The organism is Devosia sp. XK-2 (genome assembly GCF_037113415.1).
Lineage (GTDB): Bacteria > Pseudomonadota > Alphaproteobacteria > Rhizobiales > Devosiaceae > Devosia.
In genome coordinates this window covers 2,483,659-2,594,943 of record NZ_CP146608.1, presented here as the reverse complement: position 1 = coordinate 2,594,943, position 111,285 = coordinate 2,483,659, and the positions used below count along the sequence as shown (strand labels likewise).

General features: G+C 61.0%; 115 protein-coding genes and 1 pseudogene (2 of these 116 cut by a window edge). 51 read left to right on the top strand and 65 right to left on the bottom strand.

Annotated elements, in window-relative coordinates:
- The 3 genes from V8Z65_RS12720 to ade form a co-directional block, all read right to left on the bottom strand.
- Positions 1-169, bottom strand: partial view of a tannase/feruloyl esterase family alpha/beta hydrolase gene (locus V8Z65_RS12720; RefSeq protein ID WP_338720519.1) — the 5' portion only. 1,496 nt of this gene lie to the left of the window's left edge; 169 of the gene's 1,665 nt are visible here — the first part of the coding sequence; it begins with the start codon at positions 167-169; its stop codon lies off the left edge, out of view.
- 186 nt (positions 170-355) lie between these two features.
- The gene (locus V8Z65_RS12715) at positions 356-1,984 is read right to left on the bottom strand and encodes a CocE/NonD family hydrolase (protein ID WP_338720518.1); all 1,629 of its coding nucleotides are present in this window, start codon (positions 1,982-1,984) and stop codon (positions 356-358) included.
- A gap of 4 nt (positions 1,985-1,988) precedes the next feature.
- Positions 1,989-3,698 (bottom strand): adenine deaminase, encoded by a 1,710-nt coding sequence (gene ade / locus V8Z65_RS12710; RefSeq protein WP_338724020.1) that lies wholly within the window; start codon positions 3,696-3,698, stop codon positions 1,989-1,991.
- Positions 3,699-3,832: 134 nt separating this feature from the next.
- Between ade and V8Z65_RS12705 the strand changes: the two genes are divergently transcribed.
- A complete protein-coding gene (locus V8Z65_RS12705) occupies positions 3,833-3,997 on the top strand; it encodes a hypothetical protein (protein ID WP_338720517.1) in 165 nt (54 codons plus the stop codon).
- 83 nt (positions 3,998-4,080) lie between these two features.
- Positions 4,081-4,572 (top strand): MgtC/SapB family protein, encoded by a 492-nt coding sequence (locus V8Z65_RS12700; protein ID WP_338720516.1) that lies wholly within the window; start codon positions 4,081-4,083, stop codon positions 4,570-4,572.
- 286 nt (positions 4,573-4,858) lie between these two features.
- Here the strand turns inward: V8Z65_RS12700 and V8Z65_RS12695 are convergent, their stop codons facing one another.
- A complete protein-coding gene (locus V8Z65_RS12695; protein WP_338720515.1) occupies positions 4,859-5,305 on the bottom strand; it encodes a hypothetical protein in 447 nt (148 codons plus the stop codon).
- Between the two features lie 281 nt (positions 5,306-5,586).
- Between V8Z65_RS12695 and V8Z65_RS12690 the strand changes: the two genes are divergently transcribed.
- Positions 5,587-7,338 carry a hypothetical protein gene (locus V8Z65_RS12690; protein WP_338720514.1) on the top strand — a complete coding sequence of 584 codons (1,752 nt, stop codon included), beginning with the start codon at positions 5,587-5,589 and terminating at the stop codon, positions 7,336-7,338.
- Positions 7,339-7,436: 98 nt separating this feature from the next.
- On the opposite strand, the gene murD is transcribed toward V8Z65_RS12690, so the two are convergent.
- The 7 genes from murD to V8Z65_RS12655 all read right to left on the bottom strand — a co-directional run bounded on the left by murD (position 7,437) and on the right by V8Z65_RS12655 (position 16,948).
- Positions 7,437-8,726, bottom strand: a complete 1,290-nt coding sequence (murD, locus tag V8Z65_RS12685) for a UDP-N-acetylmuramoyl-L-alanine--D-glutamate ligase (RefSeq protein WP_338720513.1) — start codon at positions 8,724-8,726, stop codon at positions 7,437-7,439.
- Entirely contained in the window at positions 8,716-10,074 is a 1,359-nt protein-coding gene (locus tag V8Z65_RS12680) for a hypothetical protein (protein WP_338720512.1), read from the bottom strand. Before V8Z65_RS12680 ends, murD begins: the two co-directional genes overlap by 11 nt.
- A gap of 948 nt (positions 10,075-11,022) precedes the next feature.
- The gene (locus V8Z65_RS12675) at positions 11,023-12,204 is read right to left on the bottom strand and encodes a multidrug effflux MFS transporter (RefSeq protein WP_338720510.1); all 1,182 of its coding nucleotides are present in this window, start codon (positions 12,202-12,204) and stop codon (positions 11,023-11,025) included.
- Between the two features lie 400 nt (positions 12,205-12,604).
- Positions 12,605-13,546, bottom strand: a complete 942-nt coding sequence (locus tag V8Z65_RS12670; protein WP_338720509.1) for a sugar-binding protein — start codon at positions 13,544-13,546, stop codon at positions 12,605-12,607.
- Between the two features lie 146 nt (positions 13,547-13,692).
- The gene (locus V8Z65_RS12665) at positions 13,693-14,724 is read right to left on the bottom strand and encodes an ABC transporter permease (RefSeq protein WP_338720508.1); all 1,032 of its coding nucleotides are present in this window, start codon (positions 14,722-14,724) and stop codon (positions 13,693-13,695) included.
- Positions 14,724-15,464 carry an ATP-binding cassette domain-containing protein gene (locus V8Z65_RS12660; protein ID WP_338720507.1) on the bottom strand — a complete coding sequence of 247 codons (741 nt, stop codon included), beginning with the start codon at positions 15,462-15,464 and terminating at the stop codon, positions 14,724-14,726. Before V8Z65_RS12660 ends, V8Z65_RS12665 begins: the two co-directional genes overlap by 1 nt.
- Before the next feature lie 719 nt (positions 15,465-16,183).
- The gene (locus V8Z65_RS12655) at positions 16,184-16,948 is read right to left on the bottom strand and encodes a TetR/AcrR family transcriptional regulator (protein WP_338720506.1); all 765 of its coding nucleotides are present in this window, start codon (positions 16,946-16,948) and stop codon (positions 16,184-16,186) included.
- A 170-nt stretch (positions 16,949-17,118) separates the two neighbouring features.
- On the opposite strand from V8Z65_RS12655, the gene V8Z65_RS12650 reads away from it, so the two are divergent.
- The 3 genes from V8Z65_RS12650 (at position 17,119) to V8Z65_RS12640 (ending at position 21,266) form a co-directional block, all read left to right on the top strand.
- A complete protein-coding gene (locus V8Z65_RS12650; protein WP_338720505.1) occupies positions 17,119-18,081 on the top strand; it encodes an ATP-binding cassette domain-containing protein in 963 nt (320 codons plus the stop codon).
- Between the two features lie 13 nt (positions 18,082-18,094).
- Positions 18,095-18,847: an ABC transporter permease gene (locus V8Z65_RS12645; RefSeq protein WP_338720504.1), complete on the top strand. Its 753-nt coding sequence runs from the start codon at positions 18,095-18,097 to the stop codon at positions 18,845-18,847.
- 151 nt (positions 18,848-18,998) lie between these two features.
- A complete protein-coding gene (locus tag V8Z65_RS12640; RefSeq protein ID WP_338720503.1) occupies positions 18,999-21,266 on the top strand; it encodes an excinuclease ABC subunit UvrA in 2,268 nt (755 codons plus the stop codon).
- A gap of 246 nt (positions 21,267-21,512) precedes the next feature.
- Here V8Z65_RS12640 and V8Z65_RS12635 read toward each other — a convergent pair whose 3' ends face one another.
- On the bottom strand, positions 21,513-22,403 hold the full coding sequence (locus tag V8Z65_RS12635; protein WP_338720502.1) for a metallophosphoesterase: 891 nt from the start codon (positions 22,401-22,403) through the stop codon (positions 21,513-21,515).
- Between the two features lie 112 nt (positions 22,404-22,515).
- Here V8Z65_RS12635 and V8Z65_RS12630 point away from each other — a divergent pair, with 112 nt between their 5' ends.
- Entirely contained in the window at positions 22,516-22,989 is a 474-nt protein-coding gene (locus V8Z65_RS12630) for an NUDIX domain-containing protein (protein ID WP_338720501.1), read from the top strand.
- A gap of 147 nt (positions 22,990-23,136) precedes the next feature.
- Here the strand turns inward: V8Z65_RS12630 and V8Z65_RS12625 are convergent, their stop codons facing one another.
- On the bottom strand, positions 23,137-24,096 hold the full coding sequence (locus V8Z65_RS12625) for a glutathione S-transferase family protein (protein WP_338720500.1): 960 nt from the start codon (positions 24,094-24,096) through the stop codon (positions 23,137-23,139).
- 357 nt (positions 24,097-24,453) lie between these two features.
- Here V8Z65_RS12625 and V8Z65_RS12620 point away from each other — a divergent pair, with 357 nt between their 5' ends.
- From V8Z65_RS12620 to V8Z65_RS12610, 3 genes are all read left to right on the top strand, one after another.
- On the top strand, positions 24,454-25,002 hold the full coding sequence (locus V8Z65_RS12620; protein ID WP_338720499.1) for an N-acetyltransferase: 549 nt from the start codon (positions 24,454-24,456) through the stop codon (positions 25,000-25,002).
- Positions 25,003-25,105: 103 nt separating this feature from the next.
- The gene (locus V8Z65_RS12615) at positions 25,106-25,705 is read left to right on the top strand and encodes a CoA pyrophosphatase (protein WP_338720498.1); all 600 of its coding nucleotides are present in this window, start codon (positions 25,106-25,108) and stop codon (positions 25,703-25,705) included.
- On the top strand, positions 25,702-26,877 hold the full coding sequence (locus V8Z65_RS12610) for a CCA tRNA nucleotidyltransferase (protein WP_338720497.1): 1,176 nt from the start codon (positions 25,702-25,704) through the stop codon (positions 26,875-26,877). The genes V8Z65_RS12615 and V8Z65_RS12610 overlap by 4 nt, the downstream gene beginning before the upstream one ends.
- Positions 26,878-26,923: 46 nt before the next feature.
- Here V8Z65_RS12610 and V8Z65_RS12605 read toward each other — a convergent pair whose 3' ends face one another.
- The 4 genes from V8Z65_RS12605 to V8Z65_RS12590 form a co-directional block, all read right to left on the bottom strand.
- Positions 26,924-27,124: a DUF1059 domain-containing protein gene (locus tag V8Z65_RS12605; protein WP_338720496.1), complete on the bottom strand. Its 201-nt coding sequence runs from the start codon at positions 27,122-27,124 to the stop codon at positions 26,924-26,926.
- Between the two features lie 69 nt (positions 27,125-27,193).
- Entirely contained in the window at positions 27,194-28,330 is a 1,137-nt protein-coding gene (locus tag V8Z65_RS12600; protein ID WP_338720495.1) for an AAA family ATPase, read from the bottom strand.
- A gap of 157 nt (positions 28,331-28,487) precedes the next feature.
- Positions 28,488-29,375 (bottom strand): oxygen-dependent coproporphyrinogen oxidase, encoded by an 888-nt coding sequence (gene hemF / locus V8Z65_RS12595; RefSeq protein ID WP_338720494.1) that lies wholly within the window; start codon positions 29,373-29,375, stop codon positions 28,488-28,490.
- A gap of 40 nt (positions 29,376-29,415) precedes the next feature.
- Positions 29,416-29,874, bottom strand: coding sequence for a tRNA (cytidine(34)-2'-O)-methyltransferase (locus tag V8Z65_RS12590; protein WP_338724019.1), 459 nt, complete (start codon positions 29,872-29,874; stop codon positions 29,416-29,418).
- A 233-nt stretch (positions 29,875-30,107) separates the two neighbouring features.
- Between V8Z65_RS12590 and petA the strand changes: the two genes are divergently transcribed.
- From petA to V8Z65_RS12565, 5 genes are all read left to right on the top strand, one after another.
- Positions 30,108-30,635 carry a ubiquinol-cytochrome c reductase iron-sulfur subunit gene (gene petA / locus V8Z65_RS12585; RefSeq protein WP_338720493.1) on the top strand — a complete coding sequence of 176 codons (528 nt, stop codon included), beginning with the start codon at positions 30,108-30,110 and terminating at the stop codon, positions 30,633-30,635.
- 14 nt (positions 30,636-30,649) lie between these two features.
- Positions 30,650-31,900 (top strand): cytochrome b/b6, encoded by a 1,251-nt coding sequence (locus tag V8Z65_RS12580; protein ID WP_338720492.1) that lies wholly within the window; start codon positions 30,650-30,652, stop codon positions 31,898-31,900.
- Between the two features lie 14 nt (positions 31,901-31,914).
- The gene (locus V8Z65_RS12575; RefSeq protein ID WP_338720491.1) at positions 31,915-32,766 is read left to right on the top strand and encodes a cytochrome c1; all 852 of its coding nucleotides are present in this window, start codon (positions 31,915-31,917) and stop codon (positions 32,764-32,766) included.
- 629 nt (positions 32,767-33,395) lie between these two features.
- On the top strand, positions 33,396-33,590 hold the full coding sequence (locus V8Z65_RS12570; RefSeq protein WP_338720490.1) for a hypothetical protein: 195 nt from the start codon (positions 33,396-33,398) through the stop codon (positions 33,588-33,590).
- Positions 33,591-33,618: 28 nt separating this feature from the next.
- Positions 33,619-34,152: an adenine phosphoribosyltransferase gene (locus V8Z65_RS12565; protein WP_338720489.1), complete on the top strand. Its 534-nt coding sequence runs from the start codon at positions 33,619-33,621 to the stop codon at positions 34,150-34,152.
- 7 nt (positions 34,153-34,159) lie between these two features.
- Here V8Z65_RS12565 and V8Z65_RS12560 read toward each other — a convergent pair whose 3' ends face one another.
- From V8Z65_RS12560 to V8Z65_RS12550, 3 genes are all read right to left on the bottom strand, one after another.
- A complete protein-coding gene (locus tag V8Z65_RS12560) occupies positions 34,160-34,561 on the bottom strand; it encodes a GFA family protein (protein ID WP_338720488.1) in 402 nt (133 codons plus the stop codon).
- Positions 34,562-34,640: 79 nt separating this feature from the next.
- Positions 34,641-35,054: a VOC family protein gene (locus tag V8Z65_RS12555; RefSeq protein WP_338720487.1), complete on the bottom strand. Its 414-nt coding sequence runs from the start codon at positions 35,052-35,054 to the stop codon at positions 34,641-34,643.
- A gap of 116 nt (positions 35,055-35,170) precedes the next feature.
- Positions 35,171-36,385, bottom strand: coding sequence for an MFS transporter (locus tag V8Z65_RS12550; RefSeq protein WP_338720486.1), 1,215 nt, complete (start codon positions 36,383-36,385; stop codon positions 35,171-35,173).
- Positions 36,386-36,509: 124 nt separating this feature from the next.
- On the opposite strand from V8Z65_RS12550, the gene V8Z65_RS12545 reads away from it, so the two are divergent.
- Positions 36,510-37,106 (top strand): TetR/AcrR family transcriptional regulator, encoded by a 597-nt coding sequence (locus tag V8Z65_RS12545; RefSeq protein ID WP_338720485.1) that lies wholly within the window; start codon positions 36,510-36,512, stop codon positions 37,104-37,106.
- A gap of 538 nt (positions 37,107-37,644) precedes the next feature.
- Here the strand turns inward: V8Z65_RS12545 and V8Z65_RS12540 are convergent.
- From V8Z65_RS12540 to V8Z65_RS12520, 5 genes are all read right to left on the bottom strand, one after another.
- Positions 37,645-38,664, bottom strand: coding sequence for a TerC family protein (locus V8Z65_RS12540; protein WP_338720484.1), 1,020 nt, complete (start codon positions 38,662-38,664; stop codon positions 37,645-37,647).
- Positions 38,665-38,892: 228 nt separating this feature from the next.
- Positions 38,893-39,237 (bottom strand): hypothetical protein, encoded by a 345-nt coding sequence (locus V8Z65_RS12535; RefSeq protein WP_338720483.1) that lies wholly within the window; start codon positions 39,235-39,237, stop codon positions 38,893-38,895.
- A 31-nt stretch (positions 39,238-39,268) separates the two neighbouring features.
- A complete protein-coding gene (locus tag V8Z65_RS12530; RefSeq protein WP_338720482.1) occupies positions 39,269-39,826 on the bottom strand; it encodes a MaoC family dehydratase in 558 nt (185 codons plus the stop codon).
- Positions 39,823-40,302, bottom strand: a complete 480-nt coding sequence (locus V8Z65_RS12525; protein WP_338720481.1) for a MaoC family dehydratase — start codon at positions 40,300-40,302, stop codon at positions 39,823-39,825. Before V8Z65_RS12525 ends, V8Z65_RS12530 begins: the two co-directional genes overlap by 4 nt.
- A gap of 125 nt (positions 40,303-40,427) precedes the next feature.
- A complete protein-coding gene (locus tag V8Z65_RS12520; RefSeq protein WP_338720480.1) occupies positions 40,428-40,817 on the bottom strand; it encodes a helix-turn-helix domain-containing protein in 390 nt (129 codons plus the stop codon).
- A 30-nt stretch (positions 40,818-40,847) separates the two neighbouring features.
- Between V8Z65_RS12520 and ychF the strand changes: the two genes are divergently transcribed.
- Positions 40,848-41,945: a redox-regulated ATPase YchF gene (ychF, locus tag V8Z65_RS12515; RefSeq protein WP_338720479.1), complete on the top strand. Its 1,098-nt coding sequence runs from the start codon at positions 40,848-40,850 to the stop codon at positions 41,943-41,945.
- Here the strand turns inward: ychF and V8Z65_RS12510 are convergent.
- Positions 41,935-42,279, bottom strand: coding sequence for a hypothetical protein (locus V8Z65_RS12510; protein WP_338720478.1), 345 nt, complete (start codon positions 42,277-42,279; stop codon positions 41,935-41,937). The genes ychF and V8Z65_RS12510 overlap by 11 nt on opposite strands.
- Before the next feature lie 83 nt (positions 42,280-42,362).
- Complete coding sequence (locus tag V8Z65_RS12505; protein ID WP_338720477.1) at positions 42,363-43,178, bottom strand: phytanoyl-CoA dioxygenase family protein; 816 nt, start codon at positions 43,176-43,178, stop codon at positions 42,363-42,365.
- A 47-nt stretch (positions 43,179-43,225) separates the two neighbouring features.
- Here V8Z65_RS12505 and araC point away from each other — a divergent pair, with 47 nt between their 5' ends.
- Both araC and V8Z65_RS12495 read left to right on the top strand, forming a co-directional pair.
- Positions 43,226-44,104 carry an arabinose operon transcriptional regulator AraC gene (gene araC, locus V8Z65_RS12500; protein WP_338720476.1) on the top strand — a complete coding sequence of 293 codons (879 nt, stop codon included), beginning with the start codon at positions 43,226-43,228 and terminating at the stop codon, positions 44,102-44,104.
- Positions 44,105-44,222: 118 nt separating this feature from the next.
- Positions 44,223-45,590, top strand: coding sequence for an alpha-glucosidase/alpha-galactosidase (locus tag V8Z65_RS12495; protein ID WP_338720475.1), 1,368 nt, complete (start codon positions 44,223-44,225; stop codon positions 45,588-45,590).
- A gap of 91 nt (positions 45,591-45,681) precedes the next feature.
- On the opposite strand, the gene V8Z65_RS12490 is transcribed toward V8Z65_RS12495, so the two are convergent.
- Positions 45,682-46,269 (bottom strand): TetR/AcrR family transcriptional regulator, encoded by a 588-nt coding sequence (locus V8Z65_RS12490; RefSeq protein ID WP_338720474.1) that lies wholly within the window; start codon positions 46,267-46,269, stop codon positions 45,682-45,684.
- A 59-nt stretch (positions 46,270-46,328) separates the two neighbouring features.
- On the opposite strand from V8Z65_RS12490, the gene V8Z65_RS12485 reads away from it, so the two are divergent.
- Entirely contained in the window at positions 46,329-47,021 is a 693-nt protein-coding gene (locus V8Z65_RS12485; RefSeq protein WP_338720473.1) for a DUF4336 domain-containing protein, read from the top strand.
- Positions 47,022-47,236: 215 nt separating this feature from the next.
- Here V8Z65_RS12485 and V8Z65_RS12480 read toward each other — a convergent pair whose 3' ends face one another.
- Positions 47,237-48,181: an alpha/beta hydrolase gene (locus V8Z65_RS12480; protein ID WP_338720472.1), complete on the bottom strand. Its 945-nt coding sequence runs from the start codon at positions 48,179-48,181 to the stop codon at positions 47,237-47,239.
- 87 nt (positions 48,182-48,268) lie between these two features.
- Here V8Z65_RS12480 and V8Z65_RS12475 point away from each other — a divergent pair, with 87 nt between their 5' ends.
- Complete coding sequence (locus V8Z65_RS12475; protein ID WP_338720471.1) at positions 48,269-48,988, top strand: WYL domain-containing protein; 720 nt, start codon at positions 48,269-48,271, stop codon at positions 48,986-48,988.
- Between the two features lie 269 nt (positions 48,989-49,257).
- Here V8Z65_RS12475 and V8Z65_RS12470 read toward each other — a convergent pair whose 3' ends face one another.
- Positions 49,258-50,709 carry an acetamidase/formamidase family protein gene (locus tag V8Z65_RS12470; protein ID WP_338720470.1) on the bottom strand — a complete coding sequence of 484 codons (1,452 nt, stop codon included), beginning with the start codon at positions 50,707-50,709 and terminating at the stop codon, positions 49,258-49,260.
- Positions 50,710-51,016: 307 nt separating this feature from the next.
- Here V8Z65_RS12470 and V8Z65_RS12465 point away from each other — a divergent pair, with 307 nt between their 5' ends.
- Positions 51,017-53,296 (top strand): acetamidase/formamidase family protein, encoded by a 2,280-nt coding sequence (locus V8Z65_RS12465; protein ID WP_338720469.1) that lies wholly within the window; start codon positions 51,017-51,019, stop codon positions 53,294-53,296.
- Positions 53,297-53,532: 236 nt separating this feature from the next.
- On the opposite strand, the gene V8Z65_RS12460 is transcribed toward V8Z65_RS12465, so the two are convergent.
- The 11 genes and pseudogenes from V8Z65_RS12460 to V8Z65_RS12410 form a co-directional block, all read right to left on the bottom strand.
- The gene (locus tag V8Z65_RS12460) at positions 53,533-54,255 is read right to left on the bottom strand and encodes a glucosamine-6-phosphate deaminase (protein ID WP_338720468.1); all 723 of its coding nucleotides are present in this window, start codon (positions 54,253-54,255) and stop codon (positions 53,533-53,535) included.
- 9 nt (positions 54,256-54,264) lie between these two features.
- On the bottom strand, positions 54,265-55,344 hold the full coding sequence (gene ugpC, locus V8Z65_RS12455; protein WP_338720467.1) for a sn-glycerol-3-phosphate ABC transporter ATP-binding protein UgpC: 1,080 nt from the start codon (positions 55,342-55,344) through the stop codon (positions 54,265-54,267).
- A gap of 5 nt (positions 55,345-55,349) precedes the next feature.
- The gene (locus V8Z65_RS12450; protein ID WP_338720466.1) at positions 55,350-56,159 is read right to left on the bottom strand and encodes a carbohydrate ABC transporter permease; all 810 of its coding nucleotides are present in this window, start codon (positions 56,157-56,159) and stop codon (positions 55,350-55,352) included.
- A gap of 5 nt (positions 56,160-56,164) precedes the next feature.
- Positions 56,165-57,031, bottom strand: coding sequence for a sugar ABC transporter permease (locus V8Z65_RS12445; protein WP_338720465.1), 867 nt, complete (start codon positions 57,029-57,031; stop codon positions 56,165-56,167).
- Positions 57,032-57,093: 62 nt separating this feature from the next.
- Positions 57,094-58,272, bottom strand: a pseudogene (locus V8Z65_RS12440) (sugar ABC transporter substrate-binding protein).
- Between the two features lie 176 nt (positions 58,273-58,448).
- The gene (locus V8Z65_RS12435) at positions 58,449-59,462 is read right to left on the bottom strand and encodes a Gfo/Idh/MocA family oxidoreductase (RefSeq protein WP_338720464.1); all 1,014 of its coding nucleotides are present in this window, start codon (positions 59,460-59,462) and stop codon (positions 58,449-58,451) included.
- The gene (locus V8Z65_RS12430) at positions 59,459-60,169 is read right to left on the bottom strand and encodes an N-acetylmannosamine-6-phosphate 2-epimerase (RefSeq protein WP_338720463.1); all 711 of its coding nucleotides are present in this window, start codon (positions 60,167-60,169) and stop codon (positions 59,459-59,461) included. The genes V8Z65_RS12435 and V8Z65_RS12430 overlap by 4 nt, the downstream gene beginning before the upstream one ends.
- A gap of 65 nt (positions 60,170-60,234) precedes the next feature.
- On the bottom strand, positions 60,235-61,131 hold the full coding sequence (locus V8Z65_RS12425) for an N-acetylmannosamine kinase (RefSeq protein WP_338720462.1): 897 nt from the start codon (positions 61,129-61,131) through the stop codon (positions 60,235-60,237).
- A complete protein-coding gene (locus V8Z65_RS12420; RefSeq protein WP_338720461.1) occupies positions 61,115-61,945 on the bottom strand; it encodes a MurR/RpiR family transcriptional regulator in 831 nt (276 codons plus the stop codon). The genes V8Z65_RS12425 and V8Z65_RS12420 overlap by 17 nt, the downstream gene beginning before the upstream one ends.
- Before the next feature lie 11 nt (positions 61,946-61,956).
- Entirely contained in the window at positions 61,957-63,111 is a 1,155-nt protein-coding gene (locus V8Z65_RS12415; RefSeq protein ID WP_338720460.1) for a GNAT family N-acetyltransferase, read from the bottom strand.
- Between the two features lie 458 nt (positions 63,112-63,569).
- A complete protein-coding gene (locus tag V8Z65_RS12410) occupies positions 63,570-64,250 on the bottom strand; it encodes a YafY family protein (RefSeq protein ID WP_338720459.1) in 681 nt (226 codons plus the stop codon).
- 68 nt (positions 64,251-64,318) lie between these two features.
- Between V8Z65_RS12410 and V8Z65_RS12405 the strand changes: the two genes are divergently transcribed.
- Positions 64,319-64,777 (top strand): DUF4440 domain-containing protein, encoded by a 459-nt coding sequence (locus V8Z65_RS12405; RefSeq protein ID WP_338720458.1) that lies wholly within the window; start codon positions 64,319-64,321, stop codon positions 64,775-64,777.
- Positions 64,778-65,128: 351 nt separating this feature from the next.
- On the opposite strand, the gene V8Z65_RS12400 is transcribed toward V8Z65_RS12405, so the two are convergent.
- Positions 65,129-67,015 carry a TIM barrel protein gene (locus tag V8Z65_RS12400; RefSeq protein ID WP_338720457.1) on the bottom strand — a complete coding sequence of 629 codons (1,887 nt, stop codon included), beginning with the start codon at positions 67,013-67,015 and terminating at the stop codon, positions 65,129-65,131.
- A 112-nt stretch (positions 67,016-67,127) separates the two neighbouring features.
- Entirely contained in the window at positions 67,128-67,814 is a 687-nt protein-coding gene (locus tag V8Z65_RS12395) for a TetR/AcrR family transcriptional regulator (protein WP_338720456.1), read from the bottom strand.
- A 101-nt stretch (positions 67,815-67,915) separates the two neighbouring features.
- Here V8Z65_RS12395 and V8Z65_RS12390 point away from each other — a divergent pair, with 101 nt between their 5' ends.
- Positions 67,916-68,881, top strand: coding sequence for a shikimate dehydrogenase (locus V8Z65_RS12390; protein WP_338720455.1), 966 nt, complete (start codon positions 67,916-67,918; stop codon positions 68,879-68,881).
- Here the strand turns inward: V8Z65_RS12390 and V8Z65_RS12385 are convergent.
- Complete coding sequence (locus tag V8Z65_RS12385) at positions 68,878-69,555, bottom strand: GntR family transcriptional regulator (RefSeq protein ID WP_338720454.1); 678 nt, start codon at positions 69,553-69,555, stop codon at positions 68,878-68,880. The genes V8Z65_RS12390 and V8Z65_RS12385 overlap by 4 nt on opposite strands.
- 268 nt (positions 69,556-69,823) lie before the next feature.
- Between V8Z65_RS12385 and dctP the strand changes: the two genes are divergently transcribed.
- The 6 genes from dctP to V8Z65_RS12355 all read left to right on the top strand — a co-directional run bounded on the left by dctP (position 69,824) and on the right by V8Z65_RS12355 (position 75,062).
- A complete protein-coding gene (gene dctP, locus V8Z65_RS12380) occupies positions 69,824-70,804 on the top strand; it encodes a TRAP transporter substrate-binding protein DctP (RefSeq protein ID WP_338720453.1) in 981 nt (326 codons plus the stop codon).
- 79 nt (positions 70,805-70,883) lie between these two features.
- Entirely contained in the window at positions 70,884-71,402 is a 519-nt protein-coding gene (locus V8Z65_RS12375; RefSeq protein ID WP_338720452.1) for a TRAP transporter small permease subunit, read from the top strand.
- On the top strand, positions 71,402-72,706 hold the full coding sequence (locus tag V8Z65_RS12370) for a TRAP transporter large permease (RefSeq protein ID WP_338720451.1): 1,305 nt from the start codon (positions 71,402-71,404) through the stop codon (positions 72,704-72,706). The genes V8Z65_RS12375 and V8Z65_RS12370 overlap by 1 nt, the downstream gene beginning before the upstream one ends.
- A gap of 15 nt (positions 72,707-72,721) precedes the next feature.
- The gene (locus V8Z65_RS12365) at positions 72,722-73,159 is read left to right on the top strand and encodes a type II 3-dehydroquinate dehydratase (protein ID WP_338720450.1); all 438 of its coding nucleotides are present in this window, start codon (positions 72,722-72,724) and stop codon (positions 73,157-73,159) included.
- A gap of 219 nt (positions 73,160-73,378) precedes the next feature.
- A complete protein-coding gene (locus V8Z65_RS12360; protein ID WP_338720449.1) occupies positions 73,379-74,011 on the top strand; it encodes a tyrosine-type recombinase/integrase in 633 nt (210 codons plus the stop codon).
- 310 nt (positions 74,012-74,321) lie between these two features.
- Entirely contained in the window at positions 74,322-75,062 is a 741-nt protein-coding gene (locus tag V8Z65_RS12355; protein ID WP_338720448.1) for a hypothetical protein, read from the top strand.
- A gap of 152 nt (positions 75,063-75,214) precedes the next feature.
- On the opposite strand, the gene V8Z65_RS12350 is transcribed toward V8Z65_RS12355, so the two are convergent.
- On the bottom strand, positions 75,215-76,036 hold the full coding sequence (locus V8Z65_RS12350) for a class I SAM-dependent methyltransferase (protein WP_338720447.1): 822 nt from the start codon (positions 76,034-76,036) through the stop codon (positions 75,215-75,217).
- A 102-nt stretch (positions 76,037-76,138) separates the two neighbouring features.
- Here V8Z65_RS12350 and V8Z65_RS12345 point away from each other — a divergent pair, with 102 nt between their 5' ends.
- The 9 genes from V8Z65_RS12345 (at position 76,139) to V8Z65_RS12305 (ending at position 86,140) form a co-directional block, all read left to right on the top strand.
- Positions 76,139-77,284 carry an ABC transporter substrate-binding protein gene (locus tag V8Z65_RS12345; protein ID WP_338720446.1) on the top strand — a complete coding sequence of 382 codons (1,146 nt, stop codon included), beginning with the start codon at positions 76,139-76,141 and terminating at the stop codon, positions 77,282-77,284.
- A 2-nt stretch (positions 77,285-77,286) separates the two neighbouring features.
- A complete protein-coding gene (locus V8Z65_RS12340; protein ID WP_338720445.1) occupies positions 77,287-78,354 on the top strand; it encodes an iron ABC transporter permease in 1,068 nt (355 codons plus the stop codon).
- Positions 78,348-79,142: an ABC transporter ATP-binding protein gene (locus V8Z65_RS12335; protein WP_338720444.1), complete on the top strand. Its 795-nt coding sequence runs from the start codon at positions 78,348-78,350 to the stop codon at positions 79,140-79,142. The genes V8Z65_RS12340 and V8Z65_RS12335 overlap by 7 nt, the downstream gene beginning before the upstream one ends.
- A gap of 427 nt (positions 79,143-79,569) precedes the next feature.
- Entirely contained in the window at positions 79,570-80,784 is a 1,215-nt protein-coding gene (locus tag V8Z65_RS12330; protein WP_338720443.1) for an ROK family transcriptional regulator, read from the top strand.
- Positions 80,781-82,040: a M20/M25/M40 family metallo-hydrolase gene (locus V8Z65_RS12325; RefSeq protein WP_338720442.1), complete on the top strand. Its 1,260-nt coding sequence runs from the start codon at positions 80,781-80,783 to the stop codon at positions 82,038-82,040. Before V8Z65_RS12330 ends, V8Z65_RS12325 begins: the two co-directional genes overlap by 4 nt.
- A gap of 27 nt (positions 82,041-82,067) precedes the next feature.
- On the top strand, positions 82,068-83,126 hold the full coding sequence (locus V8Z65_RS12320) for a substrate-binding domain-containing protein (protein ID WP_338720440.1): 1,059 nt from the start codon (positions 82,068-82,070) through the stop codon (positions 83,124-83,126).
- Between the two features lie 59 nt (positions 83,127-83,185).
- Positions 83,186-84,178, top strand: a complete 993-nt coding sequence (locus tag V8Z65_RS12315) for an ABC transporter permease (protein WP_338720438.1) — start codon at positions 83,186-83,188, stop codon at positions 84,176-84,178.
- Between the two features lie 10 nt (positions 84,179-84,188).
- On the top strand, positions 84,189-85,388 hold the full coding sequence (locus tag V8Z65_RS12310) for an alanine racemase (RefSeq protein WP_338720436.1): 1,200 nt from the start codon (positions 84,189-84,191) through the stop codon (positions 85,386-85,388).
- 11 nt (positions 85,389-85,399) lie between these two features.
- On the top strand, positions 85,400-86,140 hold the full coding sequence (locus tag V8Z65_RS12305; protein ID WP_338720434.1) for an ATP-binding cassette domain-containing protein: 741 nt from the start codon (positions 85,400-85,402) through the stop codon (positions 86,138-86,140).
- A gap of 159 nt (positions 86,141-86,299) precedes the next feature.
- Here the strand turns inward: V8Z65_RS12305 and V8Z65_RS12300 are convergent, their stop codons facing one another.
- Positions 86,300-86,884 carry a dihydrofolate reductase family protein gene (locus V8Z65_RS12300; RefSeq protein ID WP_338720432.1) on the bottom strand — a complete coding sequence of 195 codons (585 nt, stop codon included), beginning with the start codon at positions 86,882-86,884 and terminating at the stop codon, positions 86,300-86,302.
- 615 nt (positions 86,885-87,499) lie between these two features.
- Between V8Z65_RS12300 and V8Z65_RS12295 the strand changes: the two genes are divergently transcribed.
- Both V8Z65_RS12295 and V8Z65_RS12290 read left to right on the top strand, forming a co-directional pair.
- On the top strand, positions 87,500-87,853 hold the full coding sequence (locus tag V8Z65_RS12295; RefSeq protein ID WP_338724018.1) for a YciI family protein: 354 nt from the start codon (positions 87,500-87,502) through the stop codon (positions 87,851-87,853).
- A 20-nt stretch (positions 87,854-87,873) separates the two neighbouring features.
- Entirely contained in the window at positions 87,874-89,097 is a 1,224-nt protein-coding gene (locus V8Z65_RS12290; RefSeq protein ID WP_338720430.1) for an RNA polymerase sigma factor, read from the top strand.
- A gap of 559 nt (positions 89,098-89,656) precedes the next feature.
- Here the strand turns inward: V8Z65_RS12290 and V8Z65_RS12285 are convergent.
- From V8Z65_RS12285 to V8Z65_RS12275, 3 genes are all read right to left on the bottom strand, one after another.
- Positions 89,657-89,980: a transcription initiation protein gene (locus tag V8Z65_RS12285; protein WP_338720428.1), complete on the bottom strand. Its 324-nt coding sequence runs from the start codon at positions 89,978-89,980 to the stop codon at positions 89,657-89,659.
- Positions 89,980-90,198 carry a DUF1127 domain-containing protein gene (locus V8Z65_RS12280; protein ID WP_338720427.1) on the bottom strand — a complete coding sequence of 73 codons (219 nt, stop codon included), beginning with the start codon at positions 90,196-90,198 and terminating at the stop codon, positions 89,980-89,982. Before V8Z65_RS12280 ends, V8Z65_RS12285 begins: the two co-directional genes overlap by 1 nt.
- A gap of 81 nt (positions 90,199-90,279) precedes the next feature.
- Positions 90,280-90,708 (bottom strand): nuclear transport factor 2 family protein, encoded by a 429-nt coding sequence (locus tag V8Z65_RS12275; RefSeq protein WP_338720426.1) that lies wholly within the window; start codon positions 90,706-90,708, stop codon positions 90,280-90,282.
- A 531-nt stretch (positions 90,709-91,239) separates the two neighbouring features.
- On the opposite strand from V8Z65_RS12275, the gene V8Z65_RS12270 reads away from it, so the two are divergent.
- The 4 genes from V8Z65_RS12270 (at position 91,240) to V8Z65_RS12255 (ending at position 94,138) form a co-directional block, all read left to right on the top strand.
- Positions 91,240-91,713, top strand: coding sequence for a DUF1579 family protein (locus tag V8Z65_RS12270; RefSeq protein WP_338720425.1), 474 nt, complete (start codon positions 91,240-91,242; stop codon positions 91,711-91,713).
- The gene (locus tag V8Z65_RS12265; protein ID WP_338720423.1) at positions 91,710-91,898 is read left to right on the top strand and encodes a hypothetical protein; all 189 of its coding nucleotides are present in this window, start codon (positions 91,710-91,712) and stop codon (positions 91,896-91,898) included. Before V8Z65_RS12270 ends, V8Z65_RS12265 begins: the two co-directional genes overlap by 4 nt.
- Positions 91,899-91,959: 61 nt before the next feature.
- Positions 91,960-92,526 (top strand): SRPBCC domain-containing protein, encoded by a 567-nt coding sequence (locus V8Z65_RS12260; protein WP_338720421.1) that lies wholly within the window; start codon positions 91,960-91,962, stop codon positions 92,524-92,526.
- Between the two features lie 1,273 nt (positions 92,527-93,799).
- Positions 93,800-94,138: a hypothetical protein gene (locus V8Z65_RS12255; RefSeq protein ID WP_338720419.1), complete on the top strand. Its 339-nt coding sequence runs from the start codon at positions 93,800-93,802 to the stop codon at positions 94,136-94,138.
- A gap of 4 nt (positions 94,139-94,142) precedes the next feature.
- On the opposite strand, the gene pth is transcribed toward V8Z65_RS12255, so the two are convergent.
- From pth to V8Z65_RS12210, 9 genes are all read right to left on the bottom strand, one after another.
- Positions 94,143-94,853, bottom strand: a complete 711-nt coding sequence (pth, locus tag V8Z65_RS12250; RefSeq protein ID WP_338720417.1) for an aminoacyl-tRNA hydrolase — start codon at positions 94,851-94,853, stop codon at positions 94,143-94,145.
- A 70-nt stretch (positions 94,854-94,923) separates the two neighbouring features.
- The gene (locus V8Z65_RS12245) at positions 94,924-95,544 is read right to left on the bottom strand and encodes a 50S ribosomal protein L25/general stress protein Ctc (protein ID WP_338720415.1); all 621 of its coding nucleotides are present in this window, start codon (positions 95,542-95,544) and stop codon (positions 94,924-94,926) included.
- Positions 95,545-95,683: 139 nt separating this feature from the next.
- Positions 95,684-96,043, bottom strand: a complete 360-nt coding sequence (locus tag V8Z65_RS12240) for a hypothetical protein (RefSeq protein ID WP_338720413.1) — start codon at positions 96,041-96,043, stop codon at positions 95,684-95,686.
- 46 nt (positions 96,044-96,089) lie between these two features.
- A complete protein-coding gene (locus V8Z65_RS12235) occupies positions 96,090-97,022 on the bottom strand; it encodes a ribose-phosphate pyrophosphokinase (protein WP_338720411.1) in 933 nt (310 codons plus the stop codon).
- Positions 97,023-97,138: 116 nt separating this feature from the next.
- Entirely contained in the window at positions 97,139-97,900 is a 762-nt protein-coding gene (gene pgeF / locus V8Z65_RS12230) for a peptidoglycan editing factor PgeF (RefSeq protein ID WP_338720409.1), read from the bottom strand.
- Positions 97,897-99,000 carry an SAM-dependent methyltransferase gene (locus V8Z65_RS12225; protein ID WP_338720407.1) on the bottom strand — a complete coding sequence of 368 codons (1,104 nt, stop codon included), beginning with the start codon at positions 98,998-99,000 and terminating at the stop codon, positions 97,897-97,899. Before V8Z65_RS12225 ends, pgeF begins: the two co-directional genes overlap by 4 nt.
- Positions 98,997-99,821, bottom strand: a complete 825-nt coding sequence (lgt, locus tag V8Z65_RS12220) for a prolipoprotein diacylglyceryl transferase (RefSeq protein WP_338720404.1) — start codon at positions 99,819-99,821, stop codon at positions 98,997-98,999. Before lgt ends, V8Z65_RS12225 begins: the two co-directional genes overlap by 4 nt.
- A 163-nt stretch (positions 99,822-99,984) precedes the next feature.
- Positions 99,985-100,368 carry a hypothetical protein gene (locus V8Z65_RS12215; RefSeq protein WP_338720402.1) on the bottom strand — a complete coding sequence of 128 codons (384 nt, stop codon included), beginning with the start codon at positions 100,366-100,368 and terminating at the stop codon, positions 99,985-99,987.
- Between the two features lie 499 nt (positions 100,369-100,867).
- On the bottom strand, positions 100,868-101,800 hold the full coding sequence (locus tag V8Z65_RS12210; protein WP_338720400.1) for an AraC family transcriptional regulator: 933 nt from the start codon (positions 101,798-101,800) through the stop codon (positions 100,868-100,870).
- A gap of 100 nt (positions 101,801-101,900) precedes the next feature.
- Between V8Z65_RS12210 and V8Z65_RS12205 the strand changes: the two genes are divergently transcribed.
- The 5 genes from V8Z65_RS12205 (at position 101,901) to proC (ending at position 105,539) form a co-directional block, all read left to right on the top strand.
- Complete coding sequence (locus tag V8Z65_RS12205; protein ID WP_338720398.1) at positions 101,901-102,647, top strand: SDR family oxidoreductase; 747 nt, start codon at positions 101,901-101,903, stop codon at positions 102,645-102,647.
- A gap of 160 nt (positions 102,648-102,807) precedes the next feature.
- On the top strand, positions 102,808-103,059 hold the full coding sequence (locus V8Z65_RS12200) for an accessory factor UbiK family protein (RefSeq protein WP_338720396.1): 252 nt from the start codon (positions 102,808-102,810) through the stop codon (positions 103,057-103,059).
- 18 nt (positions 103,060-103,077) lie between these two features.
- Positions 103,078-103,803, top strand: coding sequence for a metallophosphoesterase family protein (locus tag V8Z65_RS12195; RefSeq protein ID WP_338720394.1), 726 nt, complete (start codon positions 103,078-103,080; stop codon positions 103,801-103,803).
- 411 nt (positions 103,804-104,214) lie between these two features.
- Entirely contained in the window at positions 104,215-104,715 is a 501-nt protein-coding gene (locus V8Z65_RS12190) for a YbjN domain-containing protein (RefSeq protein ID WP_338720392.1), read from the top strand.
- On the top strand, positions 104,715-105,539 hold the full coding sequence (gene proC, locus V8Z65_RS12185; RefSeq protein WP_338720391.1) for a pyrroline-5-carboxylate reductase: 825 nt from the start codon (positions 104,715-104,717) through the stop codon (positions 105,537-105,539). Before V8Z65_RS12190 ends, proC begins: the two co-directional genes overlap by 1 nt.
- A gap of 7 nt (positions 105,540-105,546) precedes the next feature.
- Here the strand turns inward: proC and V8Z65_RS12180 are convergent, their stop codons facing one another.
- Positions 105,547-106,062 (bottom strand): MarR family transcriptional regulator, encoded by a 516-nt coding sequence (locus V8Z65_RS12180; protein ID WP_338720389.1) that lies wholly within the window; start codon positions 106,060-106,062, stop codon positions 105,547-105,549.
- 136 nt (positions 106,063-106,198) lie between these two features.
- Here V8Z65_RS12180 and V8Z65_RS12175 point away from each other — a divergent pair, with 136 nt between their 5' ends.
- Positions 106,199-107,092, top strand: coding sequence for a branched-chain amino acid aminotransferase (locus V8Z65_RS12175; protein WP_338720387.1), 894 nt, complete (start codon positions 106,199-106,201; stop codon positions 107,090-107,092).
- A gap of 188 nt (positions 107,093-107,280) precedes the next feature.
- On the opposite strand, the gene V8Z65_RS12170 is transcribed toward V8Z65_RS12175, so the two are convergent.
- The 6 genes from V8Z65_RS12170 to V8Z65_RS12145 all read right to left on the bottom strand — a co-directional run.
- Positions 107,281-107,724 (bottom strand): molybdenum cofactor biosynthesis protein MoaE, encoded by a 444-nt coding sequence (locus tag V8Z65_RS12170; protein ID WP_338720385.1) that lies wholly within the window; start codon positions 107,722-107,724, stop codon positions 107,281-107,283.
- 1 nt (position 107,725) lies between these two features.
- Positions 107,726-107,977, bottom strand: a complete 252-nt coding sequence (locus V8Z65_RS12165; RefSeq protein ID WP_338720383.1) for a MoaD/ThiS family protein — start codon at positions 107,975-107,977, stop codon at positions 107,726-107,728.
- Positions 107,974-108,540: a CDP-diacylglycerol--glycerol-3-phosphate 3-phosphatidyltransferase gene (pgsA, locus tag V8Z65_RS12160; protein ID WP_338720381.1), complete on the bottom strand. Its 567-nt coding sequence runs from the start codon at positions 108,538-108,540 to the stop codon at positions 107,974-107,976. The genes V8Z65_RS12165 and pgsA overlap by 4 nt, the downstream gene beginning before the upstream one ends.
- A 208-nt stretch (positions 108,541-108,748) precedes the next feature.
- Positions 108,749-109,822 (bottom strand): 3-deoxy-7-phosphoheptulonate synthase, encoded by a 1,074-nt coding sequence (locus V8Z65_RS12155; RefSeq protein WP_338720379.1) that lies wholly within the window; start codon positions 109,820-109,822, stop codon positions 108,749-108,751.
- Between the two features lie 241 nt (positions 109,823-110,063).
- A complete protein-coding gene (locus V8Z65_RS12150; RefSeq protein WP_338720377.1) occupies positions 110,064-110,864 on the bottom strand; it encodes an ABC-2 family transporter protein in 801 nt (266 codons plus the stop codon).
- 2 nt (positions 110,865-110,866) lie between these two features.
- On the bottom strand, positions 110,867-111,285 hold the 3' portion of the coding sequence (locus V8Z65_RS12145) for an ABC-2 family transporter protein (RefSeq protein WP_338720375.1). It continues 379 nt past the right edge of the window; the window shows 419 of its 798 coding nt (coding positions 380-798); its start codon lies beyond the right edge, outside the window; the stop codon is at positions 110,867-110,869.

Here is a 111,285-nt window from a genome sequence, read left to right as displayed (position 1 = left end):
TCTCGCCGACCGCCTCGGCGGTCGCGGACGTCACGACCAGTCCCTCAAAGGCGAAGTCGTGGGCTGTGATATCGGCGCAGGTCAGCACCGCGGCTTGGGCGGTTCCGGCCCATGCCGTTGCCGTGAGCAACGCGCCAAGGCCTGCCGCATATTTCCATTTCAGTCGCATCTCATCTCCTCCCTGAGAATGGCGAAGCCTAAAAATAGTTATGTAAAATAACAAACTTGGCAATGGGTCAAACGACTTTGAGGGCAATTTTGATGCGGCATGGGGGCAGAGAGGAAAAGCCGAACGCGCTCGCGCCGGCCATGACCATCGATACGACTGGCCGTGGCAAGGACCGGGATATGTGCGTCAGTCCAGTGTATAGGTCGGTAGGGTAATCGTCGTCCCGGCGTGGAGAATTTCAATCTCGTTGGCGAGCATGGTCGTGGCCGTGGTGATCGGCTCGGCGGTGCCCATATTACGGGCATAACGCGGATGGGCGCCTGAGGCGATCAGCAAACGCAGGCGATGGCCGGCGCGGAAGCCGTGCGCGGTGGCGTGCAGGTGGACGGTCAATCGCCAGGTACCGTCGGGTCCTACCGGCGTCTCGGGGGTGGTGCGCACGAAGCCGTCGCAGACATTTCTCGAAATGCCGTCCGGCCCGACATCATTGAGGCGCACGAAGAAGTCGGCATGGGGCAGCGCGGCCCGGGCCTGGAGCATAACAGCGCACTGGCCGATGATCGTCAGGTCGGCAAGGAGCACCTGGCTTGTATAGGCCAGCACGTCGGGGCGGCTTTCGAGCGGTGCATTATCGACCGGCCCAGCGCCGGTAAAGGCAAAGATGGCGCCACCCAGATTGGGCGTCGGGTCCGCCGGGTCGTAGCGGTACTGGTCCGAACCGTGGGCGCGCGTGCCCGCGTTCGAAAGCCGGTTGGGTCCCGAAATGAACCAGGTCTGCGGGCTGGCTGGGCCGGGTGGATAATGATCGAATTCGTGCCATTCGTCATGGCCGGCAATATGGATACGCACTGGCCGTCTTCTGAGGGCGGATTTGTCTCCCAGAAGCCAGGCGCGCATCCAGGCCAGCGTTTCGCGCAGATTGTCCCGCTGCAATTCTTCGGCGACATGGAACCAGCTACCGACGGTCAGATAGGGTTGGTGTCCCAGGGAGACGAGGCGTTGATAGTCGGCCAATAGCGGATCGACCATGAAGTCATACCAGCCGGAAATGAAATGCACCGGCGGCGTCTTTTCGGTCAGTCGATGGCGATGGTCCAGCTCCGCCCAGAAGGCATCATTGCCAATGGCGTGCTCGAACCAGTAACGCCAGAAGCCGACCTTGTGATTGACCACGGCCTTGTCCGCCTCGATCAGGGGCAGGGTAGTGGCCGCCTTTTCGGTGCGCCGCTCGATATCGCCGGAAAACATGCGGGCGGCGGTGGCCAAAGGGCTGGTGCGCAGACCTTCGACCACCTGCACCCAACTCAGCCAGAGGTTGAGGTGAAAAGCGCCTGCAGGAAAGACCACGGGACGGAAGTCTGCCGTGGTGACTTTGGTGGCCATGGCGGCGGTTTCGGGCAGTGCATCGCAAATGGCCCATTGCGCATAGCCGAGATAGCTGGGGCCGGTCAGGCCGATGCGCCCGTCATACCAGTCCTGCTGCTTGATCCATTCGAGCGTGGCCAGCCCGTCGGCCCGTTCATTGGCGAAGGGGTCAAATTGGCCACCGGACCGTTCGGTGCCGCGGCACGCCTGGACGACGACATGAAACCCACGTTCTGCATAGGCTTCCGCGATGGGCCCGAAACCGCGCCGGCCATAGGGCAGGCGCATGAGAATGGTTGGGTGAGGGCCGGGGGCGTCGGGCGCGTAATGGTCGGTCTTGAGAATGACCCCGTCATCCATGGCCAGGGAGATCCCGCGATGTTTGCGTACGCCATTGAGGCGCGGCGGCAGATCCTCCACCCAAGCCAGATAGAGCGATGATAGGCTCATCGGGTCAGCTCACGAAGTCGAACTTGTCGACATCGAAGAGCCCTTTATCGGTCATTTTGAGATGGGGGATAACCGGCAGCGCCAGGAAAGCGACTTGCAGGAAGGGCTCGGGCAGGACGCATTCGAGAGCTCTGGCGGCGTCGCGCAGGTGGTGCAGATCGTGGGCGACCTCCTCGAAGCTTTTCAGACTCATCAGTCCCGCTATGGGCAGGGCGAGTTCAGCGGTAATTTTGCCATTATCCGCCACCGCAAAGCCGCCACCCATCGCGATCAGGCGATTGACGGCCACGGCCATGTCTTGGTCGGTCGCGCCGACCACGGTAATATTATGGCTGTCGTGACCAACCGAGGAGGCGATGGCGCCGCGTTTGAGGCCAAAGCCAGTAACGAAGGAGCGACCAATATTGCCATTCTTGCCGTGGCGCTCGATGACGGCGACCTTGATGACGTCGGCTTGAAGATCGGGCTGGAGGCCTACCTCGGTATTGGCAAGGGTCGCTTCTTCGCGGAAAGTGAGGATCAGGCCGGGCCTGACACCGATTACCGGAACACGGTTTTGCCCGGGCTTTGGCTGGGTGATGAAGGCCTCGGCGGTGACCTTGCGCGCCTTGACCGATTGCAGCCCGACTGGCGCCACGGCTCCCCGTGTCTCGAACAGTTCCGGCGTCACCAGCCGGCCAGCGGAAATGACATTGGAAACGCGGCAATCTTCGAGGCTGTCGAGGATGGCGATGTCGGCCCGCCAGCCGGGGCCGATCAGCCCGCGATCGCGCAATCCGAAAATGCGGGCCGCCGAGTGGCTGGCGGCACGATAGACATGGTGTAGCGGCCGGCCCATGGCGATCAGGCGGCGAATGGAACTATCCAGATGCCCCTCTTCGGCTATGTCCAGCGGATTGCGGTCGTCGGTGCAAAGCGCCACGAAGCTTGAGCTGTTTTCATCCAGGATTTCGGCCAGGGCGTTGAGGTCCTTGGAAACCGAGCCCTCGCGAATGAGAATGGCCATGCCTTTGGCCAGCTTTTCGCGCGCCTCGGCGGCGCTGGTGGCCTCGTGATCGGTGCGAATGCCGGCTGCCAGATAGCCGTTGAGCGCCTCGCCCAGCAGTAGCGGGGCGTGCCCGTCGATATGGTCATCCTGAAAGGCGACCAACTTGGCCAGAATGCCCGGATCGGCATTGAGTACGCCGGGAAAATTCATCATTTCAGCCAGCCCCACCACTTTGGGGTGATTGCGGAATGGCAGGAGATCATCGATTTCGAGCTGCGCGCCGGCGGTCTCGAATGGCGTGGCGGGCACGCATGACGAGAGATTGACCCGCACATCCATAATGGTGCGCTCAGCGCTGTCGAGAAAATAGCGGATGCCTTCGACACCCAGCACATTGGCGATCTCATGTGGGTCGCAGAGCGCCGTCGTTACGCCATAGGGCAGGACGCAGCGGTCGAATTCGAGCGGGGTGACCAGGGAAGATTCGATATGCAGATGCGTATCGATGAAGCCGGGCACGGCATATCGGCCGGTGCCATCGATAATCCTGTCGCCATTATAGCTGGCATGCGTGCCCACAATGCGATCGCCGACAATGGCAATATCGGTGATGGTCACGGCGCCGGTGATGACGTCGAGCAGGCCGACATTGCGGATGACCAGGTCGGCCGGGATTTTGCCCTGTCCGGCCATGATCATGCGGGTGAGCAGGGCGGGACTGGTCATGGTCTTGTTCTCATTGTTGTTCATGCCGAAAAGTCGGTCTCCCCGGTGCCTACGTCAAGTGGTTGTGAGCGCAAACCAGGAACCCGCGGACGGGGTGTTCGTTGGTCTTTTTGACCCAAGAACAGGAGTGCTGCATGGAAACCTATGATCCGGACAAGAACACGACCGAAGTGCGCCAGGCAAATCCGCGCCGCATGAACCTGCGCGTCCTGATTACCTCATTAATCGGCATCGTTGTGCTGTTTGCCATCATCTATCTGGTCTTTGGTATGCTGCAACCGGCTCCGGCCGGCGTATAGACCGGCGTTGCGCTTTGGCTGCGGGGAACCGCCAATGGTCTTGCGGGTTGTGAAGGCAGCGTCGCAATTCCGGAACAGATATAATGGATATCGGCAATTCTATTGGTTGGGTGGATAGCTATCTTCCTGCGCATATCATTGCCATTCGTCTCGCCATCGCGGCAGTATTAGGTGCCCTGATTGGTTTTGAACGGGAGGTCAATACGGCCGAGGCGGGCCTCAGGACCCATATTCTGGTGTCGGTGGCCGCGGCGCTCTTTACCATCTTGGCATTTGAGATTTTTCACACCATCCAGGGCGCAAGCCAGACCAATCCCGATCCGATCCGCGCGGTGGAGGCGGTAACGGCCGGCATCGCATTTCTGGGCGCGGGAGCCATCTTCCGCAGCGGCGCGGGCGTTCAAGGTCTCACCACAGGTGCCGGAATGTGGCTGGCCGGAGCGGTGGGGGTTGCCACCTCGCTTGGCTACTATCTCATCGCGACGGGCGCGGCGCTATTGGCCGTGCTGGTCATGGCCGCGCTGCGAGCCTTTGCGCATCATGTCGTGCGCGGAAAGGCCGGAAAGCAGGATTGAGTCTTTGCGGGGCTGCGGGGAGAAGCAATAGGCGTGCCGCATGGCGCTGAGGGACAGGCGCCTCCGGCGTTGCTTCTCCCCTGCTACGGATACGACCGGGAGGTGTCGCATCCGTGCCCGAGCGTCAGGTCCGCAAAGGGCTGGGACCGCGCTAAAGGGCCGGCGGTGGTGCAGTCCGCCAACCTTTTCAAATGGCGGAGAGGACGCTTGGGAATGTAAGCCGGTCCTGGGACCGGCTTACAGCATCACTCTCCGCCTGACGGCATGTAACCTGTGGACGCAGGAGTCACATGCCAACCGCATCTAGGCGCTGGTTGCGCGCCCAGAAACTGACTATGGCCGCCGCCTCGTGCCGATAGGCATCGAGTTCGGCCTGCCGAAAGAACACCGCGGCCGCGCCCGCATCCTGCAGGGCCCGGCATCCGGCCCGGTCCGTGGTCTGCGTCATCACGGCCAGGGGAATGCCTTTTTGCTGAAGCAGGGCATGATTGCGGGCCAAAAAGTCCAGATTGGCGCCGCTGTGGGCCTTGAGGTCGACAATCACGATGCCCGGCCATTCCTGGTCGACATCGGCCAGGCGCTGCGCGAGAAAGGCTTCGCCTGCTTGCACAGAACCGAAATGCATGATCCGGGGCGAGCCGTGAGCAAGCAGCATGCGGGTCAGCAAGTAAGCGGAATGGCCGTCATCATCGATCAGGGCGATGAAGGGCAGATTGTCGGTTACATCGCTCAATGGTCACCTCGGCGCCGCGCCGCGCAGGTCGAACACAACAACAAAAGCCCGCATGGTTCGAGAACGCCGGGTCCCGAAACAACGTGGCTGATCTGGTTTGTAGAACTCGTCCGGCGGGGCCTAGCCGCCGGGTAACATGTCGAAATAATGACATCGACTGCGGGGCGTATGATTGATGCGGATCAATTTCGGGAGGCAAAATCGGGTAAAACGGGGGTAAGTCGCCTTGCGTTTTACATGTAAAGAGTCACAATAGCCCAGGCGGTACGGGAGGTCTTGTCTTGGCGGAGGGTCCTGATCGGGAGGCGGTAGATCAAGCGCTCGCCAGCCTCCTCGACTGGCCCGAGATCGCTCGTTCGCCGCAATTGGCCCGGTTTCTGGCCTATATCGTGGGGCGCCGGCTCAACGGTGACACGCAATCGATCAAAGCCTATTCCATTGCGGTGGATGTCTTTGGGCGTCCCCCCGATTTCGATCCGCAGGCCGATCCCATTGTTCGTGTCCAGGCCCGCCGACTGCGCTCGCTGCTGGATCAATATTATCTGGGGCCGGGGGCGAAAGACCCGTTACGCATCCAATTGCCCGTTGGGCGATATGTTCCGGACTTCATCAAATGGGATCTGAGCGAGGCGGCGCTCCCTGATACACCAGAGGCGTCGTCGGGCGCCGAGGAGACAGCGGCCGCGCGGCCTGGTCATGTCACTGTTTCCTGGTTCGTCCTGCTGGTTCTGGCGCTTGGCGCGACCGCACTGACCTATGCGCTGTCGACGATAGGGCTCAGGCAGGCACCGCAGGACAATCAGGTCACGGTCAGCGCGGCCATGCAGCCTCCGCGCCTGAGGGTGCTGGAATTTCAGAACCTGACCGGTGACACCAGCCTTGCGCCGAACATATCGGCGCTGGCCATCGAACTGGTGACCGATTTTGTGCCGCTTCTGGTTGTCGATGTGGCCCTTGGCGGCCGAGCGGACCCCGAAAGGGCCGAACCGGAGGCCGATTTTTCGCTGACCGGTATTGTTCGCGCCGATCGGGATCTGGAGGGGGAATATCAGCTCAGCGCGATACTGACTGACCTGGCCGCCAATTCGATCGTCTGGAACTGGTCGATGGCGGTGTCGCGCGAACAGCTGGCCGAGCGGGGCGGTATCGATGAGATCGCCCAGGAGCTGGTTCGCCGGCTGGGCGGAACGCGTGGCCCGCTCCATGACCGCGCCCGGCAATTGCTCAGCCAGAGCGATATCAAGGGGCAGGAAAATTTCTATCTCTGTGGTGTCCTTTTCAGCATGTATCGCACCTCCAATTCACCTGGCCTGGCCGAGCGGGTTGGGGCCTGTATCGAAGGTCTGCCCGAGAAAGAGCGCGAGGGCGGCAATGTGCTTGCGGCACAGGCCAGTCTGACTGCCGAAGGCGTGGCGAGCGATGGAAGCGCCCTTGCGGTCGAGGATCGCTTGGCCCAGGCCGACGAGATCATGGACAGGGCCGTCAGGGCCGACCCGACCAGCAGTTTTGTGTGGGAACAAAGGGCTCGCCTGGATGAGGTTGCGGGTGAACATGATATGGCCGAGGCTGCCTATGGGACCTCATTGCAGATCAATCCGGCAAATATGGACGCTTTGGCCGCCCATGCGCGGCATCTGGCGCTGATCGGGCAATTGGAGAGCGGCGCCACGGCGGCGCAAAGAGCGCTGGAATCGGTGCCGCGCACGCAGGTTCCGGACTGGTATTATTGCGCACCGGCGATTGGCGCCCTGAGCGAGCAGGATTATCGCGATGCGCTGACCTATGCAGAGCGTTGCGCCCGCATCGATGTGGAACTGGGCTCGGTGCTTGCGGTGCTGGCCGCCCAGGGCCTGGGCGATGCCGCCCTGGTTGCGCAGCAATTGCCGCGGGTCCTGGAGGTGCCCTCGTTCCGGCAGGCCGGCATTGTCACCCGCATGAAACAGCGCGGGGCAAGCCAGGCGCTGGTCTATCGCATTGCCAATGGGCTGACGCGGGCCGGCGTGCCAGCCTCGTCCTTGATCTCGCCCTATTAGCACCGCGACGCGGCTCGCTCTTGCTGAACGGGCCGTAGAGCTCCCATTTTATCGCGCTTCTCAACCGCAAAACCTTGGCCACTTTTGCTAGAAGCGCTCTAGCTGAAATGGGTCCGGCAGAGGGCGACGAAACGGCTTCCGCGTTCTTCGAAATTCTTGAACTGATTATAGGAAGGGGCGCCGGGCGAGAGGATAAGCGTGTCGAACCGTTCGCGTTGTGCGGCCAGGGCGGCCACGGCCTGGTCGAGGTCCGGACACTGGATGACGGCGATATCGGGCGCACGCTGTTCGGCGGCCTTGGCCAGCCTGAAGCCGGTGACCGGAAGCGTGGCGAGGAGCCGGACACCGCGCGATGCCAGCAGGCCGGCCAGCTCGGCATAGTCCTGCTCGCGCTCATGGCCACCGGCGATCAGCGCAATGCGCCGCCCGGGATAGGCGGCCAGGGCCGCCTTGGTGGCCTCGGGCGTGGTCGAGATGGAATCGTTGACGATTGTCATCTCGCCGAAGCGATGCTCCTCGAGGCGATGGGGCAGGGGATGAAAGGCGGCGATACCCTGGACTATGCCATCCATGGACCCGCCGACGCCCAGCGTGATCTGGGCGGCCAGAAGCGCATTGTCCAGATTGTGCGCGCCACGCAGCCGCGAGCGGGCCACCGCATTTTCAATGACGAGGCTCTGCTCCGCCGTCAGGTCGGGCAGGAGACGGCGGTGGTCGCGCACGGCGCGGGCGACCAGCGCATTGCCCCTGGCGGCAGCGCCCAAGGCCACGGCGAAGGTGCCGTCCCGGTCGATCAGGTGGAGCTTATCGGCATAATAGCGCTCCACCGAACCGTGCCAGTCGACATGCTCGGGATAGAGATTGGTCAGCGCCGCCACATCGGGCAGGAAATTCATGTCGGCGGTCTGGTAGCTGGACAGCTCGAAGATGACGACGGCATGGCGATCGGCGATTTCGAGCGGCGCCAGACCGACATTGCCCGCCAGGCCTGCATCAATGCCCGAGCGGGTCAGCATCAGATGGGTCAGCGTGGCGGTGGTCGATTTGCCCTTGGTGCCGGTGATCGCAACCACGGTGCGATCGTGGCGATAGCTGGCGCCCCAGAGATTGAGATTGGAAGTGACCGGAATGGCGCAATTGCGCGCGGCCTCGAAAATGGGCTTGTAGCGCGACACGCCGGGGCTTTTGACGATCAGTCCGAAGCGGCGGGTGGCCATGGCGGCGGGCAGGTCCGCGATATCAATGGGTTCGGTTTCGGGGATATCCGCATTGCCGCTGTCGACGGTGACAAAGACCTTGAGGTCGGGCTGGCGCGCCTTGAGAAAGGCGCGCGTGGAGAGGGCCTCGCGTCCTGCGCCATAGAGCAGGACCGGTTCGTCAAACTGCATAGGCGGCCACCTTGGCGGCCAGTGCCGGCGGAATGTGATGATCGTGGCTGTCGGTCAGGCATTCGGCCATGGCGCGCTGCAGTTTTTCTTCGCCATATTGGGCGAAGAGGTCCGCCTTGACTGCGCGCACAATGGCATCCTCGTGCCAATCGGCATGGCGAGTGAGGGTGTAAAAGCACGCCGCCGCTTCCAGGATTTCGCCAACGCATTCCCAGGGCTTCTGGCCGGTCAGGCCGGCCAATTCGCGGAAGGATTGTTCATTGGCGGGCTCATCGAGCAGGTTCTTGCCGAAAATGGCCAGCATCCGGTCCTTGGCCATGAAGGGCGCAAAGATCAGGAAGACGAAATGGCATTTGGGGCATTCGCCACACCAGAGCGGCCCATCATTGCCATTGAGGCGGAAATTGCGGTTACAGCTCGAAAACACCGCATCGAATTTGTGCTCCTTGGTGAAGAGCGAGGCGATGCGCGCTTCCGAATAGGGCCGCAGGAGCGAGAAATATTTCAGCGCCCCGCCGGTGGCATTGGCCAGGGTATCGGCGATGAGCAGTTCGAAGCCTAGAGACTTTGAATATTGGTGATTGGTCTCGCGCCCGTCGAACATGACATTGCCCTCGCTGGCCGAGCGCTCATTGGAGAGCACAATCTGGTCATAGCCAAAGAGCAGGGCGCAGAGTGCGGCGATCATCGAGTTGATCGCGGTCGAGGGCACATGGCCATTGTAATAGCCCGGCTCCTGACCGAGACGGATCATCTCGGGGTCGAGTTTGCGCGTCACATAAAGCGGCGGCGTGCCAATGGCCTCCACCGAGGTGAGGATTGGTCCCTTGGGATTGACCGCAAAGGGCGTGAAAGCCTGTCCGGTATGGGTCAGGAGATCAACGCTGACCAGGGAATCCTTGCCCCCGCCAATAGGCAGCAATGTGCGCTCGGGCAGTTTGGGCGCGGGCTTGCGCGTCTCGTCGTCCTCTGGGGCGGTCAGCACCAGCTTGCCGAAGCGGGCCAGTTCGTTGCGGGCATAAAATTCGCCCAGGCCGTTCTCATAGACATCGATGACAAAGGCACGCTCAGCGGCAGTCAGCGGGATGCCGGGCGCGTCGATGGCGAGGGGTGCGCGCAGCTTGAAATAGGAGACGCCCAGAACAATCGCGGTCAGTCCGAGCAGTTTTGCAAAGGCGGGCGAGGCGGCGTTTTCCGCATCGGCGCCGGCCGGCAGCGTCAGGCGCTCGGTGAAGGTCAGATCGTTCAGCCGATAGGGAAAGCGCGCCTCACCGGTCGCAGGGTCGAAGGAGGGGCTTTCAATGCGGAAGAATTCGGTCACGGGCAACTCGCTGGCTTTGATCATCATATAGGTGATTTGCGCCTGTGACGGGAGTGGGGCATTTCTGCCATGTATTGGTTCGATGCTTCGAAAGCCTCGCGGCCACGACCCAGCGCCGCCCGGCCACTTGGCGTCGCGGTTGCACGGTGAAAAGCGGCTTTCGCCTCGGTTAAATTAAAGAAGAGGCGAAAGCCGCTTCCCACGAACAGGATTTCGGACGCATGCATCGAGCGGCCCCCTTGCGGGTTGCTCATCCCATCCACGACCGGCACAGACTTTGGCCCGGATGCCGAAACATCCATCGCCGCCTGTTGCCGTTCGCTTCAGTTGAGCGACCGGTGGTCAGCATACACGCCTCCGCCCGATCGACACCGTGCGGCCTGCCTCCTCACCCCTTGCCATTCGAGCGCAGCTCTCATGGCCTTCTTGCCTCCAGCCGCGCCACCGGCGCGTCCGGCCCTTCGGGACGGCTCGAAGTTCGTCGGTACCGCGTGTTGTCGGTGAGGACGGGGGGAGTATGCGGGAGGTTGGAGGGGGCGGGGATTATTTTGTGAATAGCCTGTCGTCTCAAAGCGTTGAGAGGCCGACACCCCCACCCTGCTCGATTCAACGGACTTAGCTGACGCCAAGTCCTATCTCGCTTCCCTCCCCACAAAGGGGGAGGGACCAAGGGTTAGGGGCAAGGTCAGAGGGGACGGCAGGTTACGACCTGAGCCTATGTGAAAACTCGGCTTAGCGCGAAGTCGATAGAACGATTTGCTGCCGCCCATTGCCGGGCGCCAGTTTCCACCGGTCGAAAGGCCTGCCGAGCGCCGCAAGTTTTCAAATTGGCCGCCGAAAACTGCGCGCTCGAATGGCAGATGGAATTGCTTTCCAACTGCGGTTTCCGGCACCGGGTTTTCACACAGCCTCGACCCTAGTGCAGTCACATGGGCGTCCTGTGCTCCTCACCAAGAGCGGACATGCTGCCTTCAATTATGTGGTTCTGGACACAGTGCTTTCGGGTTGGCGGGTTAGCAGGGCCGCAGCCAGGGCAACAACCGCAGAGGCCAACATCACGAACAGTAAGCCTGGCCGGGCATTTTCCTGCGTCAAAACGGCGCCCGCGACCGCGGCCATGATGGAGGCGCCGGCGACGGTGATCGCACTGGCCAGTCCGGCTGCGCTTCCCGTGTGTGTTGGGTGAACTGAAATCGCCCCAGCGCTGGCGCTCGGTTGCGTAAGGCCGTTCGACACGCCAACGAACAGGCAGGGCCCGAACAATGCCAGCACATGGTCGATGCCGGCGGCGTATAGGATGAGGCCGAGCGAGAGGCCGGCGCAGGCCAGGACCCGTCCGGCAAGCAATATGGTGGTCATCGGCAATCTGCCGGCGAACCGGCCGGCCAGAAAGCTGCCGGCCATGAAGCCACCTGTGATTGAGCCCATGTAAAGACCGAGGATCGCAGGCGACAGATCGAAGGCTGAAGCGGCCAGCGGTGCGCCGGCAAGGAAGGCATAGAAGGCGCCGACCGAAAAGGCGCTACACAGGCAGTAGGCCCAGAAGCGCTTCGAGCCAAGGAGCTCGGGATAGGCCCGATATTGTTCTGCCATCGTGTCCGAGGGGGCGCTGTTCGTTTCGCGCAGGTCGATCCAGCATAGGGCCAGAACCGCGGCACCAAAGAGCGCCAGAACGCAGAAGCCAGCTCTCCAACCCAGCACCTGATCGAGGAGTCCGCCAACCGTCGGGCCGAGCATGGGCGCTATGGCCCAGGCCATGGCCAGATAGCCGAACTGGCCCGCTGCCTCGTCCCTGCTGGTCGTGTCGCGGATCACGGCGAGCGACACCGCATATGTTGGCGCGATCACGGCCTGGACCATTCGGCAGGCGAGGAAGGTCCACGCGTCAGGCGCCAGGGCGCATCCAACGGTCGCTGCAATGAAAATGACCAATGCCCAAAGGATTACCGGCCTGCGGCCGAAGCGGTCGGAAAGGGGACCGAGAACCAATTGAAGGCATGCCGACGCCCCCGCATAGACTGCCAGTGAAAGGCCCATAGTCGCGTAGTCCACATCGAACTGGGCGGCCATGCCCGGGAGCGATGGAAGGAAAAAATTGATCGGAAGAATGGCGAGTGCCGACAGCAGGACCAGCGTGGACAGGCGAGGTCTGCGCAACAGATTTTGCATGATGATGACCGCTTAGATTGCTTGACCAGTAGACGGGCAATAAAAAAGCCCCGCTTGGGGCCGATTTACCGCGCATGGGTGCTTTCGCCTGACAGCTATGCTGCCGTGCCCATGCGCCCACCTACTACAGCCAGATAGCTTCCTGTCATCATTCAATAATTTTAGGGTGCGACGTTTCCTTCGTCAACTGGTCATCGGCCAATGCAGCGATCGAACTGCCGGCGCCAAAGCGAACTGTGTGCTCCCTACCCCGTTCCGGCCGCGCTGACCCGGACACCCCGGCAGCGACCGTCTTGCAATATGTCGACCCCGCACAAAAAGAACGCCCGGCCGCGTTTGATCGCGGTCGGGCGCTCCGGGAGACTGTGCGGCCAAAAGGCCGCCCAGCTTACTTCAGGAATTCATCGACATTGTCGGCAGTGACGATGTCATTGCCGGTGTAGATGATTTCGTCCACGGTTTCGCCATTGACGATAGCGAGCAGCGTGTCCATCGACACCACGCCCATTTCATAGGGACGCTGGCCGACCAAGCCATGGGCATAGCCTTCGCTCAGCAGCTGGAGCTGCTGGGGCAGGGTATCGGCGACGACAAGGGCCAGGGCACCGCTATCGACATCGGCCTTGTACTGGTCAACGAAGTTTTTCCAGCCATCGGGCGCGAACATGGGCCAGCCGCCGACCGGCACGATGGCCTTGATGTCGGGATTGGCGGTCTTGAGATCGCCCATCTGCTGCACGGCCAGGGCGATGTCGTCGTTCGAGAAGGTCGGCGAACCGGGCACTTCGGTCCAGTTCGAACCGGCCAGGGCTTCACGCACGCCATCGACACGCAGGGCAAGGTTCGGAGCGGCAGCGCCACCCGAAATCATGCCATAAGTGCCGCCATCGGGCGCGATCTGCAGCAGGAGCTTGCCCAGGTCTTCACCGAACAGCTTGTTGTCGGTGCCGACATAGGCGGTGCGGGTGCTGTCGGGCGCGTCGGAGTCGAAGGTGATCACGGCAATGCCGGCTTCGGTGGCGCGATCGATCACAGTGGTGGCCGCGGCAATGTCGGACACCGAAATGGCCAGGCCATCGACGCCCTGGGTGATCAGATCTTCGATGATCTGGGCCTGGGTGGTGGCTTCATGTTCCACCGGGCCGATATAGAGGCAGGTGACATTGCCCAGTTCGGCGGCGCGAGCCTCGCAACCATCGCGGGTCAGGTCGAAGAACGGATTGTTCATCGCCTTGGGGACGACGGCAAAGGTATAGCTATCCTGCGCAATGGCGGTGCCGCCAAGGAACAGGCTGGCGATCGTGCCGAGCACGATGGCTGTCTTGGTCATAGTGGTCTCCTCAAATGAACCGGATGGTTTGATCCGGGTAACCGAACCGGCGAGCCATTCGCCGGCCTCCCTTCGGTGCAAGCAGTCGTTGCCACAGCACCGATCTCGTTGGAGCCGCGCTTGCGCGGCTCCGGATGTCTGTTCGATCAGCCGTTTCGGCTTGAGCGCAGTCGGTCCACCAGCACGGCGGCAACGATGATCGCGCCCACCAGGGTCTGCTGCCAGTAAGGATCGACACGCGCCAGGACGAGGCCGTTGCGGATCACCTCGATAAGCACGCAGCCAATAATGGCGCCGGCCGCCCCGCCGACACCGCCGGCCAGATTGGCGCCGCCAATCACGGCCGCGGCAATGATGGTCAGCTCATAGGCCGTGGCCAGATTGGCAGGGGCCGAGCCGAGCCAGCCCGAAATGATGATGCCATTGAGACCGGCAGCGAGCGAGCACAGCACATAGACCTGGATCTTGACCCGATCGACATTGACGCCGGTCAGCCGTCCCGCATTCTCATTGCTGCCGATGGCAAAGACATGCTTGCCCCAGGCTGTGTGGTTGAGCGCCACCCACATCACAGCGGCACAGATGATGAGATAGATGAAAGACACCGGAACGAATTCGAAGATCTTGCCGGCGGTGACGGCCAGAAACAGCTCCTTGTCGGGGCCTGCGGGGAAGGTGCCCCGGCCCTGGGTGGCCACATAGACCAGGCCGCGCACCATTGAGAGCGTGCCAAGGGTGGTGACGAATGGACTGAGCTTGAGCTTGGCCACGGCCAGCCCGTTGAACAGCCCCACCGCAGCGGCAGCCAGAAGGCCCGCGACCAGCGAAATGATCAGGGCGCTGCCGGGGAAGGGGTAGAACTCCACGGTGTTCAGGCCATTCATGGTCAGCGACGTGGCCGTGGCCGAGAGGGCGATGGTCGAGCCGACCGAGAGGTCAATGCCGCCGGTAATGATCACCAGCGTAATTCCCAATGTCGCAATGGCGATGAAGGAGAAGTTGCGGGTGATATTGGAGATATTGCCGCCCGTCATGAAATTAGGGGAGAGAATGCTCATCACCACAATCAGGACGATCAGTGCTGCCAGCACATAAGCGGACTGGCTGGCCAGAAACCCTTTTTGCCAGAAGCGGGTCTGCCGCACATTGGTGAAGGTCGAAGCATGGGCGTCGGTCATCACGCGGCCTCCTTGGCGCCGGTGATCAGCGCGGTCACTTCCTCGGGCGAGGAATTGGCAATGGGTTTATCGGCCACCTTGGTGCCGCGGCGCATGACGATAACGCGTTCACAAACCGCGAAGACGTCCGGCATGCGGTGGGAAATCAGGATCACGGCGATGCCGGCCTCCTTGAGGCGGTGGATGAGGTTGAGCACTTCGGCCACCTGCCGCACCGAGATTGCCGCGGTCGGCTCGTCCATCAGGATCAGCTTGGCGTCAGAGAGGCGCGTCCGGGCAATGGCCACGGCCTGGCGCTGGCCGCCCGACATCTGGCGCACATAGTCGCCGGCGCGCGTTTCGGATTTGAGTTCGTTGAAGAGCTCGGCGGCCCGATTATTCATCGCAGCGTGGCGCAGGAAGCGGAACGGACCGACCTGACGCTTGAGTTCGCGCCCGAGAAAAATGTTCTCGGCCGCTGTCAGGTTGTCGGCCAGAGCGAGGTCCTGGTAGACGGTCTCGATGCCCAGCCGGCGGGCCTCGCCGGGACTGTGGATATGGGCGTGATCCCCAGCAAAGTGCAGGCTGCCGGCGGTGGGCTGGTAGATGCCGGAGATGATCTTGACCAGCGTGGACTTGCCCGCGCCATTGTCTCCCATCAATCCCACGACTTCGCCGGGCTGGATTGCAAAGCTGACATCGGACAGGGCTCTAATCGGCCCGAAATCCTTGGTCACGCCACTCAGTTCCAAGAGTGCCAACACGTCCTCCCTTGTTGGCGTCGTCTGATGTACGTACCTTTTTCGGGATCATACTGTGCCGCTTCTGGCTGACCGATAAGGGGTCTGGCGCATGCGCGCCCCAGCGCCACCAATTGAGTGGCGACAGCGACAACCGCGTCCTCCCAAAAGCGATCGCCACCGGAGTCTTAAGTCAAAGTTATTAGTATTACAATATGATATTTTTTTGCCCAGAGGACCATCCGGGTCAAAATAAGTGCGTGTGACGAATTTATGGCTAAGCCGACCAGTGGACCCCGTCAAGGGACTAGGCCAGTGGACCGGGGGTGCTGGACACAGCCGGTGGCGGTCAGGGTTGTTGCGGTTTTGGCAGTATTGCCCGTCGTCAGGAGAGGCCCCAGGCGAGAGCGATGAGCTGGGAATTCTGCGGTGGCTCAATGGCAGAGGTCCGCGCGCATCGTGGCGGCAAGTCGTGTCCCGGCTGTTAACGCATGGCGTTAGGAGGGCCCGTAGGGCAACAACAGTATTGCCGTTCGCCAAGCGGCTCAGGGTGCCAAAAATACGCCAATGAAATCAATGGTCGGGCAGGCTGATCTGGCTCGGCTGCTTTCAGACCAGCGTTAGGATAGCAACCCTTTCAGTCACGTAGGGCTGCAAAGTGTGGCCTGAAACCCGACTGTCCGCTTAGGCTATAAAGGTGGCAGCTCACGAATAAATTCGATGGATTTCGCTCTCAGCAACTAGGCTCTGGCCTCGACCAAGGCCGCAATGCCATCAAGCAGCCGTTCAAGCCCAAAGGTGAAGGCCAGGTCGGGATCGCCCAGGCCGTAGAGTTCTCCGACCACTGGCCCCACTCTGGCGGCGGTGGGGTAGGGCGAGAAATCGATGGTCTCAAGAAACGGGGCAATTGCGTACCACCATTCGTCATCGCTCAGCCCCGTTTGTCGCTTGACCATATTGGCCCTGGCGACATCCCTTACGGCGCCAAAGACATAATTGGTGATCAGGGTCACGGTCATATCCATTTCGACCTCGCTGAGGCCAAGGCCGTCCACGGCGATGAGAATGGCCTCATAGGCGCGCAGCGTATTAGGCCCCAGAACCGGACGATGCGTGCTGACCTGTAAGGCCCAGGGATGCTGCAGATAGAAGTCGCGATAGGCTGTGGCGACCAGAGTGATGTTGTCCCGCCAGCGAGCCGGATCAAACACCGGCATCGGGGCATCCACCGGCCCGGCTGCGATCGCATCGAGCATCAGGTCGATGAGAACGGCCTTGTCGGGTATGTGCGTGTAAAAGCTCATAGCCGATATGCCGACCGCTTCGGCCACGCGGCGGGTCGACACGGCCTCGATCCCCTCCTTGTCGGCGATTTCAACCGCTGCGGCGACAAGCGCCTTGAGCTCGACCTTGCTCTTGGGTCCACGCTTGCCAGGTTCGGTCTTGCCCCAAAGCAGTAGCAGTGACCTCAGCGGGTCGCCCTTGCCGGAAATGTCTTCGGCCATGCCATCCTCAAAATACTCTTTACACCGCACATTGTTCTGCTAAACATTGTGCGGCGTACAAAGTTTATAGCGGTCCATCTGAAAAGTCGAGCGCCTGTCGATATCGACGCTGCTGACACGTCGTGTCGGCAGGCATGGAGACATTGCGGCGGGGCGCAAGGGGGAAGAAAATGATCAATGCATGTGACCTGACCCGCAGCTTCAAGACCAAGGCCGGACCGGTCGAGGCCGTCAAAGGGCTGAGCCTCGACGTGGCCGAGGGGGAACTCGTGGCCTTTCTAGGCCCCAACGGTGCCGGAAAATCCACCTCGGTACGCATGCTGACCACGCTCCTGCCGCCCAGTTCCGGCAGTGCCAGCGTTGCCGGCTGCGATATTGCCGGCGATCCCGCCGGTGTGCGCCGCAAGATCGGCTATGTCGGGCAGGGGAGCGGGGCGGGGCAATATTACAAGCTGCGCGACGAACTTCTTACCCAGGGCGCCGCCATGCGCATGCATCCGGAGGATGCGAAGAAGCGCGCCGACGCGCTGATCGGCATGCTGGAACTGTCCGGCATGGAAGACCGCATCGGCTCGACCCTGTCGGGTGGGCAGAAGCGGCGGCTCGACGTGGCGCTCGGCCTGATGCACAGTCCCAGCCTTCTCTTCCTCGACGAGCCCTCCACAGGGCTCGATCCGCATAGCCGCGCCAATCTCTGGGATCATGTCCTGAAGCTCCGGCGCCAGACCGGCATGACCATTTTCCTCACCACCCATTATCTCGAAGAGGCCGACACCATGGCCGAGCGGGTCATGGTGATGGACAACGGACAGCTGATTGCCGACGACACGCCGGCGCGATTGAAGGCCAATCTGGCGGGCGACCGCATTACCATTGGCCTGGCCAATTCCGACGCGGCCAAGGCCGCCGAACTGGCCAAGAACCTGCCCCAGGCGCGCGAGGTCGCCGTCACGGACTGCAAGGTCGAGGTGACGGTGGGAGAGGGGGAGGCGCTGTTGCCCGAGTTCATCCGCCGCTTGCACGAAGTGGGTGTCGACATTGCCAGTGCCAATGTCCGCCGCCCCACACTCGACGACGTTTTCCTCGGCCTCACCGGCCGCACCCTGCGTGAAGCGCAGGGCACCGTGGCCTGAAGGAGCGATAGAAATGGATTTCCTCTACGACGTGAAGACCAGCTTCGTCCGCGAGATGAAGCCGTTGATCTCCGGCTGGGTCTGGCTCGCCTTCGGCCTCGTGCAGCCCTTGCTCTATATCGGCCTCTTCGTGCCATTGCTCGGTGATGTCGGCGGCGAAGGCGTCTCGCCGCTGCAATGGTTCATCCCCGGCATGATGGTCATGCTGACCCTGTTCGGTACCGCCATGGTGGGCTGGAGCCTCACGGAGGAATTGATGAGCGGCGTGCTCGAGCGGTTCCTTGCCACCCCCATGTCTCGGCCGGCTTTGCTCATGGGCCGGGCGCTGAAAGAGATGTTCCCGCTCTTCTTCCAGGCCGTGGTGATGATCGTCATCGCCATTCCCTTTGGCCTGAAGCTCTATCCCATTGAAATGCTCTATGGCCTCATCCTGCTCGGCCTTTTCGGCGTGGGCGTCGCGGCTCTGTCCTATGCCTTGGCCATTGCGGCCAAGGACAATACGTCTCTGTTCTACATGGTCAGCCAGTCGGTGGCCCTGCCGCTGATGCTTTTGGGCGGCGTGCTTCTGCCGCTCGAAACCGGGCCGGACTGGCTCTACATTGCCAGCCGCTTCAACCCGCTGACCTATCTCATCGAGGCGGAGCGGGCGCTGTTCATCGGCCAGATGCTCAATTTGACCGTGCTTTGCGGCACGCTGGTTGTGGCCGGAACCCTGCTGGTCGGATTGGCCATCGGCGCTAATGCCATCCGCAAGGCCAGTATCTGAATGGAATTAAACCCACCGTCACCAGCGGGCTTGTCCCGGTGGTCCACGCCTTCTCTAGTTGAATTGCCGGGACAGGCCCGGCGAAGACGAAGGATGAGGCGTTTGTGTCGGTTTGACGCTGAGTGAATGACCTACCTATCGGGAGACGACATTGCAGGACGATCTTTATGGGGCCATCCGCATCCGCGGGGCGCGCGAGAACAATCTCAAGAATGTCTCGCTCGACATTCCCAAGCGGCGTATCACCGTCTTTACCGGTGTCTCCGGCTCGGGCAAGTCCTCGCTGGTCTTCGGCACGATCGCGGCGGAAAGCCAGCGGCTGATCAACGAAACCTATCCGGCCTTCGTGCAGCAATTCATGCCCAGCTATGGCCAGCCGGACGCCGACCAACTCGAGAACATCTCGGCTGCCATCATTGTCGACCAGCAACGCCTGGGCGGCAATTCCCGGTCCACCGTTGCGACGGTGACCGACGCGGCGCAAATGTTGCGGGTGCTGTTCTCACGCCTGGCCGAACCCAGGCTCGGACCGCCGGGTCTCTATTCCTACAACGATCCACGCGGCATGTGCCCGGATTGCGAGGGTATCGGACAGGTCGCGGCCATGGACATGTCGGCCGTCATCGATGAGAGCAAATCCCTCAAGGGCGGCGCGTTGCTGCCTAAGGACTTCGCCGTCGACAGCTGGTATTGGGAGATCTACGCTAATTCCGGCCTGTTCGATCTCGACAAGCCGATCAAGGATTATTCCGAAGAAGAGCGGCAGAACCTTCTCCACCTCGATGATGGGCGCAAGGTCAAGGTCGGCAAAATCGGCCTGACCTATGAGGGCGTCGTTGCCAAACTCAAGAAAGGCCTGGGGTCCAAGGATCCGGAAAACCTGCAGCCGCATGTGCTGCGCGAATATGAAAAGATATTCACGCGCGCGACCTGTCCAGCATGCTCCGGCACGCGCCTCAATGAGAGCGCAAGGACCAGCCTGGTCAATGGCAAGTCTATTGCCGATCTCTCGGCCATGCAGGTGTCCGATCTAGCGCCTTTCATCAGGGCCATTGACGCGCCGCAGGTCGGCCCCATGCTGGAAGCTCTGGCGCTGCGGCTCGAAAACCTGGTCACCATCGGCCTGGGGTATCTCAGCCTGGACCGGGAAAGTTCGACCCTGTCAGGCGGCGAAAGCCAACGGGTCAAGATGGTGCGGCATCTCGGTTCGTCGCTGACCGACATCACCTATGTCTTTGACGAGCCCTCGGTGGGGCTGCACCCGCATGATGTGGGGAGCCTGGCCACGCTGATGACCCAACTGCGCGACAAGGGCAATACCGTGCTGATCGTCGAGCACAAGCCCGACATGATCGCCATCGCTGATCACGTCGTCGATATGGGTCCGCATGCCGGCTCACGCGGCGGCGAAGTGGTCTATGAAGGCGATTATCCGGGTCTGCTGACCTCTAGCACGCTCACCGGCAGGCACATGAAAAAGCACCAGTCGATCAAGACCCAGGTGCGCAAAGCGTCGGGCGATCAGCTTCGGATCGAGCACGGCAAGATCAACAATCTGCAGGATGTGTCTGTGAATATCCCGCGAGGGGTCCTCACGGTGGTGAGCGGCGTGGCCGGTTCGGGCAAGTCCAGCCTCATTCAGGGGTGTCTGCCCAAGGCCTATCCCGAAACCATCATCATCGACCAGAACCTGGCGCGCGGTTCGCGCCGTTCCAACACCGCCACCTATACCGGCCTGCTCGATGGCGTGCGCAAGGCCTTTGCAAAGGAAAATGGCGTCGAAGCCTCGCTGTTCTCGGCCAATTCCAAGGGCGCCTGCCCGGACTGTAACGGGCTTGGGGTGATCTATACCGACCTGGCCCATCTCGATCCGATGATCACCACCTGCGAGACCTGTGAGGGCAAGCGCTTCCTGCCCGAGGTGCTCGCCCATCAGCTGCGCGGCAAGTCTATCGCCGATGTCTATGAGATGAGCATCGAAGAGGCCACCACCTATTTCACCGAACCGACGCTGAAGAAGACTGTGCAGGGCCTGGTCGATGTCGGCCTGGGCTATCTGACCCTCGGCCAGCCGCTCTCGACCCTCTCGGGCGGGGAACGGCAACGCCTGAAGCTGGCGGCCGAGCTGGGCAAGAAGGGCAATATCTATGTGCTCGACGAGCCAACGACGGGCCTGCACATGAATGACGTCGATACGTTGATCGGCCTGTTTGACCGGCTCGTTGACGCTGGTTCTACCGTGGTTGTCATCGAGCACAATCTGGATGTCATCTCGCGTGCGGACTGGATCATTGATATGGGCCCCGGCGCCGGTCATGACGGCGGCAAGGTGCAGTTCGAAGGCGTGCCGGCGGACCTGGTCAAGTTCAAGCACTCGTTGACTGGACAGTATCTGGCTGAACAGACGGTGCGAACATAGGGGCTTGGCACCTGGGCATTTCACACCAAACGTCCGGCCTCAGTGCACGGTGATCGAGGCTCTCTGACCCCCCGATGACCTTGAGGCTCAGGTCAAATAGGCCAACAGATAGAAGCAAGTTCGTCCGCGCCGGGCAAGCCAGGATCACTTCCGTTATTTGTCGTCGTGGTTGCCGGCTCCGGCTCGGCCTTAAGTACCGAACGAAGCTCAACAGTCTGCGAAAGAGAACATAACGGACAGGGTGGGTCAGTAGATCCGCATCTGCATGCGCATGACGATGTCGGCGCCCAGGCGCTGGAAGCCGTATTCGCGCATGGTGCAGCGCCATTCTTCGCCGGATTTTTCTATGCGGAAGAGGTTATAGCGGGCCGGATCGTCGAGCGTTCCGCCCTGGGCGGCGCTGGCAGCGGCGACGCCGATTACCGGCACTTCATGGGTTTTGCCGGGAATGTGGTGGATGGAGGAGCGGTGCGTGTGTCCGTGCAGGACCAGTTCGGCGCCCTCTTCGGCGATGACGCGGCGGAAGATGCGGTGGCCTTTGAGACCGAAGCTGGGATGCTGCAATTCGGCATTGGGCGGGTGGTGAATGAGCACCACGCGGAAATAACCGGCATCGCCAAGCAGCTTGAGGATACGGGCCAGGCGAGCGGCCTGTTTTTCCTCGAACCGGCCGATGGCGAAGAAGGGCGGGGTGGGCACGGCGCTGGAGCAGGAGACAATGGCCATTTCCCCAATGCGGCGGACAAAGGGAAAGGCCTGGCCTTCGATCGTCTCGCCCCTGAGGTAATCGCCCCAAACGTTCTGGGCATATTCGAGCGCGCCGGGCACATAGGCGTCGTGATTGCCGGGGCAGACGGCCGTCCGCTCGGCGCTGCCGAGATCGCGCAACCAGCGGCCGGCGCGTTCCACTTCGCTATTGAGCGCCAGATTGGTCAAATCGCCGGTCACGGCGGTGAAATCGGCCTGCTGGTCCCGCATATGGCTGACCAGCCGGGACAGCGTTTCGGTATTCATCTCGCCGTGGCGCTTCAGCTTCCAATTGAGAAAGCCGGTCAACCGCTTGCCCAGCAGATCGCCAAAACCCACCTCGGGCATGGGTGAGAGGTGGATGTCGGAGATGTGCGCCAGGGTGATCATCGCGAGGGGTTTTGCCAGAACGGCTCGTGCAAGAAAACGTTCAATCGACACAGTGCACGATTTTGTCGCGGATCAAGCTCTGATACCCAGTGGTCAAAAGGAGATGCGGCCAATGATGAATCGCTTTCAGCGCGTGCGCGCCAAGGTATTCCTGACGCTCAAGGGGCTCTGGCACCGCATGACGGTGGGGACGCGGGTAATGGTGGTGGATGGCGACAAGGTCTTGCTGATCCGCCACACCTATGTCCCGGGCTGGCAATTTCCCGGTGGCGGCGTCGGCCCGGGGGAAACCTTTGCCGAGGCAGGAGCGCGCGAAACGCTGGAAGAGACCGGCTATCGGGTGACCGGGCCGATGGAATTGTTCGGACTTTACCACAATACCAGTCCCGTCACGAACCGGGACCACGTGGCCTTTTATGTGGCCAAGAGCTTCGCCCACGAATTCGAGCGCAAGCCGGACCACGAAATTGCCGAGGTCGGCTGGTTCGATCGCCACGACCTGCCCGAAAAGGTGACCCCGGCGACGAGCCAGCGGATCGACGAATATTTCGATGGCGTGGAGAAGCGGACGGTCTGGGGATATTGAGGGCCCTTCACCTCTCCCTTGGGGGAGAGGTCGGCGCGTCGCGCCGGGTGAGGGGGCCTTCCCATGGCGATGTGTTCGCCATCAGGCCCCCTCACCCCAACCCTCTCCCCCAGAGGGAGAGGGGGCGCAGGGGCCGCCCATTTTGCATCAATCCAGAAACGGCAGTTCGGGTCCAATCGGGATGATCCGATGCGGATTGATCGTGGTATGGCTCCAGTAATAATGGGTGCGGATATGGTCGAGATCGACCGTTTCCTTGACCCCCGGAACCTCATAGAGCGCCTTTAAATAGTGGCTGAGGTTGGGATAGTCGGCGATGCGCTTGCGGTTGCATTTGAAGTGGCCGACATAGACGGCGTCGAAGCGCACCAGTGTGGTGAAGAGGCGCCAGTCGGCCTCGGTGATGGTGTCCCCGGTCAGATAGGCGGTCTCGCCCAAGAGGTCCTCGACCCAGTCCAGCGCATCGAAAAGCCGTGAGACGGCCTCGTCATAGGCCTCCTGCGTGGTGGCGAAGCCGGCCTTGTAGACGCCATTATTGATGTCGTCATAGACGCGGGCATTGATGGCGTCGATCTTTTCGCGCAGGGCTTCGGGATAGTAATCCTCGGTATTGCCGGTCAATTCGTTGAAGGCCGAATTGAACATGCGGATGATTTCCGAGCTCTCATTGGAAACGATGGTGCCGGTCTTTTTGTCCCAGAGCACGGGCACGGTGACACGACCGGTATAGTCGGGCACCGCCTGGGTATAGACCTGCCAAAGGGTGTCCTTGCCGAACAGCGCATCGCCGGTCGAGCCTTCTTCGGTCTTGAAGCTCCAGCCGGTCTCGTCGGGCATTTTGGGTGACACGACCGAAACGGAGATAAGCTTGTCCAGCTCCTTGAGTTTGCGGAAAATCAGCGTGCGGTGCGCCCATGGACAGGCCAGGGACACATAGAGGTGATAGCGGTCGGCCTCGGCAACAAAGCCACCATCGCCGCTGGGGCCGGGGGCGCCATCGGCAGTGACCCAGTTGCGGAAGCCGGCCTGGCTGCGCACGAATTTGCCGCCGGTATTGGCGGTGTCATACCACTGGGTCGACCATTTTCCGTCAATCAAACGTCCCATCTGGGTTCCCTTTCGGTCATCTTGCTGTCGGCATTGGCGGCTTTGATGCGCCTAGCCTGCCTGGTTCGGTGTTGTCCTTAGCTAAGGCCTCAGGCGGATCGTAAAAAGGTAGGCACTCGCAACACACTGTTGTGCAATCGCGAAACGGTGGCGCCGCAAAGCAAGGATTTTGCCAGCATGATCCCAAGATTCCCATTTACGGCCAATCATGTGGGTGCTAATGCGATTTCAGACGTGGAGGCGTCCAGGATGGTGAAGGTTTTGCAGATGAACCGACGACCCTAAGCGGTCGTTTTAGGCGGAGGGCCATTGGCCGGTCCGCATGTTTTTCTGCACATCTTTTCCTGGATCAGACCCATGACCACGCTCGTTGCGGCCGAGGCCGCCGCTCCCCCTGTCGCCGGCCAACCCAATGTTCGGCCCGCAACTACCGCTGACGATATCTTTGTCGAAGATCTGCAGGCCATTGCCTTTGGCCCGGGCCGGTTTGCGCGCACGGCTTTTCGGGTGCGCGAGCAATTTCCCATCGATCCCGGCCTCAGCCTGATCGCGGAAGTGGACGGCACGCCTTGCGGCTCGGTCTGGATGACGCCGATCAGCGTGGACGGCATCAAAGGCTATCTGCTCGGGCCATTGGCGACCCACCCCAATTTCCGCAAACGGGGTGCGGGCAAGCTGCTCGCGCGGGAAGTCAGCAAGCTGGCGCTGGCGCGGGGCGAGGGCAAATTCGTGCTGCTGGTGGGCGACCAGGATTATTATTGTCCGCTGGGCTGGGAGATCACGACGCCGGGCAATATCCAGTTCCCTGGGCCTGTCGATCCCACCCGCGTCCTGCTGCTATCCGAGGACAAGAGCCTCGCCAAATCGCTCAAGGGCTCGATTGCCGCTTTCGACGAGACGGTCTGAGAGCAAAAACAGGTGCAGGATCGGGACGGCATGCTTACATTCGTGTCGTCCTTATTGATTTTGTGCCGGTTTCGTTTTGCCTCCAAGCCCTGACATTGCCCAAATGCTCCTGCCCCGGCTGCTGGCCGAGCCGCCAGCCATGCCGCATAGGGCCGAGCTGGTGCCAGACTGGCGGCCGCTCAGGCCGTTCGAGCGCCCTCCGGTTCCTGCCGCAGTGCTGATCGCGCTGATCCGCCGCCCCGAAGGCCATACCGTGCTTTACACCGAGCGTTCGCCGGATTTGCGGGCGCATTCGGGGCAGGTGGCCTTTCCCGGTGGCAAGATCGACCATGGCGATGCCGATGCGGCTGCGGCGGCCCTGCGCGAGGCCCATGAAGAGGTTGGCCTATTGGCCGAGGATGCGACCATTCTGGGTTATATGCCGACCTATTATACCGGCACCAATTACCTGATTACGCCGGTCGTCGCCGAGGTCGACCCGGCCGGGCCCTTCGTGCCCAATCCGGGCGAGGTCCATTCGGTATTCGAGGTGCCGCTCAACCGCATCCTGGATGCGCAGAGCTATGGGCGCTTCCGGATCAGCCGCGGCGGCAGGGAGCATTCGACCTGGCAGATCGACCATGATGGACATGTGATCTGGGGAATTACGGCCAATCTCACGCGCCGTTTCAGGGATATGGCAATGGGCGAGGCCGCGGCATGATTCCAGACCGGATCGAGAATGCGGCATGGCTCGAAAATCCGGCGGTTCAGGCCATTTTTGCCGCGCTTGATGGCGACCAGGGCCGCACCCGCGCGGTGGGCGGCGTGGTCCGCGACAGCCTGGTGGGCCGCATGCGCGCGCATGCCGATATCGACATGGCCACAGAATTGCTGCCTGTTGCAGTGATGCAGCGGGCCAAGGCGGCGGGGATAGACGCTTATCCCACCGGCATCGACCATGGCACGGTGACGCTCCGCCGCGATGGTCAGACAATCGAGGTCACCACCCTGCGGCAGGATGTGGTGACCGATGGCCGGCACGCACAGGTGCAGTTCGGGACCGACTGGGTGGCCGATGCACAACGGCGCGATTTCACCCTCAATGCGCTTTATTGTTTTGCCAATGGAAAGCTGTTCGATCCGCTTGGCGGGGCCGGTGACCTGATCAATGGCCGGGTGCGCTTCATCGGCGATGCCGCGCAACGGATCGCCGAGGATGGGCTGCGAGTCTATCGCTTCTTCCGCTTTTCGGCGAGCCATGGCGGCGAGCAATTCGACGCTGAGGGGCTGGCGGCCTGCCGCGACGCGGCCGAGGAGCTGGACCATATTTCGCGCGAGCGGGTTGGAGCCGAGATGCTGCGCATGCTCGATCTGCCGCGGATTGCCACCACATTGGGGGTGATGGACCGGCTCGGCCTGTTGCGCCTGGCGCCTGGCGCCGTCATGGCCCTTGCGCGCTATGAGGCGCTGGGCGGGCAGGGCGCGGCGGCACGGCTGGCCATGCTGGGGCGCGATGGCCTGGAAAAACGGCAGGCGGACTGGCGGCTGAGCAAGGCCTTGGTTGCCCACGCCGAACATATTGCGGAGGCCGCGACCCTACTACGCCGCGGCGATATCGGCTGGGCCGCCTATCGCTTTGGCGAAGATGCCGTCGAAGGGCTGGCGGTGGCGGCCGCCGAAGAGAATTGGCCGCGCGAACAATTGGCCGAACTGGCGCGCGATCTGGGCCGGTTGCCGGTGGCGCCTTTGCCGGTTGGCGGGGCGGATCTGGAAGCGCGCGGCATGAGGCCGGGGCCGGATATGGGCGCGGCGCTGGCCATCATGGAGCGGGCCTGGGTGGAAAGCGAATTCTCCGCCAGCAAGGACGCGCTGCTCGAGCGGATATTTCACTAGCGCTTAGGTGTAAAAAAAAAGCCCCGGAAAACCGGGGCTTGAATGATCAGTGCCGGGTTTCCCGGCCCATGTCGTCGATATCGACAATGCGTTCCTTGATGCGCTCGACCATATCGGGCCGCACTTCGGTCTCGCCATTGAGATTGCGCATGTTTTCGACCGCTCGCCGCACCACTTCGGCCTCGGTCTCGGCCTCGGCGCGCCAGGTGGACCCTGGAATGAGTGTGCCGGAATCAAAGCGTTTCATGGCTGAACCTCCTATTGTCACTCCCTTTGGCGGGTCTGAACAAACGCGCCGGTCCGCAAAAGGTTCCCGCTAATCGTCGGGGAAAACGCCGATATCCGAAAGGCCGTCGATCCAGGTGGCGCCATCGCGGCGAATGACGGTGCGTGGCGTAGTCCCGGTTTCCTCGGCAATGGCCGCGGCCAGGGGCGCGGAATGGGTGACGACCCAGACCTGGGCGCGGGTCGCCGCCCGGGCGATGGCTCGCGCTAGGGCAGGCAGGAGATCGGGGTGCAGCGACGTTTCGGGCTCGTTAAGCGCAATGAAGGGTGGCAGTCGATAGGCCAGCAGGGCGCCGAGCAGGGCCAGGAATTGCAGCGTCCCATCGGACAATTCGGCCTGGCCGAAGGGCCGATGCGGGACTTCAGGAAAGATCATCGAGAATGCCGCATCCCGTCCCGGCGGCGGGATGTCGAGGCGCGCGCCCGGAAAGGCCTGGTCGATTGCGGCATCGAGGTCGACGGTATCGCCCCTTATATGGCGGAGCGTCGCCAGCACCGCGCCCAGATTGCCACCATCCGCATCGAGTGTGGGTGCTGTCACCGCCAGGGACGGCCGCCGAAGTGGAGAGTCCGGGTCGGTGCGAAAGCTGTGGTAGAAGCGCCAGCTCGAGAGCAGATGGCGGACGGCGTCGAGCTCAGGCAGGGTGCCACGCAGGGCCGAGAGAGCGGTTTCGCTGGCCAGCAATGGATGGTCGAGCTGGCGCATGCGTCCGTCGTGGTCGCGATACCAGGCGACCGGGCCTTTGCGCTCGAGCAGTGTGACTGTCCGTCGGCCGGGCAGGATGAGGCTCTCGGCCTTGATCTTCGGTTCCTCGGAAAAGATCGCCTCATAGCGGCTGTCGCCAAAGCCAATCTCCACCGAATAGCGTGGCAGGAAGGCGGCTTCTTCATCACTGGGCAGGATGGTGTCGAGGCCCACATCCAGAGCCAGTCGCGGCTTTTCATTGGCGCGGCGCTGCCCGGCCCACATGGTGGATGCCAGGCCGCCTTCGCGGGCGAGGCTCAGGGCAAGATCGCCATTGGCCGAAGCGTGCACCAGTTCGAGCGCGCGATAAAGATTGGTCTTGCCCACGCCATTGCCGCCGACCAGCACGGTCAGGCGTTTCAGAGGAAAACGAATGGAGCGGACGGATCGATAGCCGGTGATGTCGAGATCGGTGAGAGACATGGGGGCGATGTTAGCCGGATGTGACTGGAGGGTTCCATAGGCGTTTCCACGCACTGCACCGCCCTCGGGCTCGACCCGAGGACCAATTATCACATCGCGGCCCTTGCGACCTGCCCTCGGGTCAAGCCCGAGGGCGGGCTCAGGGTTTGCCGCTACTTCACGGCCATTTCACCGCCGGGGGCATCGAAGAGAGGATGGAATTGACATTGCCGCCGGTCTTGAGCCCGAAAGTGGTGCCGCGATCATAGAGCAGGTTGAACTCGACATAGCGACCGCGGCGGATCAATTGTTCGTCGCGCTCGGCTTCGGTCCAGGGGTTTTCGAAATTGCGGCGAACCAGCTTGGGATAGATGCCGAGAAAGGCCTCGCCAACGGCTTTGGTGAAGGCAAAGTCGGCATCCCAATCGCCGGAATTGAGGTGGTCGTAGAAAATGCCGCCAATGCCGCGATGCTCGTTGCGGTGCGGCAGGAAGAAATAGTCGTCGCACCACGCCTTGAAGCGCTCATAATCGACGCCGGGACGATTGTCGCAGGCCGCTTTCATGGCGGCGTGAAAATCGAGCGTGTCCGGATCGGTCTGGGTGCGCCGGGCGTCGAGCACCGGGGTGAGATCGGCGCCGCCGCCCCACCACTGCTTGCCGGTAACGATCATGCGCGTGTTCATATGCACCGCCGGAACATGCGGGTTCCAGGGGTGGATGATGAGCGAAATGCCCGAACTCCAGAAGGCGGTGCCCGCCTCGGTGCCCGGCATTTGCCGCGCGAAATCCTCGGTGAAATTGCCGTGTACAGTGGAGATATGCACCCCCGCCTTTTCAAAGACCCGGCCATGGAGCATCGACATTTCGCCGCCCCCGCCGGCGGCGCGATCCCAGGGGGTGCGCTCGAAGGCGCCCGCATCCCTTTCGGCATTGGGGCCAGTAACCTCGGTTTCGATGGTCTCCAACGCGGCGCAGATGCGGTCGCGCAGGGTGCGGAACCAGGCGCTGGCGGTGGCCTTTTTTGCCTCGATATCGGCGGGAAGGGGGATTGCTGGCGAAGTCATGGCGGGGAAATGGACCTTCAGCGCGGTTCTGTAAAGGGCGTCATCGGGGCAGGGCGCCGGTCTGGCGCAGCGCTTCGCCCAATATCATGCCGCCGGCCAGCGCGACATTGATCGAGCGCAAGCCGGGGCGCATGGGAATGCGCAGCCGCAGGTCGCATATTTCCGCCACGCTATCGGGCACGCCGGCGCTTTCGCGGCCGAGCAGCAGAATGTCGCCGGAAGCGAAATTGGCCGCATAGGCCGACTCGGCGCTTTTGGTGGTGAGCAGCACGAGCCGCCGCGCCTGGGCCAGCCGCCAGGCCTGGAAGGCGGCGAAGCTGTCGTGTTCGACCAGTGCGGCCTTGTCCAGATAGTCCATGCCGGCGCGTGCCAGATTGCGGTCGCTCAGGGCAAAACCGGCCGGGTGGACGACATGCACGACAATTCCCATGCAGGCGCCCAGGCGAAGCAATGTGCCGGTATTGGCGGCGATATCGGGCTGATAAAGGGCCAGATCGATGGTCATGGCAGGGCTCGCATAGATGATTGGCAAGGCCCGGTTTTCGGGCTGCCTCGGGTATAGTGTCGCAGTTGGGGGCTGTCACGGCGCCTGCACTGGACAAGTTCATGTGACAGTGCAAAAAGGACGGACCTGACGGGCCGCTTGAGGGCGCACGGCGGTCGATTCTGCTTATGCGGTCGGCTGGGCCGGGGCCGGTTCCGTCAAATGTGCATGTTACGGGGATACGGACCTTGGCCACGCAAGCAGAACATTCATCCACCAACCGGCGGGACTTTCTTTATGTCGCCACCGGCGCCGTCGGCGCGGTCGGCGCTGCCGCCGTGGTCTGGCCGCTGATCAACCAGCTTAACCCGGATGCTTCCACCCTGGCGCTGGCCAGCATCGAATTCGATATCAGCGCCATTCCCGAGGGGCAGTCGGTGACGATCACCTGGCGCGGTTTGCCGGTGTTTGTGCGCCATCGCACGACGGCCGAGATCGAAGAGGCCAAGGCGGTGCCGCTCAGCGACCTCAAGGATCCGCAGACCGACGAGGAACGCACCAAGCCAGGCCATGAGCAGTGGCTGGTGATGATTGCGAACTGCACGCATCTGGGGTGTATCCCGGTGGGTGAATCGGGCGATTTCGATGGCTGGTTCTGTCCCTGCCACGGTTCGCACTATGACTCGGCCGGTCGTATACGTCGTGGTCCCGCGCCCAAGAATCTGGTCGTGCCGCCTTATGAATTCGTCAGCGATACGCTGATCCAGATCGGTTAGTGGGGGCTTTTCCGATGTCCGAACATTCTACCTATACGCCCGGAACTGCCGTCGAGAAGTGGCTCGACGACCGTCTGCCGATCATCCGGTTCTCCAAAGAGCACCTGATGGATTTTCCCACGCCCAAGAACCTCAACTATTGGTGGACCTTCGGGGCCATCCTGGTGCTGTGCCTTGGCGTGCAGATCGTCACCGGCGTTATTCTGGCCATGCATTACACGCCCAATATCGCCATGGCCTTTGACTCGGTCGAGCATATCCGCCGTGACGTGAATGGCGGCCGTATCATTCAGGCCGTCCATGCCGTGGGTGCTTCGATGTTCTTCGTGGCGCTCTATACCCATATGTTCCGTGGTCTCTATTACGGCTCCTATAAGGCGCCGCGCGAGATCATCTGGATCCTGGGCGTCCTGATCTTCATCCTGACGGTCGCCACCGCCTTTATGGGCTACATCCTGCCCTGGGGTCAGATGTCCTTCTGGGGCGCTACGGTTATCTCGAACATCTTCTCGGCCATTCCGGTGGTCGGCGAGAATATCAAGCAGCTGGTCCTGGGCGGCTTTGCCGTGGGCAATCCCACGCTCAACCGCTTCTTCTCGCTGCATTACCTGCTGCCCTTCGTGATCGCCGCCATCGTGGTGCTGCACATCTGGGCCCTGCACGTGCCGGGCAATAACAACCCGATCGGTGTCGAGGTGAAGGAAAGCCGCGATACCGTGGCCTTCCACCCGTATTATACGATGAAGGACCTGTTCGCGATGGTGGTCTTCATGATCCCCTTCGCCTGGTTCGTGTTCTTTGCGCCCGACATTCTGGGTCACCCCGACAACTACATCATGGCCAATAGTCAGGTGACGCCGGCCCATATCGTGCCCGAATGGTATCTGCTGCCCTTCTATACGATCCTGCGCGCCATCGACTTCAACGTGCTGTTCATCGACTCCAAGCTCGGTGGCGTCATCGCTATGGGCGGCGCGCTGGTCATGCTGCTGATCGTGCCGTGGCTGGATACCTCCAAGGTCCGCTCGGGCACGTTCCGCCCGCTGTTCAAGTGGTTCTACTGGCTGTTTGTGATCAACTTCGTGACGCTCACCTATCTGGGTGCGCAGCCGGCCGAGGCGCCCTATACGTACCTGGCCAAGATCTGCACGGGCTACTACTTCCTCTACTTCCTGGTCATCCTGCCGGTCCTGTCGCGTATCGAAACGCCCAAGCCGCTGCCGACCAGCATTTCCGAGAGCGTTCTCGGCAAGGCACACGCGTGATCGGGGCGATAGACATGTTCAAGACCAAGTTCATCATCGCCGCCTTTGCAGCCGTCGCTGGTTTGACGGCCGTGTCCGCCCAGGCCGCCGAGGACGCACACGCCACCCCGCATATCGAACGGCAGGGCTGGAGCTTTGCCGGCATTTTCGGCACCTATGACGAGCACCAGCTTCAGCGTGGGTTCCAGGTGTTCCGGGAAGTCTGCTCGAGCTGCCACAGCGCCCGGCTGATTTCGTTCCGCACCCTGGCCGAAGAGGGTGGTCCGGGCTTTTCCGAGGAGCAGGTCAAGGCATTGGCGGCCGAATATGAAGTCGTCGATCCGACCGCAGAAGGCGGCGTCCGTCCGGGTGTTCCGGCCGACCGCTGGCCTTCGCCCTTCGCCAATGACCAGGAAGCCCGTGACGCCAATGGCGGTGCCCTGCCGCCGGACTTCTCGGTTCTGGCCAAGGCCCGCGGCGTGACCGATCCGTTCCCGACCTGGGTGTTCAACTATTTCACCGGCTATCAGGAAGGCGGCGCGGACTATATCCATGCCCTGCTCAATGGCTATCACGAGGAGGCCCCCGAAGGCTTCGATCTGGCCGAGGGCAAGTATTACAACGAGGTCTTCCCGGGCAAGGCCATCGGCATGGCCCCGCCGCTGGCGGAAGGCTCGGTGACCTACGAACCGGGCGAAGACGGCGTGACCGTTCCCGAAACGGTCGAGCAATATTCCACCGACGTGGCGGCCTTTATGATGTGGATGGCCGAGCCGCATCTGGTAAGCCGCAAGCAGACCGGCTTTGTCGTGCTGCTGTTCCTGGTGCTGTTTGCCGGCTTGATGTACGCCACCAAGCGCAAGCTCTGGGCGGGTATCGAGCACTGACCACTGGCCGCTTCGCGGCAAAATCGCCCCAGTGGGGCGATTTTAGGTGGTCAGGCCCGAAGAGCTACGCTCGCAGGGCATGCACTGAGTTAATATCAAGGGGCCCCTTCTGGGGTCCCTTTTTCACTACGCTTCGCGGCAAAATCGCCCCAGTGGGACGATTTTAGGTGGTCAGGCCCGAAGAGCTACGCTCGCAGGGCATGCACTGAGTTAATATCAAGGGGCCCCTTCTGGGGTCCCTTTTCACTACGCTTCGCTGCAAAATCGCCCCAGTGGGACGGTTTTAGGCGAGAAGGCCACGAGACCTATGGTCGAGCGGCGGCTATGCTCCGAGGGCATGCACTGAGGTGTCGAAGGGCCCCGTGAGGGGCCTTTCTTCTTTGAGTTCCACGGCCTTCATTCCATCATTGCGCCGCCCTCGGGCTTGACCCGAGGGCCAGTCTTTTCCCGCCAACACTATCGGCGTGAATGGAAAGCGGCCCTCGAGCCCGAGGGCGGCACGGCGGTTGCGGGTTGTGCCTTGCCTGTCAACCACGATCAATTGCGCCCGAGCGCGTCACTCCGCCCCTTGCCTTCGATGGCTCCAGCCGCGATATTGCGCGCATTCGGGATTGTTGAAGGAAACCGCGATGTCCGCCGTTCGCCTTGCCGTCACAGTGGTCAGCACCGCCCTTGCCATGAGCCGCCATCCGGCGGTGCGTGCGGGCGTGCAGGCCGTGGTCAACAATCCCAAGGCGCGGGAGACGGCGATCAGTACCACGCGCAATGTGGCCTATAATGCCGGCGTCATAGCCCGGCATGTCCTGGGCCGGCATAAATCCTGACATTCCATTTCAACCGACAAGGCCATCGATGTCGCTCGACCTGAAGTCGCTCGTCCGCACGATTCCGGACTATCCCAAACAGGGCATTTTGTTCCGGGACATCACCACGCTGATCGAGCATCCCGAGGGGTTTCGCGAAAGCGTCGAGCGTATTGCCGAACACTATCGGGGCCAGGGCTTTACCCATGTCGCCGGGATCGAGGCGCGTGGCTTCATCTTCGGTGCGGGCGTGGCAATTGCCATGGGGGTGGGCTTCGTGCCGGTGCGCAAGCGCGGCAAGCTGCCGGGCACCACGATCGGGCAGAACTATGTGCTCGAATATGGCGTGGACACGATCGAGATCCACGCCGACGTGCTGAGCAATGTGCATAAGGTCCTGCTGGTCGATGACCTGATCGCCACCGGTGGTACGGCCATAGCCGCTGTCGGCCTGATGCGCCGGACCGGTGCCATTTGCGACGATGCGGCATTCGTCATCGATCTGCCCGATATCGGCGGGGCCGCCAAGCTCGAGGCAGAGGGCGTCAAGGTCCGTTCGCTCATGGCCTTTGACGGGCACTGAGCCGCTTTTACCAGCTCTTGCGGCCGTCTACGCGCTCGACGGCGATCCGTGACCAGTCGAGATCGTCGACCAGGTTCAGATTGACGGCGTAGATGCGCTCGGTGGGCATGGCATTACTGTCGCCGTTTTTGGGCGTGCCATCGGCGTTGTACATGGAGGCCCAATCGGGGGAATCGCCCCAGGTCTGCATGCCGCAGGTGCCGCAGAAATGGTGGCGATTGAGCCCGCTCTCGCCAGAATAGGTGGCCTGGTTATCCTGGGCGAGGAAGGTCAGCTCGCCGGGCCTGTAATAGGCCCAGACGGCCGCAGTGCGGGCGCAGAAGCTGCAATTGCAGGATTTGGCATGCGTGGGATGCTCGGGCAGGGCAATGCGCGTGGCGCCGCAATGGCAGGTGGCGGTCAGGGCCATGGTGGTGCTCCATCTGGTTTTCGCCAGATTGGCGCAAAAGCCGGACAGGGCATGTCAGCATGGCACGGGCGGCCGGCGGCTAGGCAGCCTGCTCGACCTCGTCGGCCAATTGCTCCTCCCGCTTGTCGACCAGGCAGAACTGGTTGCCCTCGGGATCGCGCATCACCGTATAGGTGGGCAAAACGCGGTCCACGGTCGCACCGGCCTGTTTCAGGCGCTCGACCTCGCTCGACCGGTCGCTGACCTCGACGTCGAAATGAACGCGATTATTGTCGGGGCGTTGTCCCTCGACATTCTGGAAGCAGATGGAAGGGCCGGGGCCATCCAGCATCAGGATCGTGGGCACGTCCGGATCGAGGCCGAGCGCAAGGCTCATGGCCTGGCCTGTCGGGTCCGTTTCGCGCAAGGCGTAACCCTCCAGCAGATCGGCCCAGAAAGGGGCCAGCACGGCGGGTTCGACACAATCAAAGACGATTTCATGGATAGCGCCCATTGGCCTGTCTCCTTTGTCACGATGACATTTGGTTAACGGCCAATTGCGGCAAGACTGGTGCAACGGGCCCGCGCTGGCTTGCGGGGGCCGTCGCGACGATTTGTGATCGCCTGCTGCTACTCGGCTGGCTGCGGCGAATGATGACCGCTGGTCCTGGCATTGGCCAATTGAGCCTGGCCGGCCAGCACGATGGCCAGGGAAAGGAAACCGGCAATGACGGAAACCCAGAAACCGTTATGGGCACCGAATGTGTCTACCACCCAACCGGCCAGGAAGGCGCCGAGCGCCATGCCAATGCCAATGCCGGTCATGACCCAGGTGATGCCTTCGGTCAGCAGGGCCGCGGGAACGCGCCGCTCAATCAGGCCGAAGGCGGTGATGAAGGTGGGCGAAATGGCAATGCCGCTGACAAAGACGGCCAGGGCCAGCAAGGGAACGGTGTTGACGAATAGCAGGGGGATGGTGGTCAGGGCGATGGTGCCGACGGCAATGGCCAATTGGCGCTGCATGGGCATGCGAATGCTCAGCGCCCCCATGACAAGGCCGACCACAAAGGAGCCGGCGGCATAGACGCCGATCACCAGGCTTGCAGCGCCGGGTTCACCCAGAGCTTCCGTAATGGCCACGGCGCTGACTTCGGCAGTGGAGAAGATGACGCCGATCAGGATCAGAGCCAGGGTGACGATCTGCACCGGACGCTGATGGATGGCCGAGCCGGTGCCAACCTCGCTGACCGCGGAAGGGGTGGGCTCCGTGCCGCGTTGCGCGATGAAGGCGAAGCCCCCAATGGCCAGGGCTGCCGTGCTGGCCAGCATTCCGGCCTCTGGAAAGAACATGACGCTGAGACCGACTGAGAGCGAAGCGCCGGCGATATAGACCAGTTCGTCGGCCGCCGATTCAAAGGCGAAAGCGGTGTTTAGTTCAGGCCGGTTGCGGAACAATTCGCTCCAGCGGGCTCGAATCATGGCCGGGAAACTGGGCATCAGCGCGGCGGCGAGCGCCGTGGCATAGAGGGTCCAGACGGGCCAGCGTTGATGGACGGCCAGGATGAGCAGCGCAAAAGCGGCGATTGCGACGAGCGTGGTGGGCAAAAGGATGCGGCTTTGGCCGAACCGATCGACCAGGCGGGAGATTTGCGGGGCCAATAAGGCATTGGTCAGGGCATAGGTGGCTGAAACCGCGCCGGCAAGCCAGTATTCGCCATAGGTTTGCGACAGCATGGCCACGATGCCGATAGGCGCCATAGCCATGGGCATGCGGGCCAGAAAACCGGCAGCGGCGAAGCCCTTGGCGCCCGGAGCGCGAAAGATTTCCGAATAGGGATTGGGCATGTCAAAATCCTCGACATTGAATGCGCCGCAGCCTAGGCATATTTATACGCGGCGTATGTGAATACGTATGTTCATACGAGGCGTATGTCAATTGGCATACGCGGCGTATAAATTTGAGGACTGAATGGCAGGCAGAACCAGGGGCGAAATGATCGCCGAAACGCGCGCAAAACTGCTGGCGGCCGGGCGCAAGGCCTTTGGCGAGATCGGCTATGCCGATGCATCCATGGACGATTTTACGGCCAAGGTGGGCCTGACGCGCGGCGCGCTCTATCACCATTTCGGGGACAAGCGCGGCCTATTCGAGGCGGTCGTGGCCCAGATCGATGGGGAAATGACGGTGCGGCTCAAGGCACGCGCGGCCAGAATGGCGACGCCCTGGGAGAGTTTCATCGAAGAGGGCATCGGCTATATCGAAATGGCCCTCGAGCCGGAAATCCGCCGTATCGTGCTGCGGGATGGCCCGGCGGTGCTCGGCGATCCCGCGGGCTGGCCAACGACCAATGGCTGCGTGACCGCGATGACGGAGTGCCTGGCAGAACTGGCCGAGGATGGTGTCATCCGGGATGTCGACCTGGAAGCGACGGCCCGCATGCTGACCGGGGCATCCTGCTATGCGGCGACCTGGATCGCCAATGCCGAGGACCCGCAGGCCATATCCGCTCGTGCGACGGCCGCCTATCGCCGGCTAGTCGAGGGGCTGTTGCGCGATCCTGAGTGAGCCGACCCCGGTGGGGAACCGGGATCGGCGGGTTCGGTCAGGTGCGCGGCCCGCGTTTCAGCAGGTCGTCAAGCGCGGGGAGTGGCGCGGGCTCCCTTATAGGCTGGCTGCGCCTGACCTCCGGCTTGCGCTGCGGAATGGGGGCGCCGTGGCGCGGCACATTTTGGGTGTGTCGGACCGGCAGGGGGCGCTGGAATTGATTTTTAGGCATGAGATGTCCTTTCCCGCCCGGCAGGCACTGCGCGGGCTGGCTGAAAGCAAAACGATGCACGGCAAGCCGCGCGGTGAAGCGGTTTTGGATAGGACGCCGTGGATGCGGGAAAGGTGGAGGGCCGGAAACGGGCCGTCAGGGCACCAATCTGTCGATCTCGTCGAACTTCGCAACCAGCACAATCCGGTCACGCGCCAGGCGCGGAACGGGTGTGGGGCAGACGTCCAGGACGAGTTCTCAGATCATTTGGGTGCGAAACCTCCGAATTGGTGGCCGCACCATAATCAAGGAGAAAGGCCGGCGTCAACCGCCGGCCTTCTGTGGGAGTTACGGCTTCAGTTGGCCGGTTTCCGGTTCGTCCTCGGCGCTGATATCGGGCTCGTTGCGCGTCTTCCACAGCGAGTAGAGAATGCCTCCGGCCAGGATCGCGATGGTGGCGCCGAGCGAGAGCATGGTGTCGATCTTGATGCCCAGGGGCACGAGGAAGATCTTGATGCCGATCAGCACCAGGATGATGGCGAGGGAGATCTGCAGGTAGCGGAAGCGGTTCATCGCCGCTGCCAGGGCGAAGTAGAGCGCGCGCAGGCCAAGAATGGCGAAGATATTGGACGTATAGACGATGAAGGTGTCCTGCGTGACGGCGAAGACGGCCGGCACCGAGTCCACGGCAAAGATCAGGTCGACGATTTCGACCATGATGAGCGCCACGGCCAGCGGCGTGAGCCAGGTGACGATCTTGCCGGTTTTGGGATCGGGTTCCTTGACCGCGAAATGGCGTCCGCGCAGCTCGCTGGTAATGCGGAAATGGCGGCGCAGGAATTTGAGGATTTTGTTGTTCTCCATATCCGGCTCTTCGTCGGAATGGGAGAACATGCGGATGCCGGTAAAGACCAGGAAAGCGCCGAACAGGAACAGAATTGCTTCGAACTGGTGGACCAGGGCGGCGCCGACACCAATGAGAATGGCGCGGAACAGGATGACGCCCAGAATGCCCCAGAACAGCACGCGGTGCTGGTAAAGCCGGGGAATGCCAAGAAAGCCGAATATGGTGGCGATGACGAACATATTGTCCATGGCCAGGGACTGTTCGATCAGATAGCCGGTATAGAATTCCAGGCCGGATTGCGCGCCGCGGCTGACCCAGACCCAGGCGCCGAAGGCCAGGGCAATCAGGACGTAAAAGCCGTAGAGCATCAGGCTCTCCTTGGCTTCGATCTCGTGCTCATCGCGGTGCAGGATGCCGAGGTCGAAAACAAGCAGGCCAATGACGATCGCGATGAACGCGATCCAGAAATAGGTTGGTGTACCGAGAAAATCGCCCGAAAGGGCGGCAATAAGCGATTCCATCGCCGGACCTTCTCCATGTGACTAGGTGGAGTAACTCCGACATCGCCATGGAGGGTCCATGACCAGAGGGGCCCGGCGTTACGCGTCTTAAATGCGGCAAATGGGCAAAAGGTTCAACCCCTGCTTTTGGAGAAGGGGTAGCGGCGGTCTCACATATTTGTCACTGCCCCGAGGGTCGGGGCACGACGAGGGATGGGACGGTGTTGGTCGGTCGGCCGATGGGGCGTGTCAGCGCGGATTGCACAGCATGACGATAGCGTCCGCCGTTTCGAGCTGCAGGGCCGAGCCATAATTGACATCGTCGATCAGGCGTCCGGCCTGGATGGCCGCATTGGCGCGCAGATTGCCATCGTTGAAGCCGACCCCGTCCTGATAGGGGGTCAGGGTGCCGGTGCCGGAATTGGGGTCATTGGCGACACGCGAGGCCCAGCCATAGACCTGGCCATAAATGGTCAGGATGCCGGCGCGATTGGTGGTGGCGTCCCGGCAGCTCCAATTGCCCTGATAGGCCTGGGCGAAGGCCGGGGCGGCGGACAAGGCGATGAGGGCGAGGCAAAGGGCGAATCGGCGCATGGCCAGAGCATGCCGACGCGCCGCGAGACGATCAAGAGCCGCGCCTGATCAGCTTTCCGAGAACGGGCACTTTTGTCAGAGCGAGCAGAAGGCGCAGTCTGAGGGGCATGACATAGTCGCGCAGCTTGGAAAATCCAACCAGATGCGCCTCATAGACCAGTTCGCCATGCTGGTTTCTCGCCGTGATCTGGTTGAACAACAGGCCCCAACCGGGAATGGAATTGGAGGGACGCTTGTCCGTGATAGTCAGCGTATAGGTTACTGTGTCGCCGGGGCGCACCGGTGCCTTGAAATCCATGGCGTTGACGCCGGGAGAGGGACCCGAGACGCCGGGTTCCTCACCGAGGCCACGCAGGCGCTCCTCCTCAGCGTAAAGCGCGTCGACCATTTTGCGGTGTCCCACGCTGACCGTATGCCAGCCCGAGGCGATCAGCCCACCGAAATGGCTGTGTTTGGCGAGGTCCGGATCGGTATGGAAATATTGCGGATCATAAGCCACGCCAAAGCGGATGATTTCCTCGGCCGTAAAGGTGTGATCGCCCAGGGGGAAGGGCTCGTTCACGCTGATGTCCTCAAACCAGCGGGTCATGCCAGGCCCTCCGGATTGCGGCATTCGACCAGATTGGCCAGCCGCATGGTCATGACCGACTTCCGCTTCTGATTGCGGATGTCGAAATCGAGCGTGACAACGCCCCATTGCGGGTGGCTGGCCGAGCGACGCAGCTCGGCAATGGTGACGGTGCCGCCAATGGTATCGCCGACCATGACCGGCGTTTTCCATTTCAGGTCGCGGAACCCCAGCCCGCCGCAGGAGGCGATTTTGGAGAGGAAGCTGTCGACCAGCATTCTGAGGCTCAAGGCACCTGTTTGCCAACCGCTCGAGGCCAGGCCGCCGAGCAGGCTGGCCCTGGCAGCCTTTTCGTCGATGTGAAACGGCAGGGGATCGAATTCGCGGGCAAAGGTGATGATCATCTCTTTGCTGACGCGGGTCGATCCCAGGTTGATGACTTCGCCAATAGCGAGGTCCTCGAAATGACGCCGATCGGCGGTGACAGAATTGGTCATTTGCTTGCCCTATACGTCAACGTGCTTTTCGCATGTCGCGCGGCTCGGGGCAAGGGTGGCGGTGGTGGGCGTTGAGGGAGTGGTGCTAAGAACGAGGAGCCCGCAAGGGCTAGCGAGCTTCTAGTTCAATCATGATGAGATATGCTTGCGGGAATGATTTCGCCGTCTTCGGCATATTCCCTGATTTTGTTTCGCATCGTCCTGATCGATATTCCCAGGAGATGAGCGGCGCGCGTACGGTTGCCGTCGGTCAGCCGCAATGTCGCCAGGATAAGGCTCTTCTCGACCTCGGCGACAGGCAAACCAACCAGTGACTCGGCGGCAGCGGCGTTCGGTTCAAGCTGACGCATTTCGATCCCTTTCTTTGCTGTCCTCTCCTTCATTCCCAAACCAACGGAGTTAGGCTGTTCCTCAATGGTTAAGGCCCTGTTAAGAAATTGAGGCGGCATCGGGGCGATGATGTGGTGGAGACAGGCGGGCGCCAAAACATTGACATCGGCGGCGATCCCGCCCAATTGGAGCGCAAAGATTTCCCGGAGACAGTCATGGGCTTCAAGATGGGCATTGTCGGCCTGCCGAATGTCGGCAAGTCGACGCTTTTCAATGCATTGACCCGCACCGCCGCTGCGCAGGCAGCCAATTTCCCCTTCTGCACCATCGAGCCCAATGTGGGCGAGGTGTCGGTGCCCGATCCGCGGCTGGAGAAACTGGCGGCCATTGGCAAGTCCATCAATATCCTGCCGGCGCGCATGAGCTTTGTGGATATTGCCGGTCTGGTGAAGGGTGCCTCGCAAGGCGAAGGGCTGGGCAATCAATTCCTCGCCAATATCCGCGAGACCGATGCCATCGCCTATGTGCTGCGTTGCTTTGAAGACAGCAATGTCATCCACGTCGCCAACAAGGTCGATCCGCTGGCCGATGCCGAAGTGGTCGAGACCGAGCTGATGCTGGCGGACCTTGAAAGCCTCGAAAAGCGCCGCCCGAACCTTGAGAAAAAGGCCAAGGGTAATGACAAGGAGGCCAAGCAGGTGCTGGAGCTGGTCGACCGGGCCCTGGCGGTCCTGCGCGAAGGCAAGTCGGCCCGCTTCGTCAAGAGGGACCCGGAAGAAGAAAAGGCCTTCAACGAACTGCAGCTCCTGACCAGCAAGCCGGTGCTCTACGTCTGCAATGTCGATGAGGCATCGGCGGCAACGGGCAATGAGCATTCGAAAAAAGTCGAGGACTATGCCGCGGCCAATCATGCCGGCGTGGTCATCATCTCGGCTGAGATCGAGAGCCAGCTCGCGCAGCTTCCTGATGAGGAACAGGCCGAATACCTGGACTCCCTGGGCCTCGACCAGCCCGGCCTTAATCGCCTGATCCGCGAGGCCTATGACCTTTTGAACCTGCAGACCTATTTCACTGTTGGCCCCAAGGAGACCCGCGCCTGGACCATCCATCGCGGCGACAAGGCTCCGCAGGCGGCAGGCGTCATCCATACCGATTTTGAGCGCGGCTTCATCCGCGCCCAGACCATCGGCTACGAGGACTTCGTGACACTGGGCGGCGAAGTGCCGGCCAAGGAAGCGGGCAAGGCCCGCGACGAAGGCAAGGACTATGTCGTCAAGGATGGCGACGTGATGCTGTTCAAGTTCAACGTCTGACCGGTTCGGGATTATTGCGTTGAGGGGACGCCGGTAGCTGCGCGAAACGCAGCGCCGGCTTTCCGTTTTTCCGGGTGACGCGATAGTCGACGAGATCACCCCAATCAGCATGCCAGTGCGCGGGGTCGTCCAGTAGAATAAAGACTGCCGCAAGGTTCTGTTGCAGACGCAACAGGGCGGCGCGGAACAGCGCCAGGTCCGGCGCACTTTCGACCTCCTCGGCATCGCCCGGGATGGAGGCGAGCAGGGCACTGTCACCCTGCCGGATGCGCACCATAACGGCCTGCGGTGGCAGGTCTGCCGCGTCCTGCAAGCGATAATATCTGTCCCGCATGGCATGCTCCGATTGCCATGCCAGCCTGATCCGATGCGGTTACGAGCGGCCTATTCCGTCTATGCGTGAAAATCCGCAGGCGGTCAGTGTGGGCCGGTCGGGATTGGCTGGGCGGTGCCGCAGGGGCCGCCATCCATGTTGACGGCAATGTCCCGGGTTTCCCCGGCAAAGCTGATCGCCTCATACCAGTGGCTGATTTCGACGGTGCTGGCCGGCACATAGTGGAAGATCAGTGAACGGCGGAAACGGTCTGCACTGGTATTGGGCGTTGAGCCGTGGATGACGCTGCCATTGAAAAACAGCACATCGCCGGCCTTGAGGTTCATCATCTGTGGCTCGAGGCCAGCTGGCGGCTCGACATGGTCAGAGGTGAAGAACAGCGCCGGATCGGATGGTTCGGGACAGGCAATGTCGAGGCCATTGGTCCGGGGCACGCACATCATGCCACCATTGCCTTCGTCGGCATCGTCGACCGCGATCCAGGCAGCCATGCAAGTGCCCGGCTTCACGCGCAGATAGAAATTGTCCTGATGCAGATCCTGTCCACGGGCGCCGGGTGGCTTGAAATAGAACATGGACTGGCAGGCATAGGGGGCTTCGCCGAAAAGCTCGGTCAGAATTGGCTCGAGGCGGGCGTCGAGCATGTAGCGGCGCGCGAGCGGGCCGACCGGCTTATCGTCATGCTTGTGCGGGTGCATCATGCGTGGATAGCGCGCCAGCGGGTCGTTGCCCGTCGGATTGCCGCTGCGCATGTCGGAAAGCCCCGGGACCGGGCCATCACTGGCCTGCGCCATGAAGGTGTCGCGGATAAGCGCAATTTCGTCAGGGCCGATCAAGCCGCGCAGGGCCAGGAAACCGTCCCGTGCATAGGCAGCACTTTGTTCACTCGAAAGGGTCATGGGCAATCCTCCTATGCACCAACATAACGGTCAGGCGCAGCAGGGCCATGGCCTGGTCTGCTGAAGACATGTATTATTCTGCTATGAGCTCGACTGGCGAAACCCCGCATGACGACGTCCTGCGCCTGTTGACAGGACATTTTGACGAGGCCGCGGGCTATCGAGCCTATCGGCCAAAAGGTGTCGGGGACTGGCTTCTTGTTCTGACCTTGTCCGGCGGCGGCCGGTTCGGGCATGCTGACGGCTTTTATCGCGCCGAGGTTGGGGATTGGGTGTTGCTGCCGCCGGGAACGCCGCATGACTATGGCGTTGCCGACGATGCTGCGCGGTGGGAACTGGTATGGGCGCATTTCCAGCCGCGCCCGGACTGGCACGACTGGCTGCGCTGGCCACGACTGGATGGAGGGTTGAGGGTGCTGCGACCGGAGGGAGAGCAGGGCACCCTGATCGCGCAATTCCTGCATGTGCACAACCTGCTAGGCAGTGGCCAGCGACGCGCCGACGCATTGGCGATGAATGCGCTGGAAGCGCTGCTGCTGCAATGCGATATGCATAATCCGACTGAAAAGATCGATCTGGACGGCCGCGTGCAACGGGCCATGGCGTTCATGGAAGCGCATCTGTCCGAGCGTGTGGGCATCGCGGATGTCAGCCGGGAGGCGGGCCTGTCGCCATCTCGACTGTCGCACCTGTTCCGCGCCGAAACGGGGCAAAGCGTGCAGGCTTATCTTGAAGGGGTACGGCTGCGGCGGGCCAGCGACCTTTTGCAGCGCACCGGTTTTCCGATCAAGCAGATTGCTGCGGAAGTGGGTTTTGACAGCCCATTCTACTTTTCGCGACGGTTTAGCCGCGCGACAGGGTTCAGTCCGCAGGCCTTCCGGCGCCGCGGCGGGCAGTCTCGCAGTGTCGTCGAGTGGAATTCTTAGAAAGCCGGAATAAAGGCATTCTATCCCGGATTGCATCATCGGCAATGAACGATAGCATTGGGATCAACGCGGCAGGAGGAGCCGCAGGCCGGTCCCGGCCCACTACGGAGCATCCCCAATGGCAAATCCCAAGATCACCTTCATCGGTGCCGGCTCGTCCGTGTTCATGAAGAACATTGTCGGCGACATTCTGCAACGTCCGGCTTTGGCTGGCGCGGAAATCCGCCTGATGGACATCAATCCCACGCGCCTGGAAGAAAGCGCGATCATTGCCGGCAAGCTGGTCAAGACGCTGGGCGTTCCGGCGACCGTCAGCACCTATTCCAACCAGCGCGAAGCGCTGGACGGCACCAATTTCGTAGTGGTCTGCTTCCAGATCGGTGGCTATGAGCCGTCCACGGTGGTCGATTTCGAGGTGCCCAAAAAGTACAATCTCCGCCAGACCATCGCCGATACGCTGGGCGTTGGCGGCATTATGCGCGGCATCCGCACCGTGCCGCATCTGTGGAGCATCTGCGAGGACATGATGCAGGTCGCGCCCGACGCGGTCATGCTGCAATATGTGAACCCGATGGCCATCAATACCTGGGCGATTGCGGAAAAATATCCGTTGATCAAGCAGGTGGGCCTCTGCCACTCGGTGCAGGGCACGGCCATGGAATTGGCGCACGATCTCGACATTCCCTATGAGGAAATCCGCTATCGTTCCGCCGGCATCAACCACATGGCGTTCTATCTCAAATTCGAGCATCGCCAGCCGGACGGTACCTATAAGGACCTCTATCCTGCGCTGCACCGCGCCTATGCCGAAGGCCGCGCCCCCAAGGCCGGCTGGAACCCGCGCTGCCCCAATAAGGTGCGCTATGAGATGATGACGCGTCTCGGCTATTTCGTCACCGAAAGCTCGGAGCACTTTGCCGAATACACGCCCTATTTCATCAAGGAAGGGCGCGAAGACCTGATCGAAAAATTCGGCATTCCGCTCGATGAATATCCCAAGCGCTGTGTCGAGCAGATCTCGAACTGGAAGAAGACCTCCGAGGACTACAAGAAAGCTGACCGAATCGAGGTCAAGCAGTCCAAGGAATATGCCTCCTCCATCGTCAATTCGGTGTGGACGGGCGAACCTTCGGTGATCTACGGCAATCTGCGCAATAATGGTGTCATCACCTCGCTGCCGAACAATGCCGCCGTCGAAGTGCCGTGCCTGGTCGACGACAACGGCCTGCAGCCGACCTATATCGGCGAATTGCCGCCGCAACTGACCGCGTTGATCCGCACCAATATCAATGTGCAGGAGCTGACCGTGCGGGCGCTGATGGAAGAAAAGCGCGAGCATATCTACCACGCCGCCATGATGGATCCGCATACCGCCGCCGAACTCGATCTGGACCAGATCTGGAACGTCGTTGACGACCTGATTGAAGCTCATGGCCAGTGGCTGCCCGAATGGGCCCGTGGCCCGCGCAAGGCCCAGGTGGCCTGACACGCGACGAAATCCCTGTGAGGTAAACTTGAACCACCCGGCTTGCCCGGGTGGTTTTTTCTTTGTCGTCGGCGCTCATGGCGCCAGCGCGTCAGGCCGATGCAGACGGCGCGGGTCGCCGGCCAATGCCCTCGATAACGATACGAACGGTATGTTTGATCTCGGCGTGGTTGAACGGCCGTCCCGCGAGCACCGTCAGCATCGCTTGCCCGTAAATTCCAAGCAGCACCAAAGCCATGAAATTGGCGTCATCATCCATACGGATGCGACCCTGTTTCTGGCCAAGCAGCAGAATATCCCTGATCAGCCGCTGAAAGGATGGCCGGTCGGCAGGCGGTTCAAGCGTTGGCCGTTCGGCGGGTGCGAGGGCCAGTCTGGCCAGGGCCGCATTGGCTAGACACCATTGCGCGCTGTCGAGAAAAACATCTTCGAGCAGAGCCAGCGCGTCCTCTCCGGCGTCCATACGGTTGCGATAGGGCGCGTCATTGGCTTCCACGAGAGCGATGAGCTGGAGGGCAATGTCCTCCTTGGAGGCGAACAGGTTGTAGACCGTCTTGCGGGTCAGGCCTGCGCGGTTCGCGATGTCCTCCATTGTGCTTTCGGCAAATCCAAATTCCCGAAATGCCGCATCGGCCGCCTGGAGAATGAGCGCGCGGGATCTGTCGGTTCGCTTGGGCATTGTCATTTTTACATTGTTGTATAAATTTACACGCGTGTAAATATAGTGGAGGGCGTGCGTTGCTGAAGGAATTTGGACCCAATATCTGGACGGTGGACGGGCCTGTGGTCACGGCAGCGGCCGGATTTCGCTATCCCACACGCATGGCAGTCATCCGTCTGGTCGGTGGCGATCTGGTCCTGTGGTCGCCCACAGCGCTCACTGACGACCTGCGCACCAGCATCGAGAATTTGGGGACGGTGCGCCATCTGGTCCCGCCCAATTCCCTCCACCACACATTTCTGGGGGAATGGCAGCGCTCCTATCCCGACGCAAAGGTCTATGCGCCACCCGGCCTTCGCGAGACGCGCCAGGACATCAGGTTCGACACCGATTTTGGCGATGCCCAGATCGCGGCATGGGCAGGGGAGATCGACCACGCGATCATCTGGGGCAACCGGATCATCAGCGAGGTGGTGTTGTTTCATCGCGATAGCGGCACGACGATTTTCACCGATCTCATTCAGCAATTGCCGCCCGGATGGTTCACAGGCTGGCGCGCACTCGTTGCCCGTCTGGACCTGATGACGGCCGAACAACCGGAAGTACCAAGAAAGTTCCAGGCCGCCTTCACAAACAGGCCCGCCGCCCGAGCCGCCCTCGCGCAGGTTCTCGCCTGGCCCACAAAGCAAGTCATCATGGCCCATGGCCCCCTGATCCACACAGACGGTCAGGCGTTTCTGAAGCGCGTATTTCGCTGGCTGGTCGGCTGAAGAGGGTCGCCCGACGCCGTCACCTTGGGTGAGATCGAGGGGGCACTTGATTGGCAGCAGTGGGGTGGGAAGGGGACAGACTGGTTTCAAGCTTTTAGGGATGAAAGCGGTTGCGCGTTGTGTGGCTTATCTCCCCTGTCATCGTTCATAGCCTTCGGCAGGTCACTCCACCCCCGGCCCGCTGGGGGTGGAGTGGTCTTGAATAGGTCCAGGGATCAGGTGGCGCTCTTCCGTGCCAGCCAGTCAATGATTGCCAGGTTGGTTTCCTCCGGCTTTTCTTCCTGGATCCAATGGCCGCAATCGAGGCTGACCACGTCCACATTGGGCACGAAATCCGCCAGTTTTTCAGATTTCGGAATCACATCCCGGTCGCCATAGATCATGAGCGTAGGCTGATGGATGATGGGGTCCACGTCCTCCAGTAGGTGCCAGTTGCGGTCCAGGTTGCGGTACCAGTTGATGCCCCCTGTGAACCCGGATCTTTCAAAGGCCGAGACGTAAACGGCCAAGTCGCTATCGCTCATCACAGGCTCACCGAGCGGCGTTTCCGCTCTAGCTAGGTTGATCATGACCATGCCCGGCTCGGGCGCGTGGAGGGGCACGTTCTTGCGGTAAAGGTTGCGAAGAAAGCGGAACGCATTCTCGTCCAGTACGGCGTCCGCCACGCCAGGTTGCCGATTGAAGTGAACGAAGTAGTAGTCGCTGCCCAGGATCAGCTCCAGGAACTCGATCCACGGCATTTCGCCTCGCTCCTGATAAGGCAGGCTCAGATTGATCACTTTGTTGACCCGGCTGGGATGCAACAGGGTCAACCCCCAGACAACCGCCGCGCCCCAGTCATGGCCGACAAAGGTCGCATCCTGGTATCCGTAGTGATCGAGAAGTGCGACGAGATCGTCCGTCAGGTGTTCAATATCATACTCCGACACATCGTCCGGGCGGGACGAGTTGCCATAGCCCCGCTGGTTTGGAACGATGACGTGGTAGCCCGCAGCGACAAGGGCGGGTACCTGATGGCGCCAAGAATAGGCATGCTCGGGCCAACCGTGACAAAGCACAATGGGCTTTCCTTTGTTTTCTCTGCCTGCCTCGAAGACCTCGAGTTCTACACCATTGACAGCGATAAGGGTGGGCTTGGGAAAGTCGACGGTATTGAGCATTGATAATTCGCCTTGCTAACATGTGCAGCGGTTGCCTAAAGGCGAATGGTGCCAAACTTTGACACCATTGAATGACAGCGTTGCCGAATGACAGCTCGCCTCCGACAAGACGCCATCGTGCGCAGCCTTCGCCGCAACGGCACTTCGACAGTCGCGGACCTGGCGGGGGAGGTTGGCGCGTCCAGGCGCACGGTGTTGCGTGACATCAGCGCGCTGCGCGATGAGGGTTTTGTCATTCACTCCGAACCGGGGCGCGGCGGCGGGGTGCAACTTGATCCGCAATCGGTTCAGACCACGGCGCGGCTCTCGGTCGCCGAGGTCTTTGCGCTGCTCATCAGCGTTGCATCAATGCGGGCCGCCGGGAATTTGCCCTTTGCGGGGCTCGCGGATGCGGGGCTTGCCAAGATCGAGAGGGCCCTGCCGCCGGACAAGGTACGCGACCTGCGCCGGTTTCTGGACTGCCTCTATGTCGGACGGCTTTCACCGCTGGTGGACATATCGGATTTGGCGGCGATGGATCCCGCACTGCTGCCCGCATTCGAGACAGCTTTTCTCCAGCGGCAGTACCTGGGCTTCCAGTACCGTGACGCAAGAGGGGCCGTAACCAATCGTGTTGTTGAACCGCACGCCATGCTGATCCTGCCACCGCTCTGGTATCTGGTGGCCTGGGACCCTGCGCGCGAAGATTTCCGTCATTTTCGAATGGATCGGATCAGCAGACCGGCGGTCGACGAAGGCGCCACTTTTCAGCGGCGACACGTGCCGTTCGAGGATCACGTTCGCCCGGTTCGTGACTTATCCCGCTAGACGTCGCACGATCTGCGTTGAGACGTCGGCGATTGGGGACGGCAGCTTTCAAGAAGCCGTCCTGAGCCGCGGGACGACCGCAATGGGGGCGGCAGCAGTCTGGCAGCGACGCGCCCCAAATCGGACATTGCCCGGATAGCGGCCGCAAGCCAGAAGCGGACGGCAGTTAGGTGTCATAGGCTCGCTTTCGCGCGTTCGCCCGACGGTTGAATGCGTTTAGGCAGGCGCCAATATCGCGTCTCGGTGCGGTACTGGCGCCTGTTGAGTGGCTAGTAGCGACCCGAGAACAGGTCCTTCTTGACGATGGCATGGACACCCCAGTTGCCGTCCACCACCTGCGTTATGCCGAAGTCCACGCCGATGGACATCAGCGAGATCGCCTCATCTTCCGTTAGATCCTTGGTGGTCATCAGAAAATGGCGCATCTTGCGGAAGGCGTCGCGAAGGGCAAGATCGACCGACGACTTGCCGTAGATATCGCTTTGCGCCGTGGGCCCGAGCTCATCGAGATAATTGGCGAATGAGAAGCCGTGGACCAGCCACTCCGTCTGGGTTTCCAGCATCGGATAGTTAAGCTCTTCGAGCGGCGTCCCGCCGAGGTCGGCCTTCTTGTGCAGGATTAGCTGGAACGTGCCGGTAAGAGAGCACTCAATGGCCGTACCACACAATTCACTGTCGCCCTGGCTGGCATGCGGGTCGCCGACGGACAGAAGTGCCCCTTCCACCGACACCGGGTAGTACATGGTTGCGCCGTTGCCGATGCGCCAGTTGTCGATATTCCCACCCGTATAGCTGGGTGGAACGGTATCGACATAGTCGGCCTCCTTGGGGGCCAGACCAAGCGTGCCGAAATGGGGACGGATCGGCATACGAACACCCTTGAGCACGTCGAAATTCCGCGTCGTCAGGCTGTGGTCAACCGGCACGCCGGGATAGTCGATGGTCTGGTGGACAATGCCATAGGGGTCGGTCTGCGGAACCCATGGGAAGCTATAGACGGCCTCGGCCCAGTTCTTGGCGCCGCTCGTGTCCACCTCATAAATGGTGATCACCTCACGCTTTTGGCCACCCAGCATGTCGTTGTAGTGGAAGCCCCAATTGGCGGCGGCGTTTGAGCCATAGGCTTTTCCGGCAAATTCTGGATTGGCAGAGGGCCTGGGTTTGCAATCGACAATGCGCACTTCCAGCACATCGCCTGGCTCGGCGCCCCGCACATAGACAGGGCCGGTCATGATGTGAACGCCCTGCCCCTCACCCGACCCTTTGGTATAGACCGATGGATCGGTTGAACCGGCGCCGCGGCGCTCAACGCCCTTCTTGTCCTTGGTCCAGAGATAGACGCTTTCAGCGCCCTCATCGCCCTGCACCATACGCTCCAGATCATCGCCCGCATGGTGGGTCAGAGTTTCAATAGTGACGAAGTCGCCAGACTCCACTTCGACTTTCGGTGTCAGCGTCTTGCTGAAATAGCCCCAATGCACAGTATCGGCGTTGGCAGGCAGATAGTGATAGGTCGGCTGACCCGGCTGACGCGCCGCACTGGCCTGCGCCAAAGCGGGTGTCACCAGCGACAGACCACCAGTGGCGCCAAGCGCCGCGACTCCGCCGGCAGCGAACAGCCCCCCGCGCAGAAAATTGCGCCGCTCCGAATTCAGATCGCCCCGGAACGCTTCGTAGTGTTCCTGGAATTGCGGACAGTGAACATCATCACCCTTGCACATGTTTCGATTGGTCTCCCGATAAGTGTTTACGTGCCCAAGGATGACCACGACCCGATGGCTCCACAAGCGCCCACCAAATGCCCAACTCGACCAAATCAACTGAATATATTGTTTATTATCAATGATTTAAATCGAAATCACCTCGCTCTCAACCGTTCCAGTGCAGGTCAAAACACAAGAGATTGTACGTCTCGAGACAAGCGGTGCCGAACAATGATGGATAAGGTACAGTTCGAGCCGGGAAGCTCTCATTGTTGGTTGGCCTGACGGACCGAAAGGACCGGCCATGCACCTTGTGCGGCAGGCAATGAGTTTTGATCACATTCCGCTCGATCAGCGATCGAGCGCATGGGCTAGTCGCCTCTCAGAGATCGCTTTGGCGCCGTCCGACGCCAGCACCGGCTCAGGCGTGATTGACTGGTTTCGGTCCAACTCGGACGCGATTTTCGCCAGCCTGTCGGGCGAAAAGCAGCGGCTGGACAATGCGGTCCCAACCAACGGCCGCATAATTGTCCTGCAACCGCGCAGCGGTCGACTTAGCCTGCAGACCGAAGCGGGCACCCGCGAACTCACCAGTGGGGATCTGGTAGTGATCGATGCCGGGCACAGCTTCAGCCTCGATGGGCGCGACGATTGGGAAGCCATGTTCATCCTGCTCCCCGCCGCGCCACTCATGGCCCGGCTCGGTCGACGCCGCGTAGACTATCCAGTCATTTTGGGCAGCACAGTCGCCGGGCAGGCCGCTCGCGCCCTGGTGCGATCATTGGTCACCAATCTCGATAGCCTGGAACAACCCGATGCGAGCGCCGGTGAGATCGCCCTGATCGAGCTTCTTGCCAGCGCCATGCTGGGCGAACTCCGGGCACCGGAAGGCGATCTCAGCAGCGTGCAGGCCGGCCACTTCCGCCGTATTGTCGCGGCTATTGATCGTGTCCTCAGTGACCCCGATCTCCATCCCAGCCGCATTGCCCGTGATGAAGGTCTTTCAACCCGCTATCTGCAGCGCCTGTTCGAAATACGGGGAGAGAGTTTCTCCGACTATGTCCGCCAGCAACGGTTGCTGCGCTGTCGAACGGATCTGCTCAATCCCGATCATGACGGAGATAGTATAGCCTCGATTGGATTGCGCTGGGGGTTCCGCGACCAAGCCCATTTCAGCCGCGCCTTCGGGGCCGCCTTTGGCGCCACGCCCAGCGAAATGCGGCGCCTACGCGGAACGGACGCGCACCCCTATGGCCTGCGCGGCAAGCCATCTCAATTCGTGGCGCCACCAGACGCCCCGCCGCGACTGGGAGGACCGGCGACTGCCGCCTTGGCTCCCGATTATCCACCCACGCTTGAGCGGCATTATCTACCGGCAACCGCCCAGACGGTCCATTGGGGTTATCTCAGTCATAGCCTTCCACCCGCCCTGCGCGTTGATGCAGGCGACCTCGTCACCATTGAAACCCTGACACAGCATGCTGCTGACGACTGGGACCGTATGGTCGCAGGTGATCCTGGCGCGGAGAACGTCTTTGCCTGGACGGCGGAAGGCAAATCTGTCGAGCGGCGCGGTGCCGGTCCTATTGATGCATCCGTTTTTGGCCGGGGGGCAGGCGAAGGCTTTGGCGTCCACATCTGCACAGGGCCGGTCTATATCCGCGGCGCTGAGCCAGGAGACATTCTGGAAGTCGAGATCGTCGACATCCGCCCCCGACCTAGCGGCAACCCTGCCCATCGCGGCAAGGCCTTCGCTTCCAACGCATCTGCCTGGTGGGGCTACCACTACAACGACCTGCTCGACCTTGCCGATCAGCACGAGACCGTTACGATCTTCGAAATTGATCTCGACCACCCTGATATTGCCGCGCCGCTCTACTCGTATCGCTGGACGCCACAGACGGACCCTTATGGCGTGGTCCATGCCACCATGGACTATCCCGGCGTCCCGGTAGACCATACAACGGTGGAACACCGGCAAGGCCCACTCAATGCCGTCCGTGTTCCGGCGCGAATGCACTTCGGCTTCATGGGCGTGGCGCCCCGCGAAGCCGAGCTGGTCGACACAATTCCGCCCGGTCCATTTGGCGGCAATATCGACAATTGGCGGGCCGGCAAAGGCTCCCGCATCTATCTGCCCGTTGCGGTCGAAGGAGCCCTCTTTTCCGTCGGCGATGGCCACTTCGCTCAGGCTGACGGGGAAATAAATGGAACCGCGCTGGAGTGCTCGCTGACGGGCGAATTTCGGTTTCACCTGCATAAAGCCAAGCAAGAGCCCAAACATCTCCGCGGCTTGAAAGGCCCACTCATCGAAACGCCCGATACTTGGGTTATCCAGAGCTTCAGCTACCCCAATTATCTGCGCGAGCTGGGCCGAAGCGCCCAATCCGAAGTCTATCGCAAATCCACTGTCGACTTGGCTTTGCGGAACGCCTTCCGCCAAGCCAGACGCTTCTTGATCGACACACACGGCTTCAACGAGGACGAGGCTCTCGCATTAATGTCACTTGCTGTCGATTTTGGCATTACCCAAGTGGCCGATGGCAACTTTGGCGCACATGCCATCATCCAGAAATCTACGCTTCCCTGTCTGCGGGACGTCTAGCGCCAGAGTCAGTTAGAGTCAGGTCATGAAAGACATCAGGGTGAGGTCTCCTCGCGATCCGCAACGCGCCCCATTCTCGCCCTTCGCCATCCAACCTCACGGTTTTGAAAGCCGTCCGTCCGCTAAACATGCCGCGCCTGTAGCTGAGGGTGGAAGAGGACGGGCAGGCCTTGTTTGCGGACCATAAGAGCTACCACTGGCTCCGATCCGTGAAGAACTCCCCATACGTCCGTCGATCAAGCTCCGGCGGCCGCCTCATCGACGACAAAAGTGACGTCCTGCGCGAATTGTAGTGCCGATCCTGGCACCTCCACGTTCGGCTCTTCGCGAATCGACCTCCGAACGGCCTCTGCCTTGGCCGCACCCGTGGCGAGTACGACAATCCTCCGGGACTGAAGGATCGTAGCAATTCCCATGGAGATCGCCTGGCCGGGCGGTTCTTCTCCCGAGGCAAAATGAAGTTTGTTGGCAGCAAGCGTCAATGGCGCGAGATCGACCAGGCGGGTCCGTGAGGTGAAGGGCGAACCCGGTTCGTTGAAACCGATATGCGCGTTGCGACCAAGCCCGAGCAACAGCATGTCTATGCCCCCTGCCTGATCGATCGACGCTTCATAACCTCGGGCTTCTGCCACCGCATCGGTGGCGCAACCGTTCGGGATGTGCCGTTGGCGAAGCGGGCAGTCGACGTGATCGAAAAGCACTCGCCGCATGTACGCGGCGTAGGACGTCAGGTGGTACTCGCCGAGGCCCCAGTACTCATCGAGATTGAACGTTGTCACCGAACGCCAGCTGACCGCGCCAGACCGATAGCTCTCTACCAGTCGAACGTACACCCCCAGGGGCGTAGCGCCGGTGGGAAGGCCGAGGACAGTCGATGGTTTTGCCTTGAGGTGCTCGACAATCAGGCCATGCGCATAAGCGACCGCGGCATCCGCCGTGGGCAGGACTACGACTTCCATGTTGCGTACCTAGTTCAAACGCAGGCCGCTATCGGCCGCAAAGAGCGAAGCTTTGGCAATGTCCAAAATCACCCCGACCGTGGTCCCCGTCTGCACGCTGGCCGTGGCGAAACGAGCGAACGCTCTCTGACCTCGGATCGTGAGCACGACATTGTCCTCAGGACCAGTCGGTTCGACCGCCTCGACGATCGCTTTCTCTCCCGTGCCGGGAGCGGCCAGCGCGATGTGTTCGGGACGCAAGCCAAGCAGGACCGATTTACCAATGGCCGAGCGATCGGCGCCAGGGACCGGGACGGCCCATCCGTTGCCGTCATCGAAAACTAGCTCGCCGGCCTGGTCGCTGACCAGGCTTCCCGAGAACATCTGCATGGTCGGAGACCCGACGAAACGGGCCACGAATAAGTTGGCAGGGCGATGATAGACATCATGCGGCGTTCCGATCTGCTGGATGTCGCCCTTGTTCATCACCACGATCTTGGTCGCGAGCGTCATCGCTTCGATCTGGTCGTGGGTCACGTAGATCATGGTCTTGCCTAGCTGCGCGTGCAGGCGCTTGATCTCGGATCGGGTTTCGACGCGAAGGGTCGCGTCAAGATTGCTGAGTGGCTCGTCGAACAGGAAGACTTTGGGGTCGCGCACTAGTGCGCGCCCGATGGCGACGCGTTGACGCTGGCCGCCCGAGAGTTCGCGTGGGCGGCGCTGCAGCAGCGGCTCGATCTGCAACAGGCGAGCCACCTCCGCGACGTTCGCTGCGATCTGGTCCGCGGGCATTTTCCGCATCCGGAGGGGGAAGCCGATATTCTGCGCAACGGTCATGTTCGGATAGAGCGCGTAGGACTGGAAGACCATCGCCACATCCCGGTCGCGTGTTGGCACGTCGGCGACCGAGCGTCCCTGGATAATGATGTCACCGCCATCGATCGGATGGAGGCCGGCTATGGCATGCAGCAATGTCGACTTACCACACCCTGATGGACCGAGCAGGACGACGAAGGCCCCTTCCTCCGCTTCTACGCTGATGCCTTTTAGAACCGGCGTTGCCCCGTAGGACTTGGTAATGTTCGTGAGCTGGAGCGAAAGCTTTGGCATGGAATCTATCCTTTGATGCTGCCGAGCGACATGCCGCGGACGATCTGGCCTTGAACCAGCATGCCAAGCACCAGCATGGGCAGCATAACCAGCGTTGCGGCGGCGGTGAGTGGACCCCACTGGACGCCCTGGAAGGTGAGGAAAGAGGTGATGCTGACGGGCAAGGTCTGCGTGTCCCGACCGGTCAGCACCAGTGCGATGAGAAACTCGTTCCAAGTGAACAGCACGCACATGATCAGCGTAGCGATGATGCCGCCCTTGGCCACTGGCAAGAACACTTCCCGGAAGATCGTGAACTCGCGGGCACCATCGACCTTGGCCGCATCGCGCAGTTCGCGCGGGATGTCCTCAAAGAAGGTCAGCAGCATGGAGATGGCGAAGGGAATGTTGATAAAGGCATAGACGCCTATCAGCAGCCAATGATTGTTCAACAGCTTGAGTTGCGAGGCCAGGAAGTAGGTCGGAATGACGAAGATGATCGGTGGCGCGATGCGCATGCTCAGCACGAATTTTTCGTTGCTTTGCTTGACCTCTTCACCCTGCTGCACGAGCCCGTAGGCAGCGAGCGCCCCGATAGCCACGGCGATGATGCTGGCGGTAAACGAGACAAGGACGCTGTTGACGAATGCCCGGAGGAAGACCCCGTTGTTCAGCACACGACCGTAATTTTCCCAGGTCGCCTCGAAAAGCCAGACCGGAGGGATGGCAAAGGCGTCGCGGCTGGATTTGATTGAGGTGACGACGACCCAGTAGAGCGGGAACAGCACAACGACGACTAGCACTGCGATGAGAATGTAGAAGGCGAGCTTGCGCATGGGTTTCATCCACTCTTTTTAGGGCGGAAAGCCAGGCCATAGACTGCAAGTAGTGCGACGTTGGTCAAAATGGTCAGCACCATGGCGATGGTCAGTGCATAGGAGATGTCGAAGTTGGTGAAGGCAACGATGTAGCCATAAAGGTTCAGCGTCTCGGTGGAGAGCGCCGGCCCACCGCGGGTCATGATGTAGAAGAGGTCGAACGCTTTGATACTGTCGATCGCGCGGATCACGCCCACGACCAGCAGCGCCCGCTGCATCATCGGCAGGGTAATGTGCCAGAGCACCTGCCATTCGTGGGCGCCATCAACACGGGCGGCATTCTGGGGATCCCCGGGCAGCGATTCCAGCGAAGCCATGGTCAGCAACACGACAAACGGGGTCCACTGCCAGATATCGGCAATGAGTAGCGAGAAGATCGCGACGTTGGGACTGCCTAGCCAGTCGACGGCACCGAACCCGACGACAGACAGGAGATAATTGGCCATACCGCTGGAGGGATCGAACATGAAGCGCCAGGTGAGACCGACCACAACGGGGGTCATCACGATCGGCACCAGGATCAGGGCGCGGACGACGCGCTTTCCGAGAAATTCCCGATCAAGCAGGAGGGCGATGCCCAGTCCGAGCACCAGCTCGACACCCGTGGCGGCTATGGTGAACATCACGGTGCGGCACAGGGCCGATAGCCCACGCATATCAAATAGCAGCCGGATGTAGTTTTCTAACCCTACGAATTGCTGTTGTCCCGGGCGTAGCAGCGAGATGTTCTGCATCGTTAACCACAGCACATAGACCGTAACCACGACGGAGACGGCTCCCATGAGGACCATGACCGGGCGATAGAAAAGGGTCGTTGCGTCGTTGGTCATGGCAAATCCTTCAAAAGGGACCCCGTCACGCGGGAGAATGAACGTGACGGGGCCGCCGGCACTCAGCGCGAGAGCGCTGCCGCGTTAGCGGCATCCGCTTCGGCCAAGGCGTCGCTGGCGCTGGCAGTGCCGGCCAGGACCTTGGACACGGCGATGCCGGCATTGTTGATGATCTCGTTGGCCGCGGCTACCGTCGGCAAGTATTGCGGGTTGCCCTGGTTGATCGAGGCGATCATCGCGTCCTTGAAGGCACCGTAACGAGAGTTGAACGCCTCGGACGACAGTGCCCGCAACGAGGTCACACCAGAATTAGGTGCGATCTCGAGAGACTTGATCTGTTGTTCCTTCGCGGTAGCCCACGAGGCGAAAAGCCAGGCAGCTTCCTTGTTGGCCGAAGCCGACGAGACATACAGGCTGTGCACAGCTAGCGACGAGGATCCGCCTTTGGCCGCATCCGTCTGTACCGGCACGGGCACGTAGCCAACCTTTCCGACGACCGACGAAATGGCTGGGTCTTCATTGAACGCGCCGTTGACGGTCGCATCCAGTGTCATGCCGGCCTTGCCTTGCTGGAACAGGACGCGGTTTTCTTCCCAGCCGAAATTTGCCACGCCAACCGGGCCTTATTCGTTGAGCACACGGGCAAAGGCCTCAAGGGAAGCAGCTGCTTCCGGTGTCGCCAGTGCCGATCCGCCTTCGCCATTGATGAATTCACCGCCGAAGCCCCAGAGGTAGCCGGCCCACACATAGACGCTCTGAATGCCCTGGGCACCGCGCATGGTGATGCCGGTGATCTCGCCGTTCGACCTTTCCTCGATCGTCTTGGCTGCCGCCTCGATGTCGTCGAAGCTTTCCGGAACGGCGATGCCGTATTCCTCGAACAGGTCCTTGCGATACATCAGGAACGTGCTCTCGCCGTAGACCGGCAGGCCATAAAGCTTGCCGTCGAGGATGTTCGTGTTGAGGTAGCCCGGCACGAAGTCAGCACGATCGATGAAGTTCGGGTTCTCTACTTCGAGCTGATCAAGCGGCTCGATGTAGCCAGCTTCGACGAAGCCGGGGACGAAGATGATGTTGTTTTGCACCACATCGTAGCGGCCCGAGCCCGAGGAAAACTCAAGCAGCATCTTGGCGGTGATGTCGGATTCCGGAACCACCTCCAGCTCGACTTCGATGCCCGTGAGCTCGGTGAACTCTGGCAACAGCGCTTGGATGCCGTCGGTGGTCGGATGACCTTCCATCAACACGGCTAGGCGCGTGCCGGCATATGGTTTGTTGGCATCTTGAGCAAAGGCCGGTAAAGCGGCCGTAGCAGCCAAAGCTGCCGTCAAGGCGATCAGATTGCGTCTCTTCATCTTCTCATTCCCTTCGTTCCGTTCCCTGTTCGGCACCGCTGCGCGGGGCCATGCGATCGACGCTAGAGCCGTTCCACTAATCCACTCTCGGCGGAACGGATCATGGCTCGCGTCAATTCCAAAGAGCGCAGTGCTTCCTCGCCCGTGGCGACCTGAGAAGGCCTGCCATCGAGCCATTCGAGCACGCTGCTCAATTGCTGGCGCAGATCGCCCCCGACCACGTCGCCGAAGCTCGGCCAGTGCTGGGTGTCGATTTCGCGCGATGTCTGGTTGTCGGCGAAGTAGAGGCCGCTGTCGCCGCACTGGACCTCGAACGACCCCTCAGTGCCGATCAGCTCCATACGGGCATCGATCATATGTCGAGCCCCGGCCGGCAGTGACCAGGCACTCTCGAAGGTCACGAGCGTCCCGCCCGAGAAGCGGACCATGGCGGCGATGGTGTCCTGCGTGCCGGTCTTGCCGAGCAGGATGTCCGTCTGCTGGGCATAGACAGACACTGGTGTCTGCCCCTCGAGCATCCACAGCACGAGGTCTACATCATGTACGGTAACATGCAGTGCCAGCGGCAAGGTACCGCCGTAGCGCTTGGGGCCTTCCGTCCGAGCGCTGTTGCGACGGGCATAGATATGGATCGGTGTGCCAATCTTGCCGGTCTGCATTAGCTCGCGCGCCTTGAAGTAGCGCGGGTCGAACCGCAGCAGGTAGCCAACACCTAATTTGACGCCGGCAGCCTTGCAGGCATCGACGATTTTCTGCCCGTCCTCGATGGTGGAGGCGATCGGCTTTTCGACGAAGAGATTGATGCCCTTGGCAGCGATATCGAGTGCCGGCTTGAGGTGGAGATGATCCGGCGTACAGATGCTGACAAGGTCGAGCTCCTCTGCCGCCAGCAACTCCTCATGGCTGGCATAGGCCTTCACTTCATTGCCCAACCGAGCCGCGACCGAACAGGCCAGTTCGATATTGTAGTCGACGATAGCCACCATCTTGGCGCGTGGTTCGCGCGAAAAAATCGAGGCATGCATCGATCCCATGAAGCCAGCACCGATGACGGCGACGCGAAATTGAGTGGTCATGCGGTTTCTCCAAGTCGAGGCTGGGCCGCTGCGGCTACAGCGGCGGCATAGCGGCGGGTGATGTCGTCGGGACGCGTAATCGCCGAGCCGACGACAACGAACTGGGCGCCAATGGCAATGGCCCGCGCGGCCTCGGCGGGGTCCCAGATGCGGCCCTCGGCAACGAACGGCAATCGCGCCGCTGCCAGTTCGGTCATCAGCGGAAAGTCAGGGCCGGCGAGCACAGAGGAGTGTTCGGTGTAACCGGCAAGTGTCGTGCCGGCGACATGAGCCCCTGCCTCGATAGCAAGGCGCGCCTCGGCGATGGTGCTGATGTCCGCCATAACAACACGATCGCGACGAAGGATGGCCGCTACCAGTTCGGCGACTGGCACGGGCCTAGCCCGATCGGTGGCGTCGAAGGCAATGACATCGGCACCGGCGTCGACCAGAGCGTCGACTTCGTCGACTGTCGTCGTGATGAAAGCCTCGAAGCCCGGATGCTGCGCTTTCACGATCCCGATGATCGGAACGTCGACGGCGGCGCGAACGGTCTGGACGTTGGCGATGCCTTCAATGCGAACGGCCCTGGCACCGCCAATGACCGCAGATTGCGCCAGCGCCGCGATATGAGCAACCGGCGCCATCGGGCTGCCGGCAGCTGCCTGACAGGACACGACGAGCTGGCCGCGCAGTCCGTCCAACAGTGTTTTTGCGGAGATAGTCATCCGAGCTCCTGAACCTATGAGGCCCATTGCTAAGCTAGATGACTATTTTCGTCAATATCAAAACTTCAATGAAAATTTCCGCCATTGACCAGTGCGGCCACCCCGAGCAGGCCGGCGTCCGCACCCGTCCCCGCTTTCACGATCGGCCGCCGATAAACCGCCGGCAGCGTCTCCATCGACATTTTCACGCGCTGTAGAAATCCTTCGGCCAGCCCAACGCCCCCGCCTAGTACAATTCGATCAAGGTCCAGGCTTGCCACCAAATCGCAAAGCGTGTTGGCCAGGGCTGCTGACGCCCGGTCGAGCAAGTTGGCGCATCGCTCGTCGCCAGCCTCAGCTGCTGCGAAAACTTCGGGGGCGGCGACGGGTCTTCCTAACATCTCGGTTGCCAGCATCCCGACGGCACTTCCAGAGGCGACCCGTTCAACACAGCCACGCCGACCGCACCCGCATGTGGGCCCTGCGGCATCGCTCACCATGTGGCCGACATGACCCGCCAGACCCCTGGCCCCCGATTGCAATCGACCATCAAGAACGAGCCCTGCGCCAATGCCGGTCGACACGGTAACGAAAATCATCCGGGCTGCGCCCTGGCCCGCGCCGATGCAGTACTCCGCCCAAGCAGCAGCCTGCGCATCGTTGATTGCCAGAATGGGTCGGGACAGGCGTTGCCCTAATGCCTCGACCAACGGAAAACGATCTTCGATGGGCAAGGTGGCGGGGTTGAGTGCCGTCAGATGTCCATGGTCAACGATGCCGGTCGTGGCAACGCCAGCTGCGGTAGTCCGCGGCAGAAGTGTGGCCTGTCCAGCGATCGCCTCGACAATGTCCGTCCCACGTCCAGACCTGGGTGTCGCAATCTGAACTCTGTGCGTTACTTGGCCACTGACGACGATGGCCAGCGCGACCTTGGTGCCACCGATGTCGATCGCAAGCACCGGATGTTCAGAAGTTTCGGTCACTGACACTGCTCGCTGTATCCATGATGGTGTCGACGCGATCAGGGTCAGCGTCCGTAATGTGGGCAACGAGCGCGTCCACGATCAACAACTGGCTGATCTTGGAGGGGAATGCGCCCCCCGTCAGCGGCGTCTCGGGCCACGAAGCCAGCAGCACATGGTCGCTGATGGCTGCCAGAGGGCTTTTGGATCGATTGGTGATGATAATGGTTCGAGCACCTCTGCTGTGCGCCAGCTCCGCCACGCGCACCGTGTCGATCGTCGAACCGGAACTGGACACCAGGATCTGCACGGTAGATGGTCCAGAGGTGGCCGCGATCATTGTCGCCAGATGAGCGTCCGCTACCGCGCGCGCCCTCAGTCCTAGGCGAGTCAATTTGTACTCCAGATACTGGGCGGTGATGGCGGACGCTGCTACGCCGAAAATCTCGATCTGCGACGCGGCAAGCAACTCGCCGGCTACTGTCGTCAGAATCGTTCGATCGAGGAGCCGCTCGGTCTCGTCCAGTGCAAGCTTAGCGGTCTCGATCAACGACTGGACGGAATCTGCGCCAGTCACCGGTGTGTTTGCCTGCCCCTGCGTCGCCAGGTCCTGCGCCAGCAACAACTTAAACTTCTGAAACCCGGAGAAACCCAGCTCGCGACAGAAGCGCATAACGCTTGCTTCCGATGAACTTGAGTCTTCTGCCAGCTCGGTAATGCTCCGGTAGAGCACCGACTGCGGATTGGCGAGGACATGGTCGGCGACCCGCGAAAGGGCCGGTGTCATATTGGGTGCCGCCGAACGAATGTTGGCTATCAAGGCGCTTTGCATCATGGCTCCATTGGTCAGAAGTGCTCGCCAACCCATGGGGCCGGTCCGGCAAACAAGGTGTCGCACATCCGTATCGCTGCCGGCCCGCCCGTCAATACGCCGGCACGGGCCAGAAATCCTGCAGACCGATGACCCGTCAACAGGGTTCCGAAGTTGCTAAGGGACACGCGGATCTTCGGCCGATCGTCGGCGGGGGGCGCGCAGAATCCTTTGCCATCGCGGATGGTCAGGAGGAGTTCGGTGATCCCCTCACCGGTCGTTAGTTCCAGACCAAGCTCGCCGTCTGATCGATAGCCGCGTTGCTGTAACGCCAGATCCGGGTCGAGGACACGGGCCAACCACTCTTCCTGATGCACGAGCTTCCACCCCTTGTCGGGCATTGCGAACACGAGCGCATCGTGCGGTGAACCGTGCCATCGAACTCGCGGATACACGGAGGAGAAGGTGCCGAGCAGAGTTAGAATGTGGGCTGCGGCATCTCCGTTGCGAGCGACCCAGTCCCTGACCACCAAACAATCCGGGTCCGACGTGTCTATCACGACGTAGCCCGGCGCTGCCGAGGAGGTGCTCGAATAAACCGATGGATTCCCTGTTAGGAGACTGGCCCAATGGGCTTGCCCGCGCAGCAGCACACCCGCCTCTTCCACGCTCTGTTCGCGATGGAGTATCTTCATCGCCTCCATGGCTTCTGTCTCAGGCAACCGCCGAAAGCCTGTGCCTCGCACGCGAGGCATGGCCGAAGTCTCGGCCTCGTAGATCAACTCTACGCCTGCCAAGGAGAAGCCGGAGCGCCGGTATACAGGACGCGTGGACGCGAAAAGTGTGGCGAGGGCGCTACCGCTAGAGACAGCTTCCGAACACACCATGTCGAGAAATCGACCCGCCACCCCCGATCCACGCCAAGCGGGATTGACGGCCACGTGGGCGATGTTGACCGCTCGAACTGGCTTGCCGCCAATCCAATGCGCCGTTTCGATTGCGGCCATCACGGCAGCGAACTCGCCGCCCACCCGCAGGACCCTGAAATTCTCCAATCCCACCTGTCGGATGTAGCTATCGCTTCGTTGCGCGGCGAACCCGAAGGCTTGGTGATACGCGTCGGCGATGGAAGACCGGTCGCCTTCTTCGGCACGAGTAACGCCTGACTCACTAGATAGCTCCTGTGACATTTTTCTCCACAAACACCAATTCTGTGGCGAAAATCTTTATCAGTGAATCTATGTCGCTGTCTACGTCGGATGTGGTGCAGCTGTTTGCCACCGGCGGCCTTGGTTTGCCCCCCCCCCCCCCGCGAGAAAAGCGCCAGGCCGCTAACGACCCCGTTCGAGCCGAAACACGGGTTCATTTCGAACGGCAGGTTTCGGGCGGCGGGCAAACCCAGCTGAACAAGCGAGGTCAGTGGATGCCTTGGCTGTTGCATGGCCGCTATCTCAAGGCCGGTGCCCAAAAGCGGCCAGCCTGCATTCGTCACCGGCGGACCCAGCGGGAAGGGCAGGGGTTTCCATTTTTCGGCCGGTCGAGTAGGCACCCCATTTCTGCTGTTAAAGCGGCTAGTACGGCTCCTCGCAAGCTGTCATCCCCAATGGGTCGCTGACAGAGTCTTGACGTTTATCTGGCTCCGACTGACTTAGACTCGCTTGCCCTGTTCCAGCGCCAGGCAATCGGCAAAGCGCTTGCCCCGCTCATGGCGAAAGGTCTTGCCTGTTTCTTCAATGCTTTCGATCCGATCGACACGGAAATGCCGGAAGCCGCTTGAGCGCTCACACCAGATGGTCAGCAACCACACAGCATAAAACAACGTAAGCCCGAGAGGACGCGCCAGGCGCTCACTTCCGCGACCGGACAAGTCTCGATAGCGGATACGCAATACTTTCCTCTCGCGGATGACGCGGCGCAGGCTGTCGAGGCCGGTATGTGGCATTTGCGCGCTCGGCCCAACCTCCATGGGGGTATCGAGCAGGGCTGCCCGGTCCTCTGCGCCAACAGCAGAGGCCAGCTTCGCCACAGCCGAGCTGGCGGCCTCCGCCAGGCCATCACCACCACGTGCCGCGGCCAGACGGGCCCCAAAGGCCAGAGCTTCGATTTCGTCCGGACTCAGGTGCAGAGACGGCATGAAATAGCCGTGATCCATGACATAGCCGACACCACCCTCGCCACGAATGGGGGCGCCGAGAGCCTGTAGATCTGCCAGGTCGCGATAGATGGTTCGCAAGGAAACATCCATCTCGACAGCCGGCGTTTCCGCGCTGACCGGCACGCGGCGAGTGCGCAGGCGGTCAAGCAGATCGAAGAGCCGATAGAGACGCATGGATACCCTGCCGGTTTCTGTCAGTGAGCAAGACTATGACATGGGCGTCAACAAAAAAGGAGGGGCCGATGCGCCCGATACTAATGGCGGCCGCGCTGGCCGCAGCGATGACACCTGCCCTCACTCATGCCCAGGAAACCACGGCTATGTCCGACAAAACTGCAGTTCTGCAGACTATTCAGACCATGACCGACGCGTTCGCGCGCGGCGATATCGACACTGTCATGTCCACCTATGCGCTGCCCGCAAGCGTCGTGGCGGCGCCCGGCCAGGTAGTCAGCGGCGACCAACCCTTGCGTGCCATGTTCGCTGAATTCGTGGCGTCGGGGGTCAACTTCACCTATGGGGCGCATGAGGTGGTGCTGGCCGGGGACATAGGCCTGCACCTGATGGCCTGGGAAGCCCCCAGCCCGGACAATGGCACCATGCGGGCTCTGTCGGTTGCCGTTCTGCAGCGGCAGCCGGACGGCAGCTGGAAAATGGTGATCGATCACCCCTTCGGTGACACCGTTATGGCCACAGAATGAAACAGGGGGCTTTTGCCCCCTGCGTTGTTCTGGCTCATCGGCCTCCAGGTCAATCGACTGAGAGAAGAACAGGCAGGGTAATGAACCCTTGCCCCAATGGCAGCAGGGCGCCCCGTTCCGGCCGTTCGACAAGCCTCCGCGACTTCCCGAAACCTGCCTTATGACTTGACGCGGCCCTGACGTAGGGGCGTGACAGGCAGCAAGCCAAGGAAAGTCATTGAAGGGCAAGTTCCGGCACTTTGTGCCCCCTGTTGCAACAAGCCCTGTACGGAAGCTTGACACAAGCGGCCGGGCTACAGAAGAGACTTCGACTGACGTCATCCGGTTGCATTGAGGACCGCCTTCTATGCCTCACCTCTTTGGAACGCTGGCAGGACGAGAAGCACGTTTCTGTGCAGCGATGCGGAACGGCGCGTTGATTGCCCCAAAGCCTGCATAGGCTCCTTTTCTCTGGACGATTTCAAAAAAGAAGCCATCGCCGACATTGGCTGAGTAGAGTTGAAAATACTCGCCCTTTTCGTCTCGGTCATAGAGCAGATTGGCGTTTTTCAGCTTGGCTATTCTCTCAGCCCCGAGGCCAAGCCGCGCCTCCAGGTCGGCATAGTAGTTTGGCGAGATTTCCAACGTGGTTAGCCCGTTGTCCTTGAGCTTCGCGGCGGTGGAGAAGATGTCGTTGGACGCAAAGGCAATGTGTTGAACGCTTGACCCGAAGGTTTCAGCGATGAACCGACCCGCCAGTGTCCGGTGGCTTTCCGCGCCGTTCAGGGTCAGGCGCAAAGCGCCGGTCTCATTGGAGATAACCTGGCTTCGCACCAAGCCCGATGGGTCGATAACATCAACCATTGCTCCCTTGTCCACTCTGAAAATCGAACGGTAAAAGAGAATCCAGGTCAGCATCTCCTCATAGTTCATCGTTTGTGCGACATGATCGAAACCGGTGAGCCCGGCGCCATCAGTTTGGGGAGGGAGCGGCTCAAACTCAATCTCCCAGACCTTTGCGAGGTCGGAGTGGTCATCGAGGAAATAAATGACACCGCCACCGACGCCACGCACTGCGGGGATCGTCAGTTCTCCTGGCGCCACCCCCTGTTGAAAGGGCTGGGCTCCCAGCGCTTTGGCGCGATCCAGCGCTGCTTGGGCATCATCGACCAAAAGACCCATCGCGTATGCAGAGGTGCCGTGTGTCACGTAAGCAGCGTGGGCCAGACCTTCGCGATCGGTATTTACGACAATGTTGATGTCGCCCTGGGTGAAGCGCTCGACATTCTTGGTCTTGTGGCGACCGGCAAACGCAAATCCCAACTGGCGGAGCATGGTTCGAAGGGTTTCCGCTTCGGCTTCATCGGCGGTGAACTCGATAAAGGAGACACCTTTCACCGCTCTTCGCGGCGGCAGTATCGGCAAAGAATGGGAAAGCTCGGGCTCGGCTGTCCTCACCTCGTCCATCAGGAAGACGAGCGATCGATGTCCGTCCTGGGCAATGGTGCGCGGTGAGCCTGAACGGAACTGGTCGTTGAAGATTTCCAGCGAGAATGGGCCGTCATAGCCAGTGGCGACTACAGCGCGGGCAAAGTCAACGACAGGGAGATCGCCCTCTCCCGGCATGTTGCGGAAATGACGGCTCCAATAGAGCAGGTCCATGTCCAGCGCTGGCGCGTCGGCCAGTTGCACAATGAAGATCTTGTCGCCTGGGATCGCGCGGATTGAATCGGAGTCGATGCGGCGCGACAAGCTGTGAAAGCTGTCGAGAATGACGCCAACATTGGGATGATCGGCCCTGCGCACGATTTCCCAAGCGTCCCGGTGGTCGTTGATATGCCGCCCCCAGGCGAGAGCTTCGTAACCAATCTTCAGGCCACGTTTGCCTGCCCGCTCCCCCAGTTCGTGGAAATCGGCCGCCGCGCGATCAATACCGCCGAGCGCTGCCGGCGCCACGTTGGAACAGACCAGCATGAGCGGCGCGCCAAGCTCTTCCATAAGGTCGAACTTCCGCTCTGCCCGCGCGAAGGCTTGGGCTCGCTGTACCTCTGGTAGGCCCTCGAAGTCGCGGAACGGCTGGAAGAGGGTGATTTCCAGGCCAAGGTCCAAGGCCATGCGCCGCACTTCGCCCGGACTGCGGTCAAATGCGAGAAAGTCGTTCTCGAAAATTTCCACTCCGTCAAAGCCTGCCGCGGCAATGGCTTCCAACTTCTCACGAAGGTCTCCGCTGATGGAAACCGTGGCGATAGACGTCTTCATGATACAATCCTGAACGAACCAGTTCGTACAATGTACCGATGTGACAGAATATGGTCAACGAGACATCTGCTAAGTGACGCTGACAGGTCTTCGCTCCCCTTCCTGATGGAGCTCAGAGCCTGTTGGGTGCAGCTTCGCGTGCCAGATAGCGCAGGACCATTTCGCTGGTATTCTGCTTGAGCTTTTTCTGCATCTCTGAACTGCCGAAGTCGCGTGCGAACAGTTGGGAGAATGTGGCCCGATTTGAGACGTTGAAGAAGCAAAGAGCGCTGATCTGCCAATGGATTTCGAGCGGGTCTAGCCCCGGACGAAATTGTCCCTCGCTAACGCCGCGCTCATAGAGCTCCTTGATCCGGGCGATCGCGGTGACATTTAGTTCCCGGACGACCCCCGACCGTTCCAGATATTGTCCATGGTGGATGTTTTCGATCATCACCATGCGAATGAAGTTCTCATGCTGGTGATGATGGTCGAAAGTAAATTCCACCAGGCGCCGCATCCCTTCGACGGGTGGAAGTCCGGCAATATCAAGTTCAGCCTCACCTTCCCGCACCGTGGCATAAGCAGCTTCCAATGCGCTGAGGTAAAGCCCTTCCTTGTCGCCGAAATAGTAGTAGATCATCCGCTTGGAGGAGCGCGTCTTGGCGGCAATTTCGTCGATCCGGGCGCCTGAAAGGCCGTTGAGGGCAAATTCCTGGCTGGCCACTTCGATAATGTTGGCCCGTGTTCCCTCCGGGTCTTGCTGGCGCACAGGTGTCTTGCGCCCTGCCTTTTTTACATCCGACCCCATTTCCGCCATCGGGAAAAAATGCCTTTCCAATACTCTCCGAATTGACCGAACTAACCAGTTCGTACATTGTGGAGAAAATGCCCTGACGTTCTTCTAATGGCGAGGGGTGTATGAAAACAAGGGCGGAGAGCTTTCCGCCAGGGAGCTTCTCAGTGACTACACAAGGTGAGCGCGTTCGAAACGCCTTCGCGATCGTTGATGCAGCGCGCTCCGGTTATGATGGTACACAAGGCAACGGCGTGAGGGTCGGCTTATTTGGGCGGGGCATTGGCTCGTCGCTCACACCGGCCATGCACGAGGCTGAAGGGGGACGGCACGGTCTCCACTACCGCTATGACCTGATCGACTTCGACCGCCTTGGCCTCGAAGACGACGACCTTGAGGCCATGCTTGTCGCAGTCAGGGAGCGAGGATATTCAGGGCTGAACATCACCTATCCCTTCAAACAGGCTATTTTGCCCCTGCTTGATGATTTGTCACCGGAAGCAGATCTGATTGGCGCCGTGAATACGGTCGTGTTGAGACATGGCGGCTGCATGGGGCACAACACCGATAGCTGGGGCTTTGCCCAAAGCGTCCGAATCGGCCTCGGCGCTGTGCAGATGGATCATGTCTTGCAGGTCGGGGCAGGGGGCGCGGGCGCGGCCATTGCTCATGCTTTGGTCCAACTCGGTGCTACGTCACTCGACATCGTTGATGCCGACGCTGCGCGAGCACAAAGTCTGGCCACCCATATCGCACGAACCAGCAATGCCCGCACCCAGGCTCTGACGCCCGACCGATTGGGGGAGGTGATTGGCCACGCTGCCGGGGTGGTCAATGCCACTCCGGTTGGCATGGAGAAGCTGCCGGGCATGCCCTTCGATCCGACAATGCTTGGCCGGCATCAATGGTTGGCCGACATCATATACTTTCCTCGGGAAACGGAACTGATCCGCCAGGCGTCAAGGCTCGGATGCCGCACACTACCCGGCGGTGGTATGGCCATCTACCAAGCGGCTCGCGCCTTCCGTCTTTTCACCGATATTGATCCGGACAGCGCGGCAATGGGCAAGACGTTTGCGGCACATGCCTAATTGTCCAACTTGCCCGTCGATAGCACGTGCTCCACACCGCTATTGACGTGGCTGGCCAGCATTGTCAGCGCGCCATCAACATCGCGGGCGATCGCCATTTCAAATAGCACCTTGTGATCATCGACCACGCCGGACCCGCGGAAGCTGGCTGCCCACATGTGGTAGCGTAAAAATCGATCGAATGTGGCGGCGTGCAGGTCAAGGAGCACCCGTGACCCGCATGCCGAGATAAGGGCGTTGTGGAAGGCGAAGTCGTATCGCACCCAGTTGACGGTCTGGCGTTCCTGTCCCGCTAGCAACTTTTTCTCGGTAGCCGCCAATATGTGATGAGCCGCGACGACGCGGCCCTCCCACTCCAGGTCGCCCGCCGCCAGGGAAAGGGCTAGGGCGTGGCTTTCGAGTAATAGTCTGAGGTCGGCGATTTCGCGCAGGTCCTGCCGCGTGACGGGCGCAACCGCGAATCCCTTCTGCCCCTCTGCGACCACGAGGGATTCGCTCGCCAGTCGGCTCAAAATCTCTCGTAGCGTGCTGACGCCCGCATCGTAGCGTTCGCGAAGCCCCTCCAGTCGCAGCTTGTCTCCAGGTCGGAGGCGGCAGGCTATTATGTCCCGACGCAGGCGTTGATAAGTGGCTTCACCGACAGATGGGGAGAGATCGTATCTGGACATAATCAATTTTATCTGACGAAATACATTTTGCCTGACATTTATCAGTTCAAGTGAGAAATTGAAAGCTGGCTTTCAGAGCGAAATTCTCGCCATTGACATGAACGAACCATTTCGTACAAAGTGCATTCAGCCCGATGACGGGAGGTTTTCGGTGTCGGAGCGTAACCGTTCGGTGGGAGTGAAGACCCGCAACGGCATCTTGCCGGACCAGAACTGGTCTTGGCTCTGAAAGGTAACAAAAGTGGAATGTGAGACATTCCAGGGAGGAAGATTGATGACTATTTCGCTTTCACGGCGCGCCCTCATGGTTGGCGGCTTGCTTCTGGCAGCTGCTTTCCCGGCGCTGGCGCAGGACAATCCGACGCTGCGCTTTTCGGCAGTGTTTTCGGAACAGGACATTCGCGCTGAAATGATCAACCTGCTCTCATCGCAGGTTGCTGACTTTGCCACTGTTGAACCCTATTTCGGGGCAACTCTGTTTGCCCAGGGTACCGAGCTAGTTGCGTTGCAACGTGGCAACCTGGAATTGGGCAATATTGCTCCTCAGGATATTTCCAACCAGATTCCTGCCTGGTCGCTGCTAACGTCGGCCTATCTGTTCCGTGATGCCGCGCACCTGCGCTCTTTCTTCGACAGCGAAGTCGGCGCAGAGTTCAAGCAGATGGCATCTGACCAGCTTGGCATCAAGATTCTTGGACCGACCTATTTCGGCGCCCGTCAGGTTGGCTTGCGCGGCGACAAGAAGATCGCCACTCCGGCGGACATGGCCGGTATCAAGCTGCGCATGCCAGGTGGTGATGCGTGGCAGTTCCTGGGCACGTCGCTGGGTGCAAATCCGACGCCGATGGCCTATGCCGAGGTTTATACCGGCCTGCAGACCGGTGCTATCGACGGCCAGGACAATCCACTGCCGAACGTCGAGAACATGAAGTTCTACGAAGTGATGGACCAGATCGTCCTGACTTCGCACCTGGTTGGTTTCGACCTTCTGGTCATCAGCAACTCTGCATGGGACGCCATGACCCCAGAACAGCAGGAGGCCTTCCAGGCCGCTGCAACGGTTGCTATCGACTTCAGCCAGGAAGAGCACCTGAAGCGTGAGGCTGAGCTGGTTGAGCGCTTCAAGAGCGTCGGCCTGGACATCTATGAGCCCGATCAGGATGCCTTCCGCACCTATGCGCAGCAGAAGTATCTCGAATCCGATCTGGCCAAGGATTGGCCCGAAGGCGCACTCGACGCCATCAACGCGCTGTAACAACGCGTCCGGGTGTCGCCATCGAGCGACACCCGTTTTTGCATTTCCCAGACAGAGACGACGACGATAGCGTGCCCCCATGGCTATCGACGGGGAGGACGACATGGCCGGTCTGATCCAGTTTGGACGCTGGTTGTCCAAAAGAGCTGAAAACATTCTGGCGCTGATGCTGGGCTTGATGTTCTTCGCCTTCATCATCCAGATCGTGTTTCGCTATGTGCTGCAATTGCCGACGGGTTGGGCGCATGAAACGAGCGCCATCCTTTGGGTGTGGATTGTCCTGTTTGGCGCAGCCTTTGTGTTGCGAGACCGCGACGACGTCCGGCTCGATGTTGTCTATTCAGCGATGAGCACCAAGGCACGCCGGGCGATGACCGTGATCACCGCTCTGGCCATCGTTGCCCTTTTGGCCACGGCCCTGCCTGCCATTGTCGACTACATCCTGTTCATGAAGGTCGAAAAGACCGCCTATCTCAAGATCCGCTACGACTACGTCTATTCTATCTTCATCGTCTTCGCCGTTGTGACCGTCATCCGGTATATCTGGCGTGCTGGCGTGGCGGTTTGGGGACGTGAAGAGCAGGAAGAGGCCAAATAATGGAACTGCTCACCGACCCCTTCTTTCTCTGTATCGCCGCAATTCTGGTGCTGGCCGTTTTGGGGCTGCCGATTGGCCTGTCGATGATCGGCGGTTCGATCCTCTATCTTCTCCTCAACGGCCTCGACATGGGGATCGTGGCTGAGCAATTCCTCAACCGCATGTACGCCAACTACATCATCCTGGCCGTACCGCTGTTCATCCTGGCGGCCGAGTTCATGAATATCGGCTCGCTTTCAGACAAGCTCCTGGTCTGGTGCAATGCCGTGGTTGGTCGCTTCCGTGGCGGCCTGGCGCTGGTCAATGTGCTGCAGTCAATCGTTTTCGCGGGTATGTCGGGCTCGGCCATTGCAGACGCGGCGGGGACCGGCAAAATGGTCCACTCGCTGATGACGCGCGACGGAAAATATCCCAATTCCTTCGCGGCGGCGCTCACAGCCTCGTCGGCAGTGATCGGGCCGATCATTCCGCCATCCATCCCCATGGTGCTCTATGCCCTCGTTTCAGATGCCTCGATCGGCTACCTGTTCATGGGCGGGATAATTCCCGGTGTGATCATGGGTCTCTCCCTGGCCTTGATCATTTTCTACAAGGCCAAGAAGCACAACTTCCCGGTGGAAGCGCCGGTGCCGCTGCGGCAGCTGCCCAAAATTACCTGGCAGTCTCTGCCGGCCCTGATGATGCCTGTAGTGCTGCTATTCTGTATTTATAGCGGCATAACTACCCCAACCGAAGCCGCTGCCGTCGCCGCAGCCTATGCGCTCATCGTCTCGATCGTGCTTTATCGCTCGATCAGCTGGAAGAACTTTTATTCGTCGCTGGTGGTGAGCTCAAAAACCACCGTGTCGATCGGTATGCTGATCGCTGGCGCATTGGTGCTCAATTACGTGGTCACTGTCGAAAACATTCCGGCCTCGCTCAGCGCTGTGCTTACGGAGTGGAATCTCGACGCGGTGATGTTCCTGATCTTCGTCAATGTGGTTCTGCTGCTGCTCGGCTGCGTACTCGAAGGAACAGCGATCATCCTGATCATTGTCCCTGTTCTAGTGCCCTCGGCTGCAGCTCTTGGCATTGACCTGGTACATTTCGGCGTCGTCGTGGTTGTCAATGTGATGATCGGCCTGATCACGCCCCCCTATGGCATGCTGCTTTTCGTGATGCAGACGGTCTCTGGCGCAAAGCTCAAGGACATTGTGAGCGACACGCTGCCGTTCCTGGCTGTGCTGCTTGCCGCGCTGATGCTGTTCACCTTTGTGCCCGACACGGTGCTGTGGTTGCCGCGTCTGTTTGGCTACCAGGGTTAGTCCCAAGGATATGAAATGAAGCCTATCTACGTTCTCAATGGCCCCAATCTTAATCGCTTGGGAAAGCGCGAGCCGCACATTTACGGTACGACGACACTGACCGAGGTAGAGGCCATGTGCAGGGCTGCAGCCGGCGAGCAAGGGGTTGTATTTCACCAGACCAACAGCGAAGAAAAACTCATCGGTTTGGTTCATGAGGCAATCGATGAGGGCGCCGGAATTGTGATCAATCCCGCAGCCTTTACCTTCACCTCACTGGCTCTGCTTGATGCCTTGAAGATGGTGGAGGGCCCTGTGATCGAACTGCATATCTCTAATATTCACAAGAGAGAGCCGATCTATCATCGCTCCTATGTCTCGATGCGCGCCGACGCAGTGATCGCAGGCCTTGGGGCCCATGGCTACGAAGTCGCGGTAAAGGCGCTTATTCGGCTACTGCCTTTAGCTGGCTGAATCCAGGCAGCAGATATGGGCCAACAAGAGCACTGGCGTAGTCCGGTATGGTGCCAATTGAGCCAATACCGCTCCGTCCGCAACCGGCCCCGCTGGAGGCGCTACCGAGGAGAATTGTGCGGCAGGGGGAAGTTCTCCCGAGGCTGCATGGCGCCGGCTGACGAACTGTTCGCCTTAATCGTTCTCCGATTGGCCGATGTTGGCCAAAGGAGAATGAAAATGGGTATCTCACAATATGACCCCGCCGCCAGAGGTCGGCCGGCGTGGAACGCCGGTCGGCAAGTCGGAGCCAAGCGGGCACTCAGGGTGCGTCAGATCTGGGCAATCCGGTTCTTTCTGGATCGGGAGGGGCGAATGCGCGACCGGGCGCTATTTGATCTGGCCATCGACAGCAAGTTGCGCGGTTGCGATTTGGTCAAACTCAAGATCGGCACACTGGTGTCCGGTCATGACATCCGCGCCCGGGCGATGGTCATTCAACAGAAGACAGGCCGACCGGTGCAGTTTGAGATCACGAGCGATGCCAGAACAAGTTTGTTGGCATGGCTCGAGAGGCGAGGGGGCTCGGTAGAGGATTTCGCCTTTCCCAGCCGAGCTGATCCAAACGACCACCTGAGCACCAGGCAATATGCCCGACTAGTCGATGAATGGGTGACTGCCATAGGTCTGCGCAAGGAGGAGTACGGCACGCACTCGCTCCGGCGCACCAAGGCCTCGCTTATCTACAAGGCCACCGGCAATCTCCGCGCCGTGCAGATCCTTCTTGGCCATACCAAGATCGAGAACACGGTTCGGCATCTGGGCGTCGATGTCGAAGACGCACTGGAACTGGCGGAACACACCGAAGTCTGACGATCAGCGGCCCCACCTCAGGTGAGGCCGCGCAGGAGAACACCGCCGGTCCACGATCCTCAGTTCGAACTCGGCAACAGGACGGTCAGAAAATCCATGATCGCGTCTTTTCCAATGAGCACATCCAGACCATCGCAGATGCGCCCCATTCCGGCCATTCGACGTGCAGTCCAGAATTCCCAAAACCGGACATCGCCGGTCGCGCACGTATAGGCCACTTGGGGGTGGTTTGCGGAAGGACGCCTTTGGGGCAAGATGGCGCGAAAGCGGACACTGGTGACGGTAGGTGGAAATGCGGAAAGTTCTATCAGTGCTCATGCTGCTGTGCATTTCAGCCATCGGTACGATAACCACCTCGGCCCAATCGACTGGGTATGATGACATCCAAATACAGGTTGGCTACGAAAGGTTTGTGCTGACCCCGACCCCTGCATTGACCGTGCATGGGATTGGCACGTTGCCTGGTGCACTCGATCCGACCTTGGGCGAAACTTTCTATTTTGGAGAACCCGGACTTCCGGCATTGGAACCAATGTCGCCAGAAAAAGCCAATGCCGCTTGGCGAGCCATTTCTGGGGGCGACGTGCTCCAAGCTTTAGCCTTCACCTACTTCTTGAACTGCGCGTCAAATCCTCAGCTACCAACCAGTCTGGTTTCCCTCTGCCAGGTTCCCCTGCTTGAAAAAGGACTTCTATTCAACGTCAGGGAAAAAGCACCGGCGCGCGAGATCGGAACGCACTTGGATCGTCCAAGACCGGAACGACCCTTGGCTGCGCCGGTGAGCCAGGATGGTGCCATGACTGTACGCAAAGACGGGAGGGCATACTGGGAGGGGCAATTGGCCGATGGCCCAGTCGCGGTTCTCTGCGAGAAGCGGCCCAAAAGCGGCAACTACGAATGCTCGCATTCCCGGGCCCTAACGCCGACAACTTACTACCGTATCGTATTCTTGCTGGCTGGCGAAAACCCACCGCCATCTGATGCCGAATGGCTATCGTTCTCGAGCGCGGTAGCGGAGATCTTTCGCGGTGTCGTAACGCCGCTTCATTGACCCTTCCCTGACCGGAAGGCGCGACAGCCGATATGCTGCATTGCAAGATGAACTAGATCACGGTGTCCCCTTCCAAGCTTCGCGTACACCAGTCTGCAAGGCCGAAACGGGGTCGCGTTCCGCCAGGCAGAAATGCGCCCCTTTTCTGCTGTTCAAGCGCATACGATGCGTTCTGGAAAGCCGCCGTTCTCCTGCGGTTTGGTTGCGCAAATCGCGAAGCGCTCTGATGCGAGCCGCTCCGCGGCCCGCCAGAAAGGCATTCTCCGCGCCTGCGCCCAGTGGATATCGCCCATCTTGCGGTCGATGACGATGTCCGCGAAGCCTGCGGCTTTCAGCAGTGTAACAACCGCTTCAGCAGGCATGCCATCACTGAAATAGACGCGCTCCCTTATGCGGCGATGCCGCTCTGCCATGACCGGACCCATATGGCCTTTTGGGCCGGGCCGGCCGAGTAGGCGATTGATGGAATTATGTAGCCGCGATACCCAGCTTTGCCTACCCATATTGCCGTCAATGATCAGCAGCCTACCGCCAGGCTTGAGCAGCCGATACCATTCGGCAAAGCAGGCAGGCACGTCAACCAATGTCCAGACCAGGTGGCGGTTGGTAATGGCCTCATAGCTGGCATCGGGTTCGCCGGTATTTTCGGCGTCCCGCATGATAAAGCGGATATCGGTGCCGCGCTTTGCCGCCTTGGCGCGGGCTTGTTTCAGCATGGCCTCGGACCAGTCGATGCCCGTCACCTTGAACCCCATGTCGTTCATCAGGTGGGAAATCACCGCTGTACCACATGCTAGGTCCAGCAGGGGTCGTCCATTGCCCTCGCCGAGATGCTTGCGAACGAGACGATGCCAAGCCTTCCGCTCGGCCTCGCTGAACACTTCGTGGCCCACGCTCTGGTCGAAGGTTGCGGCGCGCTCGGACCAGAATTCGCGGATTTCATCGCGGATGGAATAATTGCTTAGCTCATTCATGGACATACCCCAACATACTGGAATCGCTCTAAAAGATAATTCTTGATTCTGTTTGTCATATTTCATAGGCCGGGGTGTCTTTCAACACCGGAGTGTGTGGCAATGTCCATTCGCAACACTGCCCTGGCCGCCTTGGCCGGGACCGTCCTCTTTTTGCCTGTCACGAGCCTTGCCGATCCCTTCACAGTCACCGATGTGGCAGGACGTGAAGTCGCTTTCGATGGTCCGGTAGAGCGGGTCGTTCTGGGCGAAGGCCGGCTGGTCTACGCCCTGGCGGCCATCGAGACGGAAAACCCGTTTGCCCATGTCGTCGCCTGGCGCAATGACCTCAACACCACGGACCTGACCGGCTTCAACAACTACCTGGCGGCCTTCCCCGAGGCCGCCGATATCCCCTTCCTGGGCAATCTCACCGACGGAACGCTGCAGGCTGAAACGGTGGTGGACCTGGCGCCCGATGTCATGCTTCTCACTATCGGCTCCAAGAAGGCCGCGGATGAGGTCAAGCTCGAGGAAATGCTCAGCCAAGTCGGCGTGCAGCTTGTCTATGTCGATTTCCGCGAGCACATCATCGACAATACCAAGCCCAGTCTGCGCGTGCTCGGCCAGCTCTTCGACAAGAGCGAGCGCGCCGAGGAAATCATCGCCTTCTGGGATGAACAGACCGCCCGCGTCACCGATGTGCTGGCCCAGGCCAATCCGGAAAAGCCGGTCGTCTTCATGTATCGGGCGGCAGGTCTGGGCGATTGCTGCGGCAGCTTCGGCACCGACAATTACGGCAAGATGGTCGAAATGGCTGGCGGCATCAACCTGGGTGCGGAATTCCTGCCTGGCTATACTGGCACGATCAACCCCGAACAGGTGATTGCCTCCAATCCCCAAATCATCGTGGTGACCGGGTCGGACTGGACCAATTCGCCATCGACCAGCGCTGATGGCCCGTCCTACGTCAATGTCGGGCCTAACGCCGCTGCCACGGCCGATGCCAGTCGTGTCGCCCTCGCTGCCCTCATGGAACAGCCCGCCTTTACCGACGCCCAGGCCGTCCAGAGTGGCAAGGTCTACGCCATCTGGCACCAGTTCTATGCCAGCCCGTATCAGTTCGCACCCATCCAGCAGATGGCCAAGTGGTTCCATCCCGATCTGTTTGCCAATCTGGACCCCGATGCCACTTTCCGTGAATTCCACGAGCGCTTCCTGCCCGTTCCCTACCAGCCCGGCTATTGGCTGGCGCTGAACGAGGAATAGTCATGGCTACGGCAACCGCCGATCCAGTTGCCCATGAAGGACGCGGTCTTTACCGCGCCCTTGCATGGCGGCGCATTCTTATCATTGTCGGCTTCGCCATTACTTTGGCACTGAGCTTCACCGTCGATATCGCCTGGGGTCCCGCTCGCTACGCGCTGACCGATGTCGCATCCGCCATCGTTTCGCCCGGCAGCGTGTCCGACAAGATCCGCGTCGTGGTCTGGGATATCCGCATGCCCATAGCGCTGATGGCCATTATCACTGGTGCTGCGCTCTCGCTCGCCGGCGCCCAGATGCAGACAATCCTGGCCAATCCACTTGCCAGCCCCTTCACCCTCGGTATTTCCGCGGCCGCCAGCTTCGGCGCGGCAATTGCCATCGTGCTGGGCGTGTCGATCATCCCACTCGCCACCAATTTCATGGTGCCGGTCAATGCCTTCGTTATGGCGCTGGTCGCCACCCTCATCATCCACTTTATCTCGCAGGCGCGCGGCGTAACCGTGCAGACTGTCGTGCTATTGGGCATTGCGCTGGTCTTCACCTTCAATGCGCTGCTGGCCTTCCTGCAATATGTCGCTTCCGAACAGGCTCTACAGAGCGTGGTATTTTGGACCATGGGCAGCCTGACCAAGGCGACATGGGAAAAGATCTGGATAACCACGGCTATTCTGGTCCTTACCCTGCCGTTGTTCGCGCGCCATGCCTGGGCGCTTACAGCCATCAGACTGGGCGAAGACAAGGCCGCCAGCTTCGGTGTGAACGTGCGCCGCATCCGGCTCGAAACCATGCTGATCGTCGCGCTGTTAGCGGCCGTTCCGGTCAGTTTCGTCGGCACGATCGGTTTTGTCGGGCTGGTCGGCCCCCATATCGCGCGTATGCTGGTGGGCGAGGATCAGCGCTTCTTCCTGCCCACCTCGATCCTGGCGGGAGCATTGCTGTTGTCGACCACTTCGGTGGTCTCGAAATCCATTCTGCCGGGCGTGGTATTTCCCATCGGCATCATAACGGCACTGGTCGGCGTGCCCTTCTTCTTCTCGCTCATTCTCTCCAATGTGAGGCGGTCATGGTAACTATCGCGCTTGAGGACATTGGTGCCTATTACGGGCGGCGGTTGACCGTGTCGGGCATCACCACACCGACCTTCTCGTCCGGCGAGATTATCGCAGTCATCGGTCCCAACGCTGCAGGAAAGTCCACCCTGTTCAAGCGTATGGCCGGCCTGTTGCAAGGCCCCGGAATGGTGCGGGTTGAAGGCTCAGAAAAGGGTAAGCGCGCTATCAGCTATATGCCGCAGGACACCTCGGCCAACGCTGTCCTCACGGTCTACGAATCCATCCTGCTCGCTCGTAAGCAGGGGTCTGGCTGGAAGGTCAGCGACGAGGACCTGGCGCTGATCGATGGCGTGATGAGTGCCATCGATATCACCGATATTGCCTTCCGCAACCTCGGCGAGTTGAGCGGCGGACAGCGTCAGCTCGTGGGCATAGCGCAGACGCTGGTGCGCGAACCGGACATATTGCTGATGGACGAGCCCACCAGTGCGCTGGACCTGCACCGGCAGATGGAAGTGCTCGATTTCATGCAGCAGGTGGCGCGCGAGCGCAGAATGATCGTGTTCATCGCCATCCATGACCTGAACCAAGCCATGCGTTTTGCCGATAAAGTCCTGGTCATCGAGCGCGGTGGACTGAGGGGCGTGGGTGCAACCGGCGACGTCATCACCCGCCAGCTACTCCGCGACGTCTATCGGATTGATGCGCGCATCGAGCGCTGCTCGCAAGGCCAGTTGCAGATTATCGTCGACAGCGTTGCCAAAGGCGAGGGTCAAGCGGAGCTCTCGGATACTCGCGCCGCTTGAGAGAGCATAATTGTTTTGGTCTGGCAGCTTAGCGCCCGAAAACGGTCATCCGGTTAGAGCTAAAGACGTCCCGAAAGTTGCCGTCCTTCTTTACTCGAGGGTTGCCGTTGTCTGTCCCCGAACGGGACTTCTACGGTGCGCTCCGTCACCTGAGCCATGAGAGCCCGGAAGACGATGGAGTAAATCTTCAGTGCAGAGCTGATTGAAAACGCAGGACAATTTCGGGCCAACGAGCCGACCATCCATAACCTCCCCTTTTTCGAAGTGCTCTGCAGGAATGGTCAGACACCATTCTCAGGGACCTCGCCGCGCTGAGATAACTTCCCATCCGAATGTCTGGCGCGAGCTCGCCGTTGATGGGTCACTTGACTCAATCCAATGCGTCATGATTAGTTCGGTCAGTCACCGAACTAATTAAGGCGTCGATGTGAGCCAGGCCATTCGAATTTCGCGGCAGTTTTCCCTTCGCTCCGTTATGGAGGCGATTGTGCAGGGCGGTTCGGTCTCACGAGCCTCGCTGGCCAAGCAGACAGGACTCTCCAAGCAGACTATCTCCGAGATCATGCGCCAGCTCGAAGACGAGGGCTGGGTGCAGGAAACCGGGCGCACCAGCGGTCATGTCGGCCGCACTGCTGTCACCTACGAACTGGTCCCCTCGGCCGCCTATATCGCCGCTGTCGATTTGGGGGGCACAAAGGTGCGGGTCGCCATCTGCGACCTGTCCAGTCACGTCCTGTCCGAGGTTGCCGAGCCGACCCATCCCGATGGCGGCAGGGCCGTCTGCGAGCAGATCGCGGCCCTGTGCTGGGCCGCCGCCGACAAGGGCGGCGTGCCGCGCTCGAAACTGCGCATTGCCGTTATTGGTGCCCCCGGTGCGCCGCAGCCCGAAACGGGTCGGGTGCTGCTGGCACCCAACATTGCTGGTTTCGACCAGATGGACGTGGCCACCGCGCTCCAAGCCGCACTCGGCTTCGAGGCCATGATCGAGAATGACGTTAACTTGGCCGTGCTGGGCGAAAGCTGGTTGGGTGCGGGGCAGGGCATCGACAATCTCGCCTTTATCGCCCTGGGAACCGGCGTCGGCAGTGGGTTGATGCTCAATGGCCAACTGGTGCGTGGCGCCACCAATGCGGCCGGCGAACTGGGCTTCTTGCCCTTCGGTGCCGACCCATTTGAGCCAGAATCGCTACGGGCAGGTGCCTTTGAGCGCGTGACGGCGTCCCATGGCATCCTGCAGCGCTATCGCGACGCGGCTGGGCACGACGCAACTGTTCCGGCAATCTTCGACAAGGCCAATGCAGGCGAGTCGGCTGCCGTGGCTGTACTCGACGAGACCGCCCGTCTGCTGGCCCGGGGCATCGGCGCCATCGCCGCTATCGCCAACCCGCAAAAAGTCATCCTCGGCGGCTCGATTGGCTCGCGGCCCGAACTGGTTGAAAAAGTGCGGCAGGTCCTGCCGCTCTGTTTCCCCTATCCGGTCGAGATTGAGGCCAGTGTCTTGGGCAATCACGCGGCTCTCGTCGGCGCAGCTGCCATTGGCCTCGGCCACCTGCACAATACGCTCTTCGGTGCCGACACGCCGGAATCGCGCATTTCCCTGCCGCCCGCCAATGCAGTCTCCATGCGGGAGCTGCTTCGATGAGCCAGAACCTGCACAACCGCCTCCTCTCAGCCATGGACCGCGACGACGCCATCGACCTGCTGCGCGGCGCCATTGGTCGCAACAGCGTTACCGGTAACGAAGCCAGCATGGTCGACTATCTGCAGGGCCAGATGCAGTCGCGCGGGCTTGAAGACATCGACGTGAGGGAGTTCGAACTCGGCCGTCCCAATATCCGCGGCAAGCGTTCCGGCATGGGCGCAGGCAAGCGGCTGCTTTTCATCGGCCATACCGACACGGTGCATGTCGAAGGTTGGGAACAGCATTGGGCCGGCGACGTCAGGGAGAATCCCTTCGGCGCGCCGATCATTGATGGCGAAATCTGGGGCCGCGGCGCGGGCGACTTGAAAGCCGGCATCTGCTCCAGTCTCGCCGCCCTGAGCCTGCTTGATCGGGCCGGGATCAAACTCAAGGGCGACGTCGATTTCGCCTTTGTTGGCGACGAGGAAAGTGGCGAGCCGGGCAGCGGTGTCTCGGCGGGCGTGAAGGCCCATGTGGCGCGGATTGCCTCGGGCGAACTGCCGCGTCCCGATTTCGTCGTCTATACCGAGCCCACCCAGCTTGCCGTTTATCCCGCACAAATCGGCTTTTTCATTGCCGACATCACCATCACAGGCAAATCCGCCTATTTCGGCGTACCCGAACTGGGGCGCGACGCGCTCAAGGCCAGCCATGCGGTGATGACCGCCCTCTGGGCTCATTCCGACGCCATCTCGACCCGGGCGGAGCATCCCCTGGTCGGCCGAGGTTTCCTGCTCATCACCACGCTTCAGGGTGGTGGATTCATCGCCGTCCCCGAACGCTGCACTCTCTCGCTCATCCGCAAGCTCCTACCGGGCGAAAGCCTCGACGCCGCCGCCGCCGAGCTTGATTTCGTCATCCGGGGCGCCGTTACCGATCCGGAGATCACGGTCGACATCGCCTATCCGGCGGGACGCGATCATGCCTTGGGCGGCACCGCCGCCGAGATCGACCTGACCCATCCTGCGCTGGCTCTGCTGCAGGATAGTGTGGGCCAGGCCATGGAAGGGCGAGGGGGCATCGAGGGGGCGCCGTTCTGGTCGGAGAGTCCGTTCTTCGTCAACGGCCTCGGCATCCCGGCGGTCTATTGCGCGCCCGGCGACATCCGCAACTGCCACACTTTCGAGGAACGCGTCAGCGTCGAGGAATACCTCGCCGGCGTCGTCGCCTTTGCCAGTTTCATCGCCCGCTTCTGCGGCATGGAAGACAACAACTAGGGAAAATTCGTTCAAGGGAGACTGAACATGAAGACCACGACCAAGCTCGCAGCGGCCCTCCTGGCCGCTACGCTGCTCAACCCTATCGCCGCCATTGCCCAGACCGTGGGCCCCAATGGCGAAAGCGCCACGCCCTCGTCCGACGTTGTCCTCAGCGACGACAATATCGCCGCCCTGACCGGCAAGGGCTACAAGGCCGCGCTGCTCTGGCACACCTCGTCCGATTTCATCAACGCCGTCTCGGCTGGCGCCAATGACGAATTCGCCCGCGCCGGTGTTGAAGTCGTCGTCACCACCGATGCCGGTTTCGACGCCGCCAAGCAGCGCTCGGATATTGAAACCGCCCTCTCGGCAGGTCCCAACGTCATCCTGTCGCTGCCGCTCGATCCGGTGACCTCCGCCGCGGCCTTCAAGGAAGCGACCGCGACGGGTGTGGAACTGGTTTTCCTCTCCAACCTGCCGGCCGACTATGTCCATGGCACCGACTATGCCGCCATCGTCACGGACGACCTGTTCCAGATGGGCAAGCAGGCTGCCGACGTTCTGGCCGAAGCCATCGGTGGCGAGGGTGAAGTGGGCTATATCTTCCACGACGCCAGCTACTACGTGACCAACCAGCGCGACCAGGCGTTCAAGACCACGATCGAGAACGACCACACAGGCATCAAGATCGTTGCCGAACAGGGCATCTCCGATCCAGCCCGCGCCGAGGAACTGGCCAGCGCCATGCTGCTGCAGAACCCTGAACTCGACGGCATCTATGTCACCTGGGCCGAGCCGGCCGATGGTGTACTGGCCGCCCTGCGCAGCGCTGGCAATACCACGACCAAGATCGTCACCCTCGACCTCTCCGAGCCGATCGCGCTCGACATGGTCAAGGGCGGCAATGTCGCTGGCATCGTCGCCGACGAGGCTTATGAATTGGGCCGCGCCATGGCTGCCGTTGGCCTCAAGGCCCTGCTTGGCGAAGAATCGCCGGCCTTCGTCGTCGCGCCGGCTTTGACCGTCACCGCCGGCAATGTTGCCGAAGGCTGGCAGCAGTCGCTGCACCGCGATGCCCCGGCCTCGGTCCTGGCCGCACAGTAATCCTCCCGGGGCGGGGGCAATCGTGCTCCCGCCTCAACCCCTTCTCCGATGAGGCAGCCATGACCGCGCCCCAGACCGCCACTCGCTCGACACCGTCGCTGCTCAACCGCCTCGCCGGCGCCAATCTGCAGCACTATGTCGTCTATGTCGGCTTCCTCGCCATTTTCCTGTTCTTCGCGGTAGTGCTGCGCGACAGTGGCTTCCTCACCCAGCGGAACCTGGTCAACATCATCCTGCAGACCGCGCCGGTGACGATCATGGCGATCGGGCTGGTGTTCGCCCTGTCGGCCGGCGAGATCGACCTTTCGATCGGCTCCACTGTTGCAGTTTCAGCGCTTGGCGGGGCGATTGCCATGGCGGCATTTCCGCAGGCGGCGCTGCTCGCCGGGCTCGGCGCCGGGCTCGGCATGGGGCTGCTCGTCGGGCTGGTCAATGGGGCGCTGGTCGCCTATCTGCGGCTGCCCTCGTTCCTCGTCACACTGGCCACCATGGGCCTGTTTGCCGGTGTCGCTCGTTCGCTGACGCAATTGCGCTCGATACCGGTCACCGACCCGGTGTTCACGAGCCTGTTCGGTTCGGGCAATCTGTTCGGCATTCCATCGCTGGTCATCTGGACCATTGCGGCGGTTGCCATCGGCCACTTCATCTTCCGGCAAACCAAGTATGGCGCGCATGTGCTGGCGACGGGTGACAATGCGCGGGCGGCCATGGTCACCGGTATCAAGGTGCGGCGTGTCCGCCTCTCGGTCTTTCTCATCAGCGGCGCCATGGCGGGCCTTGCGGGGCTCCTCTATTCCGGCCGTCTCCAAGCCGCCAAATACACCCTGGGCGAAACCGACCTGATGACGGTCATCGCCGCGGTCATCGTCGGCGGCACGCTGCTCAATGGCGGCAAGGGCTCCATTATCGGCGCCTTGGTCGGCTCCCTGATGATGGGCATGCTCAACAATGGGCTCATCCTCATGGGCCTCTCCGTTTCCGACCAGATGATCGTGCGCGGTCTCATCATCCTGGTCGCCGTTGCCGTCTCGCTGCGCGAAACCTCTCGCTAGGAAAGCCAAAATGTTTCTCGACGTTCTCCGCCGCCGCAACCCGGCCTTCATCGAAGCATCCATGGCCCTGCACCAGGCCGGCCAGATCCCGGCCAATGCTTATGTGCTCGATCTCGACGCTGTGGAAGCCAACGCCCGCATCCTCAAGGCCGAGGCCGACAGAAATGGCCTCAAGATTTTTGCCATGACCAAGCAGGTCGGCCGCGCGTCTAGTTTCTGCCAGGCTGTCCAGCGTGGCGGCATCGAAAAATCTGTCGCCGTCGACATGGCTTGCGCCCGCGCCACCCACAATGCTGGCATGCCGGTGGGCCATCTGGGGCACCTCCAGCAGGTGGCCCGCGCCGAAGCCGACGCCGCTGCGGCGACCTTCCGCCCGGATTACTGGTCCGTCTTCAACGCCGAAAAGGCCCATGAAGCGGGGCAGGCGGCCCATAAAGCTGGTTACAGGCAAAACCTTCTCGCCCGTATCAAGGCCGAGGGCGACACCTTCTATCGCGGCCACGAAGGCGGCTTTGAAGCCACCGACGTCGTCGCCGTGGCCGATGGCCTCGACCGGGTCGAAGGCGGCCGCTTTGCAGGCATCACCACCTTTCCGGCGCTACTCTTTGACCACGAAACCCGCAAGGTGAAACCGACACCGAACCTGGCGACCCTGTCCCGCGCTGCCGAAGCCCTCCACAGAGCCGGCCGTCGCAATGTCGAAATCAACGCCCCGGGTACCACTTCGTCGGTGCTGCTGCAGGGCCTCGCCGAAGCCGGCGCTACCCAATGCGAGCCCGGCAATGGCCTCCATGGCACGACGGCCCTCCATGTCATGGAAGACCTGCCCGAACTGCCCGCCGTGCTCTATCTCACCGAGGTGTCGCATCTCTCCGGTGGCAAGGCCTATTGCCTCGGCGGTGGCTTCTATATCGACCCGATTTTCCCCGATTATCCGGTCAAGGCCCTGGTCTCGCGCGAGCCCACCACGGCCTCCAGCAGTTTGCGCGAGGTGGAAATCCCGCCGCCCTCGGCCATCGACTACTACGCCATGATCGACGCCGACGGCCCCGCTGCCCCGCGTCCCGGCGACACGGCGGTGTTCGGCTTCCGTGGCCAGGCCTTTGTAACCCGCGCCTATGTCGTGGGCGTGTCCGGCATTTCCACCGGCAAGCCCAGGGTGGAAACCATCGAAGACAGCTTTGGCCGCACCGCGGCCTGGCCGGTCTAGGAGTGCCCGCAATGATCCAGCCCGTTCTGGCCCTCAACAACATCCGCAAGAGCTTTGGCGGCGTCGTCGCCATCGAGGATTTCAGCCTCACCATCGCGCCGGGCGAGATCGTCGCCCTGGTTGGTGACAATGGCGCGGGTAAATCCACGTTGATCAAGATCATCTCCGGCGTCCATGCCCCAACCTCGGGCAATATCATCATCGAAGGAGAGTGTATCTCCATGTCCAGCGCTACCAAGGCCCGGGAGCATGGCATCGAGGTCGTCTATCAGGACCTGGCGCTGGCCGATCAGCAATCGGTCTATATGAACCTGTTCCTCGGGCGTGAAGTGACTAAGGGACCGTTCGGACAGCTTGATCGCAAGACAATGATCGCGGAGACCCAGCGCCTGGTGGATGAGCTGGATGTGCGCATTCCCTCACCGCACGCCACTATCCGCGACCTGTCGGGTGGGCAAAGGCAGGGCATTGCTATTGCCCGCGCCACGCGCTGGGCCAAGAAGCTGATCCTGCTCGATGAACCCACCGCAGCGCTGGGCGTCGCGGAAACGGCCAAGGTCGAAAAGATCGTGGCCGGGCTTAAGGCGCGCAATATCGGGGTACTGATCATCAGCCATAGCCTAGATCAGGTGTTCCGTTTATCGGACAGGATCTGCGTGCTGCGACGCGGGAAGCAGATCGGCATCCGCAAGACAGCTGACACCGACAAGAACGAGATCGTTTCGATGATCACCGGTCTGAGCGCACAGTAACCCTGCAGGTCCAAGGGCGGTTGCAGGATGCGGCCATCCGCAATGCGCCCCATTCCGGCCATTCAGCCTGCCATAAGGAGTTCCCGAAAGCGGTCGCTCGCTGTCAGCAGCCGGGCGACACTAGGTGTTGTGCGGCACAGTTCTAGGTTGACCAATTTCTCATTGGGGGCGGCAGTCATAGTGCAGGGCCGCAATATCTGAGTCTGCAAGCTGGCGATGGCCCAAAATCCTGAACCTAGCGCTCAACCCCGGTTCGAACACCCGCACTCCCTCACCCAAAACAACGTTTCCAACCAGAAGGTGAAATTCGTCGACCAAGCCATGTTCAAGCAAGCTATTGAAGAGAACGTGGCTTCCAAAGATCAACAAGTCCCTGCCAGCTTTGGCCTTGAGATCTGCAATTAGCGCATGCGCGCGTTCGCGTCGGACGACTTCGGTGCTCGCCCAGGGTGATTTTCGTGGCACGACCAGGGAGTTGCTGACGACGACTTTCTGTGACGCGTCGACGCGATCTGCGATCTCGCGTTTTATCGGTTCACCAGACGGACTGCGATCGACATTTGGCCAATAGGCCTCGAACATAGGAAATGTGACAGCACCGAACAGCAGCGTTCCCGCGTTGCGCATGAGGTCGAGGTTGTGGGCTTCAAACGCCGGGCCCATTGGCAGGTTATCCAGTCTACCACCAGGGCCGGCGCAGTAGTTGTCGAGGGAACTCAGAATACTGACGACAAGTTTGGCCATCGACATTACCTCCTGCTTTGAATCAAACACAGTCCCGAACAGCTCGGGCCATTTCCGCTACCCCCATCTGCGAGGGCCCCGTCCACTCAGGCACGAATAGACGCACTGGTTGGGCTGCACCTCATCTGTTCATAGCCTTGGTAGGAACGAAGGCACGCCCTGATGTTGGGGGGCATCATCAAACGGGCCGTGCGACTGTGCCTTCGATAGCGCGGAAGGGCACTACCGATTACTCCAATTCGCATGAGCAGGTTCAACATGTTGGAACCTTTGCTTCTCAGCTAAATCAGATTGAGACGAGCGGTTGGCAAGTGATAGCCCGCCGTAGACAATGCTAAGGACCACGAGACCAAGTATGAGGCGGATCGTATCGCTTCGACCGAGCTTGGCGGCGCCTTGGCCACGTTCGCGCGCCTTGTACTCCGAGTGAGCGGCCGCGACCGCCAAGAGAATGTCTGTCATTTGTTGAGTCTCGCGATCCGCCAGTCGTTGGCGGCACGACATTGCCGTTTGGCGATGACCGTATTCGACAGAGCTTCGGAAAATTCGGCTTTGTCGAAATAGTCGGCCGTCAATCGTCTACCTCATCAGTAGAGGAGTGATGTCGTGCGATACATGTTTCTAATTTATCTCGATGACTCAAAGTTCGCGGGCATGACCGAGAGCCAGCGCTCTGGCTTCGGCAATGCAATGCTGGACTACGATGAGGAGCTGACGCGGAGCGGGCACTACATAGTGTCCGAGCCCCTTAAAAGCCCGTCCGAAGCAATTACGGTTCGCAAATGGAATGGAACCGTCTCGACAACGGACGGCCCTTTCATGGAGACGAAGGAGTACCTCAGCGGTTTCTTTATCGTAGAAGCGCGAGACCTGAACGAGGCCATTCAACTAGCTTCACATATGCCGCTCGCAACGGTCGGGTCCGTGGAGGTTCGTCCGCTCGACATATTGATACGGCAAGACCTCTAATGCATGGCGGTTTGAGTGAGATGGCCGCCGTCGACGCGGCATGGAGAAACCACTCTCGATCTGTGCTCGCGACACTTGTTCGGTTATTGCGTGACTTTGATCTGGCTGAGGAGGCGCTGCATGATGCTTTCCTGGCCGCAGCGCGGCGCTGGCCTGCCGAAGGAATGCCGCAAAACCCCGTGGCATGGCTGGTATCCGTGGGACGGTTCAGCAGCATCGACCGGATGCGGCGCAAGGCGCGCTTTGCTGCCGCGCACCATGACATCACTCTCAGGCTATACCCGGAGACAGAAGTTATGCCGCACGAAGAGCTTATCCTTGCAGACGACCAGCTGCGAATGATCTTTGTGTGTTGTCATCCGCTTCTGCCAAAGGAAGCGCAGATAGCACTCACTTTGCGAGAAGTGTGTGGGCTGACTACTGAGGAGATTGGTCGCGCATTCCTGACAAGCACGCCGACAATTGCCCAACGTATCGTGCGCGCCAAGGCTCGCCTTAAACAGGCCGGACTTCCTTACGAAGTGCCGTCACGTGAAGAACTGCCGGCGCGCCTGGATGCAGTCCTCCGCGTGATTTACCTGCTGTTCAATGAAGGATATTCCGCACATGCAGGCCTCGCTCATATCCGCAGCGATCTCTGCGCGCAGGCCATTCGGCTGGGTCGTTTGCTTTTGGAGATGCTCCCGGATGCAGATGTGTTGGGGCTGCTTGGTATGATGTTGCTACACGAATCTCGCCGTCAGTCACGCCAAGACAAGGCAGGAGACATCGTATTGCTGGCCGGTCAGGACAGAAGTACGTGGGACCGCGAGCTCATCGATGAGGGTCATGTACTGATCGAACGAGCCTTCGAAATGGGAGAAGTCGGTGCGTACACGATCCAGGGAGCGATCGCAGCGGTACATGCGAGAGCCGAGAGTACGGAAGCCACCAATTGGCATGAAATCGTTGGACTATATGATCTCATGCTTCAGACTGAGCCTTCTCCGGTGGTTCGGTTGAACCGCTCGGTGGCGATCTTCAAGGCGCAGGGTATCGACGCCGGCTTATCCGAGCTTGAAAACGTTATGCATGATGGCGAATTGGACGAGTATGGTCCGGCTCATTCAGTAGCAGCTGAATTCTATTTGGCAGCTGGGCGAAGAGAAGATGCCCGCCGAGCTTTTGTTCGCGCTCTGGAACGCTGCCAACAAGAACCAGAGAGAAGATTGCTGCAACGCAGGCTCAACGAGATTAGCGCCTGATCGACAGAAGGTTTTACGAGCGCGCAGTTCCAATGCTTGATAGCCGATCACGGCATCATCTGCTCGTTTGCCGGTTGAGCACAACGACTGGACAATGAAGCATGGGATCGGCCCAATCGCGTTGAACGATCTTGTCTGCGACAAAGCAAACTCTTGGCCCATACAATCGGTCTATTTGACGGCTCGTTTATCGCCCTACTGAGCCTGGTCAATTCACACCTCAATGACCGGACGTTGAGTTAAAGCGAAGAAGGACGTTAACGTTGACACGCGATTTGCGTGCGGAATACCTTCCTTCCGGAAGTGAGTATTATCTTACGGAGAATGTGTTGGATCGTGATCCACTCAGCATGACGTTTTCGGCCCTGTCCGGAAGGCGTAGTGTAGCTGGCGTACTGCTCTGGCTAACATTGGGGCAGAACGAGTAGCACCCACAGCGCATGGCCTATGAGTCCCCGCGGCGACTGGCACCAATGGGCTGCTATGGAGCTATGTTCGACACCTTTGGGAACTTCGTAAAAGTTTCCTTCGCCAATCAGTCGACGGCGACTGCAATGCATCAGTCCATAGGCCAGACTTCGACAACTCCATACGCCACAGCGCATGGGACATCGGAGACTTTTTTGATCGCTTCCTCGATTGAGGCTGCCTCGATAACGGCAAAACCTGCAACAGGGAGATCAGAGGACGTGAACCGGCCTAGGCTTGTCTCTACACCCGACGCCTCCGGATTTCGGACCTGCACCGGTGCGCCGGCAACCCCCATAACGGCACCACCAGCGACTAGCTTGGCGTCATGCTCGTGCGCGGCATCGCGGATTGCCTTTGGGGTTCGATCATAGCCAACTCGATCTCCATAGCCGATGGTCAAGAACTTGGGCATCATTTGCTCCTTTCTAGTTTCGTTCTAGCTTTCTGGGTCAATTGATGGGCCGCCAACTCCTTCGCGGCGACTTGCGTGCAGATGCGGGCGAATTCGTCGATGCGACTACGCTCGACGCCAAGATCGGCAAGCATTCTATCATCAAGCCGGGATAACGCGCGGCGTGTGACGATGCACATATACCAGTAGTAGAACCACCTAACGACGGCGTCGAACATGGTGCGTCTCCTCTAGGACACGATTCATGCATCCCAATGAACGGGGTGAGAGTCAGATACTGAGATGGTGAGACCACAGAACTACGGCGTGAGATCCGTTACGGCACGCCCGCTACCATCCATCGCCATTGGAAAGCTCGAGTGCTCGTGGACGATTTTCCACGCACCGGCGCTACGCGCGAGCACGACCGTTCTTCGGCTCCAAGAATCCACGGTTGTGCCGTCAAGCTTGGTGCCGGTCATTCGCGAGAGCCCGAACACCACAGCTAAGTCACCCTCAGTGAGAATCTGCGACTCCTCAAGACGAACACAAACCCCGTTAGTCCACGTGGCCAGCCAACGCTTGATCTCTTCAATGTCGCGGGCCTGCACTCCGCGATGGACGAGTGGGGGCGGCAGATCGAAAAGTACGATTTCATCACTCATTGGTTCGACGATTGCCTGAACGTCTCCGCGGCAGGTTGCGCCCTCTTGCGCCCTGATGACCGACATGATTGCAGAATCAGCCATGCCATCGCGCTCCTTGGACTGGGCGCGACTTGGCGGGGGGCAATGGTTCAACGGTACCGCCCGCTTCTGACGCACAGAGTTGTCCGACCGAGCAGGCGTCAGCCCTAGCGACAGGCACCGACGATGCTAAGATCTGAACCACCGTTCCAGCGGAGGGGCGCAGTCCGTCACCCGTATTAAGCTGAGGTAAACAGGGCTCTTGCAGGGCACACGTTCTGGTTTGGCCTGCGAGGCCTGACGGTAGCACTTCGACCATATGACTGCTCCTGGATAAGCGGCTTGTGACAGCGTTCGGAAGTAGCCGTACCGGGACCGGTAGTTTCGACGGCGCCCGAAAAAGATTCCTTTGCTGTCGATTCTCTGCAGGTCCATTCGACTACTTCACGCCGCCGGAGGAGGCCGATGCGCGGCTTATTCCTGGAGTTGACGCCCGTATCGAAGGCACAAATCAACGCCATCGCAAGGGTTGGGGCCGCCGGAGGCGCCAGCGAAGCGTAATGGTCTTGCCAACCGAGTTAGTGGGAGAGTTTCGTGACTGATTTTCATTCCGAGAACCACCGACGCCTGAACATCCTTGCCGGGGTTTGGGACACAACGATCACCCTGATTGGCGTCGATGGCGCCGAAGGGGCTACTTCGCTTGCAGTCGACACATATAGGTGGATGCCAAACGGCCACTTTCTGGTGCACGAGGTCGACGCCATGATGGGTGACCAGCGTGTGCGAGCGACAGAAATCTTTGGCGTTGAACAGGCGTCGGGCGAATTCTTTAGCCGCAGCTATGATGCCGACGGCTGCACAAACGATTTCGCCTCAACGATCGATGGCATCGACTACTTGATTACTGGCGAGGTTCAGCGGTTCGCTGGGCAATTCACCGAAGACGGCACCACTCTACGTGGGGAATGGCAACAACTGGCAAATCATCAGTGGAGGCCCTTCGTTCGGGTGGTGCTTGAGAAGCGGTCTCAAGCACAACCCGACGGGCCATCTTTCAGCGTTTGAGCAAGGGGGAGGCATCAGGTGGGAAACTTTCCAAACCATTTGACGTCTCAATGCCGGCTATCTCGCGACTCCTCAAGGTGGTGAAGCGTGCCAACCTCGTCGATCGGACTTGGAACGCATCATGGCGACCGATGCAACTCAACCCGACGCCCTTGGCCGAGATCACGAATTGGCTGGAGCGGTAATGGCAGGAGGATTTCGAACGCATGGATGCGTATTTGGCCAAGCTTAGGAACGGAGAGTCAGATGCCAAACACTAACGCCACAAACGAGCAACATGCGCTCGTGCTCGACATCAACAGGGTGTTCGCTGCGCCGCGAGAGCTTGTCTGGAGGTTATGGAGCGAACCCGAACACCTGGTGCGCTGGCATGGTCCGGAGGGCTGCGCGCTAAGTCAGTGCGAGCAGGATTTTCGTGCCGGCGGCAGTTGGCGACGCACCATGACCGCTGACCCGGGGCATGCCCACGTGATCTTTGGGGAATTCAGAGAGGTCGATAAACCAGGCCGCTTGAATTTCACCTACACCAACGAGAGCGACGGCTTCGAGACAGTGGTGACCATGGACCTTCTCGAGCAACCTGACGGCACCACGCGGATGGAGTTCAGGCAAACGCCGTTCATTAGCCGCGAGGAACGGGATGGACATGGCCGAGGCTGGAACAGCAGTTTCGATCTGCGTACTCGCTACCTTGCGCTGATAGCAGATCACGACTGGAGTCCCTGGGGACGGCTGCGCATTGACGGCGCAACGGAGGACTTTGCCGCGGCAAAGGCACGCCAAGAGCAAGCGCTAAAGTTAAAGGGCGACTGAACACTGGCGCACCGATAACTGGCGGCCTGTCTACCCTATTCGCATTAGCGTCCAAGGCGGTCAGATCACAGCCATTTGCGATTACCTGGCCTGTCCTTGGATGCTCGAGAATGAAGCTGCCCCAATACGTCAGTCTCAACTAATGCACCACAGGATGGAGGCAAATGACGCTTTCGATACAGACGCTGAGCGAAGCCGACCGGCGCTTGGTCGCTGAGTGGGCAGCAGCGTGCGCCGAGCGCGGTCTGCCGTTGTTTGAAGCAGAATGCCCCAATGATGACCGACCCCGTGACGCCATTGCTCGAACGAGGGCGTTTGCTCGCGGAGAACTGGACACTGCTGCAGAAATACGCCGTCGGTTTGGGGATGGCAGCGCCGCTCGTAATGCGACGTCTCCTGCCGCTGCCGCAGCAGCCAGAGCCGCCGGACAAGCCTCGGCTGTCTGCCACATGGGCGCACATGCACTTGGGGCGGCAGCGTATGCTGTCAAAGCCGCAAGCCTCTCGGCCCAGGCCTGCTCGCATCAGGTCAAATGGGCTAGATCATCAGTCAACTCCAAGCTGCTATCGCCGGAACCGAGGCACTTTGAGTGCCGCCTAATTGCTGGAATTGACCTGTCCCGCCAGGCAAAAGAATGACCGGTTTTGGCAAGCCGTGACTTGACCTCAAACGACCGAAATGGGGTCGATAGCTGACGTCCCGATTTGCCTCTTTGTCGGCATGCCCCACCGACCGTCACCCTCGGCCTTGAGCCGAGGGCTCTGTACTTTGGGATTGTTACCGGGCCGTTATGGAACGACACAATCCCCAAAGACGTGGTCCCGGGCGACATCGTCAAGTGAAGAACCCTCGGCTCAAGGCCGAGCGTGACGCGCGGTGGGTGGGGAGAGACCTGTTGCAGCGGCAAGTTCCAGCAAACTCCTCCGATGGCCAGAATGTCCCCCATGGGGTCGGCTCCTGCCGCCCCACCCCCACCCTTGGTCCCTCCCCACAAGGGGGAGGGAGACGATGAACACGAGCGCTGCAGTCCTGCGCCTCCCTCCCCCTTGTGGGGAGAGAAGCGAGATAGGACTTAGCGTCAGCTAAGTCCGTTGAATCGAGCAGGGTGGGGGTGTCGGCCTCTCAACGCATTGAGACGACAGGCAATTCACAAAGTAATCCCCGCCGCTCCATCCTCCCGCATACTCTCCCCGTTCTCACCGACAACACGCGGTACCGACGAAGTGCCGGGTGAGGAGGCAGGCCGCACGGTGTCGATCGGGCGGAGGCGTGTATGCTGACCACCGGTCGCTCAACTGAAGCGAACGGCGACAGGCGGCGATGGATGTTTCGGCATCCGGGCCAAAGGTCTGCGCCGCTCGTGGATGGGATGAGCAACCCGCAAGGGGGCCGCTCGATGCATGCGTCAGAAATCCTGTTCGTGGGAAGCGGCTTTCGCCTCTTCTTTAATTTAACCGAGGCGAAAGCCGCTTTTCACCGTGCAATCGCAGGCGCCGGGCGTCGTGCGATCTTTCGGCATGCGCTCAGCATCGCGGAACGCTCTTTGAAACTTCGAGATTCCCGCAGGGCCAGGCGCGCCGGTGGCGCGACTGGAGTTGCCGGCGTGGTCTAAGGCGCTAGTCGCCCTTTTTGCCGAACAGCTTGCCCAGCATATCGGCCATGGGGCCGGTCTTGGGCAGTTCGGCCTGCGGCCTGGACGGGCGCGCCTGGCGGATATGGCTCTGCGCCTTGGGTGCCGGCTTGTCGTCCTTGGCGGGCTCGTCGCCCTTCACAGCAAGCGCCAGCTTGTTCATGAAGCCAGAATCATCGCCTTTGAGCAGTAACGGCGCCTGGCGGGCAATTTCGTCGAGCAGCGGGTCGAGCCAGGCCTTGTCGGCCTTGGCAAAATCGCCCAGCACATGGTGGGTGACGAATTCCTTGCCCGGATGACCGATACCAAGCCGGACGCGCTTGTAATCGAGGCCGATCTGCGGGTCGATGGACCTGAGGCCATTATGGCCGCCATTGCCGCCGCCAACCTTGACGCGCACCTTGCCCGGCGCCAGGTCGAGTTCGTCGTAAAAGACGATGATGTCGGCATTCTCGATCTTATAGAAGCGGGCGACCTGCTGGACGCTGTCGCCGGACTTGTTCATGAAGGTCTGCGGCTTGAGCAAGAGCACCCGCTCGCCGCCAATACTGGCTTCGGCGATGAGGCCGGCATGCTTGCTCTTCCAATTGGAGACGCCATTGGCTGCGGCAATGGCGTCAATGGCCATGAAGCCGATATTGTGGCGGTTGCCCGCATATTGCGCGCCGGGATTGCCCAGCCCAACAAGCATTTTCATGGCATAGACCTATCGCAAATGAATGAGGCGGCCCAAGGCCGCCTCACACGTTTCGTCACTGCAAGGAGGATTATTCCTCGCTGGCAGCTTCTTCGGTTTCGCCGGCAGCGTCGGCGGACTTCAGGCCCGACGGCGCCACAAGGGTGGCGATGGTGAAGTCGCGATCGGTGATCGCGGGCTTCACGCCCTGGGGCAGGGTGACGGCCGAAATATGGATCGAGTCGCCGATCTCATAGCCGGACAGGTCAACGGTGATCTGCTCGGGGATCGCATTGGCGGGGGCGATCAGTTCGACAGTGTGACGCACAACGTTGAGCGTGCCGCCGCGCTTGAGGCCGGGGCTCTTCTCTTCGTTGATGAATTCCACGTGCACTTCAACATGCAGGGTGGCATTGCCCGAAACGCGCAGGAAGTCGATATGAACCGGCTGGTCCATGACGACGTCGAGCTGGTAGTCGCGCGGGATCACCTGATGCACGGTGCCGTCGACATCGAGGTCGAGCACATGCGACTTGAAGCCGCCGGCATAGATGAACTTCAGAGCGTCTTTATATTCGACGGAAACGGTGACGGGGGGCTTCTTGTCACCATAGATAACAGCGGGAACACGTCCCTGACGACGCAGCTCACGAGCGGCCCCCTTGCCCACTCCCTCACGCGCCTGTGCCTTGAGCACTTTATTGGCAGCCATGGAAATCATCCATTCTGGGTTGGTGTATGTCGTTCCTACAACAACATACGCGCCCGTCCTCCAGGGGTGACGAGCGCTTCATGGCGGCGGGATATAGAGGAATAAGGGGCGTTGGGCAATAGATTCCCGTCCCCTGACCTTACGCAGCGCCGGGCATGGGCAGGCAGGGCATGATCTCGACGCCCGTCCCGGGAAAAATCGTGAAGTGGGGGTGGTTCTTGAACATCTGCGCGGCGTCCTCGTGCGAGGCCGCCTCCACGATCACATAAGCGGCAACGGCGTTGCGGATCGGCGTAATGCCCTCGGGCGAGGCCAGAAGCGTCTTGCCCAGCGGAGCGCCGATATCGACGATGACATGCTTGTGCCGCTCGACCCATTGACCCCACTCGGTCATGGCGCGCTGGGATCGTTCGGCCTTCTCGGCCTCCGGCAGGGCCTCCCAGGCCTTTTGGACTTCGGAGTTCTCGGCGCCCACATAAAGGGCGAGATAGCGTGGCATGGTGATCTCCTTCCCGTGGTTGCGGAAAGGATAGCGGATGTCGGCCTCAGTCGAAAAGGCTGGAAACGCTCTGTTCGCTGGCGGTGCGGGCGATGGCCTCGCCGATCAGCGCATCGATGGACATGCGACGGATATTCGCGGCGGCCTTGGTGGCGTCGGTTTCAAGGATGGAATCGGTCACCACCAGTTCCTTGAGCTTGCTGGCGGCGATGCGCTCGGCAGCGCCTTCGGACAAAACGCCATGAGTGATATAGGCCGAAACCGCCTTGGCGCCGGCCTTGAGCAGGGCCTCCGCCGCATTGACCAGGGTGCCGCCACTGTCGACAATGTCGTCGATCATGATGCAGGTCTGGCCCTCGACATCGCCGATGATGTTCATGACTTCTGATACGCCGGCACGGGGGCGGCGCTTGTCGACAATTGCCATGCTGGCGCCGATGCGGCTGGCGACATTGCGGGCGCGCACCACGCCGCCGACATCGGGGGAGACGATCATGACGTTCTTGACGTCGTAATTGTCCTTGATGTCGCGCACCATGACAGGGGCCGCAGTGAGGTTATCGGTGGGGATATCGAAAAAGCCCTGGATCTGGGCGGCGTGCAGGTCGAGGGTCAGCACGCGATTGGCGCCGGCCTGGGTGATGAGGTTGGAGACCAGTTTGGCTGAAATCGGGGTGCGGGGGGCCGATTTTCTGTCCTGGCGGGCATAGCCGAAATAGGGGAGTACGGCGGTGATGCGGCGGGCCGAGGAGCGGCGCAGCGCATCGGCGATGATGAGCAGCTCCATCAGATTGTCATTGGCCGGATAGCTGGTGGACTGGAGGATAAAGACATCCTCGCCGCGGACGTTTTCGTGCACCTCGACATAAACTTCCTTGTCGGCGAAGCGCTTGACCGTGCAGTCGGTCAGGGGAAGCTCGAGATAACTGGCGACGGCCTGGGCGAGGGGGCGATTGGAATTGCCGGTCACCAGCTTCATGGGCGCGATCCTGTCTCAACCAGTCCCTCGGGGTGGGACCTTCCAGTTTCGCGGGCAGCTTTAGCGGCTCGTGTCCGGCCTGACAACGCCACTTTGGGCTAAGCAGTAAATAAACCTCATGTCAGCCCGATGACAGCGATCTGGCGACCGGTTCTAGTGCCCTGATGGGTGGCGTAGCGGTGCGAAAAATAGCGTTCGGGATCGGCATAGGTGCAAAGGCTCAGATTTTCGACTGCCGCCAGGCCGGCGGCGCGCAATTGCGCTTCGACGAAACCAGGCAGGTCGAAATGCGGCTTGCCGCCTTCGGGCGTCGTAAAGAAGCGCGCGCCATCGGGGTTGAGCTCAAGAAAATCGGCGCGGAACTGGTCGCCCACTTCATAATTGCGCCCGGCAATAGTAGGGCCGATGGCGGCGTGGATGCGGGCCGGGTCGGCGCCCAGCGCCACCATGGCGGCGATGGTGTTGAGGGCAATACCCTCGACAGCACCGCGCCAGCCGGCATGAGCGGCGCCGATGACACCCGCCTCGGGGTCAGCAAAGAGGATGGGCGTGCAATCGGCGGTGAGAATACCGAGCGCCAGGCCGGGCCTGGCGGTGACCATGGCGTCGGCATCGATGGCGCCGGGGGAGATGGGCCCGGACATGGTTTCGACGCGGGTCGAATGGGTCTGCTTCAGGATGGCAAGCGGGCCAAGGCCGATCGCGCCCGCAACGATCTGCCGATTGGCCTCAACCCGGGCTGGCTCGTCTCCTTGGGCAAGGGAGACGTTGAGACCGGCATAATCTCCCGTCGAGACACCACCCGCGCGACCGAAAAAGCCGTGGCGAAGGCCCGGAATGGCGGTCAGGCCTGCAGCCTTTTCGTGTGGCGCGCTCATGCGGCGAAACCGGGCGGCATGAGGCCGGGGCTATGGGCGCAGAAGACCTTGAACAGGGTGCCCATCTGGTCGGCATTGACCAGCCGGTCATGGGCGGTGCGGATGTCATTGGCTGAACCGGGATTAGCGCCCGAGAGCGCGGCTGCGCGCTCGCCAATGCCCAGGCGGGTGAGGAATTCGCCCTGCGTGGCCAAAGGCTGTGTGGCGAGACCGGCAGCACGGGCGACATTGCCCAAGGCGCCAAAATCGACATGGGCGGAAATATCGGTTTCGCCGGGGGTGTCGAGGACATCGGCAAAGGCATGGCGGCGCACGCCTTGCAGAGTGTCGCCGGTCTGCGTTGTGCCATAGCCATAGTCCACGGCGAGGAGGGCGCCGCCTTGCCTGGCAATCGCCTGGGCGAGTTGGCGCATCACCTCAGCGCCACCGAAGCAGACTTCGAGCATGGAATCCATTTCGGCGCCGGCGACTGCGTCGGGCATGGAGGCAGGCGGGATGGGGGTGGGCGAGAGGCCGAAGGCACGTTTGCCATCCTTGAGGCCGATCTGGCGCTCATGCCAGCCATCGGGCTTGCAGACGAATTGGCGGATGGGCAGGGCGTCGAAGAATTCATTGGCGACGATGAGCAGAGGGCCCTCGTCGAAGCTTTCGAAATTCTGCAGCCATTTTGGATCGTAAACATCCAGCTTGGCCTTTTGCTCGGCCATCAGCACAGGGCTGGTTTCGAACAGGCGGAGCTTCAGGGCATCGCGGAAGCCCGGGGCGCGGCAGGCGACACGCAGGATATCGGCCATCAAAGTGCCGCGGCCGGGGCCGAGTTCGAGCAGGGTGAAGCTTTTGGGCTCATCCATCTGTTGCCAGAGATTGACCAGCCAGAAGCCGATCAGCTCGCCGAACATCTGGCTGATTTCCGGCGCAGTGACGAAATCGCCCTTGGCGCCGAGCGGTTCGGCGGCGCGGTAATAGCCCTTGGAAGGATGGGTGAGGCACAGGCCCATATAGGTGGCGACCGAGATGGGGCCGGACGTCGAAATCTGCAGATCGATCTGCTGTTCCAGGTTCAGGCTGTCGAGCGTCTTTCCGGTGGTGTTCTGGGTCATGGGCGTAACGGATTTTCGCGGCGGGTGGCCGCATAGAGGACAAGGATGAGGCCGCCGAGCAGGATGGGCAGGCTCAACACCTGGCCCATAGTGAGCCAACCGCCATAGAGATAGCCAAGCTGGATATCGGGCAGGCGGACGAGTTCGACGGCCATGCGCGAGAGCGCATAGCCAATGGCGAAGATGCCGGCGACGAGACCGGGCTTGCGCAACGCGTAGAACACATGGGTGGCGACGCGGATGATGAGGAAAAGCAGGAGCCCTTCAAGCGCGGCTTCATAGAGCTGGCTGGGGTGGCGGGCGACCTGCAGCGGATCGGTCGGGAAGACCACGCCCCAGGGCAGATCTGTCGGTGCACCATAGAGCTCGGCATTGATGAAATTGGCGATGCGGCCGAGGAAAATGCCGATGGTGGCGACGGCGGCGATGAGGTCGAGGCTGGAAAGCCAATTGCCGCCTTTGGAGCGGGTGAAGAGGATGGCTGCCAGCATCAGGCCAAGCATGCCGCCATGATAGGACATGCCGCCATCGAGCGTGTTGATGATCTGGGTGGGATTTTCGAGGTAGTAGGGCAGGTTGTAGAACAGCACATAACCCACGCGCCCGCCGATAACGATGGCCAGCATGGCCCAGAAGGCAAAGTCCCAAATGTCCCTGGCCGGGAAGGGCGAGGCGCCGCGATGCCAGAGGCGCTGGTTCCTGAGCAGGAGATAGCCATAGCCTGCGCCCAGAATGACCCCGAAGAGATAGGCCAGGGCATACCAGCGAATGGCGATGGGGCCGATGGCGATGGCGACGGGGTCGATATTGGGGAAGGGCAAGGACTTGTCTCCGCGGGTCCGACCGATGTGCCGGTACAATATGGCAGCACCGTGAGTGCCGTAACCCGATGTGCGCGGCGGTTCAAGGCAGGTGTTGGCGCAGGCGCGTGCCGATGGAGCGGATGGCCGTTTTCAGTCCTGCTGCCATTCGAGCCTTGTTCGCTCAAATCTCTCCACCGGAGAGATTTGCCCACCGGACGCTCCAAGCTCTCATGGCCTTCTCGCCTCCAGTCGCGCCACCGGCGCGCCTGGCCCTGCGGGACATCTCGAAGTTCAAGGAGCGTTCCGCGATGCTGTGCGCATGCCGAAAGATCGCACGACGCCCGGCGCCTGCGGTTGCACGGTGAAAAGCGGCTTTCGCCTCGGTTAAATTAAAGAAGAGGCGAAAGCCGCTTCCCACGAACAGGATTTCGGACGCATGCATCGAGCGGCCCCCTTGCGGGTTGCTCATCCCATCCACGAGCGGCGCAGACTTTTGGCCCGGACGCCGAAACATCCATCGCCGCTTGTCGCCGTTCGCTTCAGTTGAGCGACCGGTGGTCAGCATACACGCCTCCGCCCGATCGACACCGTGCGGCCTGCCTCCTCACCCCTTGCCATTCGAGCGCAGCTCTCATGGCCTTCTTGCCTCCAGCCGCGCCACCGGCGCGTCCGGCCCTTCGGGACGGCTCGAAGTTCGTCGGTACCGCGTGTTGTCGGTGAGGACGAGGAGAGTATGAGGGACGATGGAGGGGGCGGGGATAAGATTTTTGGGAGCTCTGCGAGGGCCGACCTCGTCCTTCGAGACAGAGCTACGCGCTTCCTCAGGATGAGGTCTACGAAGGAGTCAGTGTCTGGCAAGCCCTCGTGGTGAGGTGGGAGCACAGCGACCCTCGAACCACGAGGGAGGCCATCCGCGCGAGTCCGGCCATCTCAGGATGGGTCCCGGGTCAAGCCCGTGATGACTGGCCTCGGGTCGACGCCCGAGGGCGGCGCAGTGGGGGTGATGTACCACAATAGCGCGGTCCAAAGTTCCACTCGCGCCATGGCGTGTGGCCCTCGTTTGATCAGGGCTGTGGTTCGCCGGCTGTTTTTAGCTCGGCCTCCCCCGAGGCGGTGTATTGGCTTGGCGCCATGCCGACAAATCGAGAAAAAGCCACACTGAAGGCGCTGGCCGAACCATAGCCAACGCGCTGGGCTATCGTCTTGATGCCACCGTCCCGGCGGCGCAGCATGTCCTTGGCCAGTGCCATGCGCCAGGATTGCAGGTATTCCATCGGCGCCATACCGGTCTGCTTCTGAAACCTGTCGAAAAACACAGACCGCGACAGTGTCGCGACCTTGGCCAATTCTTCCACCGTCCAGGACCTGGCGGGATCTTCGTGCATCAGGCGGATCGCGCCGGCGAGTTGCCGGTCGGCAAGACCGCGCAGCAGGCCCGGCGTCTCAAGGGCGGCCGCATCGGAGCGCAGAGCCTCGATGAGCAAGACCTGCAGAAGCCGTTCAAGAATGATGTCCCTGGCCGGGCGCTGGTTTTGCGCTTCGTTCCGGATCATCTGGACCAGCGCTGTCAACCGGCTCTGACCCCTGATATGCAGCAGACAGGGGAGCAAGGCGAAGACCAGTGTCGAGTCTGGAGATGCGAAGGCCAGGCGACCGATCAATATCCGCATATTGGGCGCCCCTTCCGGATCGCCGTGCCGGGTTTCATCGGCCAACATGGTCACGCGGAGTGGATCTGTTGCGGGTGGCGCGCGATTGCCATTGTTGGACATGACGAAGCGATCGGCGGCCGGGATCAGGATAAAGTCGCCTTCCCGGAGTTCAATCTCGGGTTGATCATTGACGGCGAGGCGCGCCGCTCCCTCCAACATGACTGCGAAGACGGGTCTGCCATCCCCATCCCCGTCGACACGCCAGGACCCCGAGCCGCTCGCCGCCTTGGAGAAAGGCAGGCGCGGCTGCAGCATGGTGACAATTTCGGCCAAAGGATCGATCATTCGGACGTTCGCTAATGCATTTAGGATATTGCATTATAGAAAGTCCTAATTAGCTGATCCACATCAGCGGGGCAAGGACATGTAGCGAAAGGACCCCGCAATGAAGACCATTCTGATCACCGGCTGCTCCTCTGGATTTGGCCTGGATATAGCCAAGACTTTTGCCGAGCGCGACTGGAAGGTCGTTGCCACCATGCGGTCCCCGCGTGAGGATGTGTTGCCAGCGTCAGAGAATATCACCGTGCTGCCACTCGATGTTACCGATGACGCGAGCGTAAAGAATGCCCTGGATGCTGCAGGCCCCATCGACGTGCTGGTGAACAATGCTGGCATCGGTTGGCTCAATGCCCTGGAAGGCACCGCGATCGATACGGCGCGAGACGTGTTCGAAACCAATACGCTTGGCACGATGCGGGTCATACAGGCGGTGTTGCCGCAGTTTCGGGCGCGCCGGAGTGGTCTTATCATCAATGTGACCTCGAGCGTGACGATGCGGCCGCTGCCTTTGCTCTCAGTGTACACAGCCAGTAAGGCTGCGGTGAATGCCTTTACCGAATCTCTTGCGCTGGAACTCGCGCCGTTTGGGATCACCGTGAAAATCGTGCTGCCGGGCTCTGCTCCCGGCACCAGCTTTGGTCAAACGGCACTCGCGCGACTTCGGGGCGAAGGAGGGTTTCCAGAGGCCTATGACGTGTTCGCACAACAGGTCGTCGCTGGCTTGCGAGATCCCAATGCACCCAAGACGTTATCGGTCGATGTCGCAGAGGTCGTCTGGCGCGCAGCGACGGATTCGTCGGCACCCATGCGCCTGCCTGCCGGGGCCGATGCGGTGGCTTGGGCCAGCTAAGACGATCCACCTGAAATCTGACACAGCTGCCAATCCGGCATGCATGGCGGCGCCATGCCGGATTGGGCCGCCTGCGGTGATTATTGGCCGCACTGGTCAATCCCGTAGCCATCGCCTACATATCGGGGAGCAGAAAATTTCCACGACGCGGAGCCGTGCCATGAACCAGAACAACAAGATTTTTGACGGGTTGGGCCGGGTGATGAATGAAGCGGCTGGGGTGGCCGACGGGGTGCGGCGGGAGGTCGAGACCGTCGTCAAATCGCAGGCGCAGCGGATCGTCAACGACATGGACCTGGTCAAGCGCGAGGATTTCGACGCGCTGCGCGAGCTGGTGCAGGTGCAGGGCGAGGAAATCGAGGCGCTGCGCAAGGAGATTGCGGCGCTGCGCGGCGACAAGGCTGCCTCCTAGAGCAGGCGGGCCGGATCGATGCGGGTCGCGGTCCTTTCCGATGTGCATGGCAATGTGCCAGCGCTCGATGCGGTGCTGGAGGATATGGCGCGCCAGAGCGTGGACGCGGTGGTGTGCCTGGGCGACCATGTGAGCGGGCCGATTGACCCCGCGGGCGCTGCCGAGCGGATCATGGGGCTCAATCCGGTCGCCATTCGCGGCAATCACGATCGCTGGGTGATGAACCTTCTGGGGCGGCCCGAGCCTTGGTCGGTGGATGTGTTTGCGCGCGAAAGATTGCGCCCGGAGCAGCTCGACTGGCTGGGTGGTCTGCCGGCGACGGCCAAGCTGGGCGATGCGGTTTTCATGTGCCATGGCACGCCGAGCGATGATGAGGCGCCCTGGCTCGACAATTTCTTCGACGGACGGACGACGCGGCTGCCCTCGGAGGCCGAGGTGGAGCGCGAGGCGGTGGGGCTGGACCAGCCGGTGATCCTTTGCGGACACACCCATATTGCCCGCACGCTTCGGCTCAGCGACGGGCGGCTCCTGGTCAATCCGGGTTCAGTGGGCATGCAATTGGTACGCGGCTCGCCCGATGCGCATTATGCCATTGTCGAGCGGCGGCTGGGCAAGTGGCAGACGGCGCTGATCTCGGTGCCATATGATACCGAAGCGGCGGCGCGCATGGCTGAGGAGAATGGTTTTCCCAATTGGGGTGACGCGCTGCGGTTCGGCTGGGTGGGACCGGAGAGCCTTGGGTAGGGTCCTCCTGAGGACAGGGTTTTTGACCCGCTCCCAGATCTGCTACGGCCGGTGGGCCTCGCGTGGCTCTGCCATTCGAGCGTAGCTCTCATGGCCTTCTCGCCTAAATTCGCTCCACTGGAGCGAATTTGCCTGCGGCACGGTTCGAAGTGTGAATAAGCTTCAATTCGAGACAGGTGGGCCGGGCGTTTTAACGCCTCGTTAACCATGGCGGCCCAATCATCATCCACAAGAGAATGGTGTTCTCCCTTTTCCTCGCGTCCCCTGAATCAGAGACGCGGTGTAGGGTTCGGATCAGGGACGATTCTCGGGCCGTGAGGACGGCGGCGTTGTTATCCCTGCGTAATCCCAGAGTGGTGGCCAACACGGCCGCGTGGACGACTAACTCCCTGTTTAGGACGGACTTTCTGCATGTCCCTGATTGAATATGAGCCCGACCGCGTCTCCCATCCGGTGGACCTTGTCGAGCACATCGCATCGATCAATGACTGGACTTTCGAGCGGCAGGATGCCGACGAAATTTCCATTTCCGTGCGCGGGGGGTGGAGCGATTATCACGTCTCGTTCAACTGGATGGAAGATCTGGAAAGCCTGCATATTGCCTGCGCTTTCGATCTCAAGGTGCCTGAGGGGCGCCGGAGCGAAATCAAGCAATTGATCAGCCTGATCAATGAGCAGCTCTGGATCGGCCATTTCGACATCTGGAACAAGGAAGGCGTGGTGCTGTTCCGCAATTCGCACCTGCTGACGGGCGGGGCGGATGTTTCGCCGCAACAATGCGAGGCGCTGTTGCGTTCTGCTACCGATAGTTGCGATCTCTACTATCAGGCGTTCCAGTTCGTCGTCTGGGCCGGAAAATCGGCCGCCGATGCGCTGAGCCATGTGATGTTCGAGACAGTAGGCGAAGCATAATGCAGGCAAATCTGAGGACTTTGGGTCCCGTCATGCTGGTTGGCGCCGGCAAGATGGGTATGGCGCTGGCACGCGGCTGGCTCGATGCCGGGCTGCCGGGGAGCAATCTGGTGCTGGTCGATCCGGCGCCGAGCGACGCAGCAAAAGAGCTGGCGGCGGATTATGGCCTTGCAATCTATCCCGAGGCTGTGGGGCTGGAGCCCAATGTGTTGGTGCTGGCGGTCAAGCCGCAGATTATTGGCGATGTGATGGAAGGGCTGAAACAGGCGGTCGGGCCGCAGACGCTGGCGCTGTCCATCGCGGCAGGGATTTCGATTGCGACACTATCGGCGGGGCTGGAAACGGGGCGGGTGGTGCGCACCATGCCCAATACGCCGGCGCAGATCGGCAAGGGGGTTACCGGCGCGGTGGCCGGGCCCGATGTGAGCGAGAAAGATCGCGCGGTGACCGATGCGCTGCTGTCGGCGGCCGGACAGGTGGCCTGGTTCGATGCCGAAAGTGACCTCGATGCGGTGACGGCGGTGTCGGGGTCCGGCCCGGCCTATGTGTTCAACCTGGTGGAGGCGATGGCGGCGGCCGGGGTCAAGCAGGGATTGCCCGAGGCCGTGGCCATGCAATTGGCGCGGCAGACGGTGATCGGTGCGGCGGCGCTGATGGAGGCCGATCCGGCGCCAGTGGGTGTGCTCCGGCAGAATGTCACCTCGCCCAATGGCACGACGGCGGCGGCGCTGAATGTGCTGATGGGTGACGACGGGCTGACGCCGCTGATCGAGCGGGCCGTTGCGGCGGCGCATAAGCGCAGCGAAGAACTGGGGCGCGGTTAGGCCGCTTTCAAAGTTTGCTGGTCAGGTTCAGCCGGTCGAGCACGGAGCGGTCGGCTGGGTCGACCATGCCGATGAGGAAGCGGCGGACCATATTGGCGGCCTCTGGCGGCAGAGCATCGATCGAGGCATCGATGCGGCTGGCCTGGGATTCCGAGAGCTGGCCGAAAAAGGATCGGCCCTTGTCGGTGGCAAAGAGCAGGCGCTGGCGCCGGTCGGCATGGCCGGTGCGCTGCTCGACATAGCCATTGTCGATCAATTGGCGCAGCACCCGGGCCAGGCTCTGCTTGGTGATCTTGAGAATGTCGAGTAGGTCGGCGACCGGCATGCCGGGCCGCAGATTGACGAAATAGAGCACGCGGTGATGGGCCCGGCCAAAGCCCTGACGCTCGAGCAGCGCATCGGCGTCGCCGGTGAAGTCGCGATAGGCAAAGAAGAACAGGCCCATAATGTCGAGCGGCAGGTGCGCCTGATCGGCCAGAGAATTTATGTCAGCCTTGTTGACATTTTTTTGATCCGCTGGCATTGTCCCTCCATCGGCGCCGCTGCTTCGACTTATCCCAGAGCCGTTCCGGTTTGCCAAGGGTTTGACCCTGATGCATGATTGAGCAAACGGCGCATTCGACAAGAACGGCGCGAGACAAAATTTTCGGAGAGGAACAATGGCAGGCCTGCCTATGGACCAGCGCGATGGCTGGATCTGGTTTGATGGTGAATTCAAACCCTGGAAAGAGGCGAAGGTGCATGTGCTGACGCACGGCCTGCACTATGCCAGCTCGGTATTCGAGGGCGAGCGGGCTTATGGCGGGGAGATTTTCAAGTCGCGTGAGCATACGGATCGCCTGATCCGCTCGGCCAGCCTGCTCGACATGAAGCCCTTCCCCTATTCGGCTGACGAAATCGACGCGGCCAAGGCGCTGGTGCTGGAAAAGAACAATTTGGTCGATGCCTATGTGCGCCCCGTGGCCTGGCGCGGCTCGGAAGAATTGTCGGTTCCCGCCCGCAACAATACCATTCACGTGGCAATCGCCGCCTGGGTGTGGCCGAGCTATTTCTCGGTGGAAGAAAAGCTCAAGGGCATTCGCCTGGAATGGAGCAAGTGGAAGCGCCCAAGCCCGGAGACGATCCCGTCTTCGGCCAAGGCTGCGGGTCTTTACATGATCTGCACACTCTCCAAGGACGCGGCCATGGCCAATGGCTATGCCGATGCGCTGATGCTGGACTATCGCGGTTATGTGGCCGAGGCCACCGGCGCCAATGTGTTCTTCGTCAAGGGCAAGGACATCACCACGCCCACGCCGGATTGCTTCCTGAACGGCATTACCCGGCAGACCGTGATCGCGCTGGCCAAGGAGAACGGCTTCACCGTGACCGAGCGGCATATCAAGCCCGAAGAACTGAGCCAGTTCGACGAATGCTTCCTGACCGGGACTGCGGCGGAAGTGACGCCGGTGTCGCTGATCGGTGACTATGCCTTTACCCCGGCCGAAGGCTGCCGGACGCTGATCGATGCCTATGCGGCTGCGGTGCAGCCGAAAAAGGCGGCGGCTGAGTAGGTTTCGCCGGATTTGAATGTGAAAGGGCCGGGCAGGAATGTCCGGCCTTTTTTATTTGTGGACGTCTCCCCTCACCGACTCGGCTTCGCCGAGCCACCTCTCCCCGATGGGGAGAGGAACATGCAGAGTGTTTGTCGCTATTTTTTCCTCATCGAGGGAAGGTGGCGCGCAGCGCCGGATGAGAGGGACTAGGTCCACCGCTGCCGGGCTGCGTCGTCTTCGGTTTTCGCTTCGACCCAACGCAGGCCCTTTGCCGTTTCCTCCTGTTTCCAGAAGGGGGCGTCGGTCTTGAGGTAGTCCATGAGGAACTGGGCGCCGTCGAAGGCCGCCTGACGATGGGGGGCAAGCGTTGCCACCATCATGATGGTTTCGCCCGGCACCAGGCGCCCATGGCGGTGGATGATGGCGGCGTCGATGAGGCCGAACCGGGCGATGGCGGCTTGCCGCATGGCGGTGAGCTCGTTTTCCGCCAGTTCGGGATAACATTCGAGAATAAGGGCACTGATTGGGTCGTCAGCTCTCGAACGGACTAGGCCGGTGAAGGTGACCATGGCGCCGGCTTCGACATGGGCGGCCTGGAACGCGCTGGCCTCGGCGCCGGGGTCGAAGCGGTCGGCAGTGACCCGGATCATCTCAGCCGCCCGTCATGGGGGGCAGAATGGCGATCTCGCGGGCCCCGGCAATTGGCGTATCCCAAGGCACAATGCGGGCATCGCGCGAGAGCTTGAAAATGGCCGGGTTGGCCATGGCGAGGTCCAGCGCTTCGTCCCGGGCGCGTAGCCAGATCACGAGATCGGCAAGGGTGACGATTTCGGGCGGCGGAGCCACCTCGTCGCTGGCGCGATTGAGCCGTTCGCGCAACCAGGCGAAATAGAGAACCCTCATTTGCCGATCCCCGACAGATGTGGCCAGGAGGCGCGGAGATAGGCCCAGCCGGTCCATATGGTAATGGCGCCGGCGACCCAGAGGACTACGTCCGACACCAGCGTAAGGCCCGGTATGATTGGTTCGGCGATGACTATGCCCAAGGCGACAAGCTGGATTGTTGTCTTCCACTTGGCCAGTTTCGTGACCGGCAGGACCACGGTCTTGTTGCCGAGAAACTCGCGCAGGCCAGGAATGAAGGTTTCGCGGAAGAGAATGGCAATGGCCGGGACCAGATCAAGCGCTGACAGGCTGCGGTCCCAGGCGAGCACGGTAATGAGGATGATGACGAGAATCTTGTCGGCAATGGGATCGAGCATGCGCCCGAGATCGGAATATTGGTTCCAGGCGCGGGCAAGATAGCCATCGACCCAGTCGCTGGCGGCCGCGGCGATGTAGAGGGCGAGCGCAATGGCGCGGGCCGTTGGGTCGCCCGACATCACCAGGGCCGCGATGGGAATGATCGCCGCGATGCGGGCGATGGTGATGATATTGGGGACGAGGAAGAGTGGGTTCCGGTTCATGGCGCGAGAGAACAGGATGGCGGGGGAGGGGTCAAGCTCAGAGATGGTGCGCTTGGATGGGTCGTCACCCCCACCCTGCTTCGCGACGGACTTAGCAAGCTAAGTCCTGCTCAGCTTCCCTCCCCACAAGGGGGAGGGCGTGAAGGAACCGAGGCGCCGTCACAGCGCCTCCCTCCCCCTTGTGGGGAGGGAATGAGGGTGGGGGTATCTATGCCACGGCCTTCTTGTTTACCTCGCGGCGCTTTTCGACGGCGTCGGCAAGGGTTTCGAGGGCGGTGACGGTGGTGTCCCAATCGATGCAGCCATCGGTGATGGACTGGCCGTAGACGAGGTCCAGGCCGGGCACGAGGTCCTGGCGACCGGCGACGAGATTGGATTCCACCATGACGCCGATGATGCGTTTGTCGCCGGCTGCGAGCTGGTTGCCGATCTCGGCGAGAACCTGGGGCTGGTTTTCCGGCTTCTTGGACGAGTTGGCGTGGCTGGCATCGATCATCAGCGCGGGATTGAGACCTGCCTTGATGGCGGCGTGCGCCGCCGAATCGACGCTTTCGGCATCGTAATTGGTGGTTTTGCCGCCGCGCAGGATGATGTGACAATCTTCATTGCCGGTGGTGGCCGCAATCCCAGAGCGCCCATCCTTGGTGACGGCCATGAAATGGTGCGGCTGGGAGGCGGAGAGCACGGCATCGAGCGCGATCTTGATATTGCCATCGGTGCCGTTCTTGAAGCCGACCGGGCAGGAGAGGCCCGAGGCCAGTTCGCGGTGAATTTGGCTTTCGGTCGTCCGCGCGCCGATGGCCGCCCAGGCGACGAGATCGACCAGATATTGCGGCGTGGTCATATCGAGGAATTCGCAGGCGGCGGGCAGGCCGAGATTGGCAATATCGAGCAGCAGAGCGCGGGCCGTATGCAGGCCATGATCGATATTGAAGCTGCCATCGAGATCAGGATCGTTGATCAGTCCCTTCCAGCCCACAGTGGTGCGCGGCTTTTCGAAATAGACGCGCATGATGATCTCAAGCTGATCGCCAAGCTTTTCGCGCAGCGGGGCGAGGCGGCTCGCATAGTCGAGCGCGGCTTTGGGATCGTGAATGGAGCAGGGACCAACAATAACGGCCAGGCGATCGTCGTTGCCGGCAAGGATATTGTGGAAGGCGTGGCGGGCGGAAATGACAGTGCGCGTGGCCGCGTCGGTACGCGGATGCTGGTGCATGACCTCGATGGGCGTGGTCAGCGGCTTGATTTCGGTGATGCGCAGGTCGTCGGTGGATTTAAGCATTTGGTGGTCCTCTGGGAGATATTCCGGAGGGGCCAACAAAAAAGCCGCCTCGGAAGTCGGGCGGCTGGCTTGCGATTTGGTGGTCTTGTCTGGGGTCAGATCACACGCGCGCAATAGCCTCCGCCGGGAGCGGATAGCTAAAGTACCAAAAGAAGGTCGCGGTGTTGATCATGGACGAGATTGTTAGCGACGAGTCGAAGACTTGTCGAGTCCCTACTTTGGTCGAGGCGCAAGCCCCCCATTAGCCGCCGGCGCCCTGATAGTTGCGCAGGCAATGACGCCAATGCGCCATGGCGATGAGCACAAAGAGCGGGCCGATGGCCAGGGATGCGGGACCGGCCCAATCGCCCAGAATGGGAACGGGTTTGCCCAGGGCCACGGCAGTGGGCACAAAGGCGAGAAAGCCCAGGGGGGCGAAGGTGATCATCATGATCTGCAGGGGCCAAGGGAAGATATTGAGCGGGTAGCGCGCCAGTTCCCAGAAGCCGAAAAAGATCGAGAACAGATGGCGCGAGCGCACCCAAATGAGGGCGGTGGCGCCGATCATGGTCATCAAGGCTGCGGTGAGCATGGCGGCGCTGACGATGGCGGCGATGAAATAGAGGGCGAGGCCAGGCGACCAATCGATAGCGAGGCTGGAGACCGACCAGGCCATGAGGCCGATGGCCAGCGCGATGTGACCGCCATATTCGATGTTGAGGCCGGAAAAGGCGAGAAAGGTCCAAGGGCCGATGGGTTTGACGAGGATGGCATCGAAGGTGCCGAGGCGGACCTTCTCCTCCATGTCGCGAAACTGCACGAAGCTGAGCGATGCACCCAAGGCATAGGCCAGCAGGTGGAAGGCCAGCAGCAGAGCCATTTGCGGCCAGGTCCAGCCGCCGAGATTTTCGAAGCGCGCCAGGAGCAGGGCGATGGATGCATAAACGCCAGCATAGCCTATGGCCTGTGCGATCCAGCCGATAAGCAAGGCGCCCCGGTACTCCATATGAGTGCGGATATGGATGCCGATCAGATGCGGAAGTACTTTTAGAACGCTGGACATGCTCAGCCTCCCTGCACGACGAGGCGGTGGCGCATGCGGGACCAGAGCCAGATCAACATGCCTACGAGCGCGGCAAGCCAGGCGCAGCCAATGGCGAGATGCAGGCAGGAGGAGGCGGGGTCGAGCTTGCCCAGATAGACGGCGCTTGGATAGTAGCTTACCCAGGCGAATGGCAAGTAGCCCAGAACCGCAGCCAGGGGTGCGGGCATAAACCAGAGAGGCACGATGGCGCCGGATGCCACGGCCATGATACCACGCAGAAACCAGTCGAGGGCGAAGGCTGTCAGGAGCCAGAAGGCCAGCATCGCGGTCAGCGTTGCCAAGAGAAACATTATGCCCCAGGACACCACCCAATAGGCCAGAAAGAGCATGCCATGGGCGACGCTCGCCGGGGGTAGCAGGCCGACAGTGGCAGCCACAA

What these genes read in the sequence shown, in the direction of transcription:
- araC (WP_338720476.1), top strand. Translation starts at nt 43,226, where the DNA reads ATGGCCTGGTCTGCTGAAGACATGTATTATTCTGCTATGAGCTCGACT.
- V8Z65_RS12365 (WP_338720450.1), top strand. Translation starts at nt 72,722, where the DNA reads ATGAAGCCTATCTACGTTCTCAATGGCCCCAATCTTAATCGCTTGGGA.
- V8Z65_RS12390 (WP_338720455.1), top strand. Translation starts at nt 67,916, where the DNA reads ATGAAAACAAGGGCGGAGAGCTTTCCGCCAGGGAGCTTCTCAGTGACT.
- V8Z65_RS12550 (WP_338720486.1), bottom strand. Translation starts at nt 36,385, where the DNA reads ATGCCCAATCCCTATTCGGAAATCTTTCGCGCTCCGGGCGCCAAGGGC.
- V8Z65_RS12620 (WP_338720499.1), top strand. Translation starts at nt 24,454, where the DNA reads ATGACCACGCTCGTTGCGGCCGAGGCCGCCGCTCCCCCTGTCGCCGGC.
- V8Z65_RS12480 (WP_338720472.1), bottom strand. Translation starts at nt 48,181, where the DNA reads ATGCTCAATACCGTCGACTTTCCCAAGCCCACCCTTATCGCTGTCAAT.
- V8Z65_RS12630 (WP_338720501.1), top strand. Translation starts at nt 22,516, where the DNA reads ATGATGAATCGCTTTCAGCGCGTGCGCGCCAAGGTATTCCTGACGCTC.
- V8Z65_RS12295 (WP_338724018.1), top strand. Translation starts at nt 87,500, where the DNA reads ATGTTTCTAATTTATCTCGATGACTCAAAGTTCGCGGGCATGACCGAG.
- V8Z65_RS12525 (WP_338720481.1), bottom strand. Translation starts at nt 40,302, where the DNA reads ATGACCAATTCTGTCACCGCCGATCGGCGTCATTTCGAGGACCTCGCT.
- V8Z65_RS12625 (WP_338720500.1), bottom strand. Translation starts at nt 24,096, where the DNA reads ATGGGACGTTTGATTGACGGAAAATGGTCGACCCAGTGGTATGACACC.
- V8Z65_RS12560 (WP_338720488.1), bottom strand. Translation starts at nt 34,561, where the DNA reads ATGGCCCTGACCGCCACCTGCCATTGCGGCGCCACGCGCATTGCCCTG.
- V8Z65_RS12605 (WP_338720496.1), bottom strand. Translation starts at nt 27,124, where the DNA reads ATGAAACGCTTTGATTCCGGCACACTCATTCCAGGGTCCACCTGGCGC.
- V8Z65_RS12410 (WP_338720459.1), bottom strand. Translation starts at nt 64,250, where the DNA reads ATGCGTCTCTATCGGCTCTTCGATCTGCTTGACCGCCTGCGCACTCGC.
- V8Z65_RS12705 (WP_338720517.1), top strand. Translation starts at nt 3,833, where the DNA reads ATGGAAACCTATGATCCGGACAAGAACACGACCGAAGTGCGCCAGGCA.
- V8Z65_RS12325 (WP_338720442.1), top strand. Translation starts at nt 80,781, where the DNA reads ATGAGCCAGAACCTGCACAACCGCCTCCTCTCAGCCATGGACCGCGAC.
- V8Z65_RS12645 (WP_338720504.1), top strand. Translation starts at nt 18,095, where the DNA reads ATGGATTTCCTCTACGACGTGAAGACCAGCTTCGTCCGCGAGATGAAG.
- V8Z65_RS12580 (WP_338720492.1), top strand. Translation starts at nt 30,650, where the DNA reads ATGTCCGAACATTCTACCTATACGCCCGGAACTGCCGTCGAGAAGTGG.
- V8Z65_RS12530 (WP_338720482.1), bottom strand. Translation starts at nt 39,826, where the DNA reads ATGACCCGCTGGTTTGAGGACATCAGCGTGAACGAGCCCTTCCCCCTG.
- V8Z65_RS12300 (WP_338720432.1), bottom strand. Translation starts at nt 86,884, where the DNA reads ATGGCCAAACTTGTCGTCAGTATTCTGAGTTCCCTCGACAACTACTGC.
- V8Z65_RS12340 (WP_338720445.1), top strand. Translation starts at nt 77,287, where the DNA reads ATGGCTACGGCAACCGCCGATCCAGTTGCCCATGAAGGACGCGGTCTT.
- V8Z65_RS12715 (WP_338720518.1), bottom strand. Translation starts at nt 1,984, where the DNA reads ATGAGCCTATCATCGCTCTATCTGGCTTGGGTGGAGGATCTGCCGCCG.
- ychF (WP_338720479.1), top strand. Translation starts at nt 40,848, where the DNA reads ATGGGCTTCAAGATGGGCATTGTCGGCCTGCCGAATGTCGGCAAGTCG.
- V8Z65_RS12290 (WP_338720430.1), top strand. Translation starts at nt 87,874, where the DNA reads ATGGCCGCCGTCGACGCGGCATGGAGAAACCACTCTCGATCTGTGCTC.
- V8Z65_RS12280 (WP_338720427.1), bottom strand. Translation starts at nt 90,198, where the DNA reads ATGTTCGACGCCGTCGTTAGGTGGTTCTACTACTGGTATATGTGCATC.
- V8Z65_RS12600 (WP_338720495.1), bottom strand. Translation starts at nt 28,330, where the DNA reads ATGTCTCTCACCGATCTCGACATCACCGGCTATCGATCCGTCCGCTCC.
- V8Z65_RS12435 (WP_338720464.1), bottom strand. Translation starts at nt 59,462, where the DNA reads ATGACCACTCAATTTCGCGTCGCCGTCATCGGTGCTGGCTTCATGGGA.
- V8Z65_RS12665 (WP_338720508.1), bottom strand. Translation starts at nt 14,724, where the DNA reads ATGACCGACGCCCATGCTTCGACCTTCACCAATGTGCGGCAGACCCGC.
- V8Z65_RS12235 (WP_338720411.1), bottom strand. Translation starts at nt 97,022, where the DNA reads ATGAAGCTGGTGACCGGCAATTCCAATCGCCCCCTCGCCCAGGCCGTC.
- V8Z65_RS12470 (WP_338720470.1), bottom strand. Translation starts at nt 50,709, where the DNA reads ATGTGCAAGGGTGATGATGTTCACTGTCCGCAATTCCAGGAACACTAC.
- hemF (WP_338720494.1), bottom strand. Translation starts at nt 29,375, where the DNA reads ATGACTTCGCCAGCAATCCCCCTTCCCGCCGATATCGAGGCAAAAAAG.
- V8Z65_RS12610 (WP_338720497.1), top strand. Translation starts at nt 25,702, where the DNA reads ATGATTCCAGACCGGATCGAGAATGCGGCATGGCTCGAAAATCCGGCG.
- V8Z65_RS12155 (WP_338720379.1), bottom strand. Translation starts at nt 109,822, where the DNA reads ATGCTTAAATCCACCGACGACCTGCGCATCACCGAAATCAAGCCGCTG.
- V8Z65_RS12360 (WP_338720449.1), top strand. Translation starts at nt 73,379, where the DNA reads ATGGGTATCTCACAATATGACCCCGCCGCCAGAGGTCGGCCGGCGTGG.
- V8Z65_RS12565 (WP_338720489.1), top strand. Translation starts at nt 33,619, where the DNA reads ATGTCGCTCGACCTGAAGTCGCTCGTCCGCACGATTCCGGACTATCCC.
- V8Z65_RS12255 (WP_338720419.1), top strand. Translation starts at nt 93,800, where the DNA reads ATGCTGACCACCGGTCGCTCAACTGAAGCGAACGGCGACAGGCGGCGA.
- V8Z65_RS12195 (WP_338720394.1), top strand. Translation starts at nt 103,078, where the DNA reads ATGCGGGTCGCGGTCCTTTCCGATGTGCATGGCAATGTGCCAGCGCTC.
- V8Z65_RS12450 (WP_338720466.1), bottom strand. Translation starts at nt 56,159, where the DNA reads ATGCGCAAGCTCGCCTTCTACATTCTCATCGCAGTGCTAGTCGTCGTT.
- V8Z65_RS12285 (WP_338720428.1), bottom strand. Translation starts at nt 89,980, where the DNA reads ATGCCCAAGTTCTTGACCATCGGCTATGGAGATCGAGTTGGCTATGAT.
- V8Z65_RS12670 (WP_338720509.1), bottom strand. Translation starts at nt 13,546, where the DNA reads ATGACCAAGACAGCCATCGTGCTCGGCACGATCGCCAGCCTGTTCCTT.
- V8Z65_RS12420 (WP_338720461.1), bottom strand. Translation starts at nt 61,945, where the DNA reads ATGATGCAAAGCGCCTTGATAGCCAACATTCGTTCGGCGGCACCCAAT.
- V8Z65_RS12475 (WP_338720471.1), top strand. Translation starts at nt 48,269, where the DNA reads ATGACAGCTCGCCTCCGACAAGACGCCATCGTGCGCAGCCTTCGCCGC.
- V8Z65_RS12510 (WP_338720478.1), bottom strand. Translation starts at nt 42,279, where the DNA reads ATGCGGGACAGATATTATCGCTTGCAGGACGCGGCAGACCTGCCACCG.
- V8Z65_RS12245 (WP_338720415.1), bottom strand. Translation starts at nt 95,544, where the DNA reads ATGGCTGCCAATAAAGTGCTCAAGGCACAGGCGCGTGAGGGAGTGGGC.
- V8Z65_RS12345 (WP_338720446.1), top strand. Translation starts at nt 76,139, where the DNA reads ATGTCCATTCGCAACACTGCCCTGGCCGCCTTGGCCGGGACCGTCCTC.
- ugpC (WP_338720467.1), bottom strand. Translation starts at nt 55,344, where the DNA reads ATGCCAAAGCTTTCGCTCCAGCTCACGAACATTACCAAGTCCTACGGG.
- V8Z65_RS12375 (WP_338720452.1), top strand. Translation starts at nt 70,884, where the DNA reads ATGGCTATCGACGGGGAGGACGACATGGCCGGTCTGATCCAGTTTGGA.
- V8Z65_RS12545 (WP_338720485.1), top strand. Translation starts at nt 36,510, where the DNA reads ATGGCAGGCAGAACCAGGGGCGAAATGATCGCCGAAACGCGCGCAAAA.
- V8Z65_RS12315 (WP_338720438.1), top strand. Translation starts at nt 83,186, where the DNA reads ATGACCGCGCCCCAGACCGCCACTCGCTCGACACCGTCGCTGCTCAAC.
- V8Z65_RS12350 (WP_338720447.1), bottom strand. Translation starts at nt 76,036, where the DNA reads ATGAATGAGCTAAGCAATTATTCCATCCGCGATGAAATCCGCGAATTC.
- V8Z65_RS12260 (WP_338720421.1), top strand. Translation starts at nt 91,960, where the DNA reads ATGCCAAACACTAACGCCACAAACGAGCAACATGCGCTCGTGCTCGAC.
- V8Z65_RS12460 (WP_338720468.1), bottom strand. Translation starts at nt 54,255, where the DNA reads ATGGAAGTCGTAGTCCTGCCCACGGCGGATGCCGCGGTCGCTTATGCG.
- V8Z65_RS12650 (WP_338720505.1), top strand. Translation starts at nt 17,119, where the DNA reads ATGATCAATGCATGTGACCTGACCCGCAGCTTCAAGACCAAGGCCGGA.
- V8Z65_RS12615 (WP_338720498.1), top strand. Translation starts at nt 25,106, where the DNA reads ATGCTCCTGCCCCGGCTGCTGGCCGAGCCGCCAGCCATGCCGCATAGG.
- V8Z65_RS12180 (WP_338720389.1), bottom strand. Translation starts at nt 106,062, where the DNA reads ATGCCAGCGGATCAAAAAAATGTCAACAAGGCTGACATAAATTCTCTG.
- V8Z65_RS12335 (WP_338720444.1), top strand. Translation starts at nt 78,348, where the DNA reads ATGGTAACTATCGCGCTTGAGGACATTGGTGCCTATTACGGGCGGCGG.
- V8Z65_RS12210 (WP_338720400.1), bottom strand. Translation starts at nt 101,800, where the DNA reads ATGATCGATCCTTTGGCCGAAATTGTCACCATGCTGCAGCCGCGCCTG.
- V8Z65_RS12400 (WP_338720457.1), bottom strand. Translation starts at nt 67,015, where the DNA reads ATGAAGACGTCTATCGCCACGGTTTCCATCAGCGGAGACCTTCGTGAG.
- V8Z65_RS12445 (WP_338720465.1), bottom strand. Translation starts at nt 57,031, where the DNA reads ATGACCAACGACGCAACGACCCTTTTCTATCGCCCGGTCATGGTCCTC.
- V8Z65_RS12680 (WP_338720512.1), bottom strand. Translation starts at nt 10,074, where the DNA reads ATGATGATCAAAGCCAGCGAGTTGCCCGTGACCGAATTCTTCCGCATT.
- V8Z65_RS12540 (WP_338720484.1), bottom strand. Translation starts at nt 38,664, where the DNA reads ATGGAATCGCTTATTGCCGCCCTTTCGGGCGATTTTCTCGGTACACCA.
- V8Z65_RS12205 (WP_338720398.1), top strand. Translation starts at nt 101,901, where the DNA reads ATGAAGACCATTCTGATCACCGGCTGCTCCTCTGGATTTGGCCTGGAT.
- V8Z65_RS12430 (WP_338720463.1), bottom strand. Translation starts at nt 60,169, where the DNA reads ATGACTATCTCCGCAAAAACACTGTTGGACGGACTGCGCGGCCAGCTC.
- V8Z65_RS12240 (WP_338720413.1), bottom strand. Translation starts at nt 96,043, where the DNA reads ATGCCACGCTATCTCGCCCTTTATGTGGGCGCCGAGAACTCCGAAGTC.
- V8Z65_RS12310 (WP_338720436.1), top strand. Translation starts at nt 84,189, where the DNA reads ATGTTTCTCGACGTTCTCCGCCGCCGCAACCCGGCCTTCATCGAAGCA.
- ade (WP_338724020.1), bottom strand. Translation starts at nt 3,698, where the DNA reads ATGACCAGTCCCGCCCTGCTCACCCGCATGATCATGGCCGGACAGGGC.
- V8Z65_RS12225 (WP_338720407.1), bottom strand. Translation starts at nt 99,000, where the DNA reads ATGACCCAGAACACCACCGGAAAGACGCTCGACAGCCTGAACCTGGAA.
- V8Z65_RS12575 (WP_338720491.1), top strand. Translation starts at nt 31,915, where the DNA reads ATGTTCAAGACCAAGTTCATCATCGCCGCCTTTGCAGCCGTCGCTGGT.
- V8Z65_RS12215 (WP_338720402.1), bottom strand. Translation starts at nt 100,368, where the DNA reads ATGCTGACCACCGGTCGCTCAACTGAAGCGAACGGCGACAAGCGGCGA.
- dctP (WP_338720453.1), top strand. Translation starts at nt 69,824, where the DNA reads ATGACTATTTCGCTTTCACGGCGCGCCCTCATGGTTGGCGGCTTGCTT.
- V8Z65_RS12370 (WP_338720451.1), top strand. Translation starts at nt 71,402, where the DNA reads ATGGAACTGCTCACCGACCCCTTCTTTCTCTGTATCGCCGCAATTCTG.
- V8Z65_RS12635 (WP_338720502.1), bottom strand. Translation starts at nt 22,403, where the DNA reads ATGATCACCCTGGCGCACATCTCCGACATCCACCTCTCACCCATGCCC.
- pth (WP_338720417.1), bottom strand. Translation starts at nt 94,853, where the DNA reads ATGAAAATGCTTGTTGGGCTGGGCAATCCCGGCGCGCAATATGCGGGC.
- V8Z65_RS12700 (WP_338720516.1), top strand. Translation starts at nt 4,081, where the DNA reads ATGGATATCGGCAATTCTATTGGTTGGGTGGATAGCTATCTTCCTGCG.
- V8Z65_RS12320 (WP_338720440.1), top strand. Translation starts at nt 82,068, where the DNA reads ATGAAGACCACGACCAAGCTCGCAGCGGCCCTCCTGGCCGCTACGCTG.
- V8Z65_RS12150 (WP_338720377.1), bottom strand. Translation starts at nt 110,864, where the DNA reads ATGTCCAGCGTTCTAAAAGTACTTCCGCATCTGATCGGCATCCATATC.
- V8Z65_RS12275 (WP_338720426.1), bottom strand. Translation starts at nt 90,708, where the DNA reads ATGGCTGATTCTGCAATCATGTCGGTCATCAGGGCGCAAGAGGGCGCA.
- V8Z65_RS12505 (WP_338720477.1), bottom strand. Translation starts at nt 43,178, where the DNA reads ATGACCCTTTCGAGTGAACAAAGTGCTGCCTATGCACGGGACGGTTTC.
- V8Z65_RS12655 (WP_338720506.1), bottom strand. Translation starts at nt 16,948, where the DNA reads ATGGCCGAAGACATTTCCGGCAAGGGCGACCCGCTGAGGTCACTGCTA.
- V8Z65_RS12170 (WP_338720385.1), bottom strand. Translation starts at nt 107,724, where the DNA reads ATGATCCGGGTCACTGCCGACCGCTTCGACCCCGGCGCCGAGGCCAGC.
- V8Z65_RS12190 (WP_338720392.1), top strand. Translation starts at nt 104,215, where the DNA reads ATGTCCCTGATTGAATATGAGCCCGACCGCGTCTCCCATCCGGTGGAC.
- V8Z65_RS12490 (WP_338720474.1), bottom strand. Translation starts at nt 46,269, where the DNA reads ATGCCCAAGCGAACCGACAGATCCCGCGCGCTCATTCTCCAGGCGGCC.
- V8Z65_RS12415 (WP_338720460.1), bottom strand. Translation starts at nt 63,111, where the DNA reads ATGTCACAGGAGCTATCTAGTGAGTCAGGCGTTACTCGTGCCGAAGAA.
- V8Z65_RS12495 (WP_338720475.1), top strand. Translation starts at nt 44,223, where the DNA reads ATGGCAAATCCCAAGATCACCTTCATCGGTGCCGGCTCGTCCGTGTTC.
- pgsA (WP_338720381.1), bottom strand. Translation starts at nt 108,540, where the DNA reads ATGAACCGGAACCCACTCTTCCTCGTCCCCAATATCATCACCATCGCC.
- V8Z65_RS12200 (WP_338720396.1), top strand. Translation starts at nt 102,808, where the DNA reads ATGAACCAGAACAACAAGATTTTTGACGGGTTGGGCCGGGTGATGAAT.
- pgeF (WP_338720409.1), bottom strand. Translation starts at nt 97,900, where the DNA reads ATGAGCGCGCCACACGAAAAGGCTGCAGGCCTGACCGCCATTCCGGGC.
- V8Z65_RS12570 (WP_338720490.1), top strand. Translation starts at nt 33,396, where the DNA reads ATGTCCGCCGTTCGCCTTGCCGTCACAGTGGTCAGCACCGCCCTTGCC.
- V8Z65_RS12165 (WP_338720383.1), bottom strand. Translation starts at nt 107,977, where the DNA reads ATGAGGGTTCTCTATTTCGCCTGGTTGCGCGAACGGCTCAATCGCGCC.
- V8Z65_RS12555 (WP_338720487.1), bottom strand. Translation starts at nt 35,054, where the DNA reads ATGGGCGCTATCCATGAAATCGTCTTTGATTGTGTCGAACCCGCCGTG.
- V8Z65_RS12535 (WP_338720483.1), bottom strand. Translation starts at nt 39,237, where the DNA reads ATGCGCCGATTCGCCCTTTGCCTCGCCCTCATCGCCTTGTCCGCCGCC.
- V8Z65_RS12405 (WP_338720458.1), top strand. Translation starts at nt 64,319, where the DNA reads ATGCGCCCGATACTAATGGCGGCCGCGCTGGCCGCAGCGATGACACCT.
- murD (WP_338720513.1), bottom strand. Translation starts at nt 8,726, where the DNA reads ATGCAGTTTGACGAACCGGTCCTGCTCTATGGCGCAGGACGCGAGGCC.
- V8Z65_RS12465 (WP_338720469.1), top strand. Translation starts at nt 51,017, where the DNA reads ATGAGTTTTGATCACATTCCGCTCGATCAGCGATCGAGCGCATGGGCT.
- V8Z65_RS12305 (WP_338720434.1), top strand. Translation starts at nt 85,400, where the DNA reads ATGATCCAGCCCGTTCTGGCCCTCAACAACATCCGCAAGAGCTTTGGC.
- proC (WP_338720391.1), top strand. Translation starts at nt 104,715, where the DNA reads ATGCAGGCAAATCTGAGGACTTTGGGTCCCGTCATGCTGGTTGGCGCC.
- V8Z65_RS12175 (WP_338720387.1), top strand. Translation starts at nt 106,199, where the DNA reads ATGGCAGGCCTGCCTATGGACCAGCGCGATGGCTGGATCTGGTTTGAT.
- V8Z65_RS12395 (WP_338720456.1), bottom strand. Translation starts at nt 67,814, where the DNA reads ATGGCGGAAATGGGGTCGGATGTAAAAAAGGCAGGGCGCAAGACACCT.